The following is a 113,633-nucleotide window of genomic DNA, read 5'->3' on the forward strand; positions in this document are numbered from 1 at the left end:
CCGGCTGCCGTGCGTTCAGCGGCTGTCGCCGCCCGGGAGACCTGCGAGCTCCTCTTGGCCGAGGACGCCTCGGTGGTGAAGAGCGACCAGGACGTACGTGATCTGCGCCTGCGCCTGCGGCGCCACCTGAAACAGCTCGGGACCGTGGCGGCCGGCGCCCGTCCGGCCCAGCCCCGCCTGGCCCGCCTGGTTGAGACGGCACGCCGCTCCGCCGCCCAGGCGCCTCCGGCCGGGCTCGGTGAGGCCCAGGCCTACCTGCGGCGGCTGGCTGAGGAGGTGAAGGCGGTCCTGGCCGAGATGGGCCGGTGCGGGCTGGTGTGCGTGCACCGGCGGGAGTGCCCGCCCGCTCATGCCCCGGATCGGGCCGCGGCCCGCATCCGCACGGACTACCCCAGCATCGGTTGCCGCATGTTGTGCAACGGAGTCCTGTCCTTCGACGACACGGGCGATCTGGCCCCCGACGGAAGTGTCGGCCCGCCCCACAGGACCGGTCACGCCGTGCCCCGCTGATCCGTCCGGCTCGCCCCTTCCACTCGAATCCCCGCTTTCGTGAAGGACGTCATGGCTACTACCGTCGGCGCACGCCCGCGCCCGCAGTTGAGCGAGACCGCGCAGGTCGTGCTGCTGCAGTGCGCGTTCGGCCGCTACCGCGATGAGGAGGAGCTCCCTGCTGTCGGGGTTGTGGCCGCCGCGTTGCGGATACCGCATCAGGTGGCGGACAAGGCCCTGGATGAGCTCGTCGTGGCCGGTGTCCTGGAACCGCGGTGGCAGGGCCGGCATGTGGTCATCGCGCGCGCCCTGTGGCCGTTCCCGGTGCGTCGGCCCACCCCCGCCGCCGAAGCCGTGGCCCGGCGCATCATCCACGAGGCCACCGCACCACGGACTCCGGCCGTAAACGAGCTGCCCTCCGACCGGCAGTTGGCCGCCATGTACTGCGTGAACGTGGACGTCGTTCGCGAGGGACTGCGGCTGGCGGCGATGCGGGAGGCCGTCGCGCTCGTTCCCGGCCGCCCGGCCACCGTCATCCGACCGCTGCCCGCGGCTCGCCAGGCCTCGGCCGGAACGGCCGGCCGATGACCACCCTCGCGCGTACGCAGCTGGCCGAGGCGCCCGCCGTTCCCGTTGTGGCACCGTTCACGGACGCTGCCCCAAGCCAGTCCCTGGACGCCCGGAACCGTCTCGACGACATCCTGCGGGGGTTAGCGGGCGTGCCCGTCCCTGAGGAAGGGGTACGACGAGCGGACCGGGTCGCCATGCTGCGGGCCCGCCTGGAGCAGCTCGGCGGCTGGCTCATGGCTCTGCCCGACCAGCCCGCCAGGACTGAAGTGATCGATCAGGTGATCCGATGGTGGGCCGTCGAACCCCGCGATCCGGCAAGGCCCGACGCCCGGTTCGTCGCTGCCCTTGAGAACGTCGCGGAGCGGGCCGAGCGTTACCTCAACGCGAACGCCGTCGGCCTTGCCTACGCCGTGGTGGCGCCCGGTACGGATGACCGCGCGGTCCTCGCCGTCCTGGAAGACACCGCCCACCGTTTCTGCGGGCAGGCCCCGCTGTGGCGTCACGACCACGAGCCGGCCCCTGGCTACGTACGGCCCGCGCTGCGCTCGGTCCTCGAACTGGCCGAGAGCCGCCGGATCCACGTGCTGGTCATCCCGTCCCTGGACCACCTGCCCCCCGCCGATCCGCGGGACGAAGACAGCATCTGGACACTGCCGGGGATCTGGGACCGGCTGCGCGCCCATGGGATCCGCCTGGTGACGGCCGACCACGGCGCTCCCCTCGCCGATCACGATGTGGAGGAACGGTGCTGACCCGCCACCAGCCGGGGGCCGAGGCCTATCCGGCCGTGACCCCGGGCGCCGACTTCGTCATCGAACCCGCGCGACCCTTCCACATCCCCAGCCTGCGAGCCCACCTGCAGTTCCACCAAGAGGTGTGCCCCGGGGCGGCGCGGTGCCAAGAAGCGGCCGCGCTGGAAGCGCATCTCGCCGCCGGGCTGTCCGGGATGTGGGTGCTGACTCACACGCCCACCGGGTACGTGGTGGGCGCCGCGTGCCTGAGCGTGCGGCTGAGCGGGGATGGCATCGGCGTCCTCCATGTACATCACCTGCTCGCCGAACCCACGTGCGCGGACGACCGGCCTCAGGACCTCCTTCTCGCCTGGTGCACGCGCTGGGCCGCGCACCGGCCGGCCCTCGTCCGCGAGGTGCACGTCCACACCCAGTGCCTCCTCACCCACCGGCTCAAGCACCACCGCTCTTCCATCGGCAGCACCACGCACACCCACCACGACGGGCGCGTGGTCCGCACCGACCGTCACCACCCCAACCTCCACCCCACTCTGCCCGCCATGGTCACCGAACAAGAGCCCTTGACCTTGGAGTCGGCCTTGGAGGTGACCCCGCTCGTCCCCGAGGACAAGGGTGCGCTCGTTCAGTTCCTCGACGAGGCCGACAGTGCGGTCCGGGCCGACGACTACCCCGTCGAAGGGGCACCCGGCCGCAGCCGCGGATTCAAGGTGTTGGCCGGCGGGCGTCTTGCCGCTGTCCTCACCGCATGCCTGCGCCCGCCCGCGCGCACCCGCGCCGTTGCCCCGGCCACCAGCAGGCAGGAGGCGGTCTTGTACCTGGACCGGCTGGTGCTCTGGGATGAGCCCGGCTGCCTGGACGTGCTGATGGAGGTGAGCCGTTGGGCCGCGCGCCGTGCCCGGCACGAGCGGCTGCCGTACGTGCAGGTACGGACAGGCTCCCGTAACCAGGTGGCGCAGCTCACCGATCTCGGCTGGCGCACCCGCGGGATCGCGACCGGTGGCGACGGCATCGTGTGGCTGCTGCAGCTCGACGTCCGCCACAGTGACGCCCCCTCCCGCTCGTCCCGCTCGTCGGGAGCCGCCCGGTGAGCAGCATCTTGGCCCCCTCGGCGCTCGAACTCGCCCGGATGGTGTGCCCGGCCGGTACGGAAATCCAGGCACCGCCCGTCCAGGACTCTGCCCTGATCGGCACCCTGCGCTGGCCGTTCATCGCCAGCAGCACCACCGAACAGTCGCTGCCCGCACCCCTGCTCGTCCGTCCTGGCCCAGGCGAGGGCCTCGGCTACGAAGACGAGCGCGAGCAGGACCGGGATCGCGACGGCGCTCTGTGGGCACGGGTGTCCACAGACCTGTCCGGTGCCGGGACCGTCGAGAACGCGATCCCGCACCCCTACCGGCAGCGGGCCCTGATGGACCGGCTCCTGTGCCAGGTCTGCGCAGGCCCGGCCGCAGAAAGCGCGGACGGGTGGCTGTTCGTGCTGCCCGGCGGTCCCAAGTCCCCATCGGATCGGGATGCACAGTGGGGGGAGGGCCTGGTCGAGGCGACCCCGCCCGTCTGCCTCCGCGACGCCAAACTTTCCGCCGAGCGGTGCCCGAGCCTGGGCCAGGCCGTCGCTCTGTGGGTGAAACGCCCCGTCCGCTACGGCGTCTACGGCAGCACGTACCAGCTCGGCCCGCGCGGCATCGAACGCCTGGGCGCAGGGATCGCCGAGTACGAAACCCCGGCTCTGGGCTGGACGGTGGCCACCCAGATGGTCCGGGAGCTGACCGAAACCCGCATCGACAGGGATCTGACCACCCGCCTCCGGGCCCTGCACACCCGCCGCCGGCCCAAGGCGCCGCGGTGCCCGCACCACCTGCTCCCGTCGCCCAACCCTGATGTTTTGAACAGGAACCACGGATGATCACCACCGCGCCCGAGCGGCGCCGTACCTTCTCGCGGATACCGGATGACCGCCCTGGAACCACCCAGCGCTCCGCTGCCCTGAACAGGAACCTGGCAGGGGCGGTGCTGGCACTGCGCCATCACCTGCGCTCCCTGGCCGTGCCGTCGGCCGGGCGGATCTCCCGGACGCGCGCCATCGGCCTGCTCAGCGCCGAACTCGGCCTGACCGAGCGACTGACCGCAGCCGCGCTGGCCGTCCTGGAGCAGCGCGGCGATGCCTTCTTCAGCGGCCGCGGCTGCGGTGTGAGCGTGGTCGACCCCGGCACGCTGCATCCCGACGACGCGGTCATCACCGCCTTCCTCGAGAAGACCACCCTCTCCTACCGACCCGGTGACACGCTGCCCATGGGGCTGATCGCGCACGACTACCAGGTGCCGGTGGCCCACGTCCGGCGTGCGAGCCGACCGCTGATTCTCTCCGGACTCCTGGAGTTCCGCCCCCGTGGACCACACGGGCCCGGCCTCTACGTCCGGCAACGGCCCCCGGCCTCCCTGCCGGAGCCGGAAGACGCCGACGTCTTGCCGGGCCCGAAGGCGGTCGTACATGCCTAGCGCCGTGCCGGCGGTGGCCATCCGCCGCGCTCCGTGCGGGCCGGAAGCCGGGCTCGCGGAAGAGCTCTGGAGCCTGGAGACGGCCCTGGCCTTCGTGGAACAGGCACGGGCGGTAGGCCAGGTCCTGGCCTCGGCCTGCAGCACCATGCCCCTCGAGCCCGCTTCCGGGGCCGCCGGTATCGAAGCCAAGACCGGTGAGATAGCCGAGGCCATCCGCTCCGCGATCGAGTACAGCCTCTACACGCGCTCCCAGCCGCTGACGGTGCCACAGCTGGCCGGTGATCTCGGCGCGCGCCCGGCGGCGGCCGCCGCAGCCCTGGAGAAGCTGTGTGCCGAGGACGTCCTCGGCCGTGGTGGTGACGGCGGCCTGTACCGGGTCCGTGACACCCGGGCTCTTCCCCGCCGGACGGTGGACCGGGCGGTGGAGCAGGTCCGGATGCAGCTGGCCTCAGGCCTGCACCAGGCAGGCAGTGTGTTTCGGGTCGATGTCGCGGAAGTCCTGCTGAACGTCGGCAGCCTGGCCGACCTGCCTGGTCTGCTGCGGCGCCAGGGACTGATTCGGCGTGAGGCCGGCCTGTGGGTGGTGACCCGCCACGCCGCGAAGCTGCCCCGCCCGCCACGCGTGTCCTTCCCCGCTCCCCGCAGTGTGCCGTTCAGCCGGGAGGAGATCTTCGGGACGGTCACCGTGCTGCGGCACGACCAGCGCCGGATCCCTGGGCCGGTCCGGGCTGGAAGCGATTCCTGGCATCTGCTGCGTGCGATGGCCGCCCAGGTTCATGCCGCGCTGCCGCCCGCCGCCAGCGGGGAGGAGGCGGTCGTGCAGGCCGCCCTATCCGTGTTCGCCTCGGTGCTCGCTCCGCAGGAGCCTGCGGCCCGGCGGTGGCAGGCCCGCTCGATCGCCACCGCCATCGATGCCGCACTTGCCACCCTGCCCGAGACCCCGCCGCCCGTACCCGTCCACGTGCTGAACCCGCGGCCCAAGGGCAGACGCCTGAGCGGACTGGAGCGGGAGCAGACCGCCGCCCAGGTCGCCTACGCGTACGCCGAGAAGTACATGGGCGTCGATGAGATCGCCGAGGTGATCGGGCTGTCCACGACCACCGTCTACGACCTTCTACGCGAGAAGCGGATTCAGCTGCGAGGCCGCGGATGAGCAGCCGTAACAACAGCCCGCACCCGCCCACGACCAGCAGCCTTCCTGGAGCCGGTCGCGCCAACGAGCCGCTCCAGCACCCGGCCGGCGCCCCGGACACTCCGGCCCGCGTGAGTCGAGCGGTGAGCGTCTATCTGTCGGGTGAGGCGGCGAGCCTGATCGGCACCGGTGTCCACACGGTCGTCCTGCCGGTCCTCGCCGTGCTCTACCTCCACGCCAGCCCCAGCCAGGCGGCACATCTCTACCTGCTCTCCCAAATCCCGTACCTGCTCGTCTCGCTGCCCGCCGGGGCGATCGTCGACCGCTACCCGATCAAGACAGTGCTGATCGCAACCGACCTCGCGGCGGCTGTCCTGGTCGCGGCCGTCCCCGCCGCCGCGGCCTTCCACGCGCGACGATGCCCGTCCTGTACACCGCCGCCCTCGCCCAGGGATCCGTCATCGTCCTCCACCAGGCCGCAGCCAGCGTCGTCCTCGTCCAGCTCACCGATCCGGACACGCTCCAGAAGGCCACGGCCCGGCAGGAAGCGGTCCTGGGCGCCTCGTCAACGATCGGCCTGTACCTGGGCAGCGGCATCCTCGCCGTCACCACCGCGGCCCGGGCCCTCGCCGTCGACAGCTTCTCCTACCTGATGTCGGCCTGGTGTACCTCCCGGATCCCCACCCTTCCCGCACCCCCCGCCGGTGCAGGCCGTACGACCCTCACCGCCGAGATCCGAGACGGGCTCCGCTACACCCTGCGCGACCCCGTTCTGCGGCCGCTGGCCCTGTGCCTCGGCGCTACCGGTGCCGGAGCCGGTGTCATCACCGCGTTCTCGGCCTGGTACCTGCTGACCGTCGTCCAGCTCGGGCCTACCGGTCTCGGAGTGATCATGGGCGCATCCGGGACCGGATACCTGGCCGGCGCCCTCGCCTCCCCCACGCTCATCCGCTGGTTCGGGCCCGGGAAGGTCCTGATCGCGAGCGTCGCGGTGTATCCGCTCCTTGGGGTCCCGCTCCTGACAGCCCGGCCCGGTGGGCTATGGCCGGCGGGGCTGGCAGTGGCCGGGGCGCTCCAGCTCGCTGCTGCGGCCTGTGCGACCGCGACCGTCCGGATGATCCGTCAGCGACGCTGCCCGCCGGAGCTCCAAGCACGCACGCAGCAGACCGCGACCTGGCTGGTGGCCGGCAGTCGCCCCCTCGCCGCGCTCGGCGCCAGCGTCCTCGCTGTGGCCGCTGGCGTGTGGGGCACTCTCCTCACCGGCACCCTCATCCTCGCCGCCTCCGCACTTGCCCTGTGGCTCTCCCCCATCCGCCACCTCAACCGCCTCCCCGACACCACCCGCCCCGTCACCGAATCGAGCCCCGCCCACATGCCGCAGCCGCCCACCACCGACACCGACAAGGGAGTGGCCCCGACAACCGCCGCCCCCGTCACGCCCCTGAGCAAGGCTCTGCAGTCGGTCGCCCAACTCCTCGTCCAAGGCAAGACGAACGCGCAGATCGCGCGTCAGCTCTGGGTCAGCACCCACACCGTCGACTCCCACATCCAGAGCATCCGCGACCACCTGCACGCAGACACAGGCTGCTCGCGCGCAGTCCTCGCCCACACCCTCCTCAAGCACCGCCTGGTCCGCCCGCCCGCCGTCCCTGAGCTCTTCGACCCCTCCTTCGCCCCGAACCCGGAGGGGCTCCTTCTGGTGCGGGCCTTCGCCGAGCACTCTGCGACCACCGACATCGTGCGGGCCGCGCAGATCACCCCCGGCGCCCTGCGGAACCGCGCCCACAACCTCAAGCTCGCGATGCGGGCCGACAACCGCGCGCACATCGTCGGGCTCGGCCACACCCTGGGCATCCTCACCCCCGATCCCGCCCGACATCCCGCCCCAGCCGATGCGTCCCTCCCGGTGAACCCTGATCCGGGCCCCGCGCCCCTTCTCAACCCGAAGAGCAACCTGTGACTCAACCTGACTACGGAGCACCCCCGTTCAACGAAGGCATGCTCCGCCAGCCGTCCGCCAGCCGGATCTCCCACCTGCTCGTCGGAGGTCAACGCGACGCCTACGAACCCGACACCGACCTCAAGACCCGGCTCGAGGCCGTATTCGACGGACTCGAGAGGGCCGCCCGGATCAGCCGTGCCCACCGGACCCTCACCGCCCGCTACCTCGCCCGCCGAGGATTCCGGCAATACCTCGACCTGGGCTGCGGCTACCCCTCCCCCGACACCAGCCACCCGGACATCCACCTGCACTACCCCGATGCCCCCGTCGTCTACATCGAGGCCGACCGCCTCGCTTACGCCCACGCCCGTGCCCTGGCCTTCGGCGCAAACGGCGTACACCACGTTCTCGCCGACCTCCGCCGCCTGCCCGAACTCCTGGCCGACCTCACGGAAATCACCCGCGGCGCGCTGCGCCGGGACCTGCCTGTCGCAGTCTTCGCCACCGACACCCTGCAGTGGATCCCCGACCACGACCTCGACCAGGCCCTCGCAGCCCTGAGGGCGTGGCTTCCCGCGGGCAGCGCCCTGTCGATCACCCACCCCACCGCCGACTTCGGACAGGAGGAGGTGATGTCCCAGCTCACGTCCCTCAACGAAGAAGCAGACATCACCTACCTGCCACGCCCGTACAGCGCGGTGGCCCGGATGTTCGGCGGCTGGATTCAGCAGGGGCCGGGGATCCAGGCGGTGGCCCGCTGGCACGCAGATCACCCCGACCACGCTGCTCCCGGGCAGGCGTCGGCCGCGTACGCGGGCATCGCCGTCAAATCGACGGCCTTCCCCGCACCGGGGAGGGGAGCCGGCTCATGACCACGTCCCCTGTCCGCGGGCAGGCGCCGGGTTGGCCGACCGAACCGTCCGCGGCCCCCGGTTACGGAGGCTCCCCCTGGCCGGATCCACGGCGCAGCGCGGCACGGGCATCGGTACCGCTTCGGCGCGCACCGGGAGCTGGAACGCTCTCGTTCTCGCCGGGGGCCCGCTGGCTTGCCGAACACGCCGGCTACCTCCAGCCGACCAGGACCCGCAACCCGTGGGCCCGAAGCACGCTCGCCGACATCCCGCTCGGCCTCGGATTCTCCGCCGTGCGCGTGCCCGCGACCGCTGCGGCCGCAGCCATCGAGAGCCTTTCGCAGTGGGGTGTGCAGCCTGCTCCGGTGCACAACGCGGGGCACGTCTGGGTCTTCCTAGTCCGCCCCGGAATGGTGGATGGCCGGGACATTCCCGGCGGAGTTCTGCTCACGGGCGCAGGGCGGGAGGTCCTGCGCTGTCCCGAGCCCGGGCAACCGGGAGTACCCCCACGGATCTGGATTGTCCCCCCTGATGGCTCTGGTGACCTGATGGACCCCTGGACACTCGCCGACGCGCTACGGGGGCCCGCGTAAACCCCCCTGCCCCTGTGAGGCCACCTGTGCGATGCGAGCCATCCCGATGCGTAGCCCTCGCCCGAGAGATATGGATCTGATGAGTACACAGATACCTACACAGCGCCGAAACGAGAAGCTGGGGTGGTGGGTCCAACAAACCGGCCTCAGCTACGCGGCGTTCGCACGCGAGTTGTGGACGACCGCAAAGGCGAACGGGCGTCCTGACCTCAAACCGGACCGCACACGAATCGGACACTGGATCAACGACGGGCAAGTGCCGCAGCACCCCCTGCCGGACCTTCTCGCTCAAACGGTTGCCAGGCTTCGTGGATGCACGGTCAAACCAACTGACCTGGGGCTGCCGCGCGCTCTGCCAGCTCCTATCGGCCTCGGTGCGATTGATGTTGCCAATGCCTTCGCCAGACATGCCACATCCTCGGAACTGGCACCCTCCGACGTTGCCGGTCTTGATCTGGCTGTCCATGAACTTACTGCGATCTATCCCAACCGCACGCCGCAAGACCTGTGGGAGCCGGCCATGAGGCATCGGCATACGGCCCATGAACTGCTGCACCACCGGCGCCACACGCTCCGTGAAGGCCGCGAGATAGCGCGCCACGCCGGGATGCTGTCGGTTGTCCTGGCCTGGATCGCACACGACACGGGTGACCACAGTGCCGTGACGGCCTTCGCCGCCGACGCGAGTGCACACGGGCAGCAGGCCGACGCACCGGAAGTGACCGCATGGGCGGAAGACGTACTCGCGACCGACGCCCTCTACAACGGGAAGCCGTTGGACGCACTCGCCGCCGCAACTCGTGGGTTGGCCGTAGCCCCCCGCAAGAGCGAAGCCGTGTACCGGCTTACAGCCCAACTGGCCCGAGTCCACGCCCGCCTGGGCAACGAGGACGGCTATCAGGAGGCTGCGCGGCGGGTCAACGAGTACCGTTCGGAACTTCCCCGGTGCCATAGCGGCCTCTTCGGCTTCGACAGCGCGGCAATCGACTCGTTCAACGCCTCGTCGTTCCTGTGGCTGAGACATCCGCAGGAGGCCCACGCCGCGGCGACGGCCGCGATCGGCTTCTACCGTTCGATGGTCGCGCCGGCCGCCGCGCCCACGCGTCTGGCCCTTAGCGAGCTTGATCTCGCCTTGGCCCACGCCTCTTTGGGTGATCCGGATGAGGCTGTCCGCGCAGGCCAGGAAGCCCTATCCGGAGTCAGGGTCGTCGAGGCCATCCTCGACCGTGCCCACCAGCTGGACCTCGACCTGCGTCGGCGCTTCCCGAGCCACCCGGGCGCCGATGAATTTCGAGACCGGGTCCGAGCCGTACGACCCGCCCCCTAGGGGTCCGGGGATCGGCGGCATCCACTCCGGCGGGCACAGGCGTGCCGTCGGCCACGGGGGTGTAATGCGCTCCCACGTCGAGAGGATGGATATCGGATGCAACATTCCGCGCTCAGCCGTGTCGCTCCCGGTCCGGGCTCCGCAGTGGTCTTCGACTGCGACGGTCTTCTGATCACCACGGAGCGGGCCTGGGACCTGGGGTACGACGCGCTCTTTGCTCGGTTCGGTGCCAGGGTCGGCCCGGATGCCCGCGAGCGCCTCAGGGGCCTGAGCATCGAAGCGGTCGGGCAGGTTCTCGCCGAACTGCTGCACCAGCCCGGGTCCGGTCCCGTCCTTGCGCATCAGGCTCTCGAGTTGATGCAGAACCATCTCGAAGAGGTCATCGCACCCATGCCCGGCGCGGTCGCGTTGGTTGCCGAACTGGCCGGCACCCGGCCACTGGCTGTCGCCTCGAACGCCCCCACCAGCGTGGTGCGGACCCACTTGCAGCGGTTCTTCGACCTGACCAGCATCGTCATCATCGGCGGTGACATGGTCCGATCCCCGAAGCCTCAGCCTGACGTCTACCTGGCCGCCTGCAAGGCACTCGACTCGGACCCCGCGCAGACATGGGGCTTCGAAGACTCCGTCACCGGCGCGACTGCGGCGCATGGAGCCGGCCTGTACGTCGTCGCGGTCGCGCACGGCATGACCTCCAAGGTTCCCTGCGACCTCGCCGTCGAGTCCTTGGGTGATCCGCGGCTGCGCCGCGTCCTTTTCCCCAGCCCGTCGGGATAGAGCTCGCGGCACTTCGGCCACCCGGCCGCCCGGAAGTCCGCGAGGTGGTCCTTGGCCAGTGATGACGCGCTTCCGGGCCGAGTACCACAGCCCGCCACGCGGTGCCACACAACGTCGTCGGATCCGCCACAGCGCGCGCTCTTTCGGTGCCACAGATCCATGGGGTGTCCTGTGGAGGTGAACGGCCCGTGCGGAATACGCCGCAAGGTTCTTCAGACCGGTGCACGCGGGGTTCAGTGCGGTCGGATCATCCCGGCCGCGGGGGCCCCGGGCGAGCGGTCGAAGGGAGGGTTCGGCTCCGTGGTGCAGAAGGTTTTGACCACCGTGCTCTGCGACGTGGGCGATGTGCTGATCAGGTTCGACCGGGGTGTCGCCGAGGCGATCGATCGCCGGCACGGCTTGGCGAAGGGATCGCTCCTGCCCGCCGTCTTGAAGTCCCGACCCGGCCGCCTGGCCATGGCGGGGGCCATCGACCACGACACGTGGCGAGACGAGGTGGGTGCGTTGGTGGGGCCGGGTGCGGTTGAGGAATGGCTCCAATACCACGGCGACCTCGACTCGGAGGTCGCCGCGCACCTCAAGGCGGTCAGGGACCGGGGGGCCCGTGTCGTCCTGCTGTCTAACGCCAACGGCCGGCTGCGTTCTGATCTCGCCTTCCACGGCGTTGCGGACGTGGCGGACCTGGTGCTCGGCTCCGCCGAGATGGGCCTGCTCAAGCCCGACCCCCTCTGCTACCAGGAAGCGGCACGGCTGGGTCGCTTCGGCTTCCCCGAGGTGCTGTACGTCGATGACACCGCCTCTTGGGTTGCCGCCGGCGAGGCCCTGGGAATGACCGGGCACGCCTTCACATCCGCGCGGGCACTGAACGAGTGCCTCATATCGAAAGGACTGCTGTCGTGAGCACCGCTGAGGGCGGGCCGCGCGCTCCCGCCGTGAGCATCATCGTCGCCACGGCCCGGGACACCGGCTGCCGGCGGCTGGTCCAGGCCGTACGGGCGCAGTTCGCCGCCTCCCCGGAGACGGACTACGAGATCGTCCTCGTGTTGGACGGATGCCCCCGCTACCCGTGGCTGACCGGTGACGAGGAGGACATGCGCGTCATCGTCCTGCCGCAGCGCCTGGGCATCGCCCGTGCCCGGAACACGGGGATCAACGCGAGCCGGGGAAGTCTGCTGGCCTTCCTCGACGACGACTGCGTGCCGGCGGACACCTGGCTCCCCGAGCTCCTGCGCATGAGCACGAAGTACCGCAGCTCCACCGCGTTCGGCGGACGGGTGATCGCCACCGCCCCGTCGAACCTCTACAGCCAGCTGCGCGACGGGGTCTACTACTACGAGACCTTCGGCGCCTGGTACACCGACGGCGCCTCCTCCGAGGACGTCTTCGGAGCCCCGTACGTGAACGGGGGCAACTGTGCCTACCGGCGCGAGGCGCTCCTCGGCAGCGGCGGGTTCGATGCCCTGTTGCCCGCGTACAGCGACGTGGAGCTCGGCCGGCGCCTGGCTCTTGCCGAACGGGCGGTGCTGAGCCCGGCGATGGCCATTCACCACGATCATCCCAGCGAGTTCCGGCAGTACATGATCCGCTGCTGGCGCAGCGGCCGGGCCCGCGCCGTCCTGTGGCGGCACCGGGGCTACCGGCAGGACTCACCCCTCGCAGTCGGCCGCACCATCACGGCCAACCTCATGTGGCACAACGCCGTCCACCGGCGGCGCCGCATCACCGCGTCCCCCGTCCGGGTGGTGACGGTACTGACCTGTCAGGAGATCGTTCATGGCATCGGATACACGTACGCGCTCCTCGGGAGCCTCGCTGGCCGCAGGCGTCCTGGCGACCGCGCTGGTGGCGCGCCGGGCGCGGGAGTGGCGGCAGGTACGGCGTAACCGCGCCCTGCACGCACTGCCCGCGGGCTTGGCCGGGGATGCGGCCGACGTCGCCAGGGTGGTGTGCGTCGTGCCGATGTTCCAGGAGACCGACCTCGCCGAGGACACCGTGCGCTTCTGGCGCCGGCTCGTGCTGGACAAGACGGTGGACGCGGTGGTCCTGGTGACGACCGTCAAGGAGTCGGATCAGGCCGGGCCGACCACGCACGCCCTGCTGGAGGAGGCCCTCGCCGACGACGGCGCCCAGGCAGACTCGCTCGTGCTGCTCCACTGCCAGGACGTGTGCCCCTACCGTGCGGCCCAGCTCGACCTCGCGGTCGAGTGGGCGCGGGAGCGGTTCACCGCGGCCGCGGAGACGGAATCGCTGTGGATCGGGGTCTACAACGCCGACTCGCGGCCGCAGCCGGAGACCTTCGCCGAACTGCGGAAGCAGATCGCCGCCGCGCCGGACGTGCGCCTGTTCCAGCAGTTGGTCGACTACGTGGTCCCCGACCGCGAGGGCAGCGGGAAGGTGGCTGCGGGGAACGCCGTGCTGCAGACCTGGTGGACCCTGTCGCACTACGTGTCCCGCAACACGCAGGGTCTCTCCGGTGACACGGTGTGGTCGAGGACGTCGCCGTACTCCACCTTCGGACACGGCGAGTTCATTCGCAGTGACTTCCTCGAGTTCATCGGCGGGTTCCCGCGCTACGCCTACGCCGACGGGCTGCTGCTGGGCTGGGTGGCCCGCCTCGCGGGCGAGCCGATCGGCCTGCTGATGAGCCGCGACATCGCCGAGGTCCCCCGTACCGCCCGGGACCTCGTGCTGCAGCAGACCGCCTGGCTGCGCGGACTGCTCAATTTCTCCATCACGGTCGAGTGGTGCCGCACCCAGGGGCTGCTGAACCTCTCGGAGTGGGAGGTCCGGCTGCTGCGGGCCCGCCACCTGGCGATTCCCGTCGCCTGGGGACTGAGCACCGCGGCGGTCGCGGCGGGAATCGCGGCTGAATCCCACCGGGTGATTCGCGGGCGAAGCTCTGCGGTCGGCATCGCGACGGTGGCAGCATTGGCTGCCTACCCCGTCCTTCCCGGGCTGGTGGCCACGACGCGTCAGCAGCGCGACATGGGACCGGGCCGGAGGGTCGCCGGGGTACTGGCATCCTGGCCAGTGGAGGGTCTGGCTTTCTGGCCGGCCTTGCACGGGCACCTGCGGCACGGCCAGCAGGCCCCGGCCAAGACGCCGCGCTAGGCGGCAGGAAAGGTGAACGGGAATGTCGGCCGACGACAGCGCCAGCGAGCAGCTGCTCAGCGACGCCCTGGCCCGCGTGCGCGGGACGTGGCACGCGGGGGACTACCGGTTCGAGCCGGTGGCCGGCGGCACCATGGCCGCGGTCTGGCGTGGCGTCTCGGCTTCCTCGCAGGGCCCGGAGGTAGCAGTGCGGCTGACGCCCAAACCGGCTGCTCTGATCAACCGGATCGCCGGTTTGGTCGACGGGGTCGACGGTGTGGAGTGTCCGCAGACGCTGGCCGTCGGCACGGTGGAGACCAAGGACGGTCCGCAGACCGTTCACGTGTGCACCTGGATCGGCAAGGGCGGCGCCGACCGGAGCGACCCGTACGGCCTGGGCCAGGATCTGGCCCGGCTCCACTCGGAGCTGGCCCGGCCGGATGCGGGCGACTTCACCGACCGCCGCCTGACCTTCGAACGCGGCCCGGTTCCCTCCCCGGACCAAGAGCTCCCGCACTGGTACGTGGCCCGGCACCTGTGGCGGGACCGGATCCTGCCCCGCCTGGCCCAGGACCTGGCGTCCCTGCGGCCCCAGCCCATCCACGGCGACCTCCACTGGGACAACGTCGTGGCCGGCAGCGGTGGCGGCCGGTTCGGGTTCATCGACTTCGACAAGGTCATGCACGCCCCACCGGTCTTCGACCTCGCCAAGCTCCTCGCCACCGGGTTCTTCGTCCTTCAGGGCGAGCGGGCCCGCTACCAGCAGGCCCGCGCTGCGGATCTCCTGGCGGGCTACCGCAGCATCCGGCCGCTGGAGGAGGCCGAGGTAGCCGCGATCGAGGGTTTCGTCGTGATCCTCAACGGCGAGATCGCCCGCCTCGGGTACGCCTACGACGTCCCTGCCTACCAGGCCCAGGCCAACGCGGTCGGAGCCTGGTGGACGAACCGTCGCCGCCAGCGTCCCCAGGACCCGCTCGGGCTGCGCGAGCGGAAAGACTCGCCCGCGCCCCAGCAGCTCCGCCTGCCTGACCACGACAGCTAGGCCCTCCCTCACCTCGCGCACCCTCTGACGAAACCCGTGTGCCCGAAAACGGCTGGGCCCCTGCCCGCACGTCATCTGTCATGCCCATGTCCAAAGTCTGAATGGAGTGACGAATGCGTTCCCTGCTCATCGGCGCCGGCGGTCACGGCGGCGACACCCTGCTGCCAGCAGCCTGCTCCGCCGGCCTGCCCCTGTCCGCCCTGGTCGACCAGGACACCGAGCGCGCCAAGCAGCTCGCCGCCCAGTGGATGATCCCCCAGACCTACGCTTCGGCCGGCGAGGTGGACCCTGCCGTCTTCGACGCCGCGCTCATCGCTCTGCCCGTCACCGAACAGGCCGACCACGCAGCGTGGGCGATCAAGTCCGGACTGCACACCTTCGTGGAGAAGCCCCCGGCGCCGGACCTGGAGGGCCTGCACTCCCTCATCGCGCTGGCCCGGCAGGCCGAGGTGACCTGCTGCGTCGGCATGAACTTCCGGTGGGCGGAGGGCGTGCGCCAGCTGGTCAATGCCCTGGAGTCCGGCCGGTACGGGACGGCCCGCTGCGTGCGGGTCGAGCACGTGGCCCGCAAGCCCGTGGAGACCTTCGGGCCGCACATGTCCCTGGAGGCGAGCCTCTTCGCCGCGCAGGGAATCCACGCCATCGACCTGGCCGAGATGCTCCTGCCGGGCACATCCTCCCCGACCGGCCAGATGATCGCGGTGGACCGCGGACGCCTGTGCTCCATGGTCTCCAGCGACTCCGAGGCCGGGACCCGGGTGGAAGTGCAGTTCGGCAGCTGCGCGGGCGGCTTCTACCACTCCGTCCACGTCACCACCTCACGCGGCGACGTGCTGTACCTGCGCGACTTGTCCGAGCTGCAGCTCCGCCCCAGCGGAGGCGACCCGCATGTCGCGGAGTACCCCGGTGCCCGGGTGCTGTGGCGCCGCTCCCCGGCCTCGGGCGGCTACAGCCACGCCGGGTACGGCCCCGAGCTGGCCGCCTTCCGCGACCTCCTCCAGACCGGTACCGCCCCGCGCTACCTCGCCCGGCTCGAGGACCTGCTCCCCGTGTACGAGGCGTTCGACGCGCTGCTGAAGAAGGAGGGCCTGTCATGGACCGCGTGACCAGCCAGCTGCTCGACCTCGCGATCGCCGACGGCGGCACCGGCAACGCCGAGGTGGTCCGCACCCTGGAGAAGCACCTGGCCGCGCTTGTCGACGCCCCGTACGCCCTGTGCGTCTCCTCGGGCACCGCCGCTCTGGTCTGCGCGCTGCACGCGGTCGGCGTGCAGCCGGGAGACCGGGTCGCGGTCTCGGCGCTGGGACCGTCGATGACCGGGCTGGCGGTCGCCACGTTGGGCGCCGAACCCGTGTTCGTCGACTGCCGCCCCGGATCCTTCGCCCTGGACGCGGACTCCCTGAGCGCGGCGGCGAAGGCCGGTCCGCTGGCCGCCGTGATCCCGGTCCCGATGTGGGGCTACTGGGACGAGGACCCCCAGGTCCTCGCCGACCTCCGCCAGCGCGGCATCCCCGTGGTCGTCGACGCCGCCCAGGCCCCCCTCCTGCGGCTGGGCCCGCAGACGCTGGCGGAGAGCGCCGACGTGATCTGCCTCAGCCTGCACGGCCGCAAGCCCATCAAGGCCGGCGAAGGCGGGGCCTGCCTGACCCGGAACCCCGAGCTCGCCGAGCAGATCCTGGCGGTGCGCAACTTCGGACAGCAGACGAAGTTCACCGGCACCCGACTGGATCCCACCGGCCCGTTCGGCGGCCAGTTCGGCAGCAACTTCAAGATCAACGCACTGGGCGCGGCCTGGGCGCTGGACCAGAGCTCCGACGTCGGTGTGCTGCGCTCCCGCTTCGCCACGCTGCGTAAGACGGCGCAGGCCGCGTTCGAGGCGACCGGCATCGACTGGCAGGAGGCGCCACAGGCCGGCGGCGTCCTGGAACACGGCGGGTACGGACTGGTCGCCGTGTGCGCCGACGCCGGCGACGCCGCGGACATGGCCCACCAGCTGGCCGACAGCGGCATTGAGGTCGACACGCTCCGCTACTCCTACGCCCCCATGCACCACAGCCCGTACTTCACCCCCCACCGGACGAGCACCCCGGCCGCGAGCGATCTCGCGGCCCGAGCGGTGGCCTGCCGTCTCGAAGCGTTCCCTACACCCCTGCCCCTCGGAGGCTGACATGAAGATAGGCATCATCGGCATGGGCCACGTTGGGCACTCGATGCGTGACCTGTTCCACGACCGCGCCGAGCTGGTCACCTACGACCAGGCGCACGACAGCGAGTACCCGCAGGAGGCCCTGGAAGGGTGCGACTTCGCGGTGGTATGCGTGAACACGCCGTCCGGGGCCAACGGGGAGTGCGACGTGACCCACGTCGTCGACGCCATCAAGCGGGTCCCCACGCAGCGGATCCTGCTGAAGTCCACGGTGCCGCCCGGCACCACCGCCCAGCTGGCCGCCGCGACCGGCAAGGAGATCTGCTTCAGCCCCGAGTACGTCGGGGAGAGCACCTACTTCAACCCCGTGTGCGACGACCCGCGGACGATGTCGTTCGTCATCCTCGGCGGGGAGAAGGAGATCCGCGGCTACTTCCTCGACGCCCTGCTGCCGATCCTGGGGCCCCACAAGACGTACTTCCAGTGCACGGCGGCCGAGGCCGAGGTCGTCAAGTACATGGAGAACGCGTTCTTCGCGACGAAGGTGACCTTCGTCGCCGAGTTCCGGGAGATCGCCGAAGCGATGGGCGCCGACTGGCACACCGTCCGCGAGGGCTGGCTCCTGGACCCCCGCGTCGAGCCCTCGCACACCGCCGTCTTCGCCGACAACCCCGGCTTCGGCGGGAAGTGCCTGCCCAAGGACCTGTCCGCCATCATCGCCGCGGCGCGCACGACCGGCGCCCGCCCGGACCTCCTGACCGCGGTCGCCCACAGCAACCAGCGCCGCCGGGCCGCGCTGAGCTGACCGCCCTGCCGCCCGGCCCGAACGCGGCCGGGCGGCGCCGTCCCCGGAGGACCCGCATGCCCGTACCCACCGTCATCGGCGTCAACTACCACCGCATCGGCGACGTGGATCCCGCCAACCCCTACCACCGGCTCCACACCGTGTCCCAGGAGACCTTCGCCCGCCAGCTCGAGATGATGCTGGAGCTGGGCCAGGTCGTCTCCCTGGACCAGGTCCGCGCCGGCGAGGGCCTGGCCGAGGTCAACTTCGTCCTGTGCTTCGACGACGTCCCCGTCTCCGCGCTGACCGCCATCGACAGCGTGCGCGCCTGTGGCCTTCCGCTGACGCTCTCCCCGGCGGGCCTGCTCACCGACACCGGGATGGGCGGGCGCGACAAGGTGTACGCCATCGAGAAGTACGCCGCCCCCCGGGTGATCGCCGAGCGCATCGCCACCCACGTTCCCGAGGCTTCCGGCCTGGGCACCTTCTATCAGCTCACCAAGAGCGCCGATCTCGACCCCGAGGCGGTGGCCGTACAGCTGATCGACCCGCTGTACGCGGCCGTCGAGGAGGCGGCAGCGCCGTACTTCGCTGAGCGCGGATACCTGCCCTGGTCGAAGCTGAAGGAGCTGGCCCTCGATCCGCTGGTCACCGTGGCCAACCACAGCTACCGCCACACCAACCTCGCGGCCCTCGGCGCCGACGCCGTGCGACAGGAAGTCGACCGCTCCCACGTTCACTTCCACCAGCGCATGGGCACCGGCGCCCGGTACTTCACCGTTCCGTTCGGACGCCTCACGCAGGAACTCGCGCTGGACCTTCAAGATCCGCTCATCGAACGGGGATATGCAGGCATCCTGTGGGTCGGATCTGCCGGCGTGAGCATCCACGCTCCCTACGACCACCAGCTCCTGCACCTGATGCGGCTGCACACGCTCGACAGCGTCGAAGGCTTCGCCGCCCAGGTCCACGCCGCGAGGCGCGACGCCACCCGGGCGGCAATCTGGCAGGTCCCTGCCACCGTTCACCGGCGGCCGGTCCAGGTCACCCGCGCAAGCGGGGCCCGCCGCGCCGGGCAGCTCGAGATGCTGCTGCGCCAGGGCAAGGACTACGCCAGCGACCCGCGGTATTACCAGCACCAGTTCGCGGACAATCCGCAGCGTGGCGAGCGGCCCGACTACTGCACCGTCGAGGCCGACGGCCGCCCGGAGGCGATCGCCTACAGCTTCCACAGCCGCTTCGCCCTGGACGGCCAAGCGGTGCCCGGTGTCTACCTGTCCGGCTGGCGCAAGCTCCCGCACGTCCATGCCGCGGCCGCCGGCCAGCTGCTCCGCGTCCACCTTGAGCGCGAACCCGTCGTCGGGGTCTACCGGCCCAACCCGGATATCCACGCGGCCTTCCGCGGCTGGCACCGGGCCCGCGTCCACCAGCTCGACCTCCCCGTCCCGACCAAGCCGCCGCAGGCACACCGGACCACCAGCAGCGTGGAGGAGAGCGCCGCGTTCCCCACGGACTTCGAGGCCCTGTGCGCCGACTCGGCCCGGAGGGCGGGATTCACCGTGATCCGCGACAACGCCTACCACCACTGGCGGCACACCACCTACCCGGTGAGTCCTGCTACGTATCTGGCTGTCCGCCGTGAGGGCGAGCCCACGGCGCTGGCCGTCACCCTCCACCTCCACGGCGTCAGGCACGTCATCGACTTCCACCTGGCCGCCGACGAAGAAGCCGCATCCCTGGTCGGCGCCGTCCTCGCCCACGCCGGCGGCCACGTATCCACCACGGTGCGGTGGGAGACCAGCAGCCATCACCTGGCCCGCACCGCCACCGAGCAGTTCGCGGCCACGGCCACGTCCTACGACAACTTCTACCGCTTCAACCCCGCTCTCCTGGCCGATCACGGCATCGCACCCCCGGCAGAGCGCTGGCCCGAGCTGCCCCTGCACGAGACCGCCACCACCAGCGACGTCCTGCCGCGATGACCCGAAGGAGCCCCATGTACACGGTCGCGGACCTCCTCCTGAGCAACGCCCGGACCAGGGCGGACGCCCCGGCCGTCATCGACGGCTCGGACGTCCTGACCTACCGCCAGCTCGCCGACCGCGCCCAACGCGTCGCCGGCCATCTGACGGCCCGTCTTCCCGCCGGGTCCCGCATCGCCCTGCTGCTGCCCCGCTCGGCGGACGCTCTCACCGCCTACTTCGCCGCGCACCTGGCGGGCCTCGTCCCCGTCTTCATCCACGATCAGCTGCGCCCCCGGCAGATCGCGCACATCGTCGACCACAGCGAAGCCGGCCTCGCCCTGACCAGCCGCCGCCACGCCGTGCGCCTGGAGGGAGCTCTGCCGCAGGACCGCATCCTCACACCTGAGGACCTCCTCCAAGACCCTGCCGCCGCCCCCGCCACACCGGCCACCATCGGCCGGGACCTGGCGGGACTGATCTACACCTCCGGGTCCACCGGAACGGCCAAGGGCGTCATGCTCAGCCACGACAACCTGCTCAGCGGCGCCCGGATCGTGGCGGACTACCTGGGACTGACCCACGAGGACCGCACGCTGGCGCTGATGCCGTTCAGCTTCGACTACGGGCTGAACCAGGTCCTGGCCACCTTCCACAGCGGAGGCGCCGTCGTCATCCAGCGCTCCGCGTTCGCCCCCGACATCAGCCGCACCCTCCTCGAACACGAGGTCACCGGCCTGGCGGGCGTCCCCAGCCTCTGGAGCGACCTCCTCCACCCCGACTCCCCCTTCACCACCACCCGCTACCCCTGGCTGCGCTACCTGACCAACACCGGCGGCCCCCTCACCCCCACCACCGTCAAAGCGCTCCGGTCCACCCATCCCCAGCTGGCCGTCTTCGCCATGTACGGGCTCACCGAGGCGTTTCGCAGCACCTACCTCGACCCTGCCCGGATTGACAGCAAACCGACGTCGGTGGGTCAGGCCATCCCCGGCTCCCACGTCGACGTCCTCGACGAGAACGGCAAGCCCTGCCCGCCCGGCGTGGTGGGCGAGATCGTGCACCGAGGCCCCACAGTCACCCTGGGCTACTGGCGCGATCCCGACACAACCGCGCTCGTCTTCCGCCCGCGCGCGGGACTCCGCCCGCCCTGGACGGAAACCGTCGTCCACTCCGGCGACCTCGGCTATACCGACGCCGCCGGCGACCTGTACATCACCGGCCGGCGCGACGAGCTCACCAAGATCCACGGCATCCGCGTCACACCCGCCGAGATCGAGGCCGCAATAGCTGCCGCCGGCCTGACCGCCGGCGTCGTCGCCCTCATCGTCCCCGACCCCGACGGCCGCAGCGCCCCGTCCGTTCTCGTCGCCGTCGAGCCCAAGGATCCGTCCTTCACCCTCGACGCCCTCAGCGGCTACTGCTCGGCCGAACTCCCGCCCCACATGCGGCCCCGCCACATCCAGGCCCTCGACAGCCTGCCCCTCACCCCACATGGAAAGCCCGACCGCAACCACATCCTGGCCCTCCTCACGAGCGGAGCAGGCCGATGACCCCCACCGCCCACGAAGAACTGCTGCGGCCACTGGAGGAGTACACCCGGCTGCACCTGGACACGCTGCGCCGCTTCGGCAGCCGGGCCCTGGACCTGTCCTTCCCCAACCCCCAGTTCCTGAGCGACCCCCGCCCCTACGACGTCCTGGCCTCCCTCGCCGCCAAGGCCCGCCCCCTCGACCTGCGCTACAGCCCCTTCGGCGGGTTCACCCCCGTACGCCGTCGCGTCGCCGCCGCCCTCGCCAAACAGCACACCCTGCCGTACGCCTGGAATGACATTGTCATGACGCCCGGGGCGACCGCCGCCCTCCGCGTGGCCCTGAGCTCGCTGTTCTCCCCGCCCGACCGGATCATCCTGGTCACCCCCTGCTGGATGGACTACCCCCTCTACATCCAAGACCTCGGCCTCGTCTTCGACCTGGTCCCCACCGCCCCCGACAAACACCTCGACGTACAGGCCATCGCGAGGGCGTGGACTCCCGAGACCCGGGGCGTCGTCATCGCACAGCCAGGCAGCCCCACCGGAGTGATCCACGACGACCGCGAACTCGCGCAGCTGGCCGCCGTGATGCTGCGGCACCCGGCACCGACACCGCCGCTGCTCATCGCCGACGAAGCACACGCACTCCAGGTCTGGGACCAGACCCCGTGCCCGGCCCCCGCCACCCACTACCCCCACACCATCACCGTGCGCTCCTTCGGCAAGGCATGGGACATGCAAGGCCAGCGCACCGGGTGCCTGGCCGTCTCGCCGCATCTCGGCGTCCGTGACCAGGCCGTCGCGGCCCTCGTCCGGAGCATGCGCGTGACCGGGCACTGCGCTCCCACGGCCCTCACCCAGCAGCTGGCCGCCGCCCTGTCCGACACCGCGCCCGATCTGACCGGGCTCGCCGAGCTCCAGCGCCATACCCGCCGCAACCTCACCGACCGCGGCCTGACCGTTCTCGACACGCACGCGACGCGGTTCCTCTACGCCCGCTGCCCCACACAGGACGACCGCGTGTTCGTCTCCCGCCTGGCCGGGTGCGGCGTGCTGGTGATGCCCTCCTCGCTGTTCCACGAGCCGGGCTGGTTCAGGATCGCCCTCAACCTCGGGCAACCGCACCTCGACCGGGCCATCGACATCATCAGCCAGGAGTACGGACGTGCTTGAAACCCGCCTCCCCGTGCCCAACGTGTACTGGAACCGGGACGGGGGCACCCGCCTGGAGGCCATCTCGGCGGAATCGGCGCCGGCCCTCGTCGGGCGGTTCGCCCATGTCCAGCAGGACGGCGACCGTGTCACCGCGATCCGTGACCAGCTCGGTCTCAACAAGCTCTACGTCGCCTTCCACCCCGACCGAGGCGTCATCGCCGCCAACTACCTACGTGATCTCGTCGAGGCAGGCATCGCGTTCACCGACACCTACGCGATTCCCGCCGGCAGCGTCGTCACGCTCGATCCCGCCGCGCGCTCCGGGGCCGTCCGCAATTTCGCCGCGCTCCCGACCCGCGCCGGATCCAGCGACACCCCCTCCAAGACCGCCCACCGCGTCTGCGAGCTTCTCGATCAAGGAATGGGGCACCTGGCTGCCCTGCATCCGAGTACGCCCGTTGCCGTATGCCTGTCCGGCGGCGCGGACAGTTCCGTCATCGCCGCCTACACCCGCGAGCACTTCCCCCGCGCCGTCGCCTACACCTACTCCTTCGGCGACGAGCACCTCAGCGAGGACGCGGCCGCCGCCCAGCGCGTCGCCGCCCACCTGGACATGCCCTTGCGGCTGGTGCGAGCCGACCGCCAGGCCCTCCTCGCCGCGCTCCCTCCCGCGATCCTCAACGGCCAGGACTGGCGCGACTTCAACGTCCACGCCGCCGTCGTCAACGAGATCCTCGGCGCCGCCATAGCCGACGACCACCCCCACGGCGCACTCGTGTTCACCGGCGACCTCATGAACGAGTTCCTCGCCGACTACACCCCCGTGGCATACGCCGACAACCTCTACTACCGCCTGCCGAACCTCCCGCCCGACCGGCTCCGCACCCATCTCACCCGCGGAATCCAGACCGGCGACCGCGAAGTCGGAGTGCTCACCGCACACGGGCTGACCGTCGTCCAGCCCTACAGCTGGGCCACCACCGAGCTGCTGGCCATGCCCGAACCGGTGAGCAAACCCCTCCTCATGACCCATCTCGCACGCCACAGGCTCCCCGGCACAACCCTGCGCCGCCCCAAGGTCCGCGCGCAGATCGGCGACGTGGGCTCAGACACCGGAGTACTGCCCCAACTACTCCAGGCAGGCATCACCCAGCCGCGTCTGGAAGACCGCTTCCGCCGCGCGCTGGGCATCGCCTCATCCGCGGACCTGAACCGCACCATTCGCGGCGGCATCCACAAGCCTGTGCCGCACGTTCTTTAGGAAGGCACCTCATGGCCCTCAGCCCGGCCGACGCGGCCACACGCATCGAAACGTTCATCCGGCGCGAAGCCTCCGTCGCTGACGACGACCCGAGCTTCACCCGGCACGTGAACCTCTTCGACACCGGCTATCTCGACTCCCTGACCGTTGTGGCCCTCACGGTCCACGTCGAGGAGGACCTCGGGGTCTCAATCACCGACGCCGACCTGTTCGACACCCGATTCGCCACGATCGCCGGCATCGCCGATCTGATCACTCAGCGTGCGGTACGCGGATGAGGTGCCCAGCCGCGTAATCCCACCCGTCACACGCGTATCAACACCGGCGTTTCGGCCACCACTCTCCGAGGCAGCACCCGCGCGCCTCAAGGGTGGATGCACCCTGCATGAGGAGCCATCCGCGACCCTGTACGGAATCCGCTTCGTCTCAAACACGCGTGTTCGATCCGGCGCTCTCGGTCGTTGATCCCGGCACCATCACAGGACCACAACACCCCTATCAACGAAGACAGTTGCACCCGCTCTTCACTACCGGCACGCACTCGGTAGCGGGGCTTCTCCCTGCCCTGCCGCGGCCACGTCGATCGCGCTCCACCGTCGAGAGGTATCCACATGACTCCCGCTCGTTCCGCACTCCTCGACCTTGTCCACGAGTACCTGGAGCGCTACCCCTCCGAGCGCGACCGGCTGGCGCCCCTGTCGACGGCTCTCGACGAGCCCGGTGATCCAACGAGTCGGGCCACCCTGCCTGGACACATCACGTGCAGCGCCGTCGTCATCGACCGCAGCCAACGGGTCCTGCACATTCACCACAGGGCCTCCGGGCTGACCCTCGTACCTGGTGGACACCTCGAACCGTCCGATCGCACGCTCGCTGGCGCCGCAATGCGCGAGGTCCACGAGGAGGCAGGGATTCCAGTCGGCGACCTGTGCCTGACCACCCAGCTCCTCGACAACCCGATCGACATCGTCATCCACGACATTGCCGCCCGGCCGGCCAAGGGTGAGCGCAAACACCAGCACTACGATGTCCGATTCGTCTTCTACCTCACCCACGAAGCTCCTCCGATCCGCCTGCAAGACGAGGAAGTCTCCGGGGCTGAGTGGCTGCCCTTCGACCAGGTCACCTCGCCCACGCTGCGCGCCAAACTGATCGGCACATCACTCGACGTGCTGTCCGAGCCGGCGAACGCCTCGGTCCGCCGCGATGCGGGGTGGCCGGCATGAGCGAGAACGCCGATACAGCCGCCGGGAACGTACCCGGCCCGCGGGCCAGCGAGCTGCCGCTACCTCCGGCGACGATGCCTACCGGTCCTGAGGACGGGGACATGACCGAAGGCTTGGAGGAGGCGTACTGGTCGGTTCATGACGGCGCCGCCGCGAGCGCCAGCGTGCGCCAGGTCCTGTCGCGGCTGCCCAAGAACACCGCCGTCATCGGCCGGCTCGCCTGGCAGGCGGACCGCCGCTCGACCCTCGCGGCCGTCGTCTGCCAGCTGGCCTCGGCGGCGATGGCCGCGTTCGGGCTGATCGCCTCGGTGAAGGTGCTGCAGCACCTGTTCGCTGCGGGGCCCACCCCCGACCGGGTCCGTGCCGCGATTCCCCAGATCCTGATCGTGGCGGGCTTCCTCGCCGCCCGGGCCTTTCTGGAGGCGGCCGTGGCGGTGGCCCAGGCCCGTGTCACGCCCAAGATCCGCACCGCCCTCGAATGCGAGTTCCTGCACCTCACCGCGCACGTGCGCCTCGAAGCGGTCGAGGATCCCGACTGGCACGACGAGGTCCACCGGGCGAACGACCGCGGGCTGTTCTACGCGCGGATGATCGTCGGGCAGGTCGTCTCCCTCGCCTCCGCGACGCTGGGACTGATCGGCACCGCCGGCGTGCTCGGTGTCCTGCACCCCGCGCTGTTACCCCTTCTGCTGCTGTCGGTCCTGCCGGTCGGCGCGGCCGCCGTGCGCAGCGCGCGGGCCCGGTTCAACAGCCAGGTCCTGCCCGGGATCCACACCCGTCTGGCCCGCCGCGGGCTGCTGCCCGCCGAGCACTTGGTCGACTCCGGCTACACCTCCCTGCCCCACCTGGAACAAGCCGCCCGTGACCACCAGGTCACCGTCACCGGCCCCCTGCCAGCCAACCCCACCCGGCAGCATCGCCAGGCCAAGGGCTTCGCCCGGGACGACTTCCACATCGACTACGACCGACAGCAGGTCACCTGCCCCCAGGGCCAGGTCAGCGCGGGCTGGCACGGCCCCTATCCGACCTCTTCGCCCACTGCGGCCCCGCTGATCGTGGCAAGGTTCACCAAGGGCCAGTGCCGCCCCTGCCCGGCCCGCACCCAGTGCACCACCACCGCCGACAACGCCCGCACCGTGGGCTTCCCCCCGCGAGAGCTCCGCGACCTGCAACTCCGCATCCGCACCGAGCAACAAACACCCGAGTGGAAGACCCGTTACGCGGTCCGCTCCGGAGTAGAGGGCACGGTCAACGAGTTCGCCCACGGGCACGGCATGCGGCGCTGCCGCTACCGAGGACAGGGAAAGGCCCACATCCAGCACGTCCTGACGGCGATCGCCGTCAACATCGAGCGCCTCAGCGGACTACCGTCGACAGAGGCAGGCTCTCCGCCTCGACAACCGACGGCCTTCCAGAACTACCTCGACCAGCGCCAGATACCCCGGCCGAAGTCCTGGCGAACCCTGGGCAGCTGACCCCGGCGGCTCCAAGATCCCCGACAGAGTCAAGATGAGTGGCTGTTGCCTTTCCGGTCGTGATCGCGGGTTTTCGCTGGTCAGGCAAGGGGTGGGGTGATGCGGTGGGAGGGGTGGTCTGTCGGGTTGTTGTTCTCCGGGAGGTCGCGGATGCCGTCAGTTTCTGGGTTGCTGGAACAGCGGGAGCTCGCCGCTCGTCGTCGTGTGGAGGAGTTACGGGAGGAAGCCGACCGCGTCCAGGCCGAGCTGGTGGTGGCCGAGCAGGACTGGAAGGAGTGGCTCATTGCCCGCTCGCGGGTCGACGAGGTCCTGGCCGGGCGGTGATGGAGCTGCCGCCCCAAATGCCACCGAGGCCGTGCGGGATACCTGCCGCCGCGCCGGGGTCCCGGAGCAGCTCTCCCGCCACCGTGAGCATCCCTGCCGCACCGCGGCAGGGGAGAAGCGAAGTACGTGGCGCTCCGGGAACTGGGGACCGCCGCGATGCCGGATGCGCGAGGACGGGTGCTGCCCGCGCAGGGACCGGAAGGCCGCGAGGACCTCCAGGAGCGGCGAGACCACGAAGCGGCACCCCGCCAGCTCGCTCGCCGAGACGCCCAGGCACGACGCCTGTGAAGGCGGGACGCCCGAACGCGCCGGGAGCGGCGCGGGCGGAGTGGTGAAGGACACCAGCTTGTCGAGCTGCTACCTGCTCCAGCGAGCGCTCCGCCTCGTCCACGACGATCGTCATGCGGGAGGTGGCGGGATCGTCGCCCGGGTACGCCGACAGCGACTCGATGTTGACCCCCGGCGGAGAACTGCCCGGCGATCCGGGCGAGGGCACCGGACTTGTTCTCGACGAGCGCGCGGAGCGTGCGCTTGGCTACGTGCGTTCCTATTCCTCGTCGTCGCCGAAGTCGGGGCGGACGTCTCGTGCGGCCATGATTGCGTCGTTGGACGTGCCGGCGAAGACCATCGGCCAGACCATGGCGTCCTCGTGGACGATGAAGTCGATTACCACGGGGGCGTCATTGAGCGACAGCGCCTTCTCGATCGTCGCATCGAGCTCCTCGGGCGACTCGCAGCGCAGCGCGTGACACCCCATCGCCTCGGCGAGCTTGACGAAGTCCGGGATGCGGGTGCCGCCCTTGGGCTGGCCGCGGGGTGCCTCACCGGAGTGCAGCACGGTGTTGGAGTACCGCTGTCCGTAGAACAGGGTCTGCCACTGGCGGACCATGCCCAGGACCCCGTTGTTGATGATCGCGACCTTGATCGGGATGTTGTTCAGCGCGCAGGTGGCCAACTCCTGGTTCGTCATCTGGAAGCAGCCGTCGCCGTCGATCGCCCAGACCGTCGCTTCCGGCTTGCCCGCCTTGGCGCCCATGGCGGCGGGGACGGCGTAGCCCATGGTGCCCGCACCGCCCGAGTTGAGCCAGCTGCGGGGCTGCTCGTACGCGATGAACTGCGAGGCCCACATCTGGTGTTGGCCCACTCCCGCCGCGAAGATCGTCCCCTCGTCCGTGAGCTCACCGATGCGCTGGATGACCTGCTGCGGGGAGAGCTCGCCCGCCGGGGCCGCCTCGTGACCCAGCGGGTAGGTCGTGCGCCACCTGTCGAGCTGCTCCCACCAGGCCGCGTAGTCGCAGGCGGTCTCGTTGCTCTCCCGTACGTCCTGGACGGCGGCGGTGAGCTGGGCCAGCACTTCGCGGGCGTCCCCGACGACCGGCACGTCCGCGAAGCGGTTCTTGCCGATCTCGGCCGGGTCGATGTCGGCGTGCACGACCTTGGCGTGCGGGGCGAAGCCGTCCAGCTTGCCGGTGACACGGTCGTCGAACCGCGCCCCCAGGGCGACGATCAGATCGGCCTTCTGCAGTGCCGCCACCGCGGCGACCGTCCCGTGCATGCCGGGCATGCCCAGGTGCTGCGGGTGGCTGTCGGGGAAGGCGCCGCGGGCCATCAGCGTCGTGGTGACGGGCGCCCCGGTGAGCTCCGCCAAGGCCTTCAGCTCGGTGGTCGCCTCCGCCTTGAGGACACCGCCCCCGACATAGAGCACGGGGCGCCTGGCCCCCGTGATCATCCGCGCGGCCTCCTTGATCTGCCGACTGCTCGGCGTGGTGACGGGACGGTAGCCGGGGAGGTGGCGGTCCGTCGGCCACCGGAAGACCGTGTCCTTCTGCAGCGCGTCCTTGGTGATGTCGACCAGGACGGGCCCGGGCCGGCCGGTGGCGGCGAGGTGGAAGGCGTCCGAGATCGCGCGGGGGATGTCGTCGGGATCCTTGACCTGGAAGCTGTGCTTGGTCACGGGCATGGTGATGCCGCAGATGTCGGCTTCCTGGAAGGCGTCCGTACCGATCGAGGTACTCGCCACCTGCCCGGTGATCGCCACCAGGGGCACCGAGTCCATGTAGGCGTCGGTGATCGGGGTGACCAGGTTGGTCGCTCCCGGACCGCTGGTCGCCATGCAGACGCCGACCCTGCCGGTCGCCTGGGCGTACCCGGTCGCGGCGTGGCCCGCGCCCTGCTCGTGTCGGACCAGGACGTGACGCAGCGTGGTCGAGTCCATCAGGGCGTCGTACGCCGGAGTGATCGCTCCCCCCGGGATGCCGAACGCGATGTCCACGCCCACGGCTTCAAGGGACCGGACGAGGGACTGGGCGCCCGTCATCCTCTCCGCGGGGCAGGGAACGGCGGGTGTTTCCGAGGTCTGGGTCATCGGTCCTGAGTTCCTTCTCGAGGCCGCGATCATGGCGTGTGATCAGGGATCGTGCGGCGTGATCGCGGCTGAGGGGCTCTCGGCGCGCTTGTGGAGCGCCCGCTTGCGTGATGTTCAGACGATCTTGTGGAGCCAGGCGTGGGTGTCCGGGGCCTGGCCGCCCTGGATGGCGAGGAGGGCCTTGCGCAGCCGCATGGTGACCGGGCCGGGCTCGCCGGTGCCGACGGTCCAGTCGGCACGGGCGGACTTCACCGAGCCGACCGGGGTGATGACGGCGGCGGTGCCGCAGGCGAAGACCTCGGTGAGGGTGCCGTCCGCGCAGCCCTGGTGCCACTCGCCGGTGGAGATCTTCCGCTCCTCGACGGGGTGACCGAGGTCGGATGCGAGCCGCAGCAGGGAGTCGCGGGTGATGCCGGGCAGCAGGGCACCGGAGAGCTCGGGTGTGACGATCCTGGCTTCCTCGCCCTCGCCGAAGACGAAGTAGAGGTTCATGCCACCCATCTCCTCGATCCACTGGTGCTCGGCGGCGTCGAGCCAGACGACCTGGTCGCAGCCCTTGGCGGCGGCCTGGGCCTGGGCGACCAGGGAGGCGGCGTAGTTGCCGGCGCACTTGGCGGCGCCGGTGCCGCCGGGCGCGGCGCGGACGTAGTCCTCGGACAGCCAGACGGAGACCGGCTCGATGCCGCCGGGGAAGTAGGCGCCGGCCGGAGAGGCGATGATCATGAAGAGGTAGGAGTCGGCCGGGCGGACGCTCAGTCCCGTTTCGGTGGCGAACATGAGGGGGCGCAGGTAGAGGCTCTGCTCGGGCTGGTTCGGGACCCAGTCCCGCTCATGCCGGACGAGCAGTTCGACCGCCTCGACGAAGGTCTCGACCGGCAGCTCGGGCATGGCCAAACGGCGGGCGGAGGCCTGGAACCGGGCGGCGTTGGCCTCCGGGCGGAAGGTGGCGATGGAACCGTCGGCCTGCCGGTAGGCCTTCAGACCCTCGAAGATCGCCTGACCGTAGTGCAGGGCCATGTTCGCCGGGTCGATCTCCAGCGGCGCGTACGGGGTGAGCTGGGCGTCGTGCCAGCCCCGGCCCTCGGCCCAGCGGATGGTGACCATGTGGTCGGTGAAGATCCGGCCGAAGCCGGGGTCGGCCAGCGCGGCCTCGCGCTCCGCCTGGGGCGCCCTCGGTGAGGTGGAGGCGGCCACCAATGGCCTGGTTGGACAGGCCGTCGGCGACCAGGGCGAGTACTTCTGTCTCGCGGCGGGTCAGGGTGGTGGCGGGGGCGCGAAGCCGGTTCATGAGGCGGTCGGCGACGGCGGGTGCCAGGGTCGTGCGTCCGGTGGCGGCGGTGCGTACGGCGGCGGCCAGGTCTTCGGGCGGGGCGTCCTTGAGGAGGTAGCCGGTGGCGCCGGCTTCGATGGCCGGCAGGGTGTCGGCGTCGGAGTCGTAGGTGGTGACGATCAGCACGCGGGGGGCGTCCGGTCGGGCGGTGATCTGTGCGGTCGCCTCGGCGCCGCCCATGCCCTTGCCGAACTGCAGGTCCATCAGGACGACGTCGATGTCGCCCTGGGCGGCGCGGGCGACGGCCTCCTCGGCGGTGGCCGCCTCGGCCACCACGGTGAGGCCGGGTTCGGTCTCGAGCACGGCGCGGAGTCCGGCGCGTACCACCGGGTGGTCGTCGGCCAGGAGCAGGCGGATGGGGGACTCGGTCACCGGTGGGCCTCGGGTTTGTGGTCGGCGGGCGGGGCGAGGGGGAGCTGGGCGGCCAGGGCCGTGCCGTGGCCAGGTGTGGATTCGATCGTCAGGGTGCCGCCGAGGGCGTGCATGCGGGCGCGCATGGCGGCCAGGCCGAAGCCGCCGCTTTCGGGGTCGGGGACGGGCAGACGGCCGGGGTCGAAGCCGGTGCCGTCGTCGACGACGTCGACGGCGACGTGCTCGCCCACGTAACTGAGGGTGACCTCGACGGTGTGGGCGCGGGCGTGGCGGACGGTGTTGGCGAGGGCGGACTGGGCGATGCGCAGCAGGGCGACCTCGTGCGCGGTCGGCAGCGGTACTGGCTCGCCGGTGAGATGGAAGCGCGCGGTGAGCGGATGCCGGGTCGAGGTGGTGGCGCAGAGCCGCTCCAGGGCGCCGGCCAGGGTGGAGTCCTCAAGGGCGGGCGGGGTGAGGGCGGCGACGAACCGGCGGGCCTCGGCGAGGTTGTCCACGGCCGCCTGGCGGGCCTGTTCCACGAACCGGGCGGCGTTGTGCGGCGCGCCGGGCAGGGCGCGCTCCGCGGCCCGCAACAGCAGCTGGATGCTGGACAGGCCCTGGGCGAGGGTGTCGTGGATCTCGCGGGCGAGGCGTTCGCGTTCGGCCAGCACTCCTGCGGTGTGCTGGGCGGCGGCGAGGTCCGCGCGGGTGGCGGTGAGTTCCTCGATCAGCCGGCGTCGCTGTTCGCTCTCCCGGTACAGGGCCTGGTACCCCCACACCACGGCGACGGCGACGGCGGCGCCCAGAGCCGGGCCGATCGCCATGGCGAGGCTGAAAGAGCCTTGATGGGCGGAGTACGCGGTGATCGCCGTACCGGCGGTCGCGGCCACAGCCGTCAGGCCGGCGCGGCGCGGCAGCAGGTGAAGCTGGAGGAAGTACAGCGGGAAGGCGAGCCAGACGGCGTCGGCGGACAGCGCCAGCAGCACCAGCCAGCAGGCCCCGACGGCGGACAGCCACACCGCGGCGGCCCGAGGGGAGCGCCTGATCCGCGGCAGGAGCGGACCGGTCGCGTAGGCCAGGGCGCACACGACCGCCACGGCCACGGTCAGCGCGGCGTGGGGCCGGCTGTCGGCCACGGCCCGGCCCGCCGCCAGGGCGAGGAGCCCGAGGACGAGCAGGTGCAGGCACCAGGCCAGGGCCCGGGTGGTCGGGGTCAGGGCGGGAGCGGGTGTGTTCACAGTCCTTCCAGCCTAAGGACGCAGGCCCCCGGGCGGCCTCCATCAAAAGTTACAACTCGCGCGCCACCCTTCGGCCCGTGAAGTGCTCTCTCCTGCCGGATGTGCGCGCGGGGGGTGGACGGCGATGGTGGGGACATACCGATTCCACCGCCAGAAAGAGGCAGGCCAAAGCCGTGTTCGTCGCCTGGAGAGACCTGAAGTTCGCCAAGGGGCGATTCGCCCTGATGGGGACCGTCATCGTGCTCATCACCCTGCTGGTCGGCCTGCTGTCCGGCCTGACCGCCGGCCTGGGCCAGCAGAACATCTCCGCCATCACCGACCTGCCCGCCGACAAGATCGCCTTCCAGGCGCCCAGCGGCGGACAGGACGTGTCGTACTCCAACTCCACCGTCACCGAGAAGCAGTGGCAGCAGTGGGCCAAGACCCCCGGAGTCACCAGCGCCGAACCGCTGGGCATCACCACCACCAAGGCCACCGCCGGGGACAGGAGCACCGGGGTCTCCGCCTTCGGCGTCCAGCCGGGCTCCCGCCTCGCCCCGGACAGCGGCAAACTGGACGCGCGGTCGGTGGTGGTGTCGACCAAGGCCGCCGACGACCTCGGGATCAAGGCGGGCGACACCTTCACCCTGGCCGGCCAGCGGTTGACCGTGGCCGCCGTCGAGGGCGACGCCTCCTTCAGCCACACCCCGGTCGTCTGGACCAGCCTCGACGTCTGGCAGAAGGTCGCGCCCCCCACCAGCGCCCGTGACGGCAAGGCCGCGACCGTGATCGCCCTGAACACCACCTCCGGCGCCGACACGGCGGCCACCGACCAGGCCGCGGGCACCAAGACGCTCTCCAAGGACGACTCGCTGTCCGCGATCGGCTCCTACACCTCCGAGAACGGCTCCCTGCAGCTGATGCGCGGCTTCCTGTTCGCCATCTCCGCCCTCGTCATCGGCGCCTTCTTCACCGTGTGGACCATCCAGCGCAGCGGCGACGTCGCCGTCCTCAAGGCACTCGGCGCCTCGACGGCGAGTCTCCTCAAGGACGCCCTCGGCCAGGCCGTCATCCTGCTCACCGGCGGCACCCTGCTCGGCACCGGCATCGCTGCCGCCCTCGGCGCACTCGTCGCCGACAGCGCCGTGCCGTTCCTCCTCACCCCCGTCACCGTCCTGATCCCCGCCGCCGTGATGATCCTCCTCGGCGCCCTCGGGGCCGGCCTGTCCATCCGCCGCATCACCTCCGTGGACCCGCTGACCGCCCTGGGAAGTGCCCGATGAGCCTGAACCTGACCGACATCACCCTCACCTACCCCGACGGCGACACCCGCCTGACCGCCCTCGACAACGTCACCCTCGACGTCCCCAAGGGCACCCTGACCGCCGTGGTCGGCCCCTCCGGCTCCGGCAAGTCCAGCCTCCTGGCCGTCGCCGCCACCCTCATCACCCCCGACGCCGGCACCGTCACCATCGACGGCACCGCCACGACCGGCATGAGCCGCGGCGAGCTCACCGACCTGCGCCGTCACAAGATCGGCATCGTCTTCCAGCAGCCCAACCTGCTGCCCTCCCTCACCGCCGCCGAACAGCTCCAGGTCATGGCCCAGCTCGACGGCCGCAAACCCCGCAGCGTCCACACCCGGGCCCTCGCCCTTCTCGACGCCGTCGGCCTCGCCGACCAGGCCGACCGCCGCCCCCACCAGCTCTCCGGCGGCCAGCGCCAGCGCGTCAACATCGCCCGTGCCCTGATGAACGACCCCACCGTCCTCCTGGTCGACGAACCCACCAGCGCCCTCGACCACGAACGCGGCGCCGCAGTCCTCGACCTCATCACCCGCCTCACCCACCAACAGGCCACCGCCACCGTCCTGGTCACCCACGACACCACCCACCTCACCGCCGTCGACCAGATCGCCGAAGTCCACGACGGACGTCTCCACCACCCCACCCTGGAAAGAGTCGGTCACCAGCCGCACAGCAGCTGAGCCGGAACCGACCACCGGCCATCCGCACACGAAAGTCTTCCAGTCCAGCCCGACCACATCGCGGTCCGAGGCCGACTGAATCGGCGAAACACGACGAGGCCCTGAGGCCCTGGACCATCACGTGCGGCGTGAGCGGGTCCTGATCTTTCGCCACAGCGTGCCGCTGTCGGCACAGGTCCCACCGGACCGTCCGAACCGGCAGCACGTGACCTCCCGCGCCCGCGGGAGGTCATTTCTCTTGGCCCGGACACTGCCGGACCGCCAACCGAACCCGGAGCACGCCATGCCGGTCGACACCCTCGAAGCCCACCCCCCACGCCCTTCACGAGGCGCGGCCACCTCATCCCGCCTCGCTGTGACCGCCATCCCCGCTGGCGGCCTCCTCGCCCGACTGGCCGCCGTGCTCAACGCGCACCCCGTCCTGTCCCTGTCCTACACAACCGCCGGCGAAGCCGCGGCGCGAGTCGAGATCCAGGTCCCGGCCTCACACGCCCCACGGGTACGAGCGAAGCTCCTGCGGATGATCGACGTGATCGACGTGACCGATGGGGTGCTCGCTGAGGATGATAAGGCGACAACCACGGTGAAGCGCCCGACGTCCGACCTTGCCCTCGGAGTGGAAGCGCACCAACTCGTGACCGCCTCCGCGGCGGAAGCCCGGGCAACCGCCTCCGATACCGCGCCAGGCCGCGCCTTGCGAATTGACGGTTCGCCAACCGTGCGGCAGGTGCCGTTCGACGATGCCGCTGACACGCACCAGCCGGATCCCGCGCTCGCGGTCGATTCGGCTGGTGCCCGCTCGCAGGCCGACGCGCATCTCCCCGGCGGTCCGACGACGGCGCGAGGGAAAGCGAGCGTGGCAGAGGGACTGAGCTCGTGAACGTCTGGCCCATCAGCCCCGACGATGTCCGCGGCGCGCACAAGGTGCTCTCCGGCGTCGCTCGGACCACCCCGCTGGAGAGCAGCCGCCACCTCTCGGAACTGATCGGGTCGCCCGTCCAGCTGAAGTGCGAGAACCTCCAGCGCACCGGCTCGTTCAAGCTTCGCGGCGCCTACGTGCGCATAGCCGGCCTGTCCCCCGTCGAACGGGCGGCGGGCGTGGTCGCGGCCAGCGCCGGCAACCACGCACAGGGCGTCGCGCTGGCGTCGACCACCCTGGGCGTCCGCTCGACGGTCTTCATGCCGGCCGCCGCCCCGCTCCCCAAAGTCGCTGCCACCCGCGACTACGGCGCAGACGTACGCCTCGTCGGCGAGAACTTCGACGCGACACTCGCCGCCGCGATGGAGTACGCGGAGGCCACCGGCGCGGTCTTCATCCATCCCTTCGACCACCCGGACATCGTCGCCGGCCAGGGCACCGTCGGCCTGGAGATCCTGGACCAGTGCCCAGAAGTGCGGACCATCCTGGTCGGCACCGGCGGAGGCGGCCTGCTGGCCGGCATCGCCACGGCGGTCAAGGACGTCCGCCCGGACGTAAAGGTCCTCGGCGTCCAGGCCGAGGGCGCGGCAGCCTATCCGCCGTCGCTGCGGGCCGGACGCCCGGTGGCGCTGTCCCGGTTCGCGACCATGGCCGACGGCATCCAGGTCGGCCGCCCCGGCGACGTGCCGTTCGAGATCATCAGCCGGCTCGCCGACGACGTCCTGACGGTCAGCGAGGACGCACTTGCCCGGGCGCTGCTGTTCTGCCTGGAGCGCGCCAAGCTCGTCGTCGAACCGGCGGGAGCCAGCACGGTCGCGGCCCTGCTGGAACACGGCGACAGCATCGAGGGTCCCGTCGTGGCGGTGCTCTCGGGAGGCAACATCGACCCGCTGCTGATGCAGCGCGTACTCCGACACGGCATGGCGGCGGCAGACCGCTACATGTCGCTGCGGCTCCGGATCAGCGACCGCCCTGGTGTCCTGGCCGAGCTGCTGGGGGTGCTCTCCCACACCGACGCCAACGTGGTCGACGTGGCCCACGTCCGCACCGGCCCGAAACTGGGCCTCGACGAGGCGGACGTCGACCTGCGCCTGGAGACCAAGGGCGCGGAGCATTGTATGGCGGTCGTCGCCGAACTTCGAGCGGCGGGCTACCTGGTGCTCAACCAGACGTAGAGCAGCCGGTCACCGGTCCCGCAGACACGAGGGCACCGTCCACGCGGCCCGGGCGGAACCCGCCCACCACGCACGCCTCCCCTCGCGGCGGCGGCCGCCGACCCTCACGGCGTGCTGAGCGCACATCGCGCTGAGTTGCCTAGTGGTCGACGGCCTGGTGCCTCGCCAGCCGTGAAGGTCGGCGTGGCACGGGCGGGCGGGAGACCGGGATCTGCTGCCCGCGGCTCGGCCAGGTAGCACCCGGGCGGACGTCTGCCCGATGTCCGGGCCGGCCGGGACCGGCCGCCTCACGGACGGGCGGACCGCCGACCCCCTCAGGACCGCGGGGCTCGTGGCACCCGCCGGCGCAGGGTGCGAGCGCACCGCCGCGGCGGGACGATGTTCAATGGATGCCGTCTGTGACCGCGAGAACGTCCACCAGGCGGTTCAGCTTGCCGTGAGCGCGAGCGGCATTGGCACGCGGGACGGTGACCCGGGCCGTGGCCTGCGCGGATGCGGTGGCCGCGTAGGAGAGCCGGTTCACCGGGATGGTGCCCAGGGTGGTGGTGACCCGGCGCAGCGCCTCGGGGGTGTTGTGCAGGGTGATCGTCAGCGTGCTCTCGTCCGCGTCCTGGACATCTGGCCCGCAGCGCCGCAGCAGGCCGTAGGTGTATGACTCCTGGAGCGCTTCGCAGGAGGCCGCGATGATGTTGTCCGCGACCCCGACGGTGTGCCACACCTCCCGGCCGTCGGTGACGCCGACCAGGACGCGGATCCGCGCCCCCGTGCCGCGGTGCCCTTCCAGGATGCGGACCTTGTAGTCGACCAGCTCGAATCGGTCCACCTCGGGATAGGTGTGCTGCAGCGCCTGGCGCAGTGCCCGGTCCAGGGCGTTGACCGGGCCGTTGCCCTCCGCCACGGCCGTCGACTGCCGGCCCCCGGCGCTCAGTTTCACCGCGGCTTCATTCTCCTGCCCCGGCTTGCCGTTCCCACCCCCGCTGATCACCCGCCAGGACCCGAGCTCGAAGAACGAGTCCGGACGGCCGAGCATCTCGGCGCGCAGCAGCAGTGCGAACGAGGCGTCGGCGGCCTCGTACGTGTAGCCGGCTAGCTCGCGCTCCTTGACCCGATCGACGACGCGGGCCACGAGCGCGCGGTCGCCGCCCAGGTCGACGCCGAGCTCCCGGCCCTTGAGCTCGATGGATGCCCGGCCGGCCATGTCGGAGACCAGCATCCGCATGGTGTTGCCGACGAGCTCGGGGTCGATGTGCTGGTAGAGGGCGGGGTCGACCTTGATCGCGGAGGCGTGCAGTCCGGCCTTGTGGGCGAAGGCGGAGACGCCGACGTACGGCTGGTGGGTGGAGGGGGCGAGGTTGACGGCCTCGGCGATGGCGTGCGAGATGCGGGTCATCTCGGCGAGAGCGCCCTCGGGGAGGACCTTCTTACCGTACTTGAGCTCCAGGGCCGCGACGACGGAGAAGAGGTTGGCGTTGCCGACCCGCTCGCCGTAGCCGTTGGCGGTGCACTGGACGTGGGTGGCGCCCGCATCCACGGCGGCGAGAGTGTTGGCGACCGCACAACCGGCGTCGTCCTGGGCATGGATTCCCAACCGCGCGCCGGTGTCCGCGAGAACGGCGGCCACGACGGCCTGCACCCGGGCGGGCAGCATGCCGCCGTTGGTGTCGCACAGGACGACCACCTGGGCGCCGGCCTCGTGCGCGGCGCGCACCACGGCCAGGGCATAGTCGGGGTCGGCCTGGTAGCCGTCGAAGAAGTGCTCGCAGTCGACGAATACCCGCCGTCCCTGGGCGACAAGGTAGGCGACGGTGTCGCGGACCATCTCCAGGTTTTCGTCGAGGGTCGTGCGCAGGGCCAGTTCGACGTGCCGGTCGTGCGACTTGGCGACGAGCGTGATGACCGGGGCGCCGGAGTCGAGGAGCGCCTTGACCTGCAGGTCGTCGGCGGCGGTGCCGCTGGCCCGGCGGGTGGCGCCGAAGGCGACAAGCTGCGCGTGCTGGAAGCGGATCTCCTGGCGGGCGCGGGCGAAGAACTCGGTGTCCCGCGGGTTGGCGCCGGGCCAGCCGCCTTCGATGAAGCCGACCCCGAAGTCGTCCAGGTGCCGGGCGATGGTCAGCTTGTCCGCGACGGTGAGGTTGATGCCTTCACGCTGCGCTCCGTCGCGCAGGGTCGTGTCGAAGACATGGAAACTGTCGTGAAGCATGTCGGGCGATCCTGTCTGCCGGGCTGGTGAGCCGAGGGGCACGGTGGCGAGTCGCTGGTGGCGGAAAAACAAAAAGACCCCTCGCGGAGCGCGAGAGGTCTGCGTGCGGGCGGTGAGCCGCCAGGAAGGGTCTCTTCCCGGTCACCTCGTTGCCGGCACGCTGCCGCTAATAATGAGCTGGCACAGCACGCACGGAGTCTGACACATCGGTCTCGGAGTCGGAACAGCGATCTCAGAGTCTGGAACGCGCTCCTGAGCACCACGCGCTGGAGACCGGTTGCGGGGACACCGGTCCGTGAGACGTGCGCCCGGGCACCGGTTCTCGTAGATCACGGCGTACACGAGTGCGTGCGACACGTCACGTGGCAGAGCCAGTGATCTTCCGGGGCGTAAAGCATGTGGGTCGAGACACCCCCAACGTGGGGTTACCCATGGTAACTTACCGACCCGTAATATCCGTTGCCCTGTGTCGCAAGGGGGAGTCATGCGCGTTGTCTCCGGCCGCCTGCTGGCCGTCGTCGTCGCCTCAGTGGTGTTGTCCACCGCACCCGCGGCGACAGCCGCGCCCGCTGGAGCAGTCATCGCCACAGTCGACGAGCCCAGGACGGGGACGGACCCGTTCTACAGGTACGACGGCACCAGACCGCTGGCCTCCTTCGCTCCCGGCGACGTGCTCAAGACGCGGACGGTGCAGTACCACATCGCCGGAATCCCCACGCCGGTGAAGGCCGTCCAACTGCTCTACCGCACCACCGACGCGCAGGGCCGCCCCGCCGCCAACGTGACCTCGGTCGTGCGCAGCCTCAACGGCGGCAACGACAAGGCGCTGTCCTACCAGTCGTTCTACGACTCCCTCGACCCGGAGCACGGGCCGTCCCGCGTGATCGCCGGTGACGTCAGCTTCGGCGGCCTCGTCGGGGAGGCCGAGTCCCTGCTCCTGTCGACGGCCCTGCTGCGGGGCTACACCCTCGTCATCCCGGACACCGAGGGCCAGCAGGCCCACTTCGCGGCCGGGCCGGAGTACGGGACCAACACGCTCGACTCGATCCGTGCCGCTACCCGGTCGCCCGAGACCGGCCTGGACGCCGGCACCAGGTTCGGCCTGGCCGGCTACTCCGGCGGCGCCATCGCGACCAACTGGGCAGCCTCGATGGCGCCCACGTACGCCCCCGACGTCAACAAGAAGCTGGTGGGCTTCGCCCAGGGCGGCCTGCTCGTGGATGCGGCCCACAACCTCAAGTACGTCTCCGGCAGCAAGGTGTGGGCCGGCATCATCCCGATGGCCGTCATCGGGGTCGCCCGCTCCTACGAGATCGACCTCAAGCCCTACCTGAGCGACTACGGCATCGAGGTGTACGACAAACTGCAGGACGCCTCCATCCTCAACGTGCTGGGCCAGTACCCCGGCCTGACGTGGCAGAAGATGGTGAAACCCCAGTACACCGACCCCAACTCGGTACCCGCCTTCCTCAAGGCCGTGAACAAGGTCAACCTCGGCTCGGCGGCGACGCCCACCATTCCCGGCTACATCGCCCAGGGCAACGGTGGTGTGTTCGAAGGCACCTTCAACAACCCTCCAGGCATCGGAACAGGCGACGGGGTCATGGTCGCCGGCGACGTCCGCGCCCTGGCCCGCCAGTACTGCGCCACCGGCAACACCTCCATCGAGTACAGGCAGCACAACCTGCTCAGCCACTTCGGCGTCCCGGTTCCCTGGGTGCCCAGCGCACTGGCCTGGCTGGACGACCGCTTCGAGGGCGAGAAGGCCCCGTCCAGCTGCGGCCGCATCCCGGCGGGCAACTCGCTGGAGCCGGAGAAGCCGACGTCGGGCTCCTGATCCCGAGCCTCCCGGGCCCTGCCGCGCCGTGCGAGCGCGGCAGGGCCCGTCGTGTGTGCGCTCGGGCACCGGGGACGGCCGTACGGGCACTGGCTACCTGATGGGCAGACCCGAGATGGCCCGGGAGATCACCAGGCGCTGGATCTCGCTGGTCCCCTCGAAGATGGTGTAGATCTTCGAGTCGCGGTACCAGCGTTCGACGGGGTGGTCGCGGCTGTAGCCGGCTCCGCCGAGGATCTGGACGGCCTTCTCGGTGGCGGCGACGGCGACCTCGCCGGCCTTGAGCTTGGACATGGAACCTTCACCGGCGGTGAAGGGGCGGTCGTTGCGGCCCATCCAGGCCGCCCGCCAGATCAGCAGCCTGGCGCAGTCGATCTCGGTGCGGAGGTCGGCGAGGGCGAAGGCGATCGCCTGGTTCTGCAGGATCGGGCGGCCGAACTGTTCGCGTCCGCGCGCGTATTCGAGGGCGTACTCGTAGGCGGCCCGGGCGATGCCGAGCGCCTGGGCGCCGACGGTCGGGCGGCTCAGCTCGAAGGTGGCCATCGCGGCCTGGGACTTGGCGGCGCTGCCCTCGCGGACCCGGGCGAGCCGCTCGTCGAGCTTCTCCCTGCCACCGAGGACGAAGTCGGCGGGCACCCTGACCTCGTCCAGGAAGACGTCGGCGGTGTGCGAGGCGCGCAGGCCGAGCTTCTTGATCTTGCGGCTGCCGTCCAGGCCCTTGGCGCCCGGCGGGACGATGAACGCGGCCTGGCCGCGCGCGCCGAGCGACGGGTCGACCGAGGCGACGACCACGTGGACGTTGGCGATGCCGCCGTTGGTGATCCAGGCCTTCTGGCCGCTGATCACCCACTCGTCATTGGCCTCGTCGTAGCGGGCCCGGGTGCGCATCGCGCTGATGTCGGAGCCGGCGCCGGGCTCGGAGACGCAGAAGGCGGCCAGCTTGGGGTCCGACTCGTCGCCGTAGCACTGCGGGATCCACTCCAGCACCTGGTCGGGGGTGCCGCTGGCGAAGATGCCCGCCACCGCGAGCGTGGTGCCGAAGAGGGACATGCCGATGCCGGCGTCGCCCCAGAACAGTTCCTCGTTGGCGATGGCCAGGGAGAGTCCGGTCGGGTCGGCCCACATCTCGGCGAGAGACTCGAAGCCGTACAGGCCGATCTTGGCCGCCTCCTGGATGATCGGCCAGGGGGTTTCCTCGCGCTCGTCCCACTCGGAGGCGGCGGGACGGATCACGTCCTTGGCGAAACCGTGTACCCAGTCGCGGAGTTCGGTCTGGTCGCCGGTCAGGTCGAGGTTGAAGCTCATGGTGGTCTCCGGGGCTGCGGGTGTGGGATCAGGCCTTGGGGATGTCGAAGTAGCGAGTGAGCCCGGAGGCGAGTCCGAGGTCGCCGGTCACCTTGAGCTTGCGGGTCATGAACAGCGTGACGCCGTTGGCGTTGCCGGATACCAGGCGGAGGAAGTCGGTCGCGCTCAGGGTGAGTTCGAGCCGAGGTTGGGCGTCGCTCACGCCGTGCGTGAGCGTGCACGTCCCGTCGGCGATGGAGGTCTCGTACCAAGCATCCTGCTGTCCGGCGTCGGCGATCCGCCAGCGGACCAGGGCCTTGAGGCGGCCCGCGGTCTCCGGCTTGAAGCGGCTCTCCATCCGGCTGAACACCTCGTCCAGGATCCTGCCGCGGGACGGGCCCGTTGCGATGTCGGCGAGGGTGCCCTTGGAGGTGTTCCTCACGAGGAGGGCGAAGTCCTGCGGGGAGATCGCGGCGAAGTCGAGGGTCTCGACGTCCTGCTCGGTGAGGGAAGTGGGTGCTGCCATGTCGCCACCTTCTTACTCGATAGTAAGTTTACTGTTCGGTAAGGTTACGAGGCGGTCAGCTACTCTGGCAAGGTGGATCCGGAACCCAGTCGCAAACGCCTTCCGCGCAAGGTGCGTGAGCAGCAGATGCTCGACGCCGCCGTGCAGGTCTTCTCCTCGCGCGGCTTCCACGCGACCTCGATGGACGAGATCGCCGAGCGTGCCCAGGTGTCGAAACCTCTGCTGTACCTGTACCTCGGCTCGAAGGAGGAGACTTTCGGAGCCTGTATCGCGCGCGAGGCGGACCGGCTGGTGGACACCATCGGCGCTGCCGCCACGGTCCCCGCGGACCGGCCGGAGCAGCGTCTGACCCAGGGATTGACGGCGTTCTTCACGTACGTGGCCGACCATCGGGCCAGCTGGACGGTGCTGTACCAGCAGGCCCGGTCGTTGAGCGGCCCGGTCGCGGAACAGCTGGCGCGGGCTCGCGCCGACATCGTCGACACCGTCACCGAGCTGGTCCGGCAGACGATGGAGGCGGACGGCGGCGCCTCCGGCTACGCCGCGCTGCGGCGGGAGGCGTCGGCGATCGCGCATGCTCTGGTCGGAGCGGCGGACGCACTGGCCGACTGGGCTCTGACCGTCCCCGGTGAGCAGCCCGAGGCCACCGCGCGCCGGCTGATGAACCTGATGTGGGTCGGCCTGGAGCGGCGGGCCGGCGGCGAGAACTACCCGCCCCCGGCCGATGCGCCTAACGCGCGGTGACGCTGCCTCGCAGGTGAGTCCGCACCCCGTCGCCGCCGGTGAGCGCGAAGTCGGTGCGTCCGGCCAGGTCCCGGACGGAGAGCCGTACGCCGGAGGGCAGTTCGACCGGGGTGCGGAACGACACCTCGATGTCCGCGGCGGCGGGCAGCCGCTCGCCGAGTGCGGCGAGCACGCGGGCCTTGGTCCACATGCCGTGCGCGATCGCGCGACGGAAACCGAACGGCCGGGCGGTCCACGCGTGGAGGTGGATCGGGTTGCGGTCGCCACTGACCGCTGCGTACCGGCGTCCGCTCGCGGCCGGCAGCCACCATGACTCGAACTCGATGTCCGGGGCTGGGTGTTCGTCCGGACGGGCGGCGTTCGCCTCGGTGGCGTGCCGGTACAGATAGGTGGACCGCGACGACCAGACCTCCTCGCCGTCCGTCCGTGCGACGGCCGCCACGTCGAAGACCGTGCCGCGCGGGTGCGTGCGGCGGCGGTCGGTACTGACCTCCATGGCCAGCCGCTCGCGCGCGCCCAGGGGGCGCCGGACGGTGATCGTGTTCGCGGTGTGCACCAGGCCGAGGAGCGGCAGCGGGAAGTCGGCGGCCGTCATCAGCGCCAGTGAGGCGGGGAAGGCCAGGAGGTGCGGGTAGATGGGCGGCAGCGTCCCGTCCTGCCGGAAGCCGCACACCTCGGCGTACCGGGCGAGCCGGGCCGGGTCGGCGGTGACGTCCGGCAGGACCGCCCGGCGGTCGGGCAGGGGCCGTGCGGGGTCGGCGCGGCGGGCGCGGGCCACCGCACGCAGATACGACGGCAGCACCCCCGGCGGGGAGTCGAAACGCAGGTCGGTCATCGGGGTTCCTGTCCGTGATGTCCCATTAGGCGCCGAGCAGGGACTGGCCGCAGACGCGGATGGTCTGCCCGCTCACGCCGGCGGTGGCGGGCGCGGCCAGCCAAGCGACGGTTTCGGCGACGTCGACCGGCAGGCCGCCCTGGCCGAGGCTGTTCATCCGGCGGCCCGCCTCGCGGACCAGCAGGGGCATTCGGGCGGTCATGTCGGTCTCGATGAACCCCGGCGCGACGGCGTTGATCCGGATACTCCGCTCCGCGAGGAGAGGTGCGTAGGCCCGCACGAGGCCGATCAGGCCGGCCTTGCTGGCACCGTAGTTGGTCTGGCCGCGGTTGCCCGCGATGCCGCCGATCGAGGAGGTGCAGACCAGGGCTCCGCCGTCGCGCAGGACCGGGCCGTCCTGGCCTTCCGCGAGCAGGGTGGCGGTGATCCGGTGGACGGCGCCGAGGTTGACGTCGAGGACGGTGTCCCACTCCTGGGGGCTCATGCGGGCGAGGGTGCGGTCTCGGGTGATGCCGGCGTTGTGCACGAAGACGTCGACGCCGCCGAACTCCGCGCGCAGGTGGGCGCGGATCCGCCCCGGGGCGTCGCCCGCGGTGATGTCGACGGGCAGCGCCGTGCCGCCGATCCGCTGCGCCGTGCGGGCCAGCCCGGCCTCCTGACTCGGCAGGTCGAGGCAGACCACGGTGGCCCCGTCGCGGGCCAGCACCTCGGCGACCACCGCTCCGATCCCGCGGGCGGCGCCGGTGACGGCGGCCACCGATCCGCTCAGCGGGGCCTCCCAGCGGACGGGGGCACTGGAGGCCGTGGTGGCCTCGACCCTGACCACCTGGCCGGAGACGTACGCAGAGCGCGGTGAGAGCAGGAAGCGCAGCGGTGAGCCGATCAGGTGCTCGGCGCCGGGTCCGACCTGGAGCAGCTGGCAGGTGGCGCCGCCGCGCAGCTCCTTTCCGAGCGAGCGTGTGAAGCCCTCCAGTGCCTGCGCGGCGAGCGCGTCGGCCGGCTTCGGGCCGGGCACGTCGCCGAGCACCACCACCCGGCCGCCGGGCGACAGCCCGCGCATAACGGGGTGGGTGAAGGCGTACAGCTCCGCCAGGGCGCCCGCCCCGGTCAGACCGGTGGCGTCGAAGGCGAGGGCGGCCGGCCGGCCGCCCTCGGGCAGGGAGGTGAGCGCCTCGGCGCCTGCATCGGCGAGCACGCCCTTGACGGCGGTGCCGAGCCGCCCCTTCGGGGTGCCGCCCACCAGGACCGGCCCCGGAATGGCGGGCCCGCCGGGGGTGTGGCGGACCAGGGGTGCGGGCACCGGCACGCCGGCGCGGCGCAGCAGCGCCCGCCCTGCACGGCTGGACATCAGGTGCTGGAGAAAGTCGGACACGAATCCAAGCTCCTTACTCGCTAGTAAGTTTACGCATGAGTAAATACCCTGACTCCCGTCGAGCGCCAGCCCCTCCGTTGGGAGAAGTTCCTCATGACCCGAACCGTGCGCCGTGTCGCCGTCCTCGGCGGCAACCGCATCCCCTTCGCCCGAGCGGGCGGCCCGTACGTCGGCGTGACCAACCAGGAGATGCTCGCCGCCGCCCTGGACGGCCTGGTCGACCGCTTCGGCCTGGCCGGACTGCGCCTCGGCGAGTTCACCGCCGGCGCCGTCCTCAAGCACGCCCGCGACTTCAACCTCGCCAGGGAGACCGTCCTCGGCAGCCGCCTGGACGCCCGTACTCCCGCCTACGACCTCCAGCAGGCGTGCGGCACCGGACTGGAGGCGGTCGCGCTCGCCGCGAGCCGGATCGCGCTCGGCCAGACCGAGTGCGCGGTCGCCGGCGGCGTCGACACCGTCAGCGACGCCCCGATCGGTCTCAACGACGACCTGCGCCGCGTTCTGCTCAGGGCCCGGTACGCGCCCACCCCCGCCCGAAAGGCCGGCGCCCTCCTCCGCGGGCTGCGCCCCCGCCAGGTCGTTCCCGACATCCCCGCCAACACCGAACCCCGCACCGGCCTGTCGATGGGGGAGCACGCCGCCCGCACCGCCCGCCAGTGGCAGGTGACCCGCGCCGATCAGGACGAACTCGCCGCCACCAGCCACCAGCGGCTGCACGCCGCCTACGAGCACGGGTTCTTCGACGACCTCGTCACCCCCTTCCGCGGCCTGGCCCGCGACCACCACCTGCGCCCGGACTCCTCCGCCGAGAAGCTCGCCCGACTCAAGCCCTGCTTCGGCGCCGGCGAGCCGGACGCCACCATGACGGCCGGGAACTCCACCCCGCTCAGCGACGGCGCCTCCGTTGTCCTGCTCGCCAGTGAGGACTGGGCCCGCGAGCGCGGCCTCGAACCGCTCGCCTATTTCGTCGACACCGAGGTCGCCGCCGTCGACTTCGTGCACGGAGAGGACGGCCTGCTGATGGCTCCGGTCTTCGCCGTCCCACGGCTGCTGGCCCGCAACGGCCTCACCTTCGCCGACATCGACCGCTTCGAGATCCACGAGGCCTTCGCCTCCCAGGTCCTCGCCACCCTCAAGGCCTGGGAGGACAAGGAGTTCTGCGCCGACCGGCTCGGCCTCCCCGGACCGCTCGGCCCGGTCGACCGTGCCCGGGTCAACGTCAACGGCTCCTCGCTCGCCGCCGGCCACCCCTTCGCCGCCACCGGAGGCAGGATCACCGCCGCCCTCGCCAAGCTCCTCCACCAGCTCTCCGCTGAGGCGGAGGACCGCCCCGTGCGCGGCCTCATCTCCATCTGCGCCGCCGGCGGCCAGGGCATCACCGCGCTGCTCGAACGCTGAACCCTCACCCCCAGGGAGACCACCCATGCCAGCTTTCATCGCCCGAGCCGGACGCGCCGAGCACCTGCGCGACCGGGTACCCGTCGAGGTCCGGCGCAGCGGCGGACGCGTCGTCGAGTCCCGGACCCCTCACCTCGTACCGCCCGCGATCACCGGCAGCCTCGCCGACCTGCTGCCGCGCAACGCCGCCGAGGCGCCCGACGCGGTCGTGGTGTCCCGCCCCGGCGCGGACGGTCGGCGCGAGGACGTCGCCGCCGCCGCCTTCGCCGCCGAGGTGGCCGCCCTCGCCAAAGGCATGGTCGCTGCCGGAATCGCTGGGGGCGACCGGATCGCCCTGATGTGCCGCACCCGCTACGAGTGGATGCTGCTTGACTTCGCCGCGTGGACGGCCGGCGCCGCCATCGTCCCGATCTACCCCACCTCCTCCGCCGAGCAGGCCGGGTGGATCATCCGCGACTCCGGCGCGGTCGCCGTCGTAGCCGAGGACACCGGCACCGCCGCGGTGCTCGCCGAGGCCCTGCGCGAGCTCGACCGCGACGTACCGCTCTGGCGTCTCGACGAGGGCGCCGTCGCCGATCTGACCGTCCGGGGGGCCGACGTCCCGGACAGCGAACTCGCGAAGCGGCGCGCGGCGTTGACTCCGCGGAGCGAGGCCACCCTGATCTACACCTCCGGCACCACGGGGCGCCCCAAGGCATGCCGCCTCACCCACGGCAACTTCATGGACGAGGCCGCCAACTGCCAGGCCCTGCTCCAGCCGGTGTTCGAGGCGGTCTCCGACGAACCGCCGTCCACCCTGCTGTTCCTGCCGCTCTCCCATGTCCTCGGCCGGATGATCCAGGTCGCCTGTGTGCACTCCCGGATCCGGATCGGCCACAGCCCCTCGCTGAACCCGTCCGAACTCCGTCCCGATCTGGCCTCGTTCGGCGCCACGTTCCTGGCCGGCGTGCCGTACCTCTTCGAGAAGATCCACGACCTCGGCCGCCTGGAGGCACAGGCCCGCGGCGCCGCCAAGGTGTACGACCGGGCCCGTGACATCGCCGTCCGCTACGCCCGCGCCGAACTCGCCGCACTGGCCGGCGACGGTCCGCGCGCCCCACTCGGTCTCCGGCTGGTGCACGCACTGTACGACGTCCTGGTGTACCGCAAGGTCCGCAAGGCGATGGGCGCCAAGGTCCGGTACGCGATCAGCGGCGGCTCCTCGCTCTCCCCCGAACTGCTGCTGTTCTTCGCCGGCGCGGGAGTACTGATCTACGAGGGGTACGGCCTCACCGAGACCACCGGCCCGTCCACCCTCAACCCACCGCTTCGGCCCCGCCCGGGCACGGTCGGCCCCCCGGTACCGGGCGGGGCCGTGCGGATCGCCGAGGACGGCGAAGTACTGCTCAGCGGTATGCAGGTGTTCGACGGCTACCTCGGCGCCGCCGAACCGGCCGTGACCGAAGGCTGGTTCACCACCGGCGACCTCGGGCGGCTGGACGACGACGGATACCTCACCATCACCGGCCGCAAGAAGGAGATCCTGGTCACCAGCGGCGGAAAGAACGTCAGCCCCGCCCCGATGGAGGACCGGCTGCGCGCCCACCCGCTGATCAGCCAGTGCCTGGTGCTGGGCGACCGCCGCTCGTACATCGCCGCCCTGGTCACCCTGGACACAGGGGTCGTCGAGCAGTACCTCGCCCACCTCCCGGCGGAGGACACAGCCCCCGGTGCGACGGGACCCGACGTCGACAGCGCGATCCCGGTGCACCCCGCCGTGGCCGCGGAGATCGCGGCGGCCGTTGGGAAGGTCAACAGGACGGTCTCCCGTGCCGAGTCGATACGCCGGGTCCGGATCGTGGCGGGTGACTTCACCGAGGAGCGCGGCCTGCTCACGCCGTCACTGAAGATCAAGCGCCAGGAGGTGGCTTCCGCGTACGCGCAGGACATCGAGCGCCTCTACACCTGACGGAGCAGCGAGTCGTTCCCGTACGAGCCGGCTCCGACGCGGGCGCGGCTGTGGCCTCGGGTGCGATGGCGGCGTCGTCTCGTGACCTCACGCAGGCGGGCGCATAGTGGAAGGAGCAAGTCGGTAGGAGCCCCATGCGCCGTCCCGGTGAATCCGAAGAGGCGACCGCCGCAGCGGAGAGGGCGGCGGGCGGTCCGCGACCGAGCGATGTGCCGGTGGCGGGAGTGCGGGTGGACGCCTCGGGCCGCATCATCCAATGGGATGCGGCGGCCGAGGCCATGCTCGGCTATCCGGCGGCGGAGCTGCTGGGCAGCCGAGGCGAGCTCCTCGTTCCGCCGGCAGGCTCCCCCGGAACCCAGTCCCTGCCGGAGCGGATTTCCGACGGCCGCGACGCGACCGGGCCGTGCACGGCCCGGCATCGGGACGGGCACGTGGTCGAGCTCGCGGTGTGGACCTACCAGGTACCGGCCGGTGGCGACATGCTCGCCTTCCTGCTGGACGTTACCGCGGCGTCCGAGATGCGGACGTCCCGTGCGGTCCTGGACGGCCTATTCCGCCACTCTCCGATCGGGCTGTCCGCCTTCGACGCCGAGCTGCGCTACCTGCGGGTCAACGCCGCCCTGGAGGCGATCAACGGTGTAGCCGAGGCGGAGCACCTCGGGCGGCGGCTGTCCGACGTGCTGCCCGAGGTGAAGAGCGGCGAGGTGGAGGCCGTATTGCGGCGGGTACTGGACACGGGTGAGCCCGTGGTCGGCTTCCGCCGGGCGCCCCGGGCGAGGACCGGGTGTGGTCCTGTTCCTACTTCCGCCTGGAGGACACCGGGGGACGCCCGTTCGGTGTCGGTGCCTCGGTGGTCGACATCACCGCTCGGGTCCGGGCCGAGCTGGCGGCCGCGGCGGGCCGGCGGCGGCTCGACCTGCTCAGTGAGAGCGGCGCCCGTATGAGCACCACCCTGGACATGCGGCAGACCGCGCAGGAGCTGGCCGACGCGGCGCTTCACGGACTCGCCGACATCGCCACCGTGGACCTGCTGGCGGAAATCGCCGACGACGCCGCCGCGGAGCCCGCCGACGGCCTGACCGGCGACATCGTCGTCCGGCGGCTGGGCAAGGCACCAGCACACGGCTCGCCTGCGGCGCAGGTCCTCGCTCCGCCGGGCGCGACTCTCCACCATTCGGCGGATGCCCCGTACGCGCGGGCCATGGCACGTGGCGACCCCTTTCTGGTCGCCGAGATGAACGAGCGAACCCTTCCCGTCTTCCCCGGCCACACCTACACCTTCAGGCAGCTGCACGAGCTGGGGGCTCACTCTCTGCTCGCCGTCCCGCTGCTCGCCCGCGGCAAGGCGCTGGGAGCGGCGGCCTTCTACCGCACGAAGCCCGCCCCGCCCTTCTCGCCCGACGACGTGACACTCGCCCTCGACATCGCGTCCCGGGCAGCCGTCTACCTCGACAACGCCCGCCTGTACACCCGCGAACACGACACGGCCGTGACGCTGCAGCGCAGCCTGCTGCCGCACAGGCTGACGCCTCTGCAAGGAATCGAGATCGCCCACTGCTACCGGCCCGCGAGCGAGGCCAACGAGGTCGGCGGTGACTGGTATGACGTCGTGGCGCTGTCCTCATGACGGGCCGCCCTGATGGTCGGGGATGTCATGGGACACGGCATCATGGCCGCGGCAGCCATGGGCCAACTGCGCAGTACCATGCGCGCGTTCGCCCGTCTGGCACTGCCTCCGGAGCAGTTGCTGCGGCAGCTCGATGCCACTCTGGCGGATGTTCCCGGCACGCCTCTGGCCACGTGCGTCTCCGCGGTGTGCGACCCTGCGGCCGGCTCCTGTTCGATCACGCTGGCAGGCCATCCCCCACCCGTCGTCGTCCACCCCGACGGCGCCGCCGAACTGCTGGAACTGCCCTCCGGGGTGCCGCCGGGAGTGGGCGGCATCGAATTCCTGCCGGCCGAGGTCCCGCTGGCCCCGGGCAGCGTCCTCGCCCTCTACACCGACGGCCTGGTGGAAACCCGCCGCGACGACGTCGACCACCGCCTGTCGCAGCTGGTCGACGTGCTGTCCGCCGGCTCCGCGCTGCCGCTGGACGCCCTCAGCCAGACCGTGGTGGACCGTCTCGCCCCCTCACCCGTGGACGACGTCGCCCTGCTGCTCGCCCGGATCGGTCCCCCGGAAACGTAGGCAGGGGGCTCCGGCATTCGTACGTGGACACGCCGTGCACGTCACCGACGAGGGTCGGCGTGGACGGTCAGCGGCGGATCAGGCCGAGGCCGGTTGCGGTGGCGACCGCGGCGGTGCGGGGTCGATGCCGAGTTTGGTGTAGATGCGGGCCAGGTGGGACTTGACGGTGCCCTCGGTGAGGTGGAGGCGCTGACCGATGGCCTGGTTGGACAGGCCGTCCGCGACCAGGACGAGTACTTCGGTCTCGCGCCGGGTCAAGGCGGTGGCGGGGGCTCGGAGGCGGTTCATGAGGCGGTCCGCGACGGCCGGGGCCAGAGTGGTGCGGCCGGCGGCGGCGGTGCGTCCGGCCGCGGCCAGGTCCTCGGGAGGGGCGTCCTTGAGGAGGTAGCCGGGGGCACCGGCTTCAATGGCGGGCAGGGTGTCGGCATCGGAGTCGTAGGTCGTGACGATCAGCACGCGGGGGGGCATCCGGGCGGGCGGTGATCTGAGCGGCCTCGGCTCCGCCCATTCCTTTGCCGAACTGGAGGTCCATCAGCACGACGTCGACATCGCCCTGGGCTGCGCGGGCGACGGCTTCCTCGGCGGTGGGGGCTTCGGCCACCACTGTGAGGCCTGGCTCAGTCTCCAGTACAGCGCGGAGTCCGGCCCGCGCGACGGGGTGGTCGTCGGCGATGAGAAGTCGGATGGGGTGGTCGTTCACCGGGGGGCCTCGGGCTCGTGGTCGGCGGGCGGGGGAAGCGGGAACTGTGCGGCCAGGGCTGTGCCCCGGCCGGGGCGGATTCGACCGTCAAGGCACCGCCGAGGGCCCGCACGCGGGCGCGCATCGCGGCCAGCCCGAAGCCGCCGGCTTCGGGGTCGGGGGCGGGCAGCCGGCCGGGGTCGAAGCCTGCTCCGTCGTCGACGACGTCGAGGGCGACGTGGCCGCCGAGGTAGCTGAGGGTGACCTCGGTGGTAGTGGCGTGAGCGTGGCAGGCCGTGTTGGCGAGGGCGGACTGGGCGATGCGCAGAAGGGCGACCTCGTGAGCGGTCGGCAGCGGCGCCGGGTCGCCGGTGAGATGGAAGCGGGCGGTGAGCGGGTGCCGGGTTGAGGTGATGGCGCAGAGCCGCTCCAGCGCGCCGGCCAGGGTGGCGCCTTCCAGTGACGGAGGTGTGAGGGCGGCGACGAACCGGCGGGCCTCGGCGAGGTTGTCCACGGCCACCTGGCAGGCCTGGTCCACGAAACGGGCGGCGTTCAGCGGTGCGCCGGGCAGTGCGCGCTCGGCGGCGCGAAGCAGCAGCTGGATGCTGGAGAGACCCTGGGCGGGTGTCGTGGATCTCGCGGGCCAGGCGTTCACGTTCGGCCAGCACTCCGGCGGTGTGCTGGGCGGCGGCGAGGTCTGCGCGGGTGGCGGTGAGTTCCTCGATGAGCTGGCGGCGCTGTTAGCTCTCCCGGTACAGGGCCTGGTAGCCCCACACCACCGCGACCGCGACGGCCCCGCCCAGGGCCGAACCGATCGCCATGGCCACGTTGAAAGAGCCCTGGTGAGCGGCGTAGGCGGTGATCGCGGCCACAGTTGTGGCGGCCACGGCGACCAGGCCCGCGCGGCGGGGCAGATGGTGGAGCTGGAGGAAGTACAGGGGAAAGGCGAGCCGGACGGCGTCTTGGGACAGCCAGCCAGCAGGCAGCGACTGCGGCCAGCCAGAGTGTTGCGGAGCGGCGGACACCGGGCAGGAGCGGCCCGGCCGCGTACGCCAGGGCGCACGCCGCGGCCAGGGCGACGGTCAGCGCGGCGTGAGGACGGCCGTCGATCACGGCGCGGCCCGCGGCCAGGGCGAGGAGGGCGACATCGGGGCGTTGCGGCCCATGCCCCTCCCCTGCGGGGCAGGGGCCGCAAGCCGGCTCGGGGGATCAGCGGTCGCGGACCGCGACGATGCCGTTGAAGACTCCGATGTACGCGGTGCCGTCTGGGCCGAGGGTGATCGGGGCCCAGTTGTTGTCGTACAGCGGGCCGGTTCCGGTCAGCTTGCTCCAGCGGCGCTCGCCGGTGCGGAAGTCGACTGCGGTGAGGTACCAGGCGTCGATGCCCCAGCGGTTGGGTTCCTTCTCGTAGAAGTAGAGCAGTCCGTTGCCGGTTGAGAGCTTGGGCACCGTGGAGGGTGAGCGGATCGCGCTCTGCCAGACGATGTCGCAGCCGCTGCCGTCGGCGCGGACGTCGATGCGGGTGACCCCGCCGACGACGCTCTTGCCGAGCAGTAGGCTGGTGGGGTTCTCGTAGCCGTAGTTGTTCTCGACGACGAGGCTGTTGCCCCAGCTGATCAGGGAGTTGTCGGTGGTGGAGGCCCCGGAGCCGAAGACCGGCACCTTGCAGACCAGCCTCCGGTCCTCCGGGACGTCGGTGCCGCGCTTGAATACGAGGACGTTCATTCGGTCGTCGGCGTTGTCGGTGATGGCGACGTAGCCGTTGCCGAAGAGGTCCGGGGTGGTGCCCGAGCCCTGGTTCACGGAGCCGGGCTTGGTCCCGGTGCCGCGGTCGTAGGTCTGTCGCCACCGCACCTGCGGGGTGCCGTCTGCGGTGGTGCGGAAGCTGTAGAGGGCGTGGTCGGTGACGATGGAGACGCCGTCCTCGGCGACCGAGAAGGAGTTCTGGATCTCCTCGCCCTGGAGCTGTGTGTGGCGGATGGTCCCGGTCACCGGGTCCACGGTGCCGACCCGGCCCTGGCGGGTGACCCACCAGATGCGGCCGTCCCAGTCCGGCATGACCGAGGTGACGGGGTCGCAGGTGCCGCTGGGCCTCAGGTTGGTCCAGCTGGCGCAGTCGTGCGGGACGACTCCGGTGAGGTCCCAGTCGTTCTCGACGGTGAACTTCCAGCTGCCGTCGGGGTTCTGGGAGTGGGCGAGGCGCAGGATGTGCTGGCGGGAGTCGGCCAGCACGGCCCGGTCATGGTTGTCGAGGTAGAAGTAGGCGCCTCCCGAGGTGTCCTTGAAGATTTTTGAGAAGTCGAGCGAGGTGATCGCCTCGACCGTCGAGGAGCGCTGCGGGAGCTGGTGTTCGGCGAGCGTGGCGAGGGTGCGCGGGTCCAGGAGCTTGACCTTGAACCCGGAGAAGGTGCCGCACACGGTGATCAGGCGGCCGTCGGTGTCGAAGGTGGCGGTGGCGCACTCGCCGCCGAGCGCGGCGATCTTCTCGCTCCTCACCTCCGGGTTCCGGCCCAGCGGGCCGGACCACGGCGAGGTGGCGCTTCCGCCTGCGTCGGAGTGCATGCCGCTGCGGCCGTTGGGCGCGAGGTACGGGTGCTGCGGCGGGGCCTCGCCGGGCAGCGGGGCGGCGTTCGCGGGGCTCCCCTGGTAGTGGCTGACCAGGCGGTGGCCCGGCGTCATGGGTATCTCCTCGGCCTGCGCCGGCAGGGCCGCGCTCAGGACCGCGAGCGCGGCCAGGGCGGGGATCGCGGCGTAGTTCAGCGTTCTTCGGAACATCCGGATTTCCTCCGTTTCTCTGTTGACACTGCTTCTGGCATCAGACCGCCGCCGGATGCTGGGTCTCAGGACCGCGGAAGGGGTCGTCTCCTGTTCTCCCGGACGTGTTCCGGCGGCTGGAATAACCGCCCCGCGCCGTCAGGGGCCGGCGGAGTCCGGGAGGAGCAGCTTGCGGTGCAGCACCGGACCGCCGATGGCCACGGTCAGGGCGAGGGCGGCGGCGGTGATCAGCTGTTCCCGCTCGGTCCAGCGGGCCAGTAGTACGTCGAGTCCGAGGGCGGCAGCGAGCAGGAGCACCTTGGCTGCGACCATGGGGCGCAGCGGCGGCTGTATGGACGCGATTCGTCTCACCCGTTGCCGGAGCAGGTGGAGGAAGGGCGGGATCACCACGACGACTACGAGCAGGCGCAGGGTGTGTTCCCAGGGGGGAGTGTTCTGGCCGAGCGCCCACGCGCCGCCGATGAGGAGTCCGATGGCGGCGTAGGCGAGTCGTAGCAGTCGCTGGTTTGGTGGTGCGTGGCCCGGGGCTTGGATCGGCATCGGTTCTCCTCGGTGGACGGTCTCGCCGCTCGTTGTCACCGATCGCGGTCACCGAGCGGCATTCAGGCGATGATCAGTAGGCGTTCAGGCGGTAATCAGGAGACGATCGGGCGGAACAGCCCCTCCTGCACCACCGAGACCAGCAGCCGCCCTTCGCGGTCGTAGATCCGCCCGCGCGCGAGCCCGCGCCCGCCTGTCGCGATCGGGGACTCCTGGTCGTAGAGAAACCATTCGTCGGTACGGAAGGGCCGGTGGAACCACATCGCGTGGTCCAGGGACGCCATGTCGAAGCCGCGCGGCCCCCACAGCGGCTCAACCGGGATGCGGACCGCGTCCAGCAACGTCATGTCGGAGGCGTACGTCAGCGCGCAGGTGTGCACCAGCGGGTGGTCGCCCAGCGGCCCCACCGCTCGCATCCACACCGCGCTGCGCGGGTCGGCCTCCTTGACCTGTTCCTTGGTCCAGCGCAGCCGGTCGACGTAGCGGATGTCGAAGGGCTGGCGGCGGGCCATCCGCTCCAGCGCCTCCGGCAGCGCCCCCAGGTGCCCGCGGATCTCGTCGGTGACGCTCGGCAGCGTTCTCCGGGTCCGGGAAGTCCAGCCGTGGCGGTAGCTGGTGCTCGAAGCCGGCCTCCTCGGGCTGGTGGAAGGAGGCGGTGAGGTTGAAGATCGTGCGGCCCTGCTGGACCGCGGTGACCCGGCGGGTGGTGAAGGAGCGGCCGTCCCTGACCCGTTCGACCTGGTAGACGATCGGCACACCGGGGCGGCCGGGTCGCAGGAAGTACGCGTGCAGCGAGTGGACCGGACGTGCGCCGTCGGTGGTTCGACCCGCCGCGACCAGGGCCTGGCCGGCGACCTGGCCGCCGAAGACCCGCTGGAGGGACTCGTTCGGGCTGAGCCCCCGAAAGATGCTGACCTCGATCTGCTCCAGGTCGAGCAGATCGACGAGTCTCTCGGCGGGACTGGTCATGGACACGATCCTTTCAGAGCGGGTCGGCGTTCAGAACCGGCCGACGTCCAGCTTGCCCAGCGCGGCCACCTGGTCCAGCGCCGCCAGCTCCACACGCCGGAACATGGCGCTGCGTGGGGAGAAGGTGACCTTCCCGGGGAGGCTCACCCCACGGCGGGGCCCTCGGCTGCCTCAGCCGTCTCCCGCCAGGGCGGGACCGTCCCGAAGGCCGGGCAGTCGGTCGCCAGGCTCCCGTGGGGACGGGGTGGTGACCGGCGCGGTCAGCAGTCCGGTCACTGCGTCGATCAGGCCCAGGGTGAACGCCTCGGGGTCCCGGCGGTCGGGGGCGTCGTCCGGCTCGGAGCGCTGCCGTTCGAGGTCGGCCAGTCCGGCGATGATCATCTGTCCGGCCCATCTGGACCGCAGTCGCGCCTGTGGCCGGGACAGGGACGGCATCCGGTCGCCGAGCAGCCGGCCGACCGCATGGGACTCGTCGAACCCGCCGATTCCCAGCAGCGTGGGCACGTCGTGTCCGGTGTGTTCGAAGATCCGGTTGAGGAAGCGGACGTAGTGGCTGGCGGGTTCGGTGGCCTGTTCGGCGAGCGGGCGAACGAGGGCCTGCACCAGGTCCCACGGCTCGACGGCGCCGTTCGCGTCCTCCGCCAGCTTGAGCAGCTCGCGTCGCCGCGCGTCGATGGCAGCGAGGCGGTGCCGGAAGATGGCACCGATCAGCGCGTCCTTGTTCCCGAAGTGGTACTGCGCGGCCGCGGTGTTGCGCTGCCCGGCGACGGTGCTGATCTGGCGCAGTGACGTGCCGGCGATCCCCTGCGTCGCGAACAGGCGCTCCGCGGTGAGCAGGATCCGCAGTTCGGTGGACATTTCCTTGGGTGCTCCAGACGCGAGACGAGCACGGTGTGACACCGTGCGGCCACACACCATTTAAAACGCATGCTTTAATGCGTGTCAAGGCAGTCTCCACGACGCGGCTCCTGCCCACGGGGCCGCACGACAGCGAGATGAGGAATGCTCATGCCGCCCGTCCCGTTGTCCCCAGGAACGTCCCGTTCGCGCGGCCTCGGGCGCACCGTCCGGGAGTACTCCGCCGCCCCCCGCCCGGGCCGGGACGCCCCCGACGTGATCGTCATCGTCCTCGACGATCTGGGCTTCGCCCAGACCGGCGCGTTCGGTTCGGACATCGCGACCCCGCACATCGACCGGCTCGCCGCGGGCGGCCTGCGGTACAACCGCTTCCACGTCACCGCGATGTGCTCGCCCACCCGCGCCAGCCTGCTCACCGGCCGCAACCACCACGCGGTCGGCATGGGCTTCCTGGTCGACCTGCCCATCACCTATCCAGGCTATGACGCGCGGATACCTCGTTCGGCGGCGCCGCTGCCGCGCCTGCTGCGCGATGCCGGCTACTCGACGCTGGCCGTCGGCAAGTGGCACCTGACGCCGCGTTGGGAACGCTCCGCCTCCGGGCCGTTCGACCGCTGGCCGCTCGGTTACGGATTCGAGCGGTTCTACGGCTTCCTGCAGGGCGACGCCAATCACTGGGCGCCGCAGCTGGTCTGCGACAACCACTACATCGAGCCGCCCGCCGGCCCGCAGGACGGCTACCACCTGAGCGAGGACCTGGTCACCACCGCCCAGCGGATGATCCTCGACCAGAAGCACGCCACCCCGGACAAGCCGTACTTCCTCTACCTGCCGTTCGGAGCGATGCACTCGCCGCACCACGTGGCGCCCGAGTGGGTCGAGCCGTACCGGGGCCACTTCGACCAGGGCTGGGAGCAGTGGCGGGAGGAGACCTTCGCCTGGCAGGTCGCCACCGGCATCGTCCCCGCCGGCACCGAGCTGCCGCCACGGCCGCCGTGGATCCCCGACTGGAAGACGCTCACGGCCGACGAACGGCGCGTCTTCGCCCGCATGCAGGAGGTCTACGCCGGGTTCCTCACCCACACCGACGCGCAGATCGGCCGGCTCGTCGACTTTCTGGAACGCACCGGACGCCTGGACAACACCCTGTTCCTGTTCCTGTCCGACAACGGCGCCAGCGCCGAGGGCGGACAGCTCGGCACCCCCAACGAGCACCGCTTCACCTCCCGCATGGACGACTCCACCGCCCGCAACCTGGCCCTGCTCGACCACTGGGGCGGCCCGGACACCTACCCCCACTACGCCTGGGGCTGGGCGTGGGCGGGCAACACGCCGCTACGGCTGTGGAAGCGCTACACCTGGCTCGGCGGCACCCGCGCACCGCTCATCGCGCACTGGCCGCGTGGCATCGCCGCACGCGGCCAGATCCGCAGCCAGATCACCCACGTCACCGACCTCATGCCGACGATCCTGCAGGCCTGCGGAATCGAAGCCCCCGACACCGTGGACGGCGTGGAGCAGCAGCCCGTCGACGGCCGCAGCCTGCAGCCGACCTTCGACGACCCCCACGCCCCCGCCCCGCGACAGACGCAGTACTTCGAGATGCTCGGCTCACGGTCGATCATCCACGGCGACTGGAAGGCCACCACCGACCACGTCTCGCACGGCGTCCAGGACGAGGAACGCCTGCTGCTCGGCAGCCGCGACTTCGCCACCGACCACTGGTCGCTGTTCCACCTCCCGGACGACTTCGCTGAGGCCCGCGACCTCGCCGACCAGCATCCCGTCATCGTCGCCGAGCTGGAGAACCTCTGGTTCGCCGAAGCGGAACGCAACCAGGTCCTGCCCCTGGACGACACTCTGCAGGGCCGCCTCACCGCCCTGGTGCCACCCCCCTACGACATCCCGAGGCGGGCCCGCTACCTGCCCGGCGGCGGGCCCGTCCACGACGAGGCGCTGCCCTTGCTGTTCGGCGGCTTCACCCTCGTCGCCGACATCGACGTCCCCGAGGCGGGCGCGGACGGCGTGCTGTGCGCCCTGGGCGACCGCACCGGCGGGTTCGTCCTGCACAGCGTCGCGGGCCGCCTCACCCTGGCTTGCTCACGCGCCGGCGACATGGACCGGGTGACGGCGCCGGAGCCGCTGCCCGCTGGCCGGCACCACGTGGGCTTCCGGTTCGACGCACAAGCCAAGGAGTTCGCCCTGCTCCAGAACGGGCACACCGTGGCGGCCGTCCCGCTCGGCGGCGACTTCCCCTTCGTCTTCCAGCACGGCGGCACCGGCCTGTGCATCGGCTACGACCGCGGCCTGCCCGTGGAGGACACCTACCGGCCCCCGCACCAGTGGACCGGCACCATCCACGAGGTCGTCATCGACACCGTCCCCGGCCCCGCCCGAGAACTGTCGGACGAGATCCGAAGCGCCCTGCACGGCGACTGACCGACCACGGACGTCACCCACCCGCCGGCCGCGTGGGCCGGGGCTCGGACCACCGCCACGATCGCCGCCCGGTTGTCCGGGCCCCACCCGCCCGCCCGCAGGCCCGTCTGACGCGACGGCGCCCGCCCCGCCGTCTGCGCTTCCCGACTCCCGCCTCCGGCCCGGGCGGAGCGGCGGATGCGGGGCAGGAGGGGTCTGGCCGCGTACACCAAGGCGCACACGACCGCGACGGACACGGTCATCGCGGCGTGGGGCCGGTCATCGGCCACGGCCCGGCCGGCCTGTCTTGCGCGGCCTCGGTGAACCGGTCGATGACCAGGTTCCGCTCCGCGCTCTTTGCGTCCGTGGCCGTGACCGAGTGGACGAGGGTGCGGCTCGGGTCGCGGGTGCCGCCGACCAGCGCGCCCTAGCCTTAGCATGACCCGACTTGCCCCAGAGGACCTCGCCGCCCGCCCTCTGGAGCTCCAGTCCCGCGCTACGGGGCACGTTTGGGAGGTTCGCCGGGCGGGTTAACATCTCCTCCGGCTGCGGCCCGGGCTCGATCCGCACCCCGGAACAACGTTGTGAGCGGCCACTCCACGTCGGCAGCGGTCGAGACCATGTCCCCGGCCCCCCAGCGGTCCGGCTGGTCACCCCCTGCACCTGTCAGCCCAGCAGGGCCGGGTGCGGACGATGCGGTGTGCCCTTGCCCGCCTGTGGCGGGGGGCGTAGTTCCGCGGTCAGTCCCGGTACTTGATTGCCATCTCTGTGAGTCCCACTCCGGCCAGGACGACGATGCCTCCGATGGCGACGACGGCTCGCGGAGCACCTGGCGGAGCGGCAGCGGAACCCCTCCTGAGCATGCGGCGACACCCAACCCCGAGTGGTGGCGCTACTTCCAGACGGCGATCGGGTCGTTCTTCCCGGACTCGACCCATTCGACCCGGGTCGGGTCCGTCCCGCCCTCATCGGTGAGGTAGATGCCGCACGACTCGTAACTCTCGCCCTTCGGGGCGCTGTCGAAATCCTTCTTGTCCTTGTCATCGACGGTGCACGCGTCGAACTTCGGTCCCGCCTCCATAGTGACGTTGCCGTCCGCGTCAACGGTTGAGGAAGGGAAACCGGGCATGACGCTCAGATACGTGAGTCGCCCGTCATCGCCCACAACATCGAGGTCGGGCCACTCCGCAGACCTGTCCGTGGTCTTGGCGACGCGGTAGTGGACGTGGTAAGGCGTCCGGCCGGCGTACCGCTCGGCGCCCTCCAGCGACGCCAGATCCGCGGCGCTGCCCTGCTCCACACGCAGCACGGTTACGTCGAGGTTCTCTGCGCCGGCCTTCTCGCCGTACGAGAGCTCCTGCCCGGAGGAGCAGCCGGTGACGACGGCAGCAAGGGTGAGCAGGGTGGCGGGCATCAGTCGGAACTTCAAGGATTCCCCCTGGGAACGGTACGGTCCGGCCCCACGGCCGGATGCGATGGGGAATTCCTGACAGCGTCACACCCTGCGCCTGGCGGCGATGTCCTGCCAGACGAACGCCGCGAGGCCCAGCAGCGCACCGGCGTGCAGCAGCCACCAGCCGCCCTCGAAGGAGAAGTAGGTGATGCGGGCGACAGTGCCCGACGGGCCGCCGACGACCGTCGGCTCCCACCACAGCTGGCTGGAGAAGAGCCGCAGCGGCAGGGCCAGGGCACAGCCGAAGCCGAGGATCCGCGGGACGCCATGGGACCGTCGCGGGAGGGCGGCCATGTACAGCACGGCCGCCTGTGCCAGGAGCGGGAGGAGCAGCCAGGGCCAGGACACGAGGCCGGAGCCGTCCGGCAGCGCGGGGAAGTGCTCCAGCCCGAGGGCCTCGTAGGCCGACTCGTTGCCGTGGTAGCCCTTGGTGTCGCCGAAGGCGATGTCGAACTGGTAGGCCATGAGCGGCAGCGCGCCGGCAAACAGTCCCAGTGCGGACACACACGTCAGCACGACACCGATGACAGCACCCCATCGCACCGTCGGCGCCGGATGCGCCCGCAGGGCGGCGGGAAGAACCGGAGCGGGCGCGCCGGGCTGCGGCCCGAAACCGCCCGCCACCGGAGCATCGGGCGCCGGCGGTGTGTACGCGGGTTGCGTCGGCATCGCGTAGGGCGGGCGGCCTGGTGCGGCCGGTTGTGGTCCGAGGGGTCCCGCCGCGGGGTGAGCCGGCGCAGTCCGCCGGCCGCCTGGTTCGGCGACGACGATCTCGATGTGCGGCGGGGCGTACTTGCGGGCCTTGGCGACCATCTTGCCCAGGTCGAACTTCGCCGGCTCGACGGCGACATGGAGCGGTGCGGGCATCGCCGGGTCGTGCGGGCAGACGTCCGCTCCGGCGGGGATCGCCGCACCGGGGCGTAGCTGCGCGCCGATCAGGACGTGCTGGCCATTCGCGGGCGTAGCGACGACGATCTGTGTGACATCGGCCCCCGGGAGCAGCACGTTGCCGATCCGCACGCCGGCGGGGTCGAACTGGAAGAGAATGCGCCGCGCGTCGAACCAGGAGGAGATGAACGGGATGGCCAGGACGATCACCGTGCCGCCTTTCATGTCCAGCGCCCACCCGAGGATGACGGCCAGCACCACGATGCCGATGATCAAGCCCCACAGGGCGGCGAGGTCGTGCGGGGAGAAGGGGCGGGTCACTTTGTATCGCGCCCAGCGGGCGCGGCGGGTGGTGCCGCGTGCCGATGGCGCGGCAGTGGGGTGCGGGAAGGTCATGCTCGGTGGTCCCCCGTATTGCTTCTGCATGGTGGTGGTTCCGGACGGTCCGCGCGATCAACTGCTCGAGGGACTGTAGCGGGAGAGACGTTTGCGCAGGGGCGCGGCTACGTCATGGGACGGCCTCCTCCGCACGCGTCGGGTGTCCGCACCGTTCAGACTCGTCCCCGACCGTGCAGCGCTGGTGACGGCGGTGGCGGAAGTGGTCGCGGTGGACTTCGGCGCGGCACAGCTGAACGCGGTGAACTCGACAGAAGAGATCCCGTTCAGGGTGTTGGGTGCATCATTCGTCCCATATGCGTTGGCCTACCTGGACCGTTTCAAGTTCCTGCACGGCATGGTCTTCGGCGCAGATCGCAGACCCGCCCTGGAGGAGGGAGGTGTGGGCTGTCGCGCCAAGGGCGAGCGGGGCGGCGAGCTTCGGTCGGATCTTCAAGGATTCCCCCTGTGTTGACGGTACGGTCCGCCCCTCGGCCGGATGTTCGCCAGGATCTTCCACCTGTGCCGGCGAGGACGGGATGGGACTTCGGGCTCGGAGTCATGTGTCACGTCGGGCCGGACCGGGGCCGGCGATCAGTGCCGATCGCGTTCAGGACTCTTGGCGCAGTTCGCTGTCGGGTGCGAGGACACCCAGCCCGAACAGGTCGACGACCTGGTCGGTCATTACATCTGCCCGTGACGCGTCGACGTATCCGTCGATGAACATCTGGGAAAGGCCGTAGACCAGCGCTTGGGCGGCGATTCTGATCAGCTCGGGGTCGGCTTGGCGGAGCTCGCCACGCAGCTGACCGGCGGTGATCATCTCGATGACGCTGTCGGTGAAGACGCGGTGCCCCTCCTCCAGAGCGGATGTGCGATCCGTGCCGAAGACGGCACGGCGCAGGAGGGCGAACCTGTGCGGGTGGGCCAGGGCGTAGTGCACGAAGGAGGTGCCCAATGCCCTGAAGGGGACGGCGTCGGCGGAGTGCACCGCGGCGAGCTGCGCCGCCCCGAAGTCCAGGGCGACGACCTCGGCGACCGCGGTCATCAGGGCGGCCCGGTCGGGGAAGTGCCTGAAGGGTGCGGACGGGGACACGCCCGCTCTCCGAGCCATCTCGCGGACGGTCACCGCCTCGGCGCCCGCCTCGTCAAGCAGTTCGACGGCGTGCGCGAGCAGAGTCTCCGGAAGTGATCCGTGGTGGTAGGGCCGTCCGGCCCCCCGGGTGTTCATGCAACCAGTCGTATCACACCTTGACACGCCATCGACGAGTAGATGTAATCAACGCTCACATGGATGTGTTCGCTGATCACATTGGAGTGGGCTTGTGGATCTGCGGCATGGCGGCTGGGCCCCGGAGGTCGACGCCGAGCTCCGTCCGGGTCAGGGGGCCGTCCCGGAAGGTCTGATCGGGACTCTCTACCGCAACGGTGCGGGCAACCATCTGTCCGACTACATCATCGACGGAGACGGCCTGGTCAGCGCCGTGACATTCGCTCCCGGCAGTCCGGTGCGTGTCCGTTCCCGCTACGTCCGGACCCCTTCGTACGAGGCGTCTCTCGCCGCCCGCGAACTGGGCGGCCCACCGGTCCGGCTGCCCGGCGCCAACGCCGTGGGCGGCCGACTTCGAAACCTTCTGCTGCGCCCCGCCGCCTCCCAGGCCAACACCTCGGTGACGATGATCGACGGAAGGCTCATGGCGCTCTGGGAGAGCGACATGCCCTGGGAGCTGGAACCCGACACGCTCGACACGCTCGGCCCCTGCGACCTCGGCCGTGTTCTGAAGCCGTCGGGACTGCTCGGCCGCCGCTTTGCCGACCGCCAGGGCATCCCCTACTCGGCGCACCCGTGCTGGGACCCGGCCAGCGGCGAACTCTGGAACTTCGGCTGCGTCTACGGGCCGCGTCCCCGCCTGGAGATCTATCGCACCGGGCGGGGCGGGCAGACCGAGCATCTACGGTCGGTCAAGCTGCCCCGCCGCTACATGGTCCACGACTTCGCGATGACCGCCACCCACCTGGTGTTCTGCCTCGGCCCTGTCATCCTCGACCTGGGCGCCCTGGCGTCCGGTCGCCTCCCCGCCTTCCAGGCGATGCGCTGGCACGCCGACGAGGCCACTCGCATCCTGCTCGTCCCCCGGGCAGGGGGCCCGTACCGCGTCATCGAGACCGATCCGTGGTTCCAGTGGCACTTCGCCGGCGCCTACGACGACGGCGACGACATCGTGTTCGACCTGGTCCGATTCCGGTCCTGGACCGTCATGCACGAGGCCATCTCCAGCATCAGCCACCTCACCGACCCGTCCTGCTTCCCGGTCGGCCGCCTCTGGCGCTACCGCGTCGGCACCTCCGGCAAAGTCGAGGCCCACCAACTCCACGGACTGCCACTCGAGTGGCCCACCATCGACTCTCGGCGCTCCACCACAGCCCACCGCAACGTCTACGGCGCCTCCGCCAACGACGCCACAGCGGGCGTGGCGTTCACGACAGTCGCGCGCTACGACACCGAGCGAGGCGAGACCGACATCCACGACTACGGACCCGGCCACCTCGTCAGCGAGCCCCTGTTCGTTCCCCGCGACCCGGACCTGCTCGACGAGCAAGGCTGGCTCATCGCCTACCAGACCCACCTCGCCACCGCGGCCACGAACATCGTCATCTTCAACGCCCAGTCCGTCGCCGACGGTCCCCTCTGTACCCTCCCGGTCCCCGAGAGCCTCGGTTACACCTTCCACGGACAATGGACCCAACGGTCGAAGGGCCCTCAGCAGCGATGACTACGCAGAACGGCATCGGCGGGCAGCCGATCACCTCATTCGAGCGGGACGGTCTGGTCTTCGACGTCTCCGACCGGGGCCCACGCGAGGCGGAGGTCGTGGTGCTGTTGCACGGGTTTCCTCAAACGTCCCGCTCCTGGGACCTGCTCGCACCGCTACTGCACACCTCGGGCTATCGCACGCTGGCACCCGACCAGCGCGGATACTCACCTCGGGCACGGCCGCGCGGAAGGTTCGCCTACCGTCTGTCGGAACTCGCCGAGGACGTCCTTGCCCTCATCGAGGCGGCCGGCCTCGGCGAACGCAAGGTGCATGTCGTCGGGCACGACTGGGGTGCGACGGTCGCCTGGACTCTCGCCGCCACCCGACCGGACAAGGTCGCCACCGTAACCGCGCTGTCCGTCCCGCACCCCGCCGCGTTCATGCTGGCCCTGTTCACCAGCCGCCAGTTCCTGAAGTCCTGGTACATGTTCTTCTTCCAACTGCCCTGGCTGCCCGAGCTGGTCGTACGCCGGATCAACCGACACATGAGGGCACGCGTGATCACGGGGCTGGTCGCCGGCGGCCAGAGCGAAGCCAACGCCGGCAGGGACGGGGACTTCCTGATGAACTCAGGAGCCCTCACGCCGGCACTCAACTGGTACCGAGCCATGCCGTTCAACCCGCCAAGGCGGCTGGCCCGGGTCACCGTCCCGACACTGTTCGTCCACAGCGACAAGGACGCCGCACTGGGCCGCACCGGCGCCGAACTCACCCGCAGATTCGTCACCGGCCCCTACACCTTCCACACCCTGACCGGTAGAGGACACTGGATTCCGGAGCAAGCCGCCCACGAAGTGGCCGAACTCGTGCGCACTCACCTCGCCGACTGAGCATGTGTGCGGGAGCGTTCTGCCTTCTGGCTGAAGGCCATGACGGTACGCAGTTTCCACCATGCCGCGGCTCCACGATCACTGTCGGCGGGAACACGAGGCGCCGATGCCGCGGAGCTTCCTCCGACAGCGTGAGAGCAAGCCCACCGCGCCTCGGCCGGCCCGACCGACTGCCGGAGCGGCGCAGCCGAATCACGCAAGCCGCCAGCCGTTCCTCGCAGGGCGTTCGGCCTCCACCACCTCGGCACCCAGCGCGCGGCCGATCCCGCCCAACGACAAACGCCAGCCAACTGTTCGCTCCGACGTCACCTCAGAGGGCTACTCTCCGTCACGCACCTCGCCGAAGTCGCTTGATGAAAGGGCGACGTCGCGCGATGAAGAGGCACCGGCGGTCCCGCGACCGCGGTTCGCCAGTACGACCGAACGCCACATTCCAGGGGAGACCATGACCGGAGAAGACCGACCTCTGCACGCCCAGGACCAGCTCCTGACCAGAATCGACGCGGCAGCGGACCGCGGTCTCCTGGGCGCTCGCAGGACGGTGTACGGGGGAGTGCAGTCGGATTCAGGCTCCTACGGCTGCGCCGTGGCTGCGGGTGTTGTCCTCGGCGGGATCGCACTCGCCCTGTTCCTCACGGGCAAGGGACTCTTCGCGGTCCTCCCCGTGGGCATGCTGCTGTTGATTCTGGTCGGCCTCTGGTACGACTCGTTCACATCGAAAAGGAATCGGGGCTTCCAGCTCGACCTGTACGAGCACGGCCTCACCGCCGCCGTGAAAGATCGAGTCCACGCCGTCCGCTACGACAACACGACGGTCTTCCAGAGGACCGTCCGGCACACAGGTACTGCGGGATACACCACGTACGAGTACAGCCTCACCGATATCGACGGCGAGAAGCTCGTGCTGCGCGGCCGGTCGGACGGGGTCGCGAAGAAGGGTTACTTCGCCAAGCCGAAGGAGTGGGGGACGGCCATCCAGCAGGCGGTCACCCGCGCACAGCTCCCCATGGCCCTCGCCACGCTCGATGCGGGGCAGTCGCTCGACTTCGGCAAACTGTGGCTGACCCGGGAAGAGGTGGGCTCTGCACGTGAGTCCGTGCAGTGGTCCCAGATCCAGGAGGTCCGGGTGGTCGACGGGTTCATCAAGGTCAAGATCGCCGGGAAATGGCGCTCGCTGGGCAGCACCGCGCTGACCAGCCCCTCGGTAGCCGGGACGCCGAACTTCTTCGTCTTCCTCGCCCTGGCCGATCACCTGCGGGGGCCGGGGCGCGGCAGGTCCGGCTGACCAGGCGGAGCCGTCCATGCTGTTCGGGCCGCAGACTCCGCTGTCCCCGGGACAGGCTGGCGGCAGCGAGGCCCGGCCCGTCGCCGAGACAGCCCGCTAGCGCGGTCACGCGCCGTTCAGTCTTCCGGTCCCCCTGCGAGCAAGGTCCACAATCGCCCGGGCCGTCGTGCGCAGCGCGTCGTCGTCCCGAACGGCGCGCCAGGTGTCGTGGTCGACGGGGCGTTCGTCGGTATCGACGAGGGCGAGCAGGGCGGGGATCGCCGCCGTGACGGCCGCCGGATCTGTGGCGGAGACCTCGGCGAGGAGGGCCAGGGGGTCGAGGACCGTCGGCGAGACACTGCCGGGCGGAGGGCAGATCCGGAGCAGCTCCTCCAGGAGGTCGCTGACCTGTCGTGGGTCCGAGGTAAGCGTCCACAGGCCCTGGACGAGCGCCATCGCCTCGAAGTGATTGTTCTTGGCGAGTCGGGCCCGGGCGGCGGCGCGCAGCCGCCGCGCAGTACGTTCCCGCGCCGGTCGGTGGGTGGCGGCGATCTCGGCGAGGAGGAGAAGGGGCTTGACTCCGCCCGGTGTCTTGTAGCCCTCCCGCGCGCTGCCTTCGGTCGCCTTCATGAGGGCGGGGAGGACTTCTCCGGCATCTCCTGTGACCCGCCACAGGGCCCGTGCGGACCGTGTGAGGGCCTTCGGCGCGTCGTGCCAGGGCGTCCACTCCTCGCGCAACGCTTCCTGGAACATCCCGCGCAGCCACTCAGCGGACGCGGCGGCGAGCGGCCCCAACGCGATACAGGCACGGACCTGTGCGTCCTTCCTGACCTTGTCGCCCAGCGCAGGGAACCCGCTCTCCTCGGGGGAGCGCAGCAGGGCGAGTACGGGCTCGTCGTCTCCGGTGAGGTAACGGAACTGGAAGGGATCGATCTGTGCGGTTTCCGGCCAGAAGGCCGGCGGTCCGAGTACCTGCCGAAGCCGCTCATGATGGCCGGCGGCGACCCCGCGGGGACCGGTCCAGTCCAGGGCATGGGCGGCGGTCACCAGGTGGGCGTCGGTGCCGAGGAGTTCGAGCAGTCGGGGGACGACGGGCCCACCGGCCCGGTGCCAGCGGCTGATGACCGAGTAGAGCGCTCCCCGCCCGGTAAGCGTCGTGCTCGCGATCCGGGTCAGCAGTGGATCCAGGAGTCTCCCGGCGTGTGCGGCGAAGGGAGTGAGCGCGTCGAGGAAGTTGGGGTGGTCGGCCTTTCCCTCGCGCCCGGACCAGGTGTTCTCCTCGATCATGAAACCGGAGGACGGCGCGGTGAGGAGTTCGGCGAGCGGCGCCACGCAGCGCACGTCGTCCATGCGGCTCAGTGCGCGGACGGCGTGTCTCCTCGCGGGCTCATGGGATTCGTCGTCCGCGGTGAGGCGAGCCGCGACGCGGTCGGCCCACGGCTGTGCGGCGGCGCCGCACATGGCAAGGACGCGCAGGGCGTCGGTCCGGTTGTCCGACAGCGGATCGTCGACGAGCTCAGCAACTACGGGCAGGAGTTCGGGAACCGCGGAACGCCATCGGCGCATCAGGGACGCCGCGACCAGCAGGCCGCCCCGGCGCTGCAAGGCGCCGTCGTGCCGGAGCAGGGCATGCGCGAGGGTGAGGCGACCGGGCAGATCGTCGCCGAGCCGGGTATCGACTTCGGTGATGACCGACACCCGCCAGGATGTGTTCCCCCCGACGCTCCAGTTCAGCAGCACGTCCGCAGTGACGACGGCGTACGCGGGGTCGGTGTGATCGGGCAGAACGTGACGCAGGGCCTCGACGGCGGTCAGCCGCACGTCGTGACAGGGCGCGTCCAACCACGCCAGCCACACCTCGACGTCCAGGTCGGCGTCGGGCTCCTCGCCCTTGTCGTCGACGGTCAGTCGCTGCCGGAGCCAGGCGATCGCCTCCTCACGCCGTCCCACGGCGTGGCGCGCCAGCTCTCCGACGCCCAGGACGAGCCGCTCCGCCACGTCCTCGAAGGGCTCCAGCCCGTACCGCTCCTGGAAGAGAACGACGAATTCGTCCGCCCGGTGGGCGGCCTGCGCCAGCACGGCGGACACCGGGGCCCGGATATCGCCGGCCTCGTCGCAGAGCAGCGGCAGCAGCGACTCCACCGCCCGCTTCCAAACAGCCTGCCAGGCGGGGTCGACGCCGGGGTGGCACGTGCCGTCCGGGCGCGCGGCCTCCCAGGCGGCGTTGGCGTTGGCCGTGGAGGCGATCTCGGTGATCGTCTCCAGGAGCTCTCTGCGTACCGTTACCACCGGATCAAGGGCTGCTTCGACGAGGAACGGCAGGACTTCGGCCGCGGCCGGCAGCAGAGTTGTCCCATCGCCCCGGCACGCGTACTGCAGTTGCGTCAGGGCGCGTTCGGCCGTGTCCCGCTCCGACGCCCATAGCTTTTCCAGCACCTCGGGCCCGTACTGCCCGCCCCCGTAGGGGTCGAACACCTTCGACCAGTCGACCTCCACGGCGAACCGCGCCAACCGCTCCGCCCACGCGTCGCCGCCCGCGCACTCCTCACCCGAAGCCTCCACACCCACGCCGCTCCTCCTTCCGAAGCCCTGCCCCGTGGCAGGACGCCACCAGGTGTTCGGCGGTTCCGGTTCCCACCGCACGTCGCTCCCCTTTGATCGGAAGAACCGTGCGAATAGCATGCGGACGTTGATCACGGGATGCGTCACCTGCTGAGACTGGTGGGGCTGCGCCGGCAGATGAGAGCGCGGATACACCATGGTTGAACGTGCCACCCTCAGGGGCGGGCCGATCGTGATCAGAGTCTCAGGAGCAGGGTGGCATCCCACCTCCCCTGTACATTCCGAGCGTGGTTGAATCCCGCGTGTGATCACATACATGCCCAAGCGTTTCGTGTAGCCGTGGTGGAGCCTCTGGCCCCGTCGGATCCCCGGCGCATCGGCCCGTACCAGCTCGAAGGGTGACTCGGCGCGGGCGGCATGGGGCAGGTCAGTGTCAGTTGTTCTGCCGGAAGTGTCAGTGGGTTGAGGCGGTTGGGTGGGGATGGGGTGACGGTTCGGTCCGGAATGCGGAACCTGTTGGGCGGGTGATCGTTGATGGAGTGGGTGCACAACCGTCCCGGGCACCTCGAGCTCTGGGACGGACCTTCCGAGCCCTACGCCCGTGCTGTGACCTTCTCTTGCGATGGGGTGTTGCAGTGGCGGGATCGGGGATCCGGGGCAGCCCGCGCCGACATGGGGTGCGCGGGCAACGCCCGGTCTTCACAACCTTGGGGCCGCCGGTTCCGGTCTGAACCGTCAAAAATTGCACTGCTCGGCTCGACTTCACCGCTGCGGCGTGACCTCCGGCGCCCAGGGGCGCTGGATGGGGCGACAGGTGCACTGTCCCGTCGCCCCCCTTGGGACCTGTGCAGGTGATGGCCTCGACTCAGCTCCCTGTGTCGGGGCCATCGTCGTTACTGCCCCCGCGGTCGAGGCGCGCGGGGGCAGGCCCCACCCGCTGCTCTTGATGCCGTGTGGTGAGTGTCGTGGTCCCTCCCGGTCAGCGGTACAGGTCCTCGTTGAGGCGGCGGTGCAGCAGCAGGAGGGTTTCTGTGTCGGCGACGTCGGCGAGCTGGTGGAGCAGGGCACCGATGGCCGGGTCGTCGCCCGCGCGTACGGCCGCCACGATGCGCTCGATGAGCGGGGCCGCCCCGGTGGGGGTGGCTGCCGGACCGTGCGGGGCCCAACCACGGTCGTCCGGTCCGGCAGCGGGGGATGCAGCCCCGAGGGGGCTGGTGGCCGTCACCGGTTCAACGCTCCTGCGCGGCGCCGGTTACCCGGTGAGCGGCGAGCACGGCCTTGGCGGTGCGTTCCTCGATGACGACGCCGAACTCGTACAGGCCGATCTCCAGGACGTCCTCCACGGTCGCCTGCGGGGTCCGCTTGACGGCGAGTGCGGCGGCGCCGCGGGCGATGGTCTTCTCACGCCCGGGGGCGTCAAGGTCCTGGAGCGCGGACAGCACGGTCCTCCACAGGTTGCTCATCGGTCCATGTCTCCTTCGCGGGGGCGGTGTCTGCCTGGCTGTGCTCACCGGAGTCGTCGTGGGTGGCGCCGGCGTAGGGCCGAAGGGCCTCACACCGCCTGGGCGGGCGCCGGGGAAGAAGGAGCTTCCCTCGATGCGGTGCGGCTGGGGGATCACCGGGTGCTGCCTTCGAGCGGGGCCGGGACACGGGAGGCCCGCAGCTCGCGCAGGTCGGGGATCGGGGCGCTCCTCTGCGTCTGGGGCGACGGCGGCATCGACCCTCACGACGCCGCTCAGCACCAGGCGGCCCTCGAAGACCTCGCCGCCGCCGATATGGTCACCCGCGGCGACATCGTCGACCAGCTCCACGACAACGTCGCGTACATCCTGTGGATGCTCTCCGAACCGCCACCACAAGGCACCGACCCCCCTCCGCGCTGCCACTGCGGTACTGACACCCGCAGCGACCACCCCGGTGACATCCGGTGTCCAACGCCACTGACATCCATTTCCCAGGTTCTGGCTCAGGTTCTGGGCTCTGTCGCTAATTTGGGGGTAGTTGGGCAACTATCCGGTGTGATGGGTGGAGTTCAGGTCAGGGATCTTCTTCTGCCTGGTGTCGCGGTGGAGGTCGACCAGCTGGTGCTGACGGATGTGGAGGTCCGGGTCGCGGTGCGGTCAGGGGCCGTGTCGGCGGCCTGTCCGGACGGGCCGGAGATCTTCGAGAGTGCACTGCTACTACGAGCGGACTCTGGCGGATCGTCCGGTCGCCGGCCGGCGTGTACGGATCGACCTACGGGCGCGTCGACTCGTGTGTGGGAAGGGGCAGTGTGACCGTCGGACGTTCGCCGAACAGATACCGGGCCTGACGCATCGCCACGCACGCCGCACCGACGCACTCACCGCCCAGCTCACCGACGTGGCCCTATTCCTGGGAGGACGGCCAGGCGCTCGCCTGTTCCAGCGCATGGCAATCGACACCTGCAAGGACACCCTGCTCCGGCTGATCCGTAAACTGCCGCTCCCTTCGTCGGGATCGGTGCCGCATCTCGGCGTCGATGACTCGGCCGTTCGCAGGGGACGGACCTACGCGACGATCCTCATCGACATGGAAACCCATCGCCCGATCGACGTCCTGGCCGACCGAGCCGCAACGACTTTCGCATCCTGGCTGCGGGACCATCCTGAGGTGCGGATCGTCTGCCGCGACCGTGCAGGCTCCTACCGGGACGGGGCCCAGGTCGGTGCCCCGCAGGCTATGCAGGTAGCCGATGCCTGGCCGCGTCGGCGCTGATGCCGAGCTGGACGGCGGCCTGTTTGACGGTGAGTTCGCCCTCGCGGAGGCACTGGGTGCGCGGGGCGCGGATCTGGTAGGCGTGGCGGATCCAGCGCACGGCCTTGACGTCGTAGGGGCGGCCCTTGCCGGTGCGGTGGTCGCACGCATTGAGGCTGTCGGCGAGCTCCGGGTCGGTCTGTCACTGGCCCAACTCCCGCACCAGGTCGACGGCTTCGGGCGGTGTGCGGTCAGGTCCCCGGCGGCTGGTCGTGATCAAGTCGGTGGCGCCGGTGTGCCAGCGGATGCCGATGCGGACCTGGCCGGTGGGGTCGTCGGCCAGCACGGTGATGTCGCTGATCAGCGTCCTCAGCAGCCGCTTGCGGCCCTTCGGGCTGGTGGCTGGGTCGTCCCAGAGCCGGGGCAGGTCGGCGGCGAGGGCTTCGAGTTCGGCTCGGCCGGGCAGGGGCGGGCGGGCCTGCTGGGCGGCGACCAGCGCCGCCTCGGCCTCGGTCAGCGCGGTGAGCTTGGCTTCCCAGCGGCTCTCCAGGGTGCGGGCGACCAGGCGGTTCTCCGGTTCGACCTGGGTGAAGGCCCGCTCGGCGCGGTCGGCTTCGTAGCGGGCGCGCTCGACGGCCAGCTCGGCAGCTCGGTGGGCTCGGGTGTGTCGCTGGGCGACCTGGTCGGCCGCGTCGAGGACAAGGGTGACCTGATCGGTGGTCAGCGTGGTCAGCAGCAGCCGAGCGACCGCGTCGTCGACGGTGGCGGCGGAGATCGAGCGGCAGGACTGGGTGCGGGCGGAGTCGCGGTGGCCCATGCAGTCGTAGTAGGCCCGTTGGCGGCGGCCCTGGTAGCGGGTGCGATCCGGCATCCGCAGGACCCGCAGCCGATGATTCCCCGGCAGAGCGGCTCGCCCTCGCGGGGCGGCCGGGCACCGCGGTTGGTGCAGTTCGCCGCCAGCTTCGCCTCAATGTCCAGGAACCGCTGCCCGGTGATGTAGCCGTCGTGGTGCTCGGGCAGGACGATCGCCCACTGGTCGCCGGGCACCGGAGCCGGGCGTGAGCCGCGTTCAGCGACTTCTCTTTCACGGTCAGCTCGCCCTTGGGCCGCCGCCGGACCGGGCGGCGACGTCTGGGCCGGCTCTGGTGGTCCGCATCCTGGAGGGCCGCCACGGCACCGAGTCCATCACCCGCGTCCTGATCACCACCAGCGACGGCAACGGCGAGTGGTCCACGGTCGGCGTCGGCGAGAACGTCATCGCCGCCTCCTGTAAAGCGCTCCAGGAATCCTTCACGTACGGCCTCCTGCACAGCGCGGCACACCGTGCTTGCCGACGCTGAGGAAAGCAGGACCGACGCCACACTGGTGGTCACCCTGACCAACACCCCTGGTGCTCTGCGCCGGGTGACCGCCTCGCTCGGAACCATCCCCGTCAGCGAACTGACGTACGCGGCTTCACTCGCGTCGCGGGGCACGGCGCGGATCACACTTCCGTGGAAGTCCGCCGACCGTGCGCGCAACAAGCTCAACCGTCTGGTGGAGGTCCTCGCGGTCACCGACGCCGCCCCTTGATCGCACTCCTGCCGGTCGCCATGGTGTACCTGTCATTCCCGCCGGCCGATCCGGACCAGCAGAAGAGCGACGTCGTCGTCGGGTGCGGGAGCGAGCAGGTCCACCACCTTTCGGGAGAGGCCGTCCAGCTGCAGCGCCGAGCTGTCGCTCAGCACGTCACAAAGCTGGTTCAGACGCTCGTCGAGGTCCGCGTCGCGGGTCTCCACGAGACCGTCGGTGTACAGGGCGAGGAGAGTGCCCGGAGGCAGCGGGAGATCCGTCGGTACGAAGTCGACACCGCCGACTCCCAGCGGAACGCCCGCGGGCAGGGACAGCAGTTCGGCCCTGCCGTCGGGGTGGACGACGACGGGCGGGAGGTGGCCTGCCAGCGTGATCGAACAGGAGCCGGCCGCAGGGTCGCACACCGCGTAGACGCAGGTGGCCAGGGTGGTGGCCGGGATGTCCGCCAGGGTGCTGTCGAGCTGCCGCAGCACCTGCTCCGGAGGCAGTGCCAGACGGGCGAACGCGCGCATGGTACTGCGCAGTTGGCCCATGGCTGCCGCGGCCGTGATGCCGTGTCCCATGACGTCACCGACGATCAGAGCGGTCCGGCCCGCGGGCATCGCCACGACGTCGTACCAGTCTCCGCCGACTTCGTCGGCGTCGCTCGCGGGCCGGTAGCAGTGGTCGGTCTCGATGCCGGGCCTCGTCGTGAGCCGGTGCGGCAGCAGACTGCGTTGCAAGGTCACGGCTGTGTCGTGTTCGCGTGTGTAGAGGCGGGCGTTGTCGAGGAAGACGGCGGCCCGGGACGCGATGTCGAGGGCGAGTGTCACGTCGTCGGGCGAGAAGGGCGGGGCGGGCTTCGTGCGGTAGAAGGCCGCCGCTCCCAGCGCCTTGCCGCGGGCGAGCAGCGGGACGGCGAGCAGAGAGTGAGCCCCCAGCTCGTGCAGCTGCCTGAAGGTGTCGGTGTGGCCGGGGAAGACGGGAAGGGTTCGCTCGTTCATCTCGCGACCAGAAAGGGGTCGCCACGTGCCATGGCCCGCGCGTACGGGGCATCCGCCGAATGGTGGAGAGTCGCGCCCGGCGGAGCGAGGACCTGCGCCGCAGGCGAGCCGTGTGCTGGTGCCTTGCCCAGCCGCCGGACGACGATGTCGCCGGTCAGGCCGTCGGCGGGCTCCGCGGCGGCGTCGTCGGCGATCTCCGCCAGCAGGTCCACGGTGGCGAGGTCGGCGAGCCCGTGAAGCGCCACGTCGGCCAGTTGCTGCGCGGTCTGCCGCATGTCCAGTGAGGTGGACATCCGGGCACCGGCCTCGCTGAGCAGGTGGAGTCGCCGTCGGCTCTCCATGGCCTCCTGCTCGGCCCGGACCCGTGCGGTGATGTCGACCACCGAGGCACCGACGCCGAACGGCTGTCCCCGGGCGTCCTCCAGACGGAAGTAGGAGCAGGACCAGACCCGCTCCTCGTCCGGAGCCGCCGGGGAGCGACCCGTCGCACGGAAGCCGACCACGGACTCGCCCGTGTCCAGCACTCGCCGCATCACGCTCTCCACGCCGCCCACATCCGGCAGCACGTCGGACAGCCGTCGGCCGAGGTGCTCGGCCTCGGGCATGCCGTTGATCGCCTCCAGGGCCGGGTTGACGCGCAGATAGCGCAGTCCGTTGTCGAAGGCTGACTGCCCGATGGGCGAGTGGCTGAACAGACCCTCCAGGACGGCGCGCGAAATCCGCGCCTCCGCGGCTACGGACATGTCCATGAGGAATGCCAGCACGTCTGCACCGGCCGGAACCCGGTAGACCCACACCATGAGTTCCACCAGCCGCCCGTCTCGGTGCCGTACGGTGCACGGCCCCGCCGTGTCACGGCCCGCGGCCAGCCGCTCCAGCAGCGAAACCGGCACGTGGCCGTCCTGCGCCGGATCGAGCAGCTCGCCCCGGCTGCCCAGCACCTGTGCGGACGGGTAACCGAGCAGAGCCTCCGCGGCGGCATCCCAGTACGTGATGCGGCCCGACCCGGCCACCCGCACCCCTGCCACCAGAGGGGCGTCCGGTCCCGGCAGGTCCCACAGGCGCGTCTCAGCCGCGTCGGCCGTCTCGTCGGATTCTCCGGGACCCTGCATGGGGCGCTCCTGCCGGACTACTCCTTTCCCTCATGAAAGCACCTGTTCGCGCGGTGCACACGTCGGCGTCCCCGTGCTTCGTCGGAGGTCCTCGGCTGCACGCAGGGGCGCCGCGTCATCGGGCACCCACGCTCAGTCCCTGCCGAGGACCTGCTCCGCGCCGATGGCCTGTTCCGTCCAGATCGTCTTCCCGGAGGCGTCGTAGCGGCTGCCCCAGCGGCTGGTGACCTGGGCGACGAGGAAGAGTCCGCGGCCGCCCTCGTCGTCGTTGTGGGCACGGCGCAGCCGGGGCTGGCTCTCGCTGGAGTCCGTCACCTCGCACACGAGTACGGCGTCGCGCACCAGGCGCAGCCCGATGTCGCCCGTGGCGTAGCGGACGGCGTTGGTGACGAGTTCGCTGACGACCAGCTCGGTGGCGAAGACGTTCTCGTGCAGTCCCCAGGCGGTCAGCTGGGCGACGGCGACCTCACGGGCCTCCGCGACGGCGGCGGGATCGGGCGGGAAGCGCCAGTCGGCGATGGAGTCGTCGGGAACGGCACGCGTACGGGCGAGCAACAGGGTGACGTCGTCGGTCCGCTCGGCAGCCCGCCGCGCCCGCTCCACGAGTGCCTCACCGATCCGTCGCAGCGGGCGTCCGGGACGGCAGGCCGCACGCAGGCGGGCGGCGTACTCGGCCTCGGGGTCGGCTGGCGGTCTCCGCGGGTCACGCCGTGACCGGCGTGCGGTGTCGAGGAGGCCGTCGCTGTACATCGTCAGGACGCTGTCCTCGGGCAGGGAGACGTCCGTGACCTCGAAGGGCACCCCGCCGACGCCGAGAGGCGGCCCGGGCCGTACGTCGATCACGTGGGTGGTGCCGTCGGGGTGGACGGCGACGGGAGGCGGGTGGCCGGCGCTGGCGAGGCGGCACAGCCGGGTGACCGGGTCGTAGACCGCGTAGAGGACGGAGGCGCCCAGGGTGTCGGGGTGGGCGGACTCCGCGGCCATGCGCTGGACCAGGTCGTCGAGCCGGATCAGCAGTTCGTCGGGAGCCAGGTCCAGGTCGGCGAGTGTCTGCACGGCGGTGCGGAGCCGGGCCATGGTGGTGCTGGCCTCCAGGCCGTGCCCGATGACGTCGCCGACCACCAGGGCGGTACGCAGCGAGGACAGGGCGATCGCGTCGAACCAGTCGCCGCCCACGCCGGCCTCTCCGCGGGGAGGCAGGTAGATACCGGCGGTCTCGGCGGCCGCGGTGCTGGATGACACGGGCGGGAGCAGGCTTCTCTGGAGCGTCTCGGCCACCCGGCGCTCACGGGTGTAACGGCGGGCGTTGTCGATGCCGAGCGCCGCCCGGGTGCTGATCTCCTTGAGGAGCTTGGCGTCGTGGCCGGTGAAGGCGTACTGCCGTCGCGTCCGGAACACCTGCACGTAGCCGAGCACGCGGCCCCTGGCGACGAGCGCCGCGCCGATGGAGGCGTACAGGTCACGCGGAATCATGCGGGCCGCCTGGGGAACGTCGCCCAGGAAGCTCAGATAGTCCCGCCGGTCGTTGGCGACGAGGACCGTACCCCGCTCCAGCTCGCGGAAGCCCGGTTGGTCGGGGACGGCCGGCAGGATCTCGCCCACCTGGACCAGGTCGGCGGGCCAGGCCCCGTGGGCGTGTCTGGCGGCGATACGGCGGAAGTCACCGCGCAGCCCGTGGACGCGGAGCGGCGGCTCGGCGCCCTGCAGGGTCGCCTCGGAGATCTCCACCGCGGCCAGATCGCCCAGCGTGGGGACCAGCGTCTCCACGAGTCCCTCCGCGGTGGAACGAATGTCCAGGGCATCGCCGGCGCGAGATGCCTTGTACACCAGATTGAGCCGACGCCCGGACTCGTACCGTGCGGTGACGTCCACCAGGGAGGTGAAGGTTCCGCTGATGTCCCCCCGCAGGTCGTACAGAGGGGCCGCGGTCAGCGAGTAGATCAGATCCGGCTGGTCCGGCCGGGGTGCGCGCAGGACGCCCGCCGCTCCCACCACCGGGCGTCCGGTCTCCATCACGTGGCGCAGGAGGTCCGCACCGGTACCGTCACCGTCCACCAGGGGCATGTCACACAGCGGGTCACGGCCGCCCTCACCGACCCGTCCGGACCGCCGGACGGTGGGGCTGCACTGCCGCAGCCGCAGATCAAGGCCGTGGAAGGCCACCTGCCAGGCGTCCTGCGTCAGCACCGTCCGGGCCACTGCGGTGTGGTCACCCCACTCCGCGAGGACCTTCGCGGGCAGCCCCAGCGCCAGGACGGCCGAGCCGCTCAGCGGCAGCAGCCTGACCCAGACATCCACGCGTTCGCCGTCATCGCGCCGCAGCGTCAGAACACGCCCGCCCGGCGCCCCGGCCGGAGGCTTCCCCGCGGGGCGCCGGGGCGCCACCAGCGCCCGGGCCGGGCGTCCGATGACGTCGACGTCGGCATACCCCAGGAGTTCCGCGGCTGCCCGGGTCCATGCGGTGAGGACGCCCGACCCGTCGATGACGGCGGCGACCGCACCGTCCAGCGGCATGGGAGGGACGCCTGAAGCCGGTCGGGGCATGCCCATCTGACCACCCTGACTCTGTCGGACTGACGGCCTCAGTCTCGGACACGCGTATCTCCCCGGCAAGCGGGACGCGTCACCACGACCACGCGGCGTGACGCGGCACCCGAGAATCGGCACGTGGCTGCGTCGGCCGTCAGCCGGCCAGCACGTTCTCCAGCGCCCCGAGGGCGAGGTGGAGGTCTTCCTCCTCGATGCACAGCGGCGGCGCGATGCGGATCGTGGAGCCGTGCGTGTCCTTTACCAGGACGCCCGCGGCCAGCAGGCGCTCGCTCACCTCGCGCCCGGTGCCGACTCGGGGGTCGATGTCGACACCGGCCCACAGGCCGCGTGAGCGGAATTCCACCACGCCGTGGCCGACGAGGGCCGCGAGCCGGGCGGACAGGATCCGACCGAGCCGCTGGGCGCGCTGCTGGTATTCGCCCGTTTCCAGGAGGCGGATGACGGCGGAGCCCAAGGCTGCGGCGAGGGGGTTGCCGCCGAAGGTGGAACCGTGGGTGCCCGGACCGAGTACGCGCATGACGTCGGCGCGGCCCACCACCGCGGACACCGGCACGATGCCGCCGCCGAGTGCCTTGCCGAGCAGCAGCAGGTCCGGGAGGACCGACTCGTGGTCGACGGCGAGGGTGGCGCCGGTGCGGCCGAGGCCGGACTGGATCTCGTCGGCGATGAACAGGGTGCCGGTGCGCCGTGTCAGCTCCCGGACGCCCGCGAGGTAGCCGTCGTCGGGGATCAGCACGCCGGCCTCGCCCTGGATGGGCTCGATCAGGACGGCGGCGGTGTTCTCGCCGATCGCGGCCTCGATCGCGGACAGGTCGTTGTAGGGCACCGTCGTGAAACCGGGGGTGAACGGCTCGAAGCCGGTGCGTGCCACCGGGTCGTCGGAGAAGCTGACGATGGTGGTGGTGCGGCCGTGGAAGTTTCCGGCGGCCACGATGATCTCGGCCCGGCCGGGAGCCACGCCCTTGACGTCGTAGGCCCACTTCCGGGCGATCTTGAGCGCGCTCTCGACGGCCTCGGCGCCGGTGTTCATCGGCAGGGTCATGTCGAGACCGGTGAGGGCGGCGAGGGACTCCGCGAATCCGGCGAGTCGGTCGTTGTGGAAGGCTCGGGAGGTCAGGGTGACGCGGTCGAGCTGGCGATGGGCGGCGTCGAGCAGAACGGGGTGGCCGTGCCCGAAGTTGAGCGCCGAGTAGCCGGCCAGCAGGTCCAGGTAGCGGCGGCCCTCCACGTCCTCGACCCAGGAGCCTTCAGCCTTGGCCACCACCACCGGAAGCGGATGATAGTTGTGCGCCAGCTTCTCCTCCTCCACGGCGATGAGTTCGGCGGAGGAGCGGGCCGCGGCGGGCCTCTGCGAGGTGACGGTCATGCGCTACGTACCTCCTGGGTGCAGCACTTGGCGCTGCCGCCGGACTTGTGGAACTCGGACAGATCGACGGGAACCGGCTCGAAACCGCGGGCCGCGAGCTGCGCGATGAGGCCGGTGGCCCCGGGCGAGACGATCACGTGCCGACCGTCCGAGACAGAGTTGAGCCCGAAGGCGAGCGCGTCCTCGCGGTCGGCGAGGATCGCGTCCGGATAGAGCCGCTGAAGCACCTCGCGACTGCCGGGAGAAAAGGCTCCGGGGTAGTAGGCGACGTTCTCGTCGTCGAGGGCGAACAGCGCGGTGTCCAGGTGGTAGAAGTACGGGTCCACCAGGCGCAAGGTGACCGTGGGGACGCCAAGGTACTCCTGCGCCTCCTGGTGAGCGGCCTCGCTGGTACGGAACCCGGTCCCGGCGAGCAGGAACCGCCCTACCGGCACCAGGTCGCCCTCTCCCTCGCAGACGGACTCCGGTTCCCGGACGTCGAACCCCGCGGCCTTGAACCACGCGTGGTGCGCGACGCTCTCCGGACGGCGTTGCGCAGCGTGGAACCGGGAGCCGAGCACCCGGCCGTCGACCACGACGGCGCCGTTCGCGGCGAACACCATGTCCGGCAGGTCGGGCACGGGCTCCAGCATCTCGACGGCGTGGCCGAGCGACCGGTACGTGTCGACCAGGCTCTGCCACTGGGCCAGGGCCCGGGCGTGGTCGACCGGGGTGTCGGCGCTCATCCAGGGGTTGATGGCGTATCGCACGTCGTAGAAGCGGGGTTCGCACATGAGGTAGCGACGTGGTCGCGCGGTCGGCGTGGACGGCACGGGCTTCCTTTCAAGGGGAGCGGCAGGGGGTGTGCTCAGCGTAGAAAGGACCCCTGACCTCCGACAATGCCCGCCGATTGCGTGTACGCGCAGGAGTTTTGCGCCTGAGGGGCCTGCGGCGGCGTTTCTTTTCACGGCACCGGTCGGCGCGTGCCCCGCTCAGGGAGATGCCGAGGCGCCGGCGTCGGGGGAACCGGGCAGCAGGTGGGTGAGGACGATGACGCTGTTCGTGCGCCGCACGAACGTCTCCGCCCGGATGCGCTCCAGAACCTCTTCGAAGTGTTCGATGTCCGCCGCCCGGATGTGCAGGAGGGCGTCGGCGCCGCCGGTCACCGTCATGGCGGCGACCACCTCCGGGTAGGCGCGGGCGACCTCCGCGAGCCGCCGCGGCGGTGCGGCGCTCTCGCAGAACACCTCGACGTACGCCTCGGTGCGCCACCCGAGGGCGGACGGCCGTACGACGGCGGTGTAGCCCGTGATCACCTCCGCCTCCCGCATCCGGTCGACGCGGCGTTTGACGGCGGCGGGGGAAAGGCCGATCTCCTGGCCGATCTCCACGAAGCTGCGCCGGGCATTGGCCACGAGAGCCGTGAGGATCTGGCGGTCGAGATCGTCGAGTGACGGGGGCTGTTGGGCCATTCGCCGTCTCCCTCCCTTTCCACTGGTTCGCGCGGTCGGCTCCGCAGTGCGCCGAGCGCGTCCGGCAATCCCGACATGAGCCTGACGCATGCGGGAGTCCGCCGCGCGACACAGCGGTGGCGGATGCAGTGCGCGGGCGCGGAACGGGCCGAAGCCGTGCGCACGGCCGGACCTCGCGTGCTCGGGCCATCCCGGTGGCCGGGCCCGTTGCGGCGCCGCAGGGGGTTTGTGCGGCGCCGCCCGGAGGAATCATGCCGCGACGGGAAGACCCGGGCCTATCCGGGCCCGATCACCTACGGATACTCATCTATTCCCTCTGGGCAGCAGCACGGAAGCCCCCCCACGCGCATGCAGACTCACTCCTCCGCATCCACCTGGCCGACGGCCGCCAGCTCCTTGCGCGAGTGCGCGCCGGTCTTGCGCATGGCCCGGGCGACGTGCTGTTCGACGGTGCGCGGCGAGAGGTGCAGGGCGCTGGCGATGTCCCGGTTGGTCATGCCCGCGCCGGCGAGTTCGGCGACCTCCGCCTCGCGTGGGGAGAGGAGGTCCCCATAGCCGGGCCGCCCGGGGGCACGCCGCCCCTCCACGGGTCGGTGTCCGCGCAGGTCGGCGCGGGTGCGGGCGGCGTCCCAGGCGGCGCCGAGCGCCTCGAAACGGTCGGCGCAGTCAGCGAGGGCGGCAATCGCCTCGGGGGCGTGTTCGCCGAGGGCGAGCGCGCAGCGGGCGGCCGCTGTCGCGGTGAGCGCCGCGTGGTACGGGCGGGGAAGGACGGTGTACGCGGCCGTGGCCTTCTCGTACCGCTGGACGGCGGCGGTCAGGTCGCCTGTGTACTCGGCGAGGACTCCGTAAGTCCAGTCCAGGGCGGCGGACGCGGAAGGGGCGTCACGGCCGGTGAGTCCGGCCGCGAACTCCTCGGTCATCTCGCGGGCCGCCGAGGAGGCCCCGGCTCGGGCGGTGGCCTCGACCGCCCAGGGGGCGAGTTCGGCTCCCCAGGCCCAGACGCCCTTGGCGCGCAGCCGCCGCCAGGCGGTCGCGGCCTGGGCGGCGGCGAGTTCGGTCTCCTCACGGGCGAGGGCGAGCCGGATCAGGGCACCGGACGCGGCGGCGGAGAGGGGGACGGGGCAGTCGTCGAGGTCGAGGGCGTGGGGCCCGATGAGGTGTTCGGTGAGGTCGGCCCATTCGCCTCGGGCGAGGGCCAGCAGGCCGAGGACGATGCGGGCGTCGGAGGCGATGTACGGCATGCCGCCGGCGTCGTCGACGAGGGCGCGGGCTCGCGCGGGGAGCCCGGCCCATCGGCCGGTGGCCCAGTCCAGGACGAGGGTGCAGCTGCGGCCGGTCTGCTCGGCGTAGGAGGCTCCGCTGCGGGCGGCGAGGGCGATGCCTTCCTGGAGCAGGGTGCGGGACTGCTCGTAGTGGCCGAGCCAGGCAGCGGCGTCGGCGGCGTTGCACAGGCCGCGGGCGGCCTGCTGGCGGCAGGCGACGAGATCACTGTCCCGGGGTAGTCGGTCGATGAGCGGCCAGGCGGCCGGATCGCCGATGTTGAGCAGCACGCTGACCTGGTTGGCGGCCACCGCCGCCTGCGCCACGGGGTCGCCGGATTCGGTGGCCACGGCGAGGGCGCGTTCCATCCAGCCGATGTTGTCGGCGAGCGGTATCCCGGGCCAGTACGGCATGGCCAGAGCGGACATGGCACGGGCCAGCGGCGCAGGCTGAACCGCCAGATCGCCGACGGCACGGACAAGCTCGGCCTGGCCCTCGCGGACCCGGCCCATCTGGTTGCACAGGAGCAGGCCGAGGTCGAGCCGGATCTCCCCCCGGACACCCGGAGCGAGGCCGGGGTCGGCGACGATGTGCTGGAGGACGTCCCTCGTCTGCTCCGAGTGCAGCCCGATGACGGCGCTGCGGGCGAGCATGACGGCCAGCCGGGAGCGGGCGTGCGGCGGCACCGGACCGTTGGCCAGGGAGGACTCCAGCAGCTGGACGGCGCGCTCGACCTCGCCGGTGTCGGCGTACTGCTCGGCGGCGCGTTCCACGCCACGCAGCCATCCGCGATCGTCACCGCAGGCCCGGCGGTGGCAGGCCACGGCCTCCCAGGGAACCGGCTGCCGCCGGGCGAGAAGCTCCGCCGCCCGCCGGTGCAGCGCCTCGCGTACGGGACCGGGAATGACACGGCGGACGGCGGCGGCCGCGAGGGGCGCGGCGAAGCCATACCGGCCGTCGCCGTGCTCGTGCAGTACGGCGCCGCGCAGCGCGGCGAGGAGAGCCTCGTGGCCGGCGTCCTCGGACAGGCCGGCGACGGCCGCGAGATCACGGGCGGTCGCGGGCCGCTCCAGGATCGCGGCGGCGAAGACCACCCGGCGGTGCGGTTCGGGCACGGCCGTGGTGCGCCGCAGGACGAGCGTGGCGAGCCGGGGCGGTGTGCCGACCCCCTCCAGGTCTTCGACGCGTGGCGGCATGCCGGGACGCCCGGCCCCGTGGGCGGCCATCAGGTCGAGCAGATCGGCGACGGTCTGGGCGTTGCCGCCGGAGGCATGGTGCAGGGCGGCGGCGACGTCGGCGGGACATCGCTCCGCGTCCAGGGCGGCGGCCAGTCGCCCGACGGCGGCGACGTCGAGCGGGCCCAGCGTGTGCCGGACGACCGTCAGCCCGGCCGGGAAGTCGGTGTCCGGTCCGAGGACCAGGCCCGGCGCGATCAGCTCCTCGGGGCGGTAGGTGAGCACGCAGGCGAGCCCGGCGGGCCGTGCCGCCAGCAGCCCACGCAGCACGGCAGCGTCGGTGTCGGGGGCTTTATGGACGTCCTCGACCGCGAGCAGGACGGGTCCGGCGGGTTGCTGTCCTTCGGCGGCTGGGACGGTCGTCCGTGCGGGCACCGGCAGCGCGGTGAGCAGCCGGGTCAGCAAGCTGCTCTTGCCGGTACCCGCGGCGCCTTCGATCAGCAGCAGGACCGGCCGGGCCTCGGTGTCCTCGGTGAGCGGGCCGGACAGCAGGCGTATCAGCTCGGTATCCGCCAATTCAGGCATGTTCGTCACCCTGTGGTCCCGGTGTCCCTTCTTGTTTGCGTATCCGTACTTCAGTCTCTCCTGATTGCGGCTCGCCTGTGTGGCGGGGAGCGTGGGACGGGTCAAGCCCTCCGGGCCCGTCGGGCCGACGGGGGCCGCCGCCGGCCCCACCGGCTGCGCAGGCAGGAGCCCTGTGGTGAATGAGATGACGGACCCGAGCCCCCTCATGGCACCCCGGAAGGCAACAGAGCCGACGCCGCGACGCCTTCTCGTCGAGGAGGTGCCGCCCTGCACCGGCCGGCTGCTGGCCGCGGTGACGATGCCCGCACTTCCGGCGTCCGTGCCACTGCTGCGAACCGTGGCACGCAGAGTGGTCGGCGGTTGCCGCCTGCCGGAAGGCGTCGAGGAGTCGGTCACGCTGATCGTGACCGAACTCGCCACCAACGCGGTCCTGCACAGTGGCGGCGCCGAGGTGGCCGTGTTCATCGAGGTCGGCAACGCGGCGGTGACCGTGCGAGTGCGCGACGACGGACAGTGGCACGAACGCCACACTCCGCGATGCGAGGCCGTCGACGTGGACACCGCCTTCGGTCGCGGCCTGGACCTCGTCGACGCGTACGCGCTCGAGTCGTCCATCGCGCGGACCGCCACCGGCACAACTGTGAGGGCCGTCGTCGCGTTCTAGCGGTACCCGTTCCCACGGCGAGTGTTCGCCGCCGCATCGACGACCGCCGCTCCCGCCCCACTGCGGCCGGGCTTGAGCAGTCGGACCCACGCGTCTCCTTGCACTGTCCCGCTGCCGAAGCGGCCGGATCCCCCGCCAACACAGGCTGCCCGCACCGGGGCTTCGGCTGCGCCCTGCACGCACATGGCCTGGGCCCTCCGCGAGAAGCGGCCCAGCTCCTGACTCGCGGGTAACGTACCGTACGCCGCCTGCGACCTGCGAACAGCCCTGCCCGCTGTGCGCACTGATCGATCTGGGCTTCAGGCCGCGATCGACGCCATGAACGTGCTTGAACCAGGCGGGGCATGACACCGGACGGGTTAATCACGTATCCGTAGCGGCACGCACCCGGATAGGCGTCCGGCCGGTTCCAGCCATAGGTTCCTGCCATCCGGCCGGCCGGACCGCTCCCGCAACGGGGGACGCGCGGAACAGCCGACCGGTGCACCGCACGGCTGAAGGGAGTCGTGTGCGGCGCGCTCAGCCCACCAGGCCACGGCGACCGCACCATGCCTCCCAAGCATCCGGACCCGAGCGCACCCCACGCCGACGCAGCTCACGGTCCGGGGCTCCCTTCACCCGCCGCGCGGCCGGCCGCCGCACCAACCCCCACTTCTCCTGTTCGCGGCCACAGGAGCCGGTTTGTCATGCACTGACCATGATGCATGGATTCGTGCTGCCGGGTCGAACCCCTGGAAAGGCCACGCCTTGAACGGCTACAGACGCATTCGTATATCCCTGCTCGCGGCGACCGCCACCGCGCTCCTCGCCGCCGGCACCGCCACCTCCGCCGCCGCACCCTCCCCGGCCGCCCCCGACGCCGCACCGTCCGCCGCTGCCGGTCAGGCGCCCGTGGAGCGCCTGATCGTCGGCTACAAGTCGGCAGCCACGGAGGCCACATCCGACTCCGCGGCGTCCAAGGACGCCCAGGCGAAGGGCAAGAAGGCCGGGGAGTCCCTCGGCTTCGAGCGCCGCCTGGGCACTGGCGCGGCACTGGTCGACCTCGGCGGCGAGCTCGGCAAGAAGGACTCGGAGGACGTCATGGCCGCCTTCCGGGCCGACCCGGACGTCGCCTACGTGGTCCCGGACCGGCGGATGTACGCCGCCGCCGTGAACCCCAACGACTCCCAGTACTACCGCCAGTGGGACCTCTTCGAGGCGACCGCAGGCATGAACGTCCCCGGCGCCTGGGACAAGGCGACCGGCTCGGGCGTCAACGTCGCGGTCATCGACACCGGCTACGTCAACCACTCCGACCTCGCCGCCAACATGATCGCCGGGTACGACTTCATCTCCGACCCGTGGATGGCCAACGACGGCGGAGGCCGTGACAACAACGCCGCCGACCCGGGCGACTGGCTGTACTCCGGCGACTGCGGCACCGACTCGAACGGCAACCCGGTTCCGTACAACGACACGAACAACTCCTGGCACGGCACGCACGTCGCCGGCACCATCGCCGCCAGCACCAACAACAGCAAGGGCATCGCCGGCATCGCGTACAACGCGAAGATCCAGCCGGTCCGCGTGCTCGGCAAGTGCGGCGGCACGACGGCCGACATCATGGACGGCATCACCTGGGCATCCGGCGGCTCGGTGCCGGGCGTGCCGGCCAACCCGAACCCCGCCGACGTCATCAACATGAGCCTCGGCGGCAGCGGCGCCTGCGACTCCGGCACCCAGAGCGCCATCAACGCCGCCGTCAGCCGCGGCAGCACCATCGTCGTCGCGGCGGGCAACAGCAACATGAACGCGGCCAACTTCAACCCGGCCAACTGCTCCGGCGTCATCACGGTCGCCGCCTCCGACCGCGAGGGCAACCGGGCCTCCTACTCCAACTACGGCACCATCGTCGACATCACCGCCCCCGGCGGCGAGACCGGCGCGAACTCCGCGAACGGCATCTGGTCCACGCTCAACACCGGCACCCGCAGCGTCGGCAGCGAGACCTACAGCGCCTACCAGGGCACCAGCATGGCCGCCCCGCACATCGCCGGCCTCGCCGCGCTGATGAAGCAGGCGACGCCGTCCATGACGCCGGGCCAGATCGAGGCCGCGATCAAGAGCAACGCACGCCCCCTGCCCGGCTCCTGCACCGGCGGCTGCGGCGCGGGCCTCGCCGACGCGACGGCCACCCTCGGTACGCCGAGCGGCAACACGTTCACCAACTCGGCGAACTACACCATCTCCGACAACGCCACGGTCGAATCCCCCATCATGGTCACCGGCATCACCGGATACGCCCCGACCGACCTCAAGATCGCCGTCGACATCAAGCACACGTACCGCGGCGACCTGGAGATCGAGAGCGTCGCCCCGAACGGCCTCGCCATGGTCCTGAAGAACACAAGCTCCAGCGACAGCGCCGACAACGTCGTCACCACCTACACCGTCGACGCCTCCAACGTCCTCGCGAGCGGCACCTGGAAGCTGCGCGTCACCGACCTCTACACCGGCGACACCGGCTACATCGACTCCTGGAGCCTGACCTTCTGACGCTCCGCGTCCCGTCCCCCAAGGGGCCTGCCGATGCCGAAGAAGGCATCGGCGGGCCCGGCGGTCGCTGACCTGCGGGGCGTAACGGGGCGGGAGCGCCTGGAACACACTTACCCGCCAGTAGGTCCCGCTTGTCGTATCCCGTGAGCGGCGCGGTCGAGCTGGGCCTGGCCGCGGGCCTCGTCGTTCCCGCGACACGCCGGACAAGTGCCCGCGCCACCGCCGCCTTCTTCGCGGCCGTGTTCCCGGCAAACGTGAAGATGGCCTACGACTGGCGGCATCGCCCGGCGCCCGCCCGGGCCCTCGCCTACGCACGGCTTCCCTTGCAGATCCCGCTGATCCTCTGGGCACGCAGCGCCGCCCGCGACGACCGGTGACGGCGAACCCGCTCGACGAGCGGTGAGCGAGCCGCAGGGAACAGCAGGATCGGCCCGGCCCTATGTGTCTCCTACCGTGGTCCTCCGGTCTTCAGCAGCTTCCCCTGGGCGCGGCGGCCTTGGGCGACCGCGAGGGGGGCGGCACGCAGGGCCAGTCGGGGCAGCGCGTCGGCGATCCGAGCCTGCAGTCCTCGCCACCTGGGGATCGTGGTGACCGGCTTCGGTCGGTCGAGCACGGTGGCCACGGCGGCGACGACCTCCTCGGGTCGCAGGAGCTTGCCGGAGAAGGACAGGGCCGAGGCGGGGTCGTCGAGTTTGTCGTGGAGCATCGGGGTCCAGATCCCGTCCGGGCATACGCACGAGATGTCGATGTCCTTGACGCCGGCGAGGCGGAGATCGGCGAGGGTGCTCAGGCTGAATCCGATCGCCGCGTGTTTCGACGCCGCGTACACAGCCTCGCCGGGAACGAGCGTGATACCGGCGAGGGAGACGGTGTTCACGATGTGGCCGCCACCGCGGCCGCGCATTGCGTCGATCGCTGCCACGGTGCCGTTGACGGTTCCCAGGGCGTTGACCTCCAGCATCAGCCGGCGGGTCTCGGGGCTCTGCTCCCAGGCGGGTCCCGTCACCAGGACGCCGGCGTTGTTCACCCATACGTCGAGACGGCCGGTCCGGTCGAGGATGTGGTCGCGGGTCGCGTCGACCTGGGTGTGGTCGCGCACGTCGAGGGCTCGGGCTTCGGCGCGCTCGCCGAGCTCGGCGGCGGTCGCGCGGGCGGCCTTCTCGTCCAGGTCGGTGACCAGCACGGTGTGGCCGCGTTGCACCAGCAGCCGGGCGATCAGCCGGCCCAACCCGCGGCCGGCGCCCGTGACGACGGCGCCCGCGGGTGTGCGCGGGCTCATCGGAGGCCCGCCTTGATCTGGCCGTAGGCGATCCCGCCGTGGACGTAAGTGGGCACGACCGGCCAGAAGCGCTTCCACGGCGCGAGCTCGGTGGAGGGCAGGATCTGCAGCCACCTCGGGTCGCGTCGGCAGGGGTCGGCCAGCGTCTTCTCCTTGATCATGGAGTCGTACTGGTCCAGGGAGTCCTCAAGGGTGTTGGCGTTGGGGACGATCTCCCGGCCGAAGTCGCGGTGGTACTTCCGGATGCCGGGGATCCGGGAGAGCTCGGGCTGCCAGTTGTCCAGGGAGATGCCGTTCTCCGAGGACACCCAGACGCCGTCCGGGGTGTTGATCACCAGCGAGTGGTTGCCGTCGGTGTGTCCGGGCGTCCACAGCAGGGCGATGCCCGGGCCGAGCTCGATGTCGCCGTCGAAGGTGACGAACTTGTCCGGGTCCACGCCGTCGAGTCCGCCGTCGACGTACCAGGCCCACTGCATCGGGTGCAGCGACTGCAAGGTGGCCAGCTCACGGCTGTGCACCAGCATCCTCGCGCCGCCGAACAGCGGCCGGCGCGGCGTGGTCTCCCCGTCGATGACCTTCGTCGATCCGAGGATCATCCGCGGGTCCTGCACATGGAGGTGGTCGAAGGTGCAGAAGTCGATGTCGTCGGCGCTCAGGCCGACCTTGGACAGGACGTCGCCGGGTTCGTTGTAGTACTTCAGCACGACCTTCTCGGCGAGCCGGCCGCCGGGAATCCTGTCCATGAGCCGCCGCAGGTTGCGGTAGAACGGCGCCTCGGCCGAGCCGTCCGGGACGGTGGGCTCGAAGACCAGCGTCCGGGGCCGGCCGTTCCAGTCGTCGTACTGCACCACGATCATCCGGTTGATCATCGAGATCAACGGCAGCGTCGGTACCGAGACCGCGCCGTGGAAGGCGTACGCGACCGGGTAGGGCGCCGCCGCGATGTCCACGGACTTCACCGCCCGGACCTGTCCCTGCGCCTTGAACCGCTCCTTGTACGCCGCGGCTGCCTCGCGGACCGCGCGCAGCCGGTCCCCTCGTGGCCACACCTCGTGGACTCCGTCGAATTCGGGGATCGGGCGGGCTCCGATGCCGGCCAGGTGGTCGGCCGATTGGCTGTGCTGCACGATGCGTCGCTCCTCGTCGTCTGCGGCACTCAGGCCCGTCAGCATGGCCCTCGGCACCCCCGGAAACTTGTTCTCGCGCGACAGACTTCCGAGGGCTCCGGATCAGGAACCGCCCGTCCTGCGCAGTTCGCGGGGGGTGACTCCGTACCATCGGCGCACGGCGTGGGTCAGCGAGGACTGCTCCGTGAATCCCGCCAGGGCGGCGACCTGCCCGAACGGCAGATTCGTGCACGTGATCCACCGATGCGCCGCCTCACGACGCACATCGTTCAGGATCGCCTCGAAGGAGGTCCCCTCTTCGGCCAGTCGGCGCTGGAGGGTGCGGGGGTGGGCGGCCAGCAGCCGGGCGGCGTTCGCCACGCTGGGCGTGGCCGTCCCGAGCGTCTCGGCCAGGGCGAGCCTGACCTTGGTGGCCGCGGACTCGCCCGGCTCACGGTAGTCACGGCTCAGATGCTCGACGGCGATCCGCCGGATCGCCTCGTCCGCGCCGGCGAATCGCTCGTCGAGGACGCGCCGCTCGACGCAGAGGGCCCCCGTCGGGGCGCCGAACCGCACGTCCGAACCGAAGAAGTCCAGGTACCTGCGCACAGGAGACACAGGCGCATGCGGCAGCTCGACCGAGCGCAGACCGCTCAGACCGCTCAGACCGCCGAGGAGCAGGGCCGCGACGCGGTGGAACAACCCCAGACCCAGCTCCATGGCCTGCGGCGAGTACAGCGACTCGCGCAGGTCCTTGCGGTAGGTCAGCGCGACCACCCCGCGGCGGCCTCGCGGGTCGGGCCCGACGGCGACGCTCAGTGCGGGACTGTGCACGAACATGAACCTCGACGCGCAGTCCAGGGCCTCGGCGACCGTGGAGGAGGACTCGATCGCGACGGCCAGCGGCCCCAGCACGGTCAGGTCCTGGCGCTCGGCCAGCCTCAGCCCGAGATCGCGACATGCCAGCTGCTGCGCCGCCGCGTCCAGCATCCGGTCGTGGGCCGTGATGGACACGAGCCCGTCGTCGGACTCCAGAACCTGCCGAGGAATGCCGAACCGGTTGAGCAGCATGTCGACGTCACCGCCCAGCTCCTGGACCAGCGGTGCGAAGCCCCGCAGGCTGGAGACACGGATCATGGGCCCCATGCACGGCATGGTAGTCAACCGGTCGAAAGCCGGGCGAGCGGCGACTGCCCCGGCTCGGGGCCACCGGACTGCCCCAGCCCGGTGGACGCCGATCGCTGACGGCGTCCTCTTCGGCTATGGACGATGCCTGAGGCGGCCGTCGCGGAGCCGGGCGGCACGGTCGGCACGGTCGGCACGGTGATCTTGTCTCCCACCTCGACCTCGTCGCTGCGGCGTCCACCTTGCCCGGCCCCCGGACCGCGCCCGACACGCGGACTCCCGCTCACTGGGACGTCCTCCGGGTCATCCCGCCCACCTCCGAATGGCAGGCCACGCCTGCCACGTTCACGGAGAACACCCAGCACTGTCTCGGCGCTCTGGTCGGGTGGCCCGGGGGAATCTCCCCCGGTTCCCACAGATCCCGGCGTGAGCCTCTCGACTCACCGGGCTCTTGTCGTCCTGATCACCAGGCCGCACGCATCCATGGCCAGTGGGCGAACATTCGCGCACCTGGACACGTGGGTGCCAGCCGGGTGACGGTGGCTGTGCTGTCTCGGGGCGGCGGTGTCCGGGGTCAGTCGTGGGAGGGTGTGGGCGCGGGCGCGGGTGTGTGGAGGTACGTGGGAGGGGTGTGGAGCGAGAAGGGCCACAGACGCACCGAGCTGCCGCCGCCGGCTGTGGCCAGCCTCCCCCAGTCGGGGCTGAGGGCGACCGGCACGGAGCCCAGCCCGTCGGCGATCTCAGCCTCGCCGGTGACGGTTCGGGTCGCCGTGGACCACAGGAGCAGCTTCGCGGATCCGCCGACGTAGGCAACGGTGGCGATCGAGTCGCCGTCCGGGCTGGGCATCACCCGGTCAGCCCTCTCCGTGCCGAACAGCGTGATGCTCGAGTCGGTCCGGTCGTTCAGGCGTAGCCTGTCGCTCCCGCTGATGACGGCGCTTCCGTCGGGCGTGAACGCCACTGACTGCAAGCCGCTGTCCACGGCGTTCAGCTCTGTCGGCTTCGAGTCCGACCCCGGCTCCCACAGTCGGAGTTTCCCGTCCTCGTCACCGATGGCGAGGGCCTTCCCGTCAGGGCTGAACGCGAGGGCCGTCACCGCTTCCCAGTCGCCGCCCGCCGTGTCGGCGAGCGCGCCGGTGGCGGCGTTCCAGAGCAGGACATCGCCGTCGCCGTCGGTCGCGAGGGTCTTGCTGTCCGGGCTGAACGCCATCGGGTACGACACTGGGCCCTTGCGGCCCAAGGTGTGGGTGAGGGTTCGGGTCGCCACATCCCAGAGGTGCACACGGGGTATGGGGCCGTTGGTGCCGGTGGCCAGAGTCCTGCCGTCCGGGCTGAACCGGACCTCGCGTACCTCGATCGGATATTCGTCCCGGGCAGGGTCCGGTGGCATGAGGAGGGTGGCGGCAAGGGTGTGGCCGGCCACGTCCCAGAGCCGCACGGTGTCGTCCTCGCACCCCCCGGCCAGGAGAGTGCCGTCGGGGTTGAACGCCAGGGACAGCACACGGCTCCGAGCGTCGGTCAGCACGGTCCACGGCGGGGGTGCCTCGGCCGCGTCCCCGTCGAAATGCCTTATGGCGAGGGCGGACGCTCCCCCCACCGCGGCGAGCGCGGCCAGTCCCCCCAGGAGGACGCTGCGACGGCGCGGGCCGGGCGGACCCGCGCTACGCGCAGTGCCCGCGAGCCCGTCCGGCACGGCGGAGGCGGTGGGCATGTCGGCGAACCCGATACCGATACCGGGGGCGGGTGCACGGCCGGAGTCGGGGTCGGGTGCAGGAACGAGGTCCACAACCACCGTGGGCGTGCGCACGGGGGCTTCGGGCCCGCCAGCCGCGCCCCTGAGGGCTCGCAACCTCTGCGCGGCGGCTGGGGCGTCGGGACGCCCCGCCGGGTCCTTGGCCAGGAGTTCACCGAGCAGCTCCGCCAGCGGCCCCGCGTGTGCGGACGCCGGGGCAGGTTGCGTCAGTACGGCCGTGATGACCGCGGTCAGGGTCGGCCCGTCGAACGGCGGCCGCCCTTCGACAGCCGCGTACAGCGTGGCACCGAGCGCCCACAGGTCTGCCGGAGCCTCGACGCGGCGGCCCTCCAGCTGCTCCGGAGGCATGAACTGCGGTGTGCCGATGACGGTGTTGGTCGCCGTCAGGTGCTGGGTGGCGTCGAGGAGTCGGGCAATGCCGAAGTCGGCGATGACCGGTCGGTCCCTGGCGAGGAGGACGTTGTCAGGTTTGAGATCACGGTGTACCACCCCGGCGGCATGGGCGTGCGCGAGGGCATCCGCGATCCCGACGCCGAGGTCAGCAACGCGCTCCCAGTCGAGGCGGCCCTGTGTCCGGACGAGTTCCCCGAGCGAGGGACCGGCGACGAACTCCATGACGATCCACGGAACGCCGCGGTGGTGCACCACGTCGTGCACGGCCACCACACCCGGGTGACGGAGCCGGGCTGCGGCCCGCGCCTCCCGCTCCGTCCTCGCGATCAGCTCGGACCGCAGACCCGATGCCGCTTCGTCCGGCACCAGCACTTCCTTGACCGCCACTTCACGGTCGAGGCGATCGTCGTGAGCACGCCACACACGGCCCATTCCGCCGCGACCGATCGCCTCGACCAGTCGGTAACGCCCACCCACCAGCTCTCCGGCTGCGCTCGTCATACCGGTCACCCTAGAGCCGTGCCCTCCCGTCGCCGCGTCCGGCCCGGTCAACCGGGGCCGCGGGTGAGGACGGGCGCGTTCCCAACTTCGGCTCGGGACCGGCGGCCTCGCATGTTGCGGTGTCGCGTATTCCTTGTCGCCGCGCGAGACGGCTTCGCTGTTCCTGCCGCACGACGGCGGAGCAGACGGCTCCGTCCACTTCGAAGAGCCCATGGAGGGGACGAAGCTCCCTCGTGACCGTGAACGGGTCTCACCGCGCCCGGGTCGGTGCGGGCGGCGTCTTGCCAGACCCGCTGGCGCCTACCGGCAGGCCAGCTGACCCTGCCATTCCCCTGTTCGGGGGCGTCACCGCGTTGTGAGCCGCGGGTCCACCTCGCCACGGACAGGACTCTGCACGCTCAGCTTCCTGGTGTTCTCCCGGCCGTGGACGAGGCCGACGCATCGGCCAGGTCACGGCGCCGTCGACGCCCGCACGAGACGGCAGGGGGTGCGGTGCTGATTTTCGCCATGGTGACGCCGTTGATCCCCTGCGGCATGGCGATCCGCCGCTCGCCACCTCAGTATTCGCATGCCAGGATCCAGGTGCCGTTGCGGCAGTGCTGGAAGCCGAAGCGTGACCACGCGCGGCCAAGACGCTCGCGGGCCACATCTACAGGGGTGTCGTCGTCTTCCAGGGACCCGGGGACGAGCGCGATCACCCCGGCCCCGTGGCTGAGGTAGTCCAGGGCCAGCCCGGTGAGGTAGATGCCGAGCCCTTGGCCCCGAAAGCGCCGGTCCACGATGACGCGGTCGACGCTCGTGGTCTTGCCCGGAAGGGCAGGCCATGGCGCTCCGCCGCTTTCCCTGATCAGCCTGACCGTGCTGTGGCTGGACCGCCACGAGATGACGCCGCCACTGTTCCTCTCGTGGGCGATGGCGAGGTGGGTCGTCGTCGGCTTCGTGGTCGACGGGCCCTCGCCCTTGCTGGTCCTGCTGGTCGCGGCCGGCCTGGCAGGGCCGGACCCCGGCCCTGCGGATGCTGTCCGGTCCGTCTCAATGAGGACGCGGGCTTGGATGCAGAACCCCGCCAGGTCACGCAGGACTTCGAACTGCTCGGTGCCGGCGAGGCTCTCAAACCAGCCGACGCCCTGATCAAGCGGGCGGATGCCTTGCGCCAGCACGTTCAGGACCACCGCGCGCTCGTCCGTCCCGCCCCACCTCCACAAGACCTCAGGCCGTCAACCTTGCGCGGCCATCGAACCAGATCGCGAAGTGTGACTGAGTATTAGCCGGTTACGACAGATTTGAGAGCTTCGAGGTACTGGCTTTCCGACGGGATCGTGTACAGACTCAGGTCTCCCTTGAAGGTGACCATGACTGGGCAGCTGGAGTCCCTACCGACCAGCTCAACCGGTTCCCCGACCTGCTCGCCGGTGCGCGCCTCGTACACCGTGATCTCTACGGTCGCGCTCCGCATCCCGACCGACTCGCTCGTGAAGTCGCAGGTGGCGACCTCATCACCGGCGTCGGTCTGCTCCGTGCACGCGACGAGTTCCACCTGGTCGGGATCTTCAGGGTTGAACGGGTTGTCGCTCTCCCCCGCGCGGATCGACACTTTCGACTGTGAACTGTCGTCCTTCCGGGCACTCTCGAACACAACGATGGGGTGCGGCCCCGAACCGGGTTCGTAGGCCGGCGCTCCAGGAATCTCGCGTCCCCCGCAGAGGGTGCCGTAGTCGTGGAAGTTCTCCGCCACCTGATGCACGGGCCCCTGCGTCCACTGGACGACAGCGTAGATCCCGGCCGCGGGGATGCCGACCACGATCAGCACGGCGACCAGACATCCGACCGTCCGCTTCACAGCGCCCCACTCCTTGTCCTGCTTGCCCGATGGCTCCCTGGTTCTGGGCTGCTCGTTCAACGACTTCCTTCTCTCCTGAGTGGGCATTCCGGGGCGGAGAGGAACAACAAGTCAGCGGGTGTCGGCAACTGTCGCCGCCACCTGCGTAATTACCTCGTCTCCCCCGCGAGGCCACACGAGACGGTAGAGGATCTGTCGCATCGCGACAAGTGACTGGCGGCCCGTCGTCCCCCACAACCGCCCGGCCGTAGGGCGAGGCGCGCGGGTCCGATAAGCACAGCAGCCAGCTTTGATTAATGGACGTGTCTCACGCTACGGCAGCGAACGAGCCGCTCTCTGGCTGTGCGGCTATTCATGCGGGGCGTCGCTGAAGGTGAGGGCGAGAACGGCTTGGTCGTCATCCTCTGTTGCGGCGGCCCAACGGGTGACGTCCTGTTGCAAGAAGGACACGATGTCTTCGGGTTGCGGTGAAGGAACGTTGCGGAAGCGGTCTGCGAGGCGTTCGACGATTGGGTAGAAGACGCCTCGTTCGTCGCGGGCCTCGCTGAGGCCGTCGGTGTGGGCGACGATCACCTGGCCGGGGAGCAGCGGGTGCACGGTGGTGTCGGCGGGTGTGGTGGACAGGTTGCCGAGGCCCAGTGGCAGGGCGGGTGAGGTGGGCAGCCGGTAGGCGCCGTGGGAGCCGACGATGATGGGGGCTGGGTGCCCCCGGTCGACGATGTGTACTTCGCTGCTTCCGGGCGGAATCTGCATGAGGAGGGCGGTGACGAACAGTTCGGTGTCTGTGGTTCCGTTGCCGTCGCTGCCGGGGCCGTTGCGGGCGATGCTGAGTTCGAGGCGGTCTGCGAGGGAGGCGAGGTTCTGCCATTCGTGGGCTGAGACGCGGAAGCTGCCCAGAACTGCTGTGAGGTTCCCCCGCTGTGCGGGAGTGGTTGACTAGCTGGTCAGGGCGGGTTGACGTGGTTTCAGGTTCACTTGTTCGGTGGCTGCCTGGTTGGCGTAGTGCTTCTCCTCGAACTCGATGGGGCTGAGGTAGCCGAGTCGTTCCTGGATGCGGTGGGGGTTGTAGAAGCCGTCGATGTAGTTGAAGAGTGCGAGGTTCGCCTCGGCACGTGTGGCGAAGACGCGGCCGCGGACGCACTCGGTCTTGACAAGCATCCACAGATTCTCGGCGAGGGCGTTGTCATACGAGTCGCCGACGGAGCCCATGGAGGCTTGGATCCCGGCTCTGAGCAGGCGTGTTGTGAGCTTCACGGACGTGTATTGGCAGCCGTGGTCGGCGTGGTGAATGAGTTCGCCGGTGATGGGCTCGCGGGAGGCGAGGGCGTACTCAAGCGTGGTCAGGACCAGGTCGGCGTCGGCGCGGGCGGAGGTTTCCCAGGCGACGACGCGGCGGGAGAAGGCGTCGCGGATCGCGGAGAGCCACAGCGGGCCCTCCAGTGTGGCGATCATGGTCAGGTCGGTGACCCACAGCCGGTTCGGCCCGGTCGCGGTGAAGTCGCGCCCGACCAGGTCCGGGGCGAGCTCGGCGTTCGGGTCGCGGCGGGTGAAGCCCTTGGCCTTGCGGGGACTGAGGCCCTGGAGGCCGGCCTGGCGCATGAGCCGTTCGACGCGTTTGCGGCCGACTCGGGTGCCCTCGCGCCGCAGGACGGCGTGGACGCGCGGTGAGCCGTAGATCCCGCCGGAGGCGTCGTGGACCTGGCGGATACGGTCCGTCAGCTCGATGTCCCGGCGGCGCCGCTCGCACGGCTCCTTCTCCGCCCGGCGCCAACGGTAGTAGGTGGAAGAGGGGAGGGAGAGTTCCCGGAGTACGGGCTCGACCCCCAGGTGTGGGTGCTCGTCGAGGAGTCCTGTCACCTGGGCCGGGTCGGGTCGAGCTGCGCCGCGAAAAAAGCCGACGCCGTCCGCAGAACCTCATTCGCCCGCTTGAGCTGGACATTCTCCTTCCGCAAGGCCGCCAGTTCCTCACGCTCCGCGGTGGTGAGCAGGTCTCCCCGTTCGCCGGCGTCGGCCTCGGCCTGACGGATCCAGTTCCGCAGAGCCTCGTGATGCACACCGAGATCCTCGGCCATACGACGGATCACCGGCTTCGGCTCCGCGGCGCGATACATCCGCACCGCACGCTCACGCAACTCCAACGGATACTTCCTCGGTGCGGACATCGTCCGGGTTCCTCTCATGAGACCCATCTGACCCCCTGTCACCCATCCCCGCATCTCGGGGGAACCTCACTGTGACGGTCTGTACTGCGTCGAGGCCTTTGCCTCGTACGTCGCCGATGATGGCTCGCACTCCGAACGGGGTGACACAGGCGTCGTACAGATCGCCCCCGACTAGGGTGCCGCCTTCGCCGGCCGTGTAGAACGCGGCGGCGGTCACCGGTCCGAGTCGACGGGGTGGCGCGCGTAGGACGGTTCGCTGAATGGTGTCAGCAACGGAGTCCGCGCGCACGAGGTGTTCTCTGGCGCGACGGAGTTTCACGGACAGCATGGTGCTGGCGACGCCGATGAACAAGGTGGCGCCGTAGAGGGCCACGTGGTGTTGCTCGCCGAGATGGCCCGGGCGAAGCGATGCCAGGAGGAGCTGGAGACCGAGACAGACTGCGGTGGAGAGTGCGGTTGCCCGCGGGCCATGTGTCGCGGCGACCAGCGGTGGAACTCCTGTCAGCATGAAGCTGGCGGGTTCTTGCCCGTGCACGGCCCATTCGGCGAGCAGGACGGCGCCGACTACGGCAAGCGGCAGCCATCGCAGCCATCCCCGGGGCAGTGTCAGCGCGCGCTGCTTCGGCAGAGGGCTACTTTGTGACATAGCTGGCACTGTACGAGTCACTGCTGTGAAAATCCGGACACGGCATGCACAGAGTGTCACGTGGGATCCTGCGGAGCGTCGAACGCGGCCTGCCTGGGAACGAGTGCGGGAATTTCACAGTTTTCGGTCCTCGGGGGGCACGCGGCGTCGTCGGTGTGCGCGGCCGTTTCGGGGGCCTCAGTGGCGGGTGGCGTCGGCGTTGGGGGTCGTCGGATTGCCGACGGCGGGGGCGGACGGGCCAGTTCGATCCTGGCGGTGACGGTCTTGCCTTCGGGTTCGCGGCGGGCTGTGAGGTCCTTGCTGACGGCGCGGACGATTTCCAGGCCGTGTCCGCCGGCGCGGGCCGGATCGACGGGCAGCGTTGTCGGCAGTTCCGTGTTGGTGTCCTGGACCGTGACCGCCAGGAGCCTGCCGGTGATCTGAAGGGTCAGCGTGTGGGGTCCGTGGGCGTACTTGCGGGCATTGGTCACCAGCTCAGTGACGACCAGCGAGACGATGTCCGTGTCCGGGCCCGACACGGTCAGACCGTCCTCGACGACCAGATGGCGCAGGAAGCCGCGGGCCAGGTCTCTGGCCGGGGCAACCTCGGCCTCGGAGTGGTAGGTGGCCGTGACGGACCTGACGGCGGCAGGCTCCCGGTCTGCGCCGTCCGCGATCAGATCCATGGCATCCGTTCCGACATGTACGCCCGGTCCCCCGTGGCTGGAATCTACCCCCGCTTCGCCCTCACACACAGCGCGAAGGCGGACACCTCGACCGTGAGTTTGTGACGCGCCTCGCAGGGCAATCCTCCTTGCGCCCGCATCCTGGTCTCCGACCGGGTGAAGCAGGCGCTGCCACCGTTTCCTGGCCCTTGCCCGGGGGTGTTGTCAGTACGTGAGCACCATGATCAGTTCCCCGATAGTGACCTCGCCGGCCCTCGCAGCGAACGCTGATGAGGAGGACACCTCCGGCATAGACCTCAGCTGCACCTCTCACTGCGACTTCCTGCGGGTGCGGCTCGCAGGAGAGGTCGACCACTTCAGTGCGGCACCGTTGCGGATCATGCTGGCAGCGGCCGCGGCCTACGGCTACCGGCACGTCGATCTCGACACCCGGGCCGTCACGTTCTGCGACTCCGCTTTGCTCGCAGCGATCTCCGCCTGGTGCCACCACGGCCGCACCGTGTCCCATACCTCCACGTCCAAGACCGTCCGCCGCCTCTTGACCATGGAGCGCGACCTCGCCTGCCGGAAGGCACCCGGGGCATGCGGGGTGAGGGGCCGGTGATCTTCAGCCTCTTGACCACCGTGCCCGCCATCCTGGCGCTCTTCCTGACGCTCAGCTCACCGAAGCACGAGGCGCGCCGGCGCCGTGTGAACGGCAGAGCACGCTGACCGACCCCCTGGTCCGGGTGGCCCCTGCTCGCCGAGCGAGCAGGGGCCACCCGGCTTGGTCCTTCTCACGATCCGTCAAGCAACCTGCAGCCGGGGCGTCCGGTTTTCGATCGTCGATGCGACTTCCGGGTGAATGTTCGGGATCTCGCGTCACGGCTGCGGCGCACGGATTGTCACATCGATATGACAACAGCGCATCAGATCTTCCCCCGTCAGGTCACCCACGCCGGGACACGGACTTCCCGACGGCGGCCCTGTGATCTGCCCGAGCCGGGTGAGCGGCGTCAGCTGCGTGAGCAGTGGGGCCTGTCGACCCGGCAGGTGGCTATGGCGTTCGGGGTGACCCCGGCGACGGTGCGGTCCTGGGAGGCCGGTCGTTCGGCACCCCGGGGCAGCCGTAAGCAGGCCTACCGTCGGTTCCTGGCGGGTCTGGCCCAGCATGGCCGTGCCACCCAGCCCGGTGCAGCGGTGCCCAGCGGGGACCGTGGTCGGCGTCCGGCAGCAGGCATCCTGCATCCGGCGCCCCCGCCGGCCAGCGTCGTGGCCCCGGCACAGCCGCGGAACGTTCCGCCCCGGTCAGCGCGTTGCCCCGTACCTGTTGCAGCAGGAGCGATGCACGTCGCCGTGAACCCAGCCGATCCTGTTTCGCCGGAGCGGATCCGCCGCCTTCGACTGCTGGGGGCCGCGGCCTGCGTGTGGTCGCTCGCCCTGTGGGTGATCCTCACCTGCCCACCGCCCGTCTAGCAGCGCCGTCCTGGTGTGGTGGCAGGGTCACACGATGCCGCTGACGGTCACCCTCACCGTTTCGGGTGCTGTAACTGCCGCTTCGGCGGCTGCCGCCCGCACAGCCCTGGCTGTGCGGGCGGCCTGGTGCTGGGCGCGAAGGACGAAGTCGACCTGCAGCCCGGCGACCGCCCCCCGGGAATCGAAGGTGATGCGCACCGCGGAACTCGAGTCCTGCGGCCCACGGGGGGACTGCGGGCTCGTACCCGCCGTGCGCAGCAGGCTGCGCAGGCCGGGGCGCAGGCAGGCGACGCCGGGCACGGCGAGGACGGCTTGGGTGACCGTCTGGGTGAGGGCCTTGGCCCGGTCGCTCTTCACGGCCTGGTCTCCTGCGGCTGGTCCGGGGCATCGTGGAGGTCGGTGACGGTGACATGCAGGTCCGAGACGGCCATGCCGAGTCGTTCCCGGGCGGCGCATGTGAGCCTCTCGCGGACCGCCTGGGTGGTGGCCTGCAGGTCGTGTCCGTACCCGACGGTGATACCGATGTGAACGGTGACGGGTCCTCGTGTGGATCTAGTGCGGCTGCCGGGCGGGGTAATGCGGCAGCTCCCGGCGCGCACTCCGGGCACGTCCTCGGCGGCGGCGCGCAGGGTGCGGGCCGCGACGGACTCGTAGATCCAGCTGTCCTCGTCCACTTCGCCCAGCGGCAGGTTCCGTCCTGGGCGCAGTTCCAGGCGGACCGCGTCCATGACCCGTCGCACCACAGCGGCGGTGTCGATGTCAGCGGGTGGTGTGCTGGGCGGGGGGAGGGCGGCTGCACGCAGGTGCTCCAGGTCGGCGACAGCTTCCCGGCAGTAGGCGCAGGCGTCGGTATGCGGGTCGGTTCCCGGCCCGCCGGCCTGTTCCCACACCGAGGCCAGGTCCCTGCCGCAGGCAAGGAGTTCAAGGTCTTCGTCCTCGGGGGTGTCGCGGGGATGGGGGGTGTTCATCGCCATGCGGCCATCGCCTCCGTCAGCATGCGCCGGGCCCGAAACACGCGTGCGCGGACCGCTTCGGGCCGGATTCCCACCGCCTGGGCGATCGTCTCGTAGGGCTGGCCCTCGATCTCCCGCAGGACCCAGCAGACCTTCTGCTCCGCGGACAGGCAGCCCATGGCCTGGGCGAGGTCGCGTACGACAGCCTGCGATTCGGCAGCGCGGGCGGGTGAGGACTGGTGTTCGGGTGCGGCTGGCTCGGCGACCGCGTCGAGGTCGGCGGCGGGTCTGCGGGCCCGCAGCAGGTTCAGGCACCGGTTGGTGACGATGCGGTGCAGCCAGGTACCGAACCCGGCTTCGCCCCGGTACTCGGGCAGGCTGCGCCACGCGCTGACGAAAGCGTCCTGGACGGCGTCCTCGGCTTCGGCTCGGCCGCCCATGATTCGTTCGGCGAGTTGCAGCATGGCCGGGGAGTGGCGGTGCACCAGCATCTCGAACGCCTCCTCGTCTCCTTCCGCTGCCCGCACGGCCAGCAGCCGGTCGCCGGCCTCGGCCGTTTCCTCATGTCCGTCCGGGCCCCACCGAGCGTTCAACGCGGGCTCCTTCCAGCCTCCACTGCTTTGACACCGCCTGCCCGGGTTTCGTTACGCCGCACCGATACGCACTGCTGTTCACCCGTTCACGCAAGAGGTCCGTAACGGATGGCGGCCTCGCGGTGTCAAAGGAGTGCAATCGCATACGGACAAGTTCAGGGAGCATCCGTGACCGCAACGCAGGAGAAGAGCCCGGCCCGTCAGGATCACGCCAACGGGACTGTGCCGGCGGGGCGCACCGAGGTGAGCGAACCGGCTGGTACGCGCGGCAGGACGTCGATCGCGGACACGGTGGTCGTCAAGATCGCCGGGAGGGCGGCGCGGGAGATTCCCGGCGTTCACGACATGGGCGGTGGCCTGTCCCGGACGCTGGGCGCCGTACGTGACCGGGTACCCGGCGGGCGACCCAACGTCGGGCGTGGAGTGAAGGTCGAGGTGGGCGAACGCCAGGCCGCCATCGACGTGGAGCTGGTCGTGGAGTACGGCGTCCCGGTCCCCGATGTCGCCCGCGACGTCCGGGAGAACGTGATCGGCGCGGTGGAACGGATCACCGGACTGGAGGTCGTGGAGGTGAACATCGCCGTCACCGACGTCCACCTGCCCGGCGACGATGAGGACGACGCCACCGACACACGGGTGGCCTGACCCTCACACACCGCGTCTGTGCACGGATGTCGTCGATGAGGGAAGGGAAGGCAGTCATGGGCAAGGACGCCCTCGGGCTGATGGTCGGAATGGCACTGGGATTCGCCGGCTGGTTCGGAGGGTTCGGCGCGTTCCTCCTGGTCGCCGCCCTCGGCGGGCTCGGCTGTGCGGCCGGCCTCTACCTGGAGCGGGGCGGGGACCTGCGTGATCTCCTGATCGCCGAGCGCAGGCCACGGTGAGCGCCGCCGAGCGGGGCGTCACCATCGTCGCCGACCGGGTGGCGGCCAAGATCGCCCGACAGGCAGCCGCCGAAGTCACCGTCCCGGTCGGCGGGCGCGTCCTGCGCAGCACCGCATCTCGCACCGGACGCTCCGTCGAGGTGACCGTGGAGGTAGAAGTGCCACTGCCGACACCCGGCAGCCCCGGCCAGATGGCCCACCTCCGCCATCATCTGACCGAACGCACACGCCATTTGACCGGGCTGGCCATCGCGCCCGCAGGCATCCGGGTCCGCAAGCTCACCCACGACCCCACCTGTCCCAAGCCGGAGGCCGGCGAGCGGGCACCGTCCACGGCGCGCAGGCCCTGGTCCCAACGACGTCCCGCTGCCACAGCTCTGGCCGCCACTGTGGCCGCGCTGTCCGTCCTGTTGCTGTGGGCCGTCCTCCAACAGCATTTCCCAGGCATCGCCGCACCCCCCGTCAAGCAGGTGAAGGAACTGACTCAGCAGTTTGCAAACCGGTCCCTCGTGCGCCCGGTGGCGGTCGTAGCGGCGGCCGCCGGGGCGTGGCTGATCTTCCTGGCTCTTACCCCCGGGCACCGACGGATGCTGGCACTGGGCTGCCCGCCACAGGCCCGGGCCCAAACCACGCGCACACACGCCGCACGTCTGGTGCGGGCGGCCATCGCCGACGTGCCCGGCCTGCGGGTGCGCCGCGTCCGCTTCACGCCCCGCAAGGTCACCGTGCGCGCTGAAGCAACGTTCGGAACGCTGCTGGACCTCCGCAACGCGACGACCGAGGCCATCGCGCGCACACTCGAGACCCTGGCCCTGGCTCGGCCGCCCAAGGTGCGGCTCGCACTCCACGACACCCGCAACACGCATGCCGCTGCGACCGGGCGGCCAGCACAGGAGTGTGCGGATGCGTAGCCGCACGGTGGCCAACCGGACGGTGCTCGCTCTCGCCGGACTCACCCTCCTCACCGCCGCTGCGGTCGCAGCCCCCGGGATCGAGGATCAGGTCGTCCTCGGTCTCAGGCACCTTCGGCAAGCCGGGTCCAGGCCTTTGATCCTTGCGGGGTGCCTTGCTCTCACGGCCTCGCTGGCCCTGCTCACTGCGCAGATCCCGCGGCGGGCCCCACGCCACCTGAGCCTTCCGGCGCCCGGCTGCCACCTGGACAGCCGGGCTGTCCGCCACGCAGTCCAAGCCGAATGCTCCGCCGTCCCAGGGGTCGCACGAGCCCGCTGCCGCCTGACCGGCCGCGGGCACACCATAGGCCTGTTCATCGCCCTCACGGTGGACAGCACAGCACATCCCGGCGACATCATCGCCGCAGTGTCGGACGGCGTCCTGCCTCAGATCGCGACCCTGCTCGCACCCCGGAGTCTTAAGACCCGAATCCGTCTGCGCGTCCAACGACCCCGCCCGCACCGGGCGCTCTAGAGCAGCCCCAACAACGCCAGTCGAGGAGAATCGGGTAGCCCGTCCGTGTGGAATCCCTGGTGCCGGCGGCCGGATGTGGGGGGCAGATGATGCGAGCTGCGCATCATTGCACTACGCACGGAGCAGCGGCATGCCCGTCGCGCGGCTGTGGCCGCCCCCTCTTCTCGCGGCCACAGCCCTTACCGCCCAGCGGTGCCGGCCGGTCGGTACCTGTCCACACAGGTCAGCGACGCGGCTACGCCCGCCTGGCTTTGACGGTGACGGCTGTGGGCCGCTGTGACCGCAGACCGATGGTTCCCGTCGTCCTAGGGCATTCCTCCACCGATGGTGACGGTCCCACTCGCAACGGTGGTCGAGGAAGGGTGCAACTTGTGCCGGACCTCATAGTCGACCTTGTCGCCGGGCTTGAAGTGCTTGGCGTCGACGGTCTGGCTCATGCCCCACTTGGCGCCGTCCGTCCAGGAGGAGCCCTCATCCTCGTCGTTGTCGCTGGTGGTGTGGGCGTTGGTGGTGTAGTACCACTGGCCGAGCCAGACGAAGTCCTCCGAGGAACCCGTCCGCTTCGCGTACAGCTCGCCCTGGGTGGATGCGGTGCCGGCCTCTACATCGCCCTTCGCCTCGATGGTCACGTGGGTCGGCGGAATGCCGATGATGAGGTTGATGGTGTCGACAGTTGCCATACGGGCTCCCTATGTAGAGATCAACAGCGTTGCGGAAAGCTACCACTTGAGGACGTTCCGTGTGCGCGGATGACTTGATCAAGCTGCTCAGGAACGCGAACGGTGGACCGATGCTCGGTTGCGTGGCCAGCCCGAGGAGCTGGCCACTCGATTCCAAGGTGGAGACAGATTTGGCCTTCCGGGTGGAGCCACCCGTCATTGTCAAAGCCACGGGTCGCCGGACCGGGCCGCATCGCAGGGCCGCGAACGTACGACGTGCCCCAGGTGTTGCGCGTCTCTCCCGCCCGCTTTCGCCGCGACCATGCTGCGCCATCGCCTTTCCGCATTCCCCGGCGGAGCGCGTAGCCATAGCGGCGCCGGAACCTGGGACGGAGCTGCTGGGGGCGCCGGCTCCGCGCCGCTAGCAATCATCTTCCGGACTTCCGTCAGTTCGTGAGCGCGCGGACGGTCAGCCCGACTCCGACCAGCATGACCAGGCCGGCGGTTCCCACCGGAGCGATGCGTGCAGCGGTGGCCCGTAGCCTGCGGGCGACGTCGCTGTTGCTGCTGGCCTGTAGCCGCTGTTTGACGTGGAGCAGGAGGAGCCCGGCAAGGGTGAGGGTTCCTGCCATGCCCAGGCCGTAGGCGAGGACGAGCAGTACACCGAACGTGGTACGGCCCAGCGCGACCGCGCCGAGGAGGACGACGAGGGCGGAGGGGCTGGGCACCAGTCCGCCGGCGATGCCCATCCCGATCAGGCCCGCCTTCCCGGCCCGGCGGTGGGCTCGGCTGTGCGGCGACGGTTCGTGGGTGTGGTCCGTGCCCGTCGTCGGTGCCGTGAGGACCAGGGTGGTGGTGGAGGCTGGCGCGGGCGCGGTGGTGTGCTGCGGGGGCGCGGGGCGGGCAGGCGGCACTGTGGGCTGGTGTTCGCCGCCGTGGCGGTGCCCGTGCCCGTGGCCTTCCCGCCCTTCGTGATCATGATGATGATGGTGGCCGTGGCCGTGGCCGTGGCCGTGATGGTGGTGGTATCCATGGGGGTGGCGGTTGCGTAGTGCTGAGGTCAGGAGCCACAGGCCGATGGCGGTGACGATGAGTCCGCTTGTGGTACCGAGCCAGGCGAGGACGGACTCTCCGGCGAGGTGGGTGGCTGCGGGCAGGGCGAGTCCGAGGACGAGGACGCCTGCGGTGTGGGTGAGGGTGACGGTCGCGCCGACGGTGACGGCGTCTCTGCGGGTGCCGCGGCGTCCGGCGAGGTAGGCGGCCATGATTGTTTTGCCGTGGCCGGGCAGCAGGGCGTGGGAGGCCCCCAGGATGAGGGCGAGGAGCAGCGCGAGCACCCCGACGGGGACGGTCAGTTCGCGTCGCGCGACCAGCGAGTCGAACCAGCCGGACAGCCCGGCGGCCGCGGCTTCGGCCGGGCCGGCGTCCTGTGGAGTGCTCGCCGCGTGGGCGGCGGGCGTGGCGTGGAGGTCGGCGGTGCGCTGGTCGAGGGGGGCGTCGAGCGGGTCGGGCGGGTAGCGGCGCAGTTCGCCGGTGGGTGAGGTGGCGGGGAGGTCGGTACCGGTGATGTGCAGGCCGATGCCTTTGACGGTGATCTCGCGCCAGCCGATGCGGGTGGTGTCGTAGGTGGTGCGGGCGGTGATGTCGCCGCCGCGCTGGAGAGCGGCCGGGGCGGAGTACGTGCAGGTGAGTCGGCTGGTTTTCAAGCCTGCCTCGCCCGGCTCCCAGATCAGCTGTGTGGACTTCGGTTGCCAGCGGGCAGGCCCTGCGGCCGTCCGCAGGTGGAGCCGGCCTGCTAGTTCGGCACATGTGCTCTTCGCGTACCGGCTGGCTTCCGTGTCGGTGAGTGCGCCGTCGTGGTCGGTGTCGACGGCGGGGCGCTCTTGCAGGGAGGCGATTTCGGCGCGGTCGACGACGATCGTGGCGTCGATGCGGTCCGGGTGCAGGACGAGGCCGGTGTGGTAATTGACGGTGAAGTTGCCCAGGGGGTGGGCGGGTGTCGCCGCGGAGGCCGGTGCGGTAAGGCAGGAGGCGGCGAGCAGCCCGACGCCGGTGAGGGTGAGGGCGGTGCGGGAGTAGGGGTTCATGGGCGGGGGCCGATTCGCTCGAGCAGAGCACGCGCGTGGCCGGCGTGCAGGGGATGGAGTGCGGGTGCGCGGCCGAGGGCGTTTTCGAGGTCCTCTCGGGCTGCGGTGTCGTCGCCCAGGGCGTGATGGATGGCGGCGCGGTGGTAGGACCAGAGAGCCTGGCGGGTGCCGAGGGCCAGGGCCTTATCGGCGTGGGTCAGGGCTTCTCGGTCGCGGCCGGCGCGGTGCAGTGCCCAGGCGTAGGCGTCGTGGACGGCGAGGAACGGCCTTCCTCGCAGTGCTTCTTCGGCCATGGCCACGGCCCGTGCGGGGCTTTGGTGGTCGGCTTCGAAGAGAACCGCGTCGGTGTCGGGCGGGCTGCCCGCTGATGCCCGCAAGGTGTCCTGGGCCTTCAGCAGCGCGTACTGGGCGTCGGCCTGGGGTTGCTTGCCGAGGCGTTCGTACATTTCGCCCAGAGCGAGCACCACGTGGGGCAGGGGGACGGTGTTCGCGGCGCGCTGCCAGTCGGCGAGTGCCTGGTCCGTCCGGCCCAGGGCTGCGTTGGCGCGTGCCCGGGCGTCGAGGAGGGCAGCGTCGCCTGGGGTGGCCCGCAAGCCTTGTTCGGCTTCGTTGAGGGTGCGTTGCGCATCGCCGTCTTCGAGGGCGAGTTGGGACAGGCAGGTGTGGGCGAAGGCGCGTTCGCTGTCGGTGGCGGCCGCAGTCAGGGAGCGGCGCATCAGTTCGGCGGCCCGCTTGGTGTTGCCGCGCAGTTCGAAGGTGTAGGAGGCGCGGGCCAGGGAGGCTGCGTCGGGGCGCAGGTCGTTCATCTTCTGCACGGCCTGCTCGGCGTCCTGGTAGTGGCCGAGCTGGGTGTGTGCGTCGGCCAGGACGCCGTAGGCGGCGGGGTTGTAGGGGTCGCTGGTGATGGCCTTGTTCGCCCAGGTGCGTGCGGTGGTGAAGTCGTGGCGGGCGGCGGCGAGTGCGGCCATGCCGGTTTCGGCGCCGGTGTTGCCCTGCGGTTGGAGGGCGAGGGACCGGCGGAAGGCCTGTTCGGCTCTGGTGTACGCGGCGGGGTCGGTGGTGGTGCGGGCCTGTTCGATGTGGGCCATTCCGAGGGCCGACCAGGCGTCGAAGTCGCGCGGCAGCCGCTCAAGGCGTGCGGTGAGGGCCTGGACCGTGCCGGCGGGCCGGGTGTCACGGAGGGTGGAGGGGGTCGTTTCGGGTGGGCCGGGGTTGGCGGGTTCGATGAGGACGGCACCGGCTGCGAACATCGCGGTGCCCAGCGCAAGGGTGATGGCGATGGCTAGGAGTCGGCGGCGGCTGCGTCCGGGAGTGCGCGTTTCACGGTGCATCAGGGGTGCTCTCTCTGCTTGATGCGACGTGCTCTGGGGCCGGACCGGGTGCGGTCCGGCCCCAGAGCCCTGATGAAGGGGTGACGTCACATCAGGCGCGGCTGCGGCGTCGCATCCGCCAACCGGCCGCCGCGAGCAGGGCGGCACCCACGCCGCCAAGGGAGGCCGCGGACTTCTCCTTGCCCATAGTCATGCCGGACGGTCCGCTGTTGACGGACTTGGTGTGCGGCAGGGCCAGGTAGGGGAACGAGGATCCGAAGGGGACCTCGTTGGTGTCGACCCTGTCGCCGTCGGCGAGGGCCGGGACGAGCTGGCCGGTCTGGGCGGCGCCTTCGACGGCCTGCAGGGAGATGTCGATGACGTCGTCGGTCAGACGGCGTCCGTTGGGGAAGCCCGCGAGGTCGCCGGCGAGGACGCCGTACCGGTTCGGGTTCGCGGTCGCCGGGACGGCCATGTTCAGGCGCAGCTCTTCCGCGGGCACGATCTTGCGCAGGTTGGCGTCGCGGTTGAGGCGGTGGGCGTTGAGGTCGGCCTGGATGGGGCCGCACGCCTTGCAGATCCCGGTGAGGTAGATCTCGAACAGGTCGTTGCGCGGGGCGGGCGGGGCGGGGATGCCGTAGACCTGCTGGATCAGCTTGGGCAGGATCGGGTCGAGGACCTTGTCGACGACGGGCTGGACGGTGCGGTCCTGGTCGGGGTTGAGGGTGTTGAAGGCGTCCTTGAACTTCAGCGGGACGACGACCTCGTTCACCAGCGGGTTGCCCAGGCGGGAGACCTGCTTCCACTGGTCGCCGTGCTTCTCGCGGGAGTCGGAGACCTGCACCCCCTGGCGGTCGGTGGTCGACCAGATACCGACCACCGGGTTACGGGAGGCGTTACCGCCCAGCGCCAGGTACCTCTTGGGGATCTGCAGGGCGACGGAGTTGACGTTGTATCCCGCCAGGGTGTCCTGCCCGCGCTCGGACAGGTCCCCTCCGTAGAGGAGGTCGAAGACGCGCAGGTCGGCGAAGAACGGGTCTTCTGCCTGTCCGGCGAACGCCTTGCCGCCGCCCGGGAGGCCGCGCACGGCCTGCGCGCGCAGTGAGGCGTAGTTCGGCATGGAGGCGGGGCCGACGCGGGAGGGTGCGGCGGTCACGTTGGACAGCAGGACCTTGCTCTTGCCCTGCCGGGTTTCGACGAGGTCGTAGACCTGCCGGAAGTTCAGGTCGGGGTCGTTCAGGGTGGTGACGGGGCCGGTGTTGTAGAGGAACTGGTTGGCGGCGTCGCGGATCCGGTTCTTGAACCGCCAGGTGTAGGTGACGTCCGCGTTGCCGTCACCGTTGTTGTCGATCTTGATGTTGTAGCGGAGGTCCTCGCCGAAGGCGTAGAAGTTGGGGCCGCCGTTGGGTTCCTCGAAGGGGATCCAGTTCGCCAGCAGGGTGACGGTGTCGGACTTGTCGGGGCTGGTGAACGCGTACACGTCGGTGTTGTCGGCGCGCGGGTCGCCGGCGATCAGCGGCGCTTCGCGGTGGCTGGAGGCGGAGCTGACGCCCGGACCGAGGGTCAGGACGGCGAGTGCGGTCGCCAGTGCGCCGGAGCCGAGGACGAGCAGGGAGTGGTCAAGCATCCGGCGCCGGCCGGACGCCGCGGGTGTCGCCTTCACGGAGAAATGTTTCCTTCCCAGCGGGGTGCCTGCCGGGCTCTGCTCTGCGGCAGGGCACGGTGGCACAGGTCCGGGGTGGCGGTCGGCACCGCGGCGAACGAGGGGTTCGCGCTGTCCGGGCTGTGTCAGGAAAGGCAACGGGCTGACCAGGCGTCGGACACACCAGTACGCAAGGACTGCGCAGGCGGAAGGAAACCACGTCTCACTGCGGCCCCAGAGCGCACGCCTCACTCCAGGCTGCCGTGTCGGCGCCATGCAGGCGGCAAACCCGCAGGCCACGCTGGCGAAGACGCAGACAGGGGTCGGGCGCAAGGCATCCGCGACACGCTGTCACCGGTTAGCCCGAACGAGCCAACAACCCACTATTGCCTATGAGTTGCAAGAACCCTCACTGTGCATGAGGTCTGGAATCAAGGTCGGGCCCACGGGGACGGCAACCGGCAGGGGTCCGACAGCCGGCCAGGATTCGAGGGCCGACCCCTTGGCCGCTCGATGTTGACCGATCTCCGGACAAGTTTGACCGCTTACGTCTGATCAGTTCCGTTTGCTGCGTCTATCCCGGGTCTCTGTTCCGCGGTCGGCGATGATCGGCTCGCCGGGGCGTCCCGCACGTCCGGACAGGACAAGCCATCCAAGGAGTGGACATGACAGAACGGCAGAACGGCACCGTGAAGTGGTTCCACGAGGAAAAGGGGTACGGCTTCATCACCCCCGACTCCGGCTCGGACCTCTTCGTTCACTTCAGGGCCATCCAGGGGCACGGTTTCAAGAGTCTCAAGGAAGGACAGAAGGTGAGCTTCGTCGCCGTGCAGGGCCAGAAGGGCATGCAGGCAGAAGAGGTCCAGCCGCAGAGCTGAGCCCCGGTAGGGCATCACGCTCAGCGATCGGTCAGGATCACCTGTCAGGGAACAGGGGCGGCCCTTCCTCTGCTCTCTGGCGGGAAGTCGCGGTGCACGGGGCAGAGCACGCCCTGTCGGCCGGCCCAGGTCCGCCGCTTCACAGGAAGGGCCGAATCCCGTCGCCGCCGTCCGCTCCCGTCGGCCGGCCCTGCGGCCGCAGCAAGCCCGTGCCCGGTGCTGGGGCCAGGACAGCGGCCAGGGAGCGGGGCAGGACCTCGCGCCACCCCAGCAGCCGAAGCCCGCGCACTGCGGTACCCGCACGACACAGTTCGAGTCCGGCGCAGTCCGTCGGCTGCCAGCCTGAAGGCGATTCCATGCCCGCACGGTCCCCAGCCGCCGGACCGGCCGCACACGGACGCGGCTCCCGACACGCCCAGACCACCCGGCTGGAGCAGCCTTTTCGTTCGCCGCTTGGGCCGGGCGGGTGGCTTTCCCGCGGCCGACCTGTCCAGCGCGGCTGCGGTGCCGAATCCCTTACAAGCTATCGGCCACCCTGACCGAGGCACCACTACCAGGAGGAACCATGCGAAACCGCGCCGTGACCGCAGTATCCGCTGCCGTGCTCGCCGCCCTGTGCGCCGCGCCCGCCCTGGCCGCGTCCGACACCCCGCCGCAGACCTTGCCCGCCTACGACCACAAGGCCCTGAGCGCCATCGGGCTCACCACCGACCAGCGTCTGGTCGAGTTCGACGTCAACAAGCCCTCCAAGACCTGGTCGCTGGGCCGGGTCTCCGGCCTGTCCGGCGACACCAAGCTCGTCGGCATCGACTTCCGCGTCCAGAACGAGAACCTGTACGGCGTCGGCGACAGGGGCGGCATCTACACCCTCAACACGAGCAACGCCAACGCGATGAAGGTGTCCCAGCTGACCGTCGCGCTCGCCGGGAGCACGTTCGGCGTGGACTTCAACCCGGCCGCGAACCGGCTGCGGGTGATCTCCAACACCGGTCAGAACCTGCGCCACAACATCGACGACGCGGCCGCCCCGCTGACCACCACCGTCGACGGCACCCTCACCAACCCGACCATGCCGCCGTCGACCGCTATGGGGGTGACCGGCGCCGCCTATACCAACAACGACCTGAACGCCGCCACCGCGACGACCCTCTTCGATCTCGACACGATGGCCGACCGGATCTCCCTGCAGTCCCCCGCCAACGCCGGAACCCTCGCCCCCACCGGCAGTCTGGGCGTGGACGCCGCCCTCGATGCAGGATTCGACATCTACTACAACCCGGCCGCCGGGACGAATCACGGCTTCGCGGCCATCGCCCTCGCCACCGGCGGCGGCTACCGCCTCTACGCCATCGACGTGCTGACCGGCAAGGCCACCAACAAGGGCGCATTCCCCAGCAAGTACCAGGTCACCGATCTGGCCCTGCCCATCAACCAGAAGTAGCGGGGGCCGCTGCCGCAAGCGGGCCGGTCAGGGATCCACCCGACCGGCCCACCCGGCCACGATCGCCCATGCGACTTCGCGAGCTGCCGGCGGTCACGGACGACACGCTACGCACTGGCCATCTTCCATAGGAGTGCCCGCCGATCCGCCCCGCTGTTCGGCGGACCACGTCACTGGGGTGGATCGGGCGCGCCATCGCGTACTGTGCGACATCCCGTGAGTTCCCCTCGACGGTGCGCCCTCGGTGGTGCAAGCCGGCCTCTTGGGAGTGTCGTTGACCGACTCACTAGGCTGGCGGAGCTTCTTCGTCATCGGCTCGCCAGCTCGCAGTGCCTCCCTCTTGCGGGACATGGATGTACGAGCTGACCGGCTTCGAAGAGAAGGCCACCGAGCTCGCGCTGCCGGTGGCCGGGAACTCGTCTAGCCGGTCTTGCCACATGTTTCGCGGTGGTAGTTCTTCTCGCCGCGGGGTACGAGGCCCAGGTCCCGCTGAACGATGCTGATCTTGTCACCCCAGCTCCGACACGCCCTCTTCATGCCCTGCTCGGTGTACTCGATCACGATCACATTGTTGCCGAACGCGGCTGCGTAGTCTTCGCATTCGTCGTACTGGCCGCACTCCTCCACCACCGCGAAGTCGACACCGGCCTCCGCGCGGACCGAAGCCAACGCAGAGGTGTTCTTCTGGCCGATGGCCAGGCCCTTTGCGTGTGCCTGGACGGCCAGCAGCGAGAGGAACGCCTTCGCGTCGTCCGCGGTGAGCAGCCCGTGGGGCACGCGCGTGTAGCTGTCGTAGTTGTCCGGTTCGATGGCCTTGTAGCCCTTGGCTGCGCATTGGTCGATCCAGGCGTTCACCTTGTGTGCGATCCGCTTGCGCTTGGCGTCGGTGTGAATGTCCAGCACGGCCTCCCCCCATTCGTTGTCCATGACGACCTTGCCTGTCTCGTGGCGGAGCAGCAGATCGGCGTCCCACTCCTCCTCGGCGCCGGGCTGGGCCTGGAAGGCGTTGATGTAGCAGATGTTGTAGATCCCCGGCGCGGGCGGCGCCGTGTGGTCACGGGCGACGACGGACACTCCGGCCGACGGGGTGTAAGGACCGCCGAGCTGATAGTCGAAGTCCGCGTGCACGGGTGGAAGCGTCACCCCGGCCGGTCCCTTGGCCGGGGCGTCCTCCGTATCCTCACCACTCGAACAAGCGGCGGCGAAGAACGAGGCGACAGCGGCGAAGACCACGAGGGCCGCAGTAGACCGACGGGGAGGAATCCGGTTACGCATGCTCGACAGGCTCCAGACAGACGGGGAACATGTTCCCGCCAAGGACGCTGATAGCGTTCCGGGCGGCTCGTCTGCCCAGTTTGACGGCCGTCGCTCGATGGAGTGGTCGGTTCGTCCGGATGATCAGTACGCCGACGCCGCCCTCCCCCAGGCCCTGATGGTCGCAGGCCGGCTGCGCCCTGCCTGCCCGCGCTGCAAGCCCTCGCAATGAACTCTCCGTAGACCGCAGGCAGGGACAGCGGGTTCGCCGGCTGGCGCTCTGTGGAGTTCGCGCGCTGGCCCACCGCGGGGCCCGCCCCGCTCCTCGACCAGGCCGAATACGAGAAGACCGCCCAGGCACCAGTCGATTCGGCACCCTCCTGGACCGGGCGATGATCCACACCGGGCCGGTTCTCTGGCGCGCCTCGTACCGGCTGCCGGGGATGACCGGCCAGGATGAGGACTTCTGGGATCCGGTATCCCAACGACCAAGGAAGACAGGCCTGGATTGATCACCACGGAAGTTCAGCGGTGCGGAAGCACGCTCCTGATCGGCGTCAGCGGGGATCTCGACGCGGCCGCCG

At 70.7% G+C, this 113,633-nt stretch carries 98 protein-coding genes and 8 pseudogenes (2 of these 106 running past the window's edge); 57 read left to right on the forward strand and 49 right to left on the reverse strand.

Annotated elements, in window-relative coordinates:
- The 26 genes from ACTVZO_RS40385 to ACTVZO_RS40510 all read left to right on the forward strand — a co-directional run.
- A protein-coding gene (locus tag ACTVZO_RS40385; RefSeq protein ID WP_443303564.1) for a DUF5999 family protein crosses the window boundary here: on the forward strand, positions 1–510 show its 3' portion. 48 nt of this gene lie to the left of the window's left edge; only the last 510 of its 558 coding nucleotides appear in the window; the start codon falls outside the window, past its left edge; the stop codon is at positions 508–510.
- A 51-nt stretch (positions 511–561) separates the two neighbouring features.
- The gene (locus tag ACTVZO_RS40390; RefSeq protein WP_443303565.1) at positions 562–1,077 is read left to right on the forward strand and encodes a hypothetical protein; all 516 of its coding nucleotides are present in this window, start codon (positions 562–564) and stop codon (positions 1,075–1,077) included.
- Entirely contained in the window at positions 1,074–1,811 is a 738-nt protein-coding gene (locus tag ACTVZO_RS40395) for a recombinase family protein (protein ID WP_443303566.1), read from the forward strand. The genes ACTVZO_RS40390 and ACTVZO_RS40395 overlap by 4 nt, the downstream gene beginning before the upstream one ends.
- Positions 1,805–2,899, forward strand: coding sequence for a hypothetical protein (locus ACTVZO_RS40400; RefSeq protein WP_443303567.1), 1,095 nt, complete (start codon positions 1,805–1,807; stop codon positions 2,897–2,899). Before ACTVZO_RS40395 ends, ACTVZO_RS40400 begins: the two co-directional genes overlap by 7 nt.
- Positions 2,896–3,714, forward strand: a complete 819-nt coding sequence (locus tag ACTVZO_RS40405; RefSeq protein WP_443303568.1) for a hypothetical protein — start codon at positions 2,896–2,898, stop codon at positions 3,712–3,714. Before ACTVZO_RS40400 ends, ACTVZO_RS40405 begins: the two co-directional genes overlap by 4 nt.
- Complete coding sequence (locus ACTVZO_RS40410; protein WP_443303570.1) at positions 3,711–4,307, forward strand: hypothetical protein; 597 nt, start codon at positions 3,711–3,713, stop codon at positions 4,305–4,307. The genes ACTVZO_RS40405 and ACTVZO_RS40410 overlap by 4 nt, the downstream gene beginning before the upstream one ends.
- On the forward strand, positions 4,300–5,460 hold the full coding sequence (locus ACTVZO_RS40415) for a helix-turn-helix domain-containing protein (protein ID WP_443303571.1): 1,161 nt from the start codon (positions 4,300–4,302) through the stop codon (positions 5,458–5,460). Before ACTVZO_RS40410 ends, ACTVZO_RS40415 begins: the two co-directional genes overlap by 8 nt.
- A gap of 397 nt (positions 5,461–5,857) precedes the next feature.
- The gene (locus tag ACTVZO_RS40420; RefSeq protein ID WP_443303572.1) at positions 5,858–7,399 is read left to right on the forward strand and encodes a LuxR C-terminal-related transcriptional regulator; all 1,542 of its coding nucleotides are present in this window, start codon (positions 5,858–5,860) and stop codon (positions 7,397–7,399) included.
- A complete protein-coding gene (locus ACTVZO_RS40425) occupies positions 7,396–8,253 on the forward strand; it encodes an SAM-dependent methyltransferase (protein ID WP_443303573.1) in 858 nt (285 codons plus the stop codon). The genes ACTVZO_RS40420 and ACTVZO_RS40425 overlap by 4 nt, the downstream gene beginning before the upstream one ends.
- Positions 8,254–8,904: 651 nt before the next feature.
- Positions 8,905–10,152, forward strand: coding sequence for a hypothetical protein (locus tag ACTVZO_RS40430; RefSeq protein ID WP_443303574.1), 1,248 nt, complete (start codon positions 8,905–8,907; stop codon positions 10,150–10,152).
- Positions 10,153–10,248: 96 nt separating this feature from the next.
- Positions 10,249–10,929 carry an HAD family hydrolase gene (locus ACTVZO_RS40435; RefSeq protein WP_443303575.1) on the forward strand — a complete coding sequence of 227 codons (681 nt, stop codon included), beginning with the start codon at positions 10,249–10,251 and terminating at the stop codon, positions 10,927–10,929.
- Between the two features lie 300 nt (positions 10,930–11,229).
- Entirely contained in the window at positions 11,230–11,829 is a 600-nt protein-coding gene (locus ACTVZO_RS40440) for an HAD family hydrolase (RefSeq protein ID WP_443303576.1), read from the forward strand.
- Positions 11,826–12,812, forward strand: a complete 987-nt coding sequence (locus ACTVZO_RS40445; protein ID WP_443303577.1) for a glycosyltransferase family 2 protein — start codon at positions 11,826–11,828, stop codon at positions 12,810–12,812. Before ACTVZO_RS40440 ends, ACTVZO_RS40445 begins: the two co-directional genes overlap by 4 nt.
- On the forward strand, positions 12,703–14,040 hold the full coding sequence (locus tag ACTVZO_RS40450; RefSeq protein ID WP_443303578.1) for a hypothetical protein: 1,338 nt from the start codon (positions 12,703–12,705) through the stop codon (positions 14,038–14,040). Before ACTVZO_RS40445 ends, ACTVZO_RS40450 begins: the two co-directional genes overlap by 110 nt.
- Positions 14,041–14,062: 22 nt before the next feature.
- Positions 14,063–15,061, forward strand: a complete 999-nt coding sequence (locus ACTVZO_RS40455; protein ID WP_443303579.1) for a phosphotransferase enzyme family protein — start codon at positions 14,063–14,065, stop codon at positions 15,059–15,061.
- A gap of 113 nt (positions 15,062–15,174) precedes the next feature.
- Complete coding sequence (locus tag ACTVZO_RS40460) at positions 15,175–16,167, forward strand: Gfo/Idh/MocA family protein (protein ID WP_443303580.1); 993 nt, start codon at positions 15,175–15,177, stop codon at positions 16,165–16,167.
- Positions 16,155–17,228 carry an aminotransferase class I/II-fold pyridoxal phosphate-dependent enzyme gene (locus ACTVZO_RS40465; protein ID WP_443303581.1) on the forward strand — a complete coding sequence of 358 codons (1,074 nt, stop codon included), beginning with the start codon at positions 16,155–16,157 and terminating at the stop codon, positions 17,226–17,228. Before ACTVZO_RS40460 ends, ACTVZO_RS40465 begins: the two co-directional genes overlap by 13 nt.
- Before the next feature lies 1 nt (position 17,229).
- On the forward strand, positions 17,230–18,012 hold the full coding sequence (locus tag ACTVZO_RS40470; protein WP_443303582.1) for a hypothetical protein: 783 nt from the start codon (positions 17,230–17,232) through the stop codon (positions 18,010–18,012).
- 56 nt (positions 18,013–18,068) lie between these two features.
- Positions 18,069–19,973 (forward strand): polysaccharide deacetylase family protein, encoded by a 1,905-nt coding sequence (locus ACTVZO_RS40475; protein WP_443303583.1) that lies wholly within the window; start codon positions 18,069–18,071, stop codon positions 19,971–19,973.
- A gap of 14 nt (positions 19,974–19,987) precedes the next feature.
- A complete protein-coding gene (locus ACTVZO_RS40480; protein WP_443303584.1) occupies positions 19,988–21,505 on the forward strand; it encodes an AMP-binding protein in 1,518 nt (505 codons plus the stop codon).
- Positions 21,502–22,659 (forward strand): aminotransferase class I/II-fold pyridoxal phosphate-dependent enzyme, encoded by a 1,158-nt coding sequence (locus ACTVZO_RS40485; protein WP_443303585.1) that lies wholly within the window; start codon positions 21,502–21,504, stop codon positions 22,657–22,659. The genes ACTVZO_RS40480 and ACTVZO_RS40485 overlap by 4 nt, the downstream gene beginning before the upstream one ends.
- Positions 22,652–23,902 (forward strand): asparagine synthase-related protein, encoded by a 1,251-nt coding sequence (locus tag ACTVZO_RS40490; protein WP_443303586.1) that lies wholly within the window; start codon positions 22,652–22,654, stop codon positions 23,900–23,902. Before ACTVZO_RS40485 ends, ACTVZO_RS40490 begins: the two co-directional genes overlap by 8 nt.
- 11 nt (positions 23,903–23,913) lie before the next feature.
- Positions 23,914–24,180: an acyl carrier protein gene (locus ACTVZO_RS40495; protein WP_443303587.1), complete on the forward strand. Its 267-nt coding sequence runs from the start codon at positions 23,914–23,916 to the stop codon at positions 24,178–24,180.
- Positions 24,181–24,513: 333 nt separating this feature from the next.
- Positions 24,514–25,128, forward strand: a complete 615-nt coding sequence (locus ACTVZO_RS40500; RefSeq protein ID WP_443303588.1) for an NUDIX hydrolase — start codon at positions 24,514–24,516, stop codon at positions 25,126–25,128.
- Between the two features lie 101 nt (positions 25,129–25,229).
- Positions 25,230–26,603: a transposase gene (locus tag ACTVZO_RS40505; protein ID WP_443303589.1), complete on the forward strand. Its 1,374-nt coding sequence runs from the start codon at positions 25,230–25,232 to the stop codon at positions 26,601–26,603.
- Between the two features lie 150 nt (positions 26,604–26,753).
- Positions 26,754–26,927, forward strand: a complete 174-nt coding sequence (locus ACTVZO_RS40510; RefSeq protein WP_443303764.1) for a hypothetical protein — start codon at positions 26,754–26,756, stop codon at positions 26,925–26,927.
- Between the two features lie 547 nt (positions 26,928–27,474).
- Here the strand turns inward: ACTVZO_RS40510 and ACTVZO_RS40515 are convergent.
- From ACTVZO_RS40515 to ACTVZO_RS40530, 4 genes and pseudogenes are all read right to left on the reverse strand, one after another.
- Positions 27,475–29,292, reverse strand: a complete 1,818-nt coding sequence (locus tag ACTVZO_RS40515; protein ID WP_443303590.1) for an acetolactate synthase large subunit — start codon at positions 29,290–29,292, stop codon at positions 27,475–27,477.
- A gap of 114 nt (positions 29,293–29,406) precedes the next feature.
- Positions 29,407–30,486, reverse strand: coding sequence for a branched-chain amino acid aminotransferase (locus ACTVZO_RS40520; RefSeq protein WP_443303591.1), 1,080 nt, complete (start codon positions 30,484–30,486; stop codon positions 29,407–29,409).
- Positions 30,461–30,994: pseudogene (locus ACTVZO_RS40525) on the reverse strand (response regulator); the annotation flags it as partial. The pseudogene ACTVZO_RS40525 and the gene ACTVZO_RS40520, both read right to left, overlap by 26 nt.
- The gene (locus ACTVZO_RS40530; RefSeq protein ID WP_443303592.1) at positions 30,991–32,211 is read right to left on the reverse strand and encodes a sensor histidine kinase; all 1,221 of its coding nucleotides are present in this window, start codon (positions 32,209–32,211) and stop codon (positions 30,991–30,993) included. The gene ACTVZO_RS40530 and the pseudogene ACTVZO_RS40525, both read right to left, overlap by 4 nt.
- Before the next feature lie 173 nt (positions 32,212–32,384).
- Between ACTVZO_RS40530 and ACTVZO_RS40535 the strand changes: the two genes are divergently transcribed.
- The 4 genes from ACTVZO_RS40535 (at position 32,385) to ilvA (ending at position 36,271) form a co-directional block, all read left to right on the forward strand.
- On the forward strand, positions 32,385–33,473 hold the full coding sequence (locus ACTVZO_RS40535; RefSeq protein ID WP_443303593.1) for an ABC transporter permease: 1,089 nt from the start codon (positions 32,385–32,387) through the stop codon (positions 33,471–33,473).
- Positions 33,470–34,177 (forward strand): ABC transporter ATP-binding protein, encoded by a 708-nt coding sequence (locus ACTVZO_RS40540; protein WP_443303594.1) that lies wholly within the window; start codon positions 33,470–33,472, stop codon positions 34,175–34,177. Before ACTVZO_RS40535 ends, ACTVZO_RS40540 begins: the two co-directional genes overlap by 4 nt.
- Positions 34,178–34,697: 520 nt before the next feature.
- The gene (locus ACTVZO_RS40545; RefSeq protein ID WP_443303595.1) at positions 34,698–35,057 is read left to right on the forward strand and encodes a hypothetical protein; all 360 of its coding nucleotides are present in this window, start codon (positions 34,698–34,700) and stop codon (positions 35,055–35,057) included.
- Positions 35,054–36,271: a threonine ammonia-lyase gene (ilvA, locus tag ACTVZO_RS40550; protein WP_443303596.1), complete on the forward strand. Its 1,218-nt coding sequence runs from the start codon at positions 35,054–35,056 to the stop codon at positions 36,269–36,271. Before ACTVZO_RS40545 ends, ilvA begins: the two co-directional genes overlap by 4 nt.
- Positions 36,272–36,902: 631 nt before the next feature.
- Here ilvA and cimA read toward each other — a convergent pair.
- Positions 36,903–38,471, reverse strand: a pseudogene (gene cimA / locus ACTVZO_RS40555) (citramalate synthase); the annotation flags it as partial.
- A 484-nt stretch (positions 38,472–38,955) separates the two neighbouring features.
- Here cimA and ACTVZO_RS40560 point away from each other — a divergent pair.
- Positions 38,956–40,308 (forward strand): lipase family protein, encoded by a 1,353-nt coding sequence (locus ACTVZO_RS40560; RefSeq protein WP_443303597.1) that lies wholly within the window; start codon positions 38,956–38,958, stop codon positions 40,306–40,308.
- Between the two features lie 93 nt (positions 40,309–40,401).
- Here ACTVZO_RS40560 and ACTVZO_RS40565 read toward each other — a convergent pair whose 3' ends face one another.
- Both ACTVZO_RS40565 and ACTVZO_RS40570 read right to left on the reverse strand, forming a co-directional pair.
- A complete protein-coding gene (locus tag ACTVZO_RS40565; RefSeq protein WP_443303598.1) occupies positions 40,402–41,613 on the reverse strand; it encodes an acyl-CoA dehydrogenase family protein in 1,212 nt (403 codons plus the stop codon).
- 28 nt (positions 41,614–41,641) lie between these two features.
- Positions 41,642–42,118, reverse strand: coding sequence for an SCP2 sterol-binding domain-containing protein (locus ACTVZO_RS40570; RefSeq protein WP_443303599.1), 477 nt, complete (start codon positions 42,116–42,118; stop codon positions 41,642–41,644).
- 72 nt (positions 42,119–42,190) lie between these two features.
- On the opposite strand from ACTVZO_RS40570, the gene ACTVZO_RS40575 reads away from it, so the two are divergent.
- Positions 42,191–42,862, forward strand: coding sequence for a TetR/AcrR family transcriptional regulator (locus tag ACTVZO_RS40575; protein ID WP_443303600.1), 672 nt, complete (start codon positions 42,191–42,193; stop codon positions 42,860–42,862).
- On the opposite strand, the gene ACTVZO_RS40580 is transcribed toward ACTVZO_RS40575, so the two are convergent.
- Positions 42,849–43,697: a MaoC/PaaZ C-terminal domain-containing protein gene (locus ACTVZO_RS40580; protein WP_443303601.1), complete on the reverse strand. Its 849-nt coding sequence runs from the start codon at positions 43,695–43,697 to the stop codon at positions 42,849–42,851. The two genes, ACTVZO_RS40575 and ACTVZO_RS40580, sit on opposite strands and share 14 nt — an antisense overlap.
- Before the next feature lie 25 nt (positions 43,698–43,722).
- Positions 43,723–45,069 (reverse strand): 3-oxoacyl-ACP reductase, encoded by a 1,347-nt coding sequence (locus ACTVZO_RS40585; RefSeq protein ID WP_443303602.1) that lies wholly within the window; start codon positions 45,067–45,069, stop codon positions 43,723–43,725.
- Positions 45,070–45,162: 93 nt separating this feature from the next.
- Between ACTVZO_RS40585 and ACTVZO_RS40590 the strand changes: the two genes are divergently transcribed.
- From ACTVZO_RS40590 to ACTVZO_RS40610, 5 genes are all read left to right on the forward strand, one after another.
- Positions 45,163–46,467, forward strand: a complete 1,305-nt coding sequence (locus tag ACTVZO_RS40590) for an acetyl-CoA C-acetyltransferase (protein ID WP_443303603.1) — start codon at positions 45,163–45,165, stop codon at positions 46,465–46,467.
- A gap of 25 nt (positions 46,468–46,492) precedes the next feature.
- Entirely contained in the window at positions 46,493–48,415 is a 1,923-nt protein-coding gene (locus tag ACTVZO_RS40595; protein ID WP_443303604.1) for an AMP-dependent synthetase/ligase, read from the forward strand.
- A gap of 134 nt (positions 48,416–48,549) precedes the next feature.
- Positions 48,550–49,359, forward strand: a complete 810-nt coding sequence (locus ACTVZO_RS40600; RefSeq protein ID WP_443303605.1) for a PAS domain-containing protein — start codon at positions 48,550–48,552, stop codon at positions 49,357–49,359.
- Entirely contained in the window at positions 49,356–50,042 is a 687-nt protein-coding gene (locus ACTVZO_RS40605; RefSeq protein WP_443303606.1) for a GAF domain-containing protein, read from the forward strand. The genes ACTVZO_RS40600 and ACTVZO_RS40605 overlap by 4 nt, the downstream gene beginning before the upstream one ends.
- Positions 50,043–50,069: 27 nt before the next feature.
- On the forward strand, positions 50,070–50,603 hold the full coding sequence (locus ACTVZO_RS40610; RefSeq protein WP_443303607.1) for a PP2C family protein-serine/threonine phosphatase: 534 nt from the start codon (positions 50,070–50,072) through the stop codon (positions 50,601–50,603).
- Positions 50,604–50,670: 67 nt separating this feature from the next.
- Here ACTVZO_RS40610 and ACTVZO_RS40615 read toward each other — a convergent pair.
- The 6 genes and pseudogenes from ACTVZO_RS40615 to ACTVZO_RS40640 form a co-directional block, all read right to left on the reverse strand.
- Positions 50,671–51,303, reverse strand: a pseudogene (locus ACTVZO_RS40615) (response regulator).
- Positions 51,300–52,413: pseudogene (locus tag ACTVZO_RS40620) on the reverse strand (sensor histidine kinase). Before ACTVZO_RS40620 ends, ACTVZO_RS40615 begins: the two co-directional pseudogenes overlap by 4 nt.
- Positions 52,414–52,491: 78 nt before the next feature.
- Positions 52,492–54,057, reverse strand: coding sequence for a hypothetical protein (locus ACTVZO_RS40625; RefSeq protein WP_443303608.1), 1,566 nt, complete (start codon positions 54,055–54,057; stop codon positions 52,492–52,494).
- Positions 54,058–54,195: 138 nt separating this feature from the next.
- Positions 54,196–54,597, reverse strand: a complete 402-nt coding sequence (locus tag ACTVZO_RS40630) for a hypothetical protein (protein ID WP_443303609.1) — start codon at positions 54,595–54,597, stop codon at positions 54,196–54,198.
- Between the two features lie 95 nt (positions 54,598–54,692).
- Positions 54,693–55,566: pseudogene (locus ACTVZO_RS40635) on the reverse strand (acyl-CoA thioesterase).
- A 171-nt stretch (positions 55,567–55,737) separates the two neighbouring features.
- Positions 55,738–56,424, reverse strand: coding sequence for a TetR/AcrR family transcriptional regulator (locus ACTVZO_RS40640; protein WP_443303610.1), 687 nt, complete (start codon positions 56,422–56,424; stop codon positions 55,738–55,740).
- A 150-nt stretch (positions 56,425–56,574) separates the two neighbouring features.
- On the opposite strand from ACTVZO_RS40640, the gene ACTVZO_RS40645 reads away from it, so the two are divergent.
- Entirely contained in the window at positions 56,575–58,863 is a 2,289-nt protein-coding gene (locus ACTVZO_RS40645) for an arylsulfatase (RefSeq protein WP_443303611.1), read from the forward strand.
- 871 nt (positions 58,864–59,734) lie between these two features.
- Here ACTVZO_RS40645 and ACTVZO_RS40650 read toward each other — a convergent pair.
- Positions 59,735–60,256 carry a hypothetical protein gene (locus ACTVZO_RS40650; RefSeq protein WP_443303612.1) on the reverse strand — a complete coding sequence of 174 codons (522 nt, stop codon included), beginning with the start codon at positions 60,254–60,256 and terminating at the stop codon, positions 59,735–59,737.
- 81 nt (positions 60,257–60,337) lie between these two features.
- The gene (locus ACTVZO_RS40655; RefSeq protein WP_443303613.1) at positions 60,338–61,579 is read right to left on the reverse strand and encodes a hypothetical protein; all 1,242 of its coding nucleotides are present in this window, start codon (positions 61,577–61,579) and stop codon (positions 60,338–60,340) included.
- A 193-nt stretch (positions 61,580–61,772) separates the two neighbouring features.
- Here ACTVZO_RS40655 and ACTVZO_RS40660 point away from each other — a divergent pair, with 193 nt between their 5' ends.
- The gene (locus ACTVZO_RS40660) at positions 61,773–62,033 is read left to right on the forward strand and encodes a hypothetical protein (RefSeq protein WP_443303614.1); all 261 of its coding nucleotides are present in this window, start codon (positions 61,773–61,775) and stop codon (positions 62,031–62,033) included.
- A 135-nt stretch (positions 62,034–62,168) separates the two neighbouring features.
- On the opposite strand, the gene ACTVZO_RS40665 is transcribed toward ACTVZO_RS40660, so the two are convergent.
- On the reverse strand, positions 62,169–62,789 hold the full coding sequence (locus tag ACTVZO_RS40665; RefSeq protein WP_443303615.1) for a TetR/AcrR family transcriptional regulator: 621 nt from the start codon (positions 62,787–62,789) through the stop codon (positions 62,169–62,171).
- 94 nt (positions 62,790–62,883) lie between these two features.
- On the opposite strand from ACTVZO_RS40665, the gene ACTVZO_RS40670 reads away from it, so the two are divergent.
- The 3 genes from ACTVZO_RS40670 to ACTVZO_RS40680 all read left to right on the forward strand — a co-directional run bounded on the left by ACTVZO_RS40670 (position 62,884) and on the right by ACTVZO_RS40680 (position 66,489).
- Positions 62,884–64,332, forward strand: coding sequence for a carotenoid oxygenase family protein (locus ACTVZO_RS40670; RefSeq protein WP_443303616.1), 1,449 nt, complete (start codon positions 62,884–62,886; stop codon positions 64,330–64,332).
- Positions 64,329–65,204 carry an alpha/beta fold hydrolase gene (locus ACTVZO_RS40675; RefSeq protein ID WP_443303617.1) on the forward strand — a complete coding sequence of 292 codons (876 nt, stop codon included), beginning with the start codon at positions 64,329–64,331 and terminating at the stop codon, positions 65,202–65,204. The genes ACTVZO_RS40670 and ACTVZO_RS40675 overlap by 4 nt, the downstream gene beginning before the upstream one ends.
- Positions 65,205–65,649: 445 nt before the next feature.
- Entirely contained in the window at positions 65,650–66,489 is an 840-nt protein-coding gene (locus tag ACTVZO_RS40680; protein WP_443303618.1) for a DUF6585 family protein, read from the forward strand.
- 105 nt (positions 66,490–66,594) lie between these two features.
- Here ACTVZO_RS40680 and ACTVZO_RS40685 read toward each other — a convergent pair whose 3' ends face one another.
- From ACTVZO_RS40685 to ACTVZO_RS40695, 3 genes are all read right to left on the reverse strand, one after another.
- Positions 66,595–69,036: a hypothetical protein gene (locus ACTVZO_RS40685; RefSeq protein ID WP_443303619.1), complete on the reverse strand. Its 2,442-nt coding sequence runs from the start codon at positions 69,034–69,036 to the stop codon at positions 66,595–66,597.
- 973 nt (positions 69,037–70,009) lie between these two features.
- Positions 70,010–70,255 carry a hypothetical protein gene (locus tag ACTVZO_RS40690; RefSeq protein ID WP_443303620.1) on the reverse strand — a complete coding sequence of 82 codons (246 nt, stop codon included), beginning with the start codon at positions 70,253–70,255 and terminating at the stop codon, positions 70,010–70,012.
- Between the two features lie 4 nt (positions 70,256–70,259).
- Positions 70,260–70,493 carry a hypothetical protein gene (locus ACTVZO_RS40695; RefSeq protein ID WP_443303621.1) on the reverse strand — a complete coding sequence of 78 codons (234 nt, stop codon included), beginning with the start codon at positions 70,491–70,493 and terminating at the stop codon, positions 70,260–70,262.
- A 631-nt stretch (positions 70,494–71,124) separates the two neighbouring features.
- Between ACTVZO_RS40695 and ACTVZO_RS40700 the strand changes: the two genes are divergently transcribed.
- The gene (locus ACTVZO_RS40700) at positions 71,125–71,766 is read left to right on the forward strand and encodes an ISL3 family transposase (protein ID WP_443303622.1); all 642 of its coding nucleotides are present in this window, start codon (positions 71,125–71,127) and stop codon (positions 71,764–71,766) included.
- A 181-nt stretch (positions 71,767–71,947) separates the two neighbouring features.
- On the opposite strand, the gene ACTVZO_RS40705 is transcribed toward ACTVZO_RS40700, so the two are convergent.
- Complete coding sequence (locus tag ACTVZO_RS40705; protein WP_443303623.1) at positions 71,948–72,616, reverse strand: hypothetical protein; 669 nt, start codon at positions 72,614–72,616, stop codon at positions 71,948–71,950.
- A 277-nt stretch (positions 72,617–72,893) separates the two neighbouring features.
- On the opposite strand from ACTVZO_RS40705, the pseudogene ACTVZO_RS40710 reads away from it, so the two are divergent.
- Both ACTVZO_RS40710 and ACTVZO_RS40715 read left to right on the forward strand, forming a co-directional pair.
- Positions 72,894–73,085: pseudogene (locus tag ACTVZO_RS40710) on the forward strand (alpha-isopropylmalate synthase regulatory domain-containing protein); the annotation flags it as partial.
- Positions 73,069–73,317 carry a hypothetical protein gene (locus ACTVZO_RS40715; protein ID WP_443303624.1) on the forward strand — a complete coding sequence of 83 codons (249 nt, stop codon included), beginning with the start codon at positions 73,069–73,071 and terminating at the stop codon, positions 73,315–73,317. The pseudogene ACTVZO_RS40710 and the gene ACTVZO_RS40715, both read left to right, overlap by 17 nt.
- 32 nt (positions 73,318–73,349) lie before the next feature.
- On the opposite strand, the gene ACTVZO_RS40720 is transcribed toward ACTVZO_RS40715, so the two are convergent.
- The 7 genes from ACTVZO_RS40720 to ACTVZO_RS40750 all read right to left on the reverse strand — a co-directional run bounded on the left by ACTVZO_RS40720 (position 73,350) and on the right by ACTVZO_RS40750 (position 83,799).
- Positions 73,350–74,300 (reverse strand): PP2C family protein-serine/threonine phosphatase, encoded by a 951-nt coding sequence (locus tag ACTVZO_RS40720; protein WP_443303625.1) that lies wholly within the window; start codon positions 74,298–74,300, stop codon positions 73,350–73,352.
- Positions 74,297–75,412 carry a PAS domain-containing protein gene (locus ACTVZO_RS40725; protein WP_443303626.1) on the reverse strand — a complete coding sequence of 372 codons (1,116 nt, stop codon included), beginning with the start codon at positions 75,410–75,412 and terminating at the stop codon, positions 74,297–74,299. The genes ACTVZO_RS40720 and ACTVZO_RS40725 overlap by 4 nt, the downstream gene beginning before the upstream one ends.
- Positions 75,413–75,544: 132 nt before the next feature.
- Positions 75,545–77,926 carry a SpoIIE family protein phosphatase gene (locus ACTVZO_RS40730; protein ID WP_443303627.1) on the reverse strand — a complete coding sequence of 794 codons (2,382 nt, stop codon included), beginning with the start codon at positions 77,924–77,926 and terminating at the stop codon, positions 75,545–75,547.
- Between the two features lie 169 nt (positions 77,927–78,095).
- On the reverse strand, positions 78,096–79,328 hold the full coding sequence (gene rocD / locus ACTVZO_RS40735) for an ornithine--oxo-acid transaminase (RefSeq protein WP_443303628.1): 1,233 nt from the start codon (positions 79,326–79,328) through the stop codon (positions 78,096–78,098).
- Complete coding sequence (gene ddaH / locus ACTVZO_RS40740; protein ID WP_443303629.1) at positions 79,325–80,140, reverse strand: dimethylargininase; 816 nt, start codon at positions 80,138–80,140, stop codon at positions 79,325–79,327. Before ddaH ends, rocD begins: the two co-directional genes overlap by 4 nt.
- 159 nt (positions 80,141–80,299) lie before the next feature.
- Positions 80,300–80,779, reverse strand: coding sequence for an Lrp/AsnC family transcriptional regulator (locus tag ACTVZO_RS40745; protein ID WP_443303630.1), 480 nt, complete (start codon positions 80,777–80,779; stop codon positions 80,300–80,302).
- A gap of 356 nt (positions 80,780–81,135) precedes the next feature.
- The gene (locus ACTVZO_RS40750; protein WP_443303631.1) at positions 81,136–83,799 is read right to left on the reverse strand and encodes a LuxR C-terminal-related transcriptional regulator; all 2,664 of its coding nucleotides are present in this window, start codon (positions 83,797–83,799) and stop codon (positions 81,136–81,138) included.
- Positions 83,800–83,983: 184 nt separating this feature from the next.
- Between ACTVZO_RS40750 and ACTVZO_RS40755 the strand changes: the two genes are divergently transcribed.
- The 3 genes and pseudogenes from ACTVZO_RS40755 to ACTVZO_RS40765 form a co-directional block, all read left to right on the forward strand.
- Complete coding sequence (locus ACTVZO_RS40755; protein ID WP_443303755.1) at positions 83,984–84,463, forward strand: ATP-binding protein; 480 nt, start codon at positions 83,984–83,986, stop codon at positions 84,461–84,463.
- 747 nt (positions 84,464–85,210) lie between these two features.
- Positions 85,211–86,998 carry a S8 family serine peptidase gene (locus tag ACTVZO_RS40760; RefSeq protein WP_443303632.1) on the forward strand — a complete coding sequence of 596 codons (1,788 nt, stop codon included), beginning with the start codon at positions 85,211–85,213 and terminating at the stop codon, positions 86,996–86,998.
- Between the two features lie 143 nt (positions 86,999–87,141).
- Positions 87,142–87,375 (forward strand): annotated as a pseudogene (locus tag ACTVZO_RS40765) (hypothetical protein); the annotation flags it as partial.
- A gap of 71 nt (positions 87,376–87,446) precedes the next feature.
- Here the strand turns inward: ACTVZO_RS40765 and ACTVZO_RS40770 are convergent.
- From ACTVZO_RS40770 to ACTVZO_RS40820, 11 genes are all read right to left on the reverse strand, one after another.
- Complete coding sequence (locus tag ACTVZO_RS40770; RefSeq protein ID WP_443303633.1) at positions 87,447–88,277, reverse strand: SDR family oxidoreductase; 831 nt, start codon at positions 88,275–88,277, stop codon at positions 87,447–87,449.
- Positions 88,274–89,404, reverse strand: coding sequence for a hypothetical protein (locus ACTVZO_RS40775; RefSeq protein WP_443303634.1), 1,131 nt, complete (start codon positions 89,402–89,404; stop codon positions 88,274–88,276). The genes ACTVZO_RS40770 and ACTVZO_RS40775 overlap by 4 nt, the downstream gene beginning before the upstream one ends.
- 102 nt (positions 89,405–89,506) lie before the next feature.
- Complete coding sequence (locus ACTVZO_RS40780) at positions 89,507–90,529, reverse strand: AraC family transcriptional regulator (protein ID WP_443303635.1); 1,023 nt, start codon at positions 90,527–90,529, stop codon at positions 89,507–89,509.
- A 553-nt stretch (positions 90,530–91,082) separates the two neighbouring features.
- Complete coding sequence (locus tag ACTVZO_RS40785) at positions 91,083–93,155, reverse strand: WD40 repeat domain-containing serine/threonine protein kinase (RefSeq protein ID WP_443303636.1); 2,073 nt, start codon at positions 93,153–93,155, stop codon at positions 91,083–91,085.
- 557 nt (positions 93,156–93,712) lie between these two features.
- The gene (locus ACTVZO_RS40790) at positions 93,713–94,327 is read right to left on the reverse strand and encodes a DUF5958 family protein (RefSeq protein WP_443303637.1); all 615 of its coding nucleotides are present in this window, start codon (positions 94,325–94,327) and stop codon (positions 93,713–93,715) included.
- Positions 94,328–94,419: 92 nt separating this feature from the next.
- Positions 94,420–95,055, reverse strand: coding sequence for a hypothetical protein (locus tag ACTVZO_RS40795; RefSeq protein ID WP_443303638.1), 636 nt, complete (start codon positions 95,053–95,055; stop codon positions 94,420–94,422).
- Positions 95,056–95,343: 288 nt separating this feature from the next.
- A complete protein-coding gene (locus ACTVZO_RS40800; RefSeq protein ID WP_443303756.1) occupies positions 95,344–95,892 on the reverse strand; it encodes a PP2C family protein-serine/threonine phosphatase in 549 nt (182 codons plus the stop codon).
- Positions 95,893–95,931: 39 nt separating this feature from the next.
- The gene (locus ACTVZO_RS40805) at positions 95,932–96,852 is read right to left on the reverse strand and encodes an IS3 family transposase (RefSeq protein ID WP_443297102.1); all 921 of its coding nucleotides are present in this window, start codon (positions 96,850–96,852) and stop codon (positions 95,932–95,934) included.
- Entirely contained in the window at positions 96,849–97,133 is a 285-nt protein-coding gene (locus ACTVZO_RS40810) for a transposase (protein WP_443297103.1), read from the reverse strand. Before ACTVZO_RS40810 ends, ACTVZO_RS40805 begins: the two co-directional genes overlap by 4 nt.
- Complete coding sequence (locus tag ACTVZO_RS40815; RefSeq protein WP_443303639.1) at positions 97,120–97,530, reverse strand: hypothetical protein; 411 nt, start codon at positions 97,528–97,530, stop codon at positions 97,120–97,122. Before ACTVZO_RS40815 ends, ACTVZO_RS40810 begins: the two co-directional genes overlap by 14 nt.
- A gap of 329 nt (positions 97,531–97,859) precedes the next feature.
- Complete coding sequence (locus ACTVZO_RS40820; protein WP_443303640.1) at positions 97,860–98,468, reverse strand: ATP-binding protein; 609 nt, start codon at positions 98,466–98,468, stop codon at positions 97,860–97,862.
- A 220-nt stretch (positions 98,469–98,688) separates the two neighbouring features.
- On the opposite strand from ACTVZO_RS40820, the gene ACTVZO_RS40825 reads away from it, so the two are divergent.
- The 3 genes and pseudogenes from ACTVZO_RS40825 to ACTVZO_RS40835 all read left to right on the forward strand — a co-directional run bounded on the left by ACTVZO_RS40825 (position 98,689) and on the right by ACTVZO_RS40835 (position 99,923).
- On the forward strand, positions 98,689–99,072 hold the full coding sequence (locus tag ACTVZO_RS40825; protein ID WP_443303641.1) for an STAS domain-containing protein: 384 nt from the start codon (positions 98,689–98,691) through the stop codon (positions 99,070–99,072).
- A 290-nt stretch (positions 99,073–99,362) separates the two neighbouring features.
- Positions 99,363–99,563, forward strand: a pseudogene (locus tag ACTVZO_RS40830) (helix-turn-helix domain-containing protein); the annotation flags it as partial.
- 228 nt (positions 99,564–99,791) lie between these two features.
- Positions 99,792–99,923 (forward strand): hypothetical protein, encoded by a 132-nt coding sequence (locus ACTVZO_RS40835; protein WP_443303765.1) that lies wholly within the window; start codon positions 99,792–99,794, stop codon positions 99,921–99,923.
- Between the two features lie 27 nt (positions 99,924–99,950).
- On the opposite strand, the gene ACTVZO_RS40840 is transcribed toward ACTVZO_RS40835, so the two are convergent.
- From ACTVZO_RS40840 to ACTVZO_RS40850, 3 genes are read right to left on the reverse strand one after another with little or no spacing between them, the layout of a single operon-like run.
- The gene (locus ACTVZO_RS40840; RefSeq protein WP_443303642.1) at positions 99,951–100,280 is read right to left on the reverse strand and encodes a hypothetical protein; all 330 of its coding nucleotides are present in this window, start codon (positions 100,278–100,280) and stop codon (positions 99,951–99,953) included.
- Positions 100,277–100,897, reverse strand: coding sequence for an Asp23/Gls24 family envelope stress response protein (locus tag ACTVZO_RS40845; protein WP_443303644.1), 621 nt, complete (start codon positions 100,895–100,897; stop codon positions 100,277–100,279). The genes ACTVZO_RS40840 and ACTVZO_RS40845 overlap by 4 nt, the downstream gene beginning before the upstream one ends.
- Positions 100,888–101,367, reverse strand: a complete 480-nt coding sequence (locus ACTVZO_RS40850) for an RNA polymerase sigma factor (protein ID WP_443303757.1) — start codon at positions 101,365–101,367, stop codon at positions 100,888–100,890. Before ACTVZO_RS40850 ends, ACTVZO_RS40845 begins: the two co-directional genes overlap by 10 nt.
- 270 nt (positions 101,368–101,637) lie before the next feature.
- Here ACTVZO_RS40850 and ACTVZO_RS40855 point away from each other — a divergent pair, with 270 nt between their 5' ends.
- From ACTVZO_RS40855 to ACTVZO_RS40865, 3 genes are read left to right on the forward strand one after another with little or no spacing between them, the layout of a single operon-like run.
- A complete protein-coding gene (locus tag ACTVZO_RS40855) occupies positions 101,638–102,114 on the forward strand; it encodes an Asp23/Gls24 family envelope stress response protein (protein WP_443303645.1) in 477 nt (158 codons plus the stop codon).
- Positions 102,115–102,170: 56 nt separating this feature from the next.
- Entirely contained in the window at positions 102,171–102,353 is a 183-nt protein-coding gene (locus tag ACTVZO_RS40860; protein ID WP_443303646.1) for a hypothetical protein, read from the forward strand.
- On the forward strand, positions 102,350–103,264 hold the full coding sequence (locus ACTVZO_RS40865) for a DUF6286 domain-containing protein (RefSeq protein WP_443303647.1): 915 nt from the start codon (positions 102,350–102,352) through the stop codon (positions 103,262–103,264). The genes ACTVZO_RS40860 and ACTVZO_RS40865 overlap by 4 nt, the downstream gene beginning before the upstream one ends.
- Before the next feature lie 819 nt (positions 103,265–104,083).
- On the opposite strand, the gene ACTVZO_RS40870 is transcribed toward ACTVZO_RS40865, so the two are convergent.
- From ACTVZO_RS40870 to ACTVZO_RS40885, 4 genes are all read right to left on the reverse strand, one after another.
- Positions 104,084–104,458 carry a hypothetical protein gene (locus tag ACTVZO_RS40870; protein ID WP_443303648.1) on the reverse strand — a complete coding sequence of 125 codons (375 nt, stop codon included), beginning with the start codon at positions 104,456–104,458 and terminating at the stop codon, positions 104,084–104,086.
- Between the two features lie 425 nt (positions 104,459–104,883).
- Positions 104,884–106,524, reverse strand: a complete 1,641-nt coding sequence (locus ACTVZO_RS40875) for a nickel/cobalt transporter (RefSeq protein ID WP_443303649.1) — start codon at positions 106,522–106,524, stop codon at positions 104,884–104,886.
- Positions 106,521–107,855: a tetratricopeptide repeat protein gene (locus tag ACTVZO_RS40880; RefSeq protein WP_443303650.1), complete on the reverse strand. Its 1,335-nt coding sequence runs from the start codon at positions 107,853–107,855 to the stop codon at positions 106,521–106,523. Before ACTVZO_RS40880 ends, ACTVZO_RS40875 begins: the two co-directional genes overlap by 4 nt.
- 91 nt (positions 107,856–107,946) lie before the next feature.
- On the reverse strand, positions 107,947–109,461 hold the full coding sequence (locus tag ACTVZO_RS40885) for a DUF4331 domain-containing protein (protein WP_443303758.1): 1,515 nt from the start codon (positions 109,459–109,461) through the stop codon (positions 107,947–107,949).
- 680 nt (positions 109,462–110,141) lie between these two features.
- Between ACTVZO_RS40885 and ACTVZO_RS40890 the strand changes: the two genes are divergently transcribed.
- Positions 110,142–110,354, forward strand: a complete 213-nt coding sequence (locus ACTVZO_RS40890) for a cold-shock protein (RefSeq protein WP_443303651.1) — start codon at positions 110,142–110,144, stop codon at positions 110,352–110,354.
- A gap of 139 nt (positions 110,355–110,493) precedes the next feature.
- Here ACTVZO_RS40890 and ACTVZO_RS40895 read toward each other — a convergent pair whose 3' ends face one another.
- Positions 110,494–110,712, reverse strand: a complete 219-nt coding sequence (locus ACTVZO_RS40895; RefSeq protein ID WP_443303652.1) for a hypothetical protein — start codon at positions 110,710–110,712, stop codon at positions 110,494–110,496.
- A gap of 207 nt (positions 110,713–110,919) precedes the next feature.
- On the opposite strand from ACTVZO_RS40895, the gene ACTVZO_RS40900 reads away from it, so the two are divergent.
- Positions 110,920–111,795 carry a DUF4394 domain-containing protein gene (locus ACTVZO_RS40900; protein WP_443303653.1) on the forward strand — a complete coding sequence of 292 codons (876 nt, stop codon included), beginning with the start codon at positions 110,920–110,922 and terminating at the stop codon, positions 111,793–111,795.
- A gap of 420 nt (positions 111,796–112,215) precedes the next feature.
- Here the strand turns inward: ACTVZO_RS40900 and ACTVZO_RS40905 are convergent, their stop codons facing one another.
- Entirely contained in the window at positions 112,216–113,070 is an 855-nt protein-coding gene (locus ACTVZO_RS40905) for an endo alpha-1,4 polygalactosaminidase (protein WP_443303654.1), read from the reverse strand.
- Positions 113,071–113,557: 487 nt separating this feature from the next.
- On the opposite strand from ACTVZO_RS40905, the gene ACTVZO_RS40910 reads away from it, so the two are divergent.
- On the forward strand, positions 113,558–113,633 hold the 5' portion of the coding sequence (locus tag ACTVZO_RS40910; RefSeq protein ID WP_443303655.1) for an STAS domain-containing protein. The gene runs 326 nt beyond the window's last position; 76 of the gene's 402 nt are visible here — the first part of the coding sequence; its start codon is at positions 113,558–113,560; its stop codon lies beyond the right edge, outside the window.

This window comes from Streptomyces sp. IBSNAI002 (assembly GCF_052244475.1).
Lineage (GTDB): Bacteria > Actinomycetota > Actinomycetes > Streptomycetales > Streptomycetaceae > Streptomyces.

What these genes read in the sequence shown, in the direction of transcription:
- ACTVZO_RS40785 (WP_443303636.1), bottom strand. Translation starts at nt 93,155, where the DNA reads ATGACGAGCGCAGCCGGAGAGCTGGTGGGTGGGCGTTACCGACTGGTC.
- ACTVZO_RS40665 (WP_443303615.1), bottom strand. Translation starts at nt 62,789, where the DNA reads ATGAACACCCGGGGGGCCGGACGGCCCTACCACCACGGATCACTTCCG.
- ACTVZO_RS40515 (WP_443303590.1), bottom strand. Translation starts at nt 29,292, where the DNA reads ATGACCCAGACCTCGGAAACACCCGCCGTTCCCTGCCCCGCGGAGAGG.
- ACTVZO_RS40745 (WP_443303630.1), bottom strand. Translation starts at nt 80,779, where the DNA reads ATGGCCCAACAGCCCCCGTCACTCGACGATCTCGACCGCCAGATCCTC.
- ACTVZO_RS40605 (WP_443303606.1), top strand. Translation starts at nt 49,356, where the DNA reads ATGAGCACCACCCTGGACATGCGGCAGACCGCGCAGGAGCTGGCCGAC.
- ACTVZO_RS40770 (WP_443303633.1), bottom strand. Translation starts at nt 88,277, where the DNA reads ATGAGCCCGCGCACACCCGCGGGCGCCGTCGTCACGGGCGCCGGCCGC.
- ACTVZO_RS40645 (WP_443303611.1), top strand. Translation starts at nt 56,575, where the DNA reads ATGCCGCCCGTCCCGTTGTCCCCAGGAACGTCCCGTTCGCGCGGCCTC.
- ACTVZO_RS40415 (WP_443303571.1), top strand. Translation starts at nt 4,300, where the DNA reads ATGCCTAGCGCCGTGCCGGCGGTGGCCATCCGCCGCGCTCCGTGCGGG.
- ACTVZO_RS40625 (WP_443303608.1), bottom strand. Translation starts at nt 54,057, where the DNA reads ATGTTCCGAAGAACGCTGAACTACGCCGCGATCCCCGCCCTGGCCGCG.
- ACTVZO_RS40580 (WP_443303601.1), bottom strand. Translation starts at nt 43,697, where the DNA reads ATGACCGACCTGCGTTTCGACTCCCCGCCGGGGGTGCTGCCGTCGTAT.
- ACTVZO_RS40750 (WP_443303631.1), bottom strand. Translation starts at nt 83,799, where the DNA reads ATGCCTGAATTGGCGGATACCGAGCTGATACGCCTGCTGTCCGGCCCG.
- ACTVZO_RS40880 (WP_443303650.1), bottom strand. Translation starts at nt 107,855, where the DNA reads ATGCACCGTGAAACGCGCACTCCCGGACGCAGCCGCCGCCGACTCCTA.
- ACTVZO_RS40455 (WP_443303579.1), top strand. Translation starts at nt 14,063, where the DNA reads ATGTCGGCCGACGACAGCGCCAGCGAGCAGCTGCTCAGCGACGCCCTG.
- ACTVZO_RS40465 (WP_443303581.1), top strand. Translation starts at nt 16,155, where the DNA reads ATGGACCGCGTGACCAGCCAGCTGCTCGACCTCGCGATCGCCGACGGC.
- ACTVZO_RS40720 (WP_443303625.1), bottom strand. Translation starts at nt 74,300, where the DNA reads ATGAACGAGCGAACCCTTCCCGTCTTCCCCGGCCACACCGACACCTTC.
- ACTVZO_RS40675 (WP_443303617.1), top strand. Translation starts at nt 64,329, where the DNA reads ATGACTACGCAGAACGGCATCGGCGGGCAGCCGATCACCTCATTCGAG.
- ACTVZO_RS40500 (WP_443303588.1), top strand. Translation starts at nt 24,514, where the DNA reads ATGACTCCCGCTCGTTCCGCACTCCTCGACCTTGTCCACGAGTACCTG.
- ACTVZO_RS40825 (WP_443303641.1), top strand. Translation starts at nt 98,689, where the DNA reads ATGATCAGTTCCCCGATAGTGACCTCGCCGGCCCTCGCAGCGAACGCT.
- ACTVZO_RS40485 (WP_443303585.1), top strand. Translation starts at nt 21,502, where the DNA reads ATGACCCCCACCGCCCACGAAGAACTGCTGCGGCCACTGGAGGAGTAC.
- ACTVZO_RS40680 (WP_443303618.1), top strand. Translation starts at nt 65,650, where the DNA reads ATGACCGGAGAAGACCGACCTCTGCACGCCCAGGACCAGCTCCTGACC.
- ACTVZO_RS40395 (WP_443303566.1), top strand. Translation starts at nt 1,074, where the DNA reads ATGACCACCCTCGCGCGTACGCAGCTGGCCGAGGCGCCCGCCGTTCCC.
- ACTVZO_RS40630 (WP_443303609.1), bottom strand. Translation starts at nt 54,597, where the DNA reads ATGCCGATCCAAGCCCCGGGCCACGCACCACCAAACCAGCGACTGCTA.
- ACTVZO_RS40860 (WP_443303646.1), top strand. Translation starts at nt 102,171, where the DNA reads ATGGGCAAGGACGCCCTCGGGCTGATGGTCGGAATGGCACTGGGATTC.
- ACTVZO_RS40460 (WP_443303580.1), top strand. Translation starts at nt 15,175, where the DNA reads ATGCGTTCCCTGCTCATCGGCGCCGGCGGTCACGGCGGCGACACCCTG.
- ACTVZO_RS40780 (WP_443303635.1), bottom strand. Translation starts at nt 90,529, where the DNA reads ATGGGGCCCATGATCCGTGTCTCCAGCCTGCGGGGCTTCGCACCGCTG.
- ACTVZO_RS40450 (WP_443303578.1), top strand. Translation starts at nt 12,703, where the DNA reads ATGGCATCGGATACACGTACGCGCTCCTCGGGAGCCTCGCTGGCCGCA.
- ACTVZO_RS40700 (WP_443303622.1), top strand. Translation starts at nt 71,125, where the DNA reads ATGTGGAGGTCCGGGTCGCGGTGCGGTCAGGGGCCGTGTCGGCGGCCT.
- ACTVZO_RS40845 (WP_443303644.1), bottom strand. Translation starts at nt 100,897, where the DNA reads ATGGCGATGAACACCCCCCATCCCCGCGACACCCCCGAGGACGAAGAC.
- ACTVZO_RS40875 (WP_443303649.1), bottom strand. Translation starts at nt 106,524, where the DNA reads ATGAACCCCTACTCCCGCACCGCCCTCACCCTCACCGGCGTCGGGCTG.
- ACTVZO_RS40895 (WP_443303652.1), bottom strand. Translation starts at nt 110,712, where the DNA reads ATGGAATCGCCTTCAGGCTGGCAGCCGACGGACTGCGCCGGACTCGAA.
- ACTVZO_RS40905 (WP_443303654.1), bottom strand. Translation starts at nt 113,070, where the DNA reads ATGCGTAACCGGATTCCTCCCCGTCGGTCTACTGCGGCCCTCGTGGTC.
- ACTVZO_RS40390 (WP_443303565.1), top strand. Translation starts at nt 562, where the DNA reads ATGGCTACTACCGTCGGCGCACGCCCGCGCCCGCAGTTGAGCGAGACC.
- ACTVZO_RS40850 (WP_443303757.1), bottom strand. Translation starts at nt 101,367, where the DNA reads ATGCTGGTGCACCGCCACTCCCCGGCCATGCTGCAACTCGCCGAACGA.
- ACTVZO_RS40540 (WP_443303594.1), top strand. Translation starts at nt 33,470, where the DNA reads ATGAGCCTGAACCTGACCGACATCACCCTCACCTACCCCGACGGCGAC.
- ACTVZO_RS40560 (WP_443303597.1), top strand. Translation starts at nt 38,956, where the DNA reads ATGCGCGTTGTCTCCGGCCGCCTGCTGGCCGTCGTCGTCGCCTCAGTG.
- ACTVZO_RS40505 (WP_443303589.1), top strand. Translation starts at nt 25,230, where the DNA reads ATGACCGAAGGCTTGGAGGAGGCGTACTGGTCGGTTCATGACGGCGCC.
- ACTVZO_RS40510 (WP_443303764.1), top strand. Translation starts at nt 26,754, where the DNA reads ATGCCGTCAGTTTCTGGGTTGCTGGAACAGCGGGAGCTCGCCGCTCGT.
- ACTVZO_RS40640 (WP_443303610.1), bottom strand. Translation starts at nt 56,424, where the DNA reads ATGTCCACCGAACTGCGGATCCTGCTCACCGCGGAGCGCCTGTTCGCG.
- ACTVZO_RS40430 (WP_443303574.1), top strand. Translation starts at nt 8,905, where the DNA reads ATGAGTACACAGATACCTACACAGCGCCGAAACGAGAAGCTGGGGTGG.
- ACTVZO_RS40900 (WP_443303653.1), top strand. Translation starts at nt 110,920, where the DNA reads ATGCGAAACCGCGCCGTGACCGCAGTATCCGCTGCCGTGCTCGCCGCC.
- ACTVZO_RS40545 (WP_443303595.1), top strand. Translation starts at nt 34,698, where the DNA reads ATGATCGACGTGATCGACGTGACCGATGGGGTGCTCGCTGAGGATGAT.
- ACTVZO_RS40495 (WP_443303587.1), top strand. Translation starts at nt 23,914, where the DNA reads ATGGCCCTCAGCCCGGCCGACGCGGCCACACGCATCGAAACGTTCATC.
- ACTVZO_RS40835 (WP_443303765.1), top strand. Translation starts at nt 99,792, where the DNA reads ATGCACGTCGCCGTGAACCCAGCCGATCCTGTTTCGCCGGAGCGGATC.
- ACTVZO_RS40655 (WP_443303613.1), bottom strand. Translation starts at nt 61,579, where the DNA reads ATGACCTTCCCGCACCCCACTGCCGCGCCATCGGCACGCGGCACCACC.
- ACTVZO_RS40480 (WP_443303584.1), top strand. Translation starts at nt 19,988, where the DNA reads ATGTACACGGTCGCGGACCTCCTCCTGAGCAACGCCCGGACCAGGGCG.
- ACTVZO_RS40600 (WP_443303605.1), top strand. Translation starts at nt 48,550, where the DNA reads ATGCGCCGTCCCGGTGAATCCGAAGAGGCGACCGCCGCAGCGGAGAGG.
- ACTVZO_RS40870 (WP_443303648.1), bottom strand. Translation starts at nt 104,458, where the DNA reads ATGGCAACTGTCGACACCATCAACCTCATCATCGGCATTCCGCCGACC.
- ACTVZO_RS40590 (WP_443303603.1), top strand. Translation starts at nt 45,163, where the DNA reads ATGACCCGAACCGTGCGCCGTGTCGCCGTCCTCGGCGGCAACCGCATC.
- ACTVZO_RS40820 (WP_443303640.1), bottom strand. Translation starts at nt 98,468, where the DNA reads ATGGATCTGATCGCGGACGGCGCAGACCGGGAGCCTGCCGCCGTCAGG.
- ACTVZO_RS40610 (WP_443303607.1), top strand. Translation starts at nt 50,070, where the DNA reads ATGGGACACGGCATCATGGCCGCGGCAGCCATGGGCCAACTGCGCAGT.
- ACTVZO_RS40420 (WP_443303572.1), top strand. Translation starts at nt 5,858, where the DNA reads ATGCCCGTCCTGTACACCGCCGCCCTCGCCCAGGGATCCGTCATCGTC.
- ACTVZO_RS40410 (WP_443303570.1), top strand. Translation starts at nt 3,711, where the DNA reads ATGATCACCACCGCGCCCGAGCGGCGCCGTACCTTCTCGCGGATACCG.
- ACTVZO_RS40755 (WP_443303755.1), top strand. Translation starts at nt 83,984, where the DNA reads ATGACGGACCCGAGCCCCCTCATGGCACCCCGGAAGGCAACAGAGCCG.
- ACTVZO_RS40890 (WP_443303651.1), top strand. Translation starts at nt 110,142, where the DNA reads ATGACAGAACGGCAGAACGGCACCGTGAAGTGGTTCCACGAGGAAAAG.
- ACTVZO_RS40470 (WP_443303582.1), top strand. Translation starts at nt 17,230, where the DNA reads ATGAAGATAGGCATCATCGGCATGGGCCACGTTGGGCACTCGATGCGT.
- ACTVZO_RS40695 (WP_443303621.1), bottom strand. Translation starts at nt 70,493, where the DNA reads ATGAGCAACCTGTGGAGGACCGTGCTGTCCGCGCTCCAGGACCTTGAC.
- ACTVZO_RS40570 (WP_443303599.1), bottom strand. Translation starts at nt 42,118, where the DNA reads ATGGCAGCACCCACTTCCCTCACCGAGCAGGACGTCGAGACCCTCGAC.
- ACTVZO_RS40595 (WP_443303604.1), top strand. Translation starts at nt 46,493, where the DNA reads ATGCCAGCTTTCATCGCCCGAGCCGGACGCGCCGAGCACCTGCGCGAC.
- ACTVZO_RS40475 (WP_443303583.1), top strand. Translation starts at nt 18,069, where the DNA reads ATGCCCGTACCCACCGTCATCGGCGTCAACTACCACCGCATCGGCGAC.
- ACTVZO_RS40730 (WP_443303627.1), bottom strand. Translation starts at nt 77,926, where the DNA reads ATGCCGCTGGACGGTGCGGTCGCCGCCGTCATCGACGGGTCGGGCGTC.
- ACTVZO_RS40435 (WP_443303575.1), top strand. Translation starts at nt 10,249, where the DNA reads ATGCAACATTCCGCGCTCAGCCGTGTCGCTCCCGGTCCGGGCTCCGCA.
- ACTVZO_RS40565 (WP_443303598.1), bottom strand. Translation starts at nt 41,613, where the DNA reads ATGAGCTTCAACCTCGACCTGACCGGCGACCAGACCGAACTCCGCGAC.
- ACTVZO_RS40885 (WP_443303758.1), bottom strand. Translation starts at nt 109,461, where the DNA reads ATGCTTGACCACTCCCTGCTCGTCCTCGGCTCCGGCGCACTGGCGACC.
- ACTVZO_RS40650 (WP_443303612.1), bottom strand. Translation starts at nt 60,256, where the DNA reads ATGCCCGCCACCCTGCTCACCCTTGCTGCCGTCGTCACCGGCTGCTCC.
- ACTVZO_RS40705 (WP_443303623.1), bottom strand. Translation starts at nt 72,616, where the DNA reads ATGCCGGATCGCACCCGCTACCAGGGCCGCCGCCAACGGGCCTACTAC.
- rocD (WP_443303628.1), bottom strand. Translation starts at nt 79,328, where the DNA reads ATGACCGTCACCTCGCAGAGGCCCGCCGCGGCCCGCTCCTCCGCCGAA.
- ACTVZO_RS40725 (WP_443303626.1), bottom strand. Translation starts at nt 75,412, where the DNA reads ATGCAGGGTCCCGGAGAATCCGACGAGACGGCCGACGCGGCTGAGACG.